Annotated in this window: 110 protein-coding genes, 1 other RNA gene and 2 pseudogenes (1 of these 113 cut by a window edge); 66 read left to right on the forward strand and 47 right to left on the reverse strand. The window is 58.5% G+C overall.

Annotated elements, in window-relative coordinates:
• Positions 1-95: 95 nt before the first annotated feature.
• On the reverse strand, positions 96-992 hold the full coding sequence (locus AC4IHP_RS06485) for a GlxA family transcriptional regulator (RefSeq protein WP_165839204.1): 897 nt from the start codon (positions 990-992) through the stop codon (positions 96-98).
• Positions 993-1,242: 250 nt separating this feature from the next.
• Here AC4IHP_RS06485 and AC4IHP_RS06490 point away from each other — a divergent pair, with 250 nt between their 5' ends.
• The gene (locus AC4IHP_RS06490; RefSeq protein ID WP_490831238.1) at positions 1,243-2,379 is read left to right on the forward strand and encodes an acyl-CoA dehydrogenase family protein; all 1,137 of its coding nucleotides are present in this window, start codon (positions 1,243-1,245) and stop codon (positions 2,377-2,379) included.
• 156 nt (positions 2,380-2,535) lie between these two features.
• Here AC4IHP_RS06490 and AC4IHP_RS06495 read toward each other — a convergent pair whose 3' ends face one another.
• Positions 2,536-3,576: an NADP(H)-dependent aldo-keto reductase gene (locus tag AC4IHP_RS06495; RefSeq protein WP_056790225.1), complete on the reverse strand. Its 1,041-nt coding sequence runs from the start codon at positions 3,574-3,576 to the stop codon at positions 2,536-2,538.
• 244 nt (positions 3,577-3,820) lie between these two features.
• On the opposite strand from AC4IHP_RS06495, the gene rplM reads away from it, so the two are divergent.
• The 7 genes from rplM to AC4IHP_RS06530 all read left to right on the forward strand — a co-directional run bounded on the left by rplM (position 3,821) and on the right by AC4IHP_RS06530 (position 8,710).
• The gene (rplM, locus tag AC4IHP_RS06500; protein ID WP_003228062.1) at positions 3,821-4,249 is read left to right on the forward strand and encodes a 50S ribosomal protein L13; all 429 of its coding nucleotides are present in this window, start codon (positions 3,821-3,823) and stop codon (positions 4,247-4,249) included.
• 14 nt (positions 4,250-4,263) lie between these two features.
• Complete coding sequence (gene rpsI / locus AC4IHP_RS06505) at positions 4,264-4,656, forward strand: 30S ribosomal protein S9 (protein WP_003228056.1); 393 nt, start codon at positions 4,264-4,266, stop codon at positions 4,654-4,656.
• 273 nt (positions 4,657-4,929) lie between these two features.
• Entirely contained in the window at positions 4,930-5,523 is a 594-nt protein-coding gene (gene petA / locus AC4IHP_RS06510; protein ID WP_007917031.1) for a ubiquinol-cytochrome c reductase iron-sulfur subunit, read from the forward strand.
• Positions 5,523-6,734: a cytochrome b gene (locus tag AC4IHP_RS06515; RefSeq protein ID WP_490831239.1), complete on the forward strand. Its 1,212-nt coding sequence runs from the start codon at positions 5,523-5,525 to the stop codon at positions 6,732-6,734. Before petA ends, AC4IHP_RS06515 begins: the two co-directional genes overlap by 1 nt.
• Positions 6,734-7,516, forward strand: a complete 783-nt coding sequence (locus AC4IHP_RS06520) for a cytochrome c1 (RefSeq protein ID WP_490831240.1) — start codon at positions 6,734-6,736, stop codon at positions 7,514-7,516. The genes AC4IHP_RS06515 and AC4IHP_RS06520 overlap by 1 nt, the downstream gene beginning before the upstream one ends.
• A gap of 146 nt (positions 7,517-7,662) precedes the next feature.
• Positions 7,663-8,280 (forward strand): glutathione S-transferase N-terminal domain-containing protein, encoded by a 618-nt coding sequence (locus tag AC4IHP_RS06525; protein WP_007961620.1) that lies wholly within the window; start codon positions 7,663-7,665, stop codon positions 8,278-8,280.
• A gap of 16 nt (positions 8,281-8,296) precedes the next feature.
• Positions 8,297-8,710 (forward strand): ClpXP protease specificity-enhancing factor, encoded by a 414-nt coding sequence (locus AC4IHP_RS06530; RefSeq protein WP_016773263.1) that lies wholly within the window; start codon positions 8,297-8,299, stop codon positions 8,708-8,710.
• A gap of 153 nt (positions 8,711-8,863) precedes the next feature.
• Here AC4IHP_RS06530 and AC4IHP_RS06535 read toward each other — a convergent pair whose 3' ends face one another.
• From AC4IHP_RS06535 to AC4IHP_RS06550, 4 genes are all read right to left on the reverse strand, one after another.
• Positions 8,864-9,442: a BON domain-containing protein gene (locus AC4IHP_RS06535; protein ID WP_024014250.1), complete on the reverse strand. Its 579-nt coding sequence runs from the start codon at positions 9,440-9,442 to the stop codon at positions 8,864-8,866.
• On the reverse strand, positions 9,439-10,032 hold the full coding sequence (locus AC4IHP_RS06540; protein ID WP_008082788.1) for a phosphoheptose isomerase: 594 nt from the start codon (positions 10,030-10,032) through the stop codon (positions 9,439-9,441). The genes AC4IHP_RS06535 and AC4IHP_RS06540 overlap by 4 nt, the downstream gene beginning before the upstream one ends.
• Positions 10,033-10,133: 101 nt before the next feature.
• A complete protein-coding gene (locus AC4IHP_RS06545; protein ID WP_076564075.1) occupies positions 10,134-10,496 on the reverse strand; it encodes a YraN family protein in 363 nt (120 codons plus the stop codon).
• Entirely contained in the window at positions 10,496-12,307 is a 1,812-nt protein-coding gene (locus AC4IHP_RS06550; RefSeq protein WP_122752292.1) for a penicillin-binding protein activator, read from the reverse strand. Before AC4IHP_RS06550 ends, AC4IHP_RS06545 begins: the two co-directional genes overlap by 1 nt.
• Before the next feature lie 177 nt (positions 12,308-12,484).
• Between AC4IHP_RS06550 and rsmI the strand changes: the two genes are divergently transcribed.
• The 18 genes from rsmI (at position 12,485) to lpxC (ending at position 32,073) form a co-directional block, all read left to right on the forward strand.
• Positions 12,485-13,390, forward strand: coding sequence for a 16S rRNA (cytidine(1402)-2'-O)-methyltransferase (rsmI, locus tag AC4IHP_RS06555; RefSeq protein ID WP_016773267.1), 906 nt, complete (start codon positions 12,485-12,487; stop codon positions 13,388-13,390).
• Positions 13,391-13,463: 73 nt separating this feature from the next.
• An RNA gene (rnpB, locus tag AC4IHP_RS06560) (RNase P RNA component class A) lies at positions 13,464-13,817 on the forward strand.
• 402 nt (positions 13,818-14,219) lie between these two features.
• Entirely contained in the window at positions 14,220-14,675 is a 456-nt protein-coding gene (gene mraZ / locus AC4IHP_RS06565; protein ID WP_007917012.1) for a division/cell wall cluster transcriptional repressor MraZ, read from the forward strand.
• Positions 14,672-15,619 (forward strand): 16S rRNA (cytosine(1402)-N(4))-methyltransferase RsmH, encoded by a 948-nt coding sequence (gene rsmH, locus AC4IHP_RS06570; protein WP_460121354.1) that lies wholly within the window; start codon positions 14,672-14,674, stop codon positions 15,617-15,619. The genes mraZ and rsmH overlap by 4 nt, the downstream gene beginning before the upstream one ends.
• Positions 15,616-15,909, forward strand: coding sequence for a cell division protein FtsL (gene ftsL / locus AC4IHP_RS06575; RefSeq protein WP_016773269.1), 294 nt, complete (start codon positions 15,616-15,618; stop codon positions 15,907-15,909). Before rsmH ends, ftsL begins: the two co-directional genes overlap by 4 nt.
• A complete protein-coding gene (locus AC4IHP_RS06580; protein WP_178084479.1) occupies positions 15,909-17,648 on the forward strand; it encodes a peptidoglycan D,D-transpeptidase FtsI family protein in 1,740 nt (579 codons plus the stop codon). Before ftsL ends, AC4IHP_RS06580 begins: the two co-directional genes overlap by 1 nt.
• Entirely contained in the window at positions 17,648-19,111 is a 1,464-nt protein-coding gene (locus tag AC4IHP_RS06585; RefSeq protein ID WP_490831241.1) for a UDP-N-acetylmuramoyl-L-alanyl-D-glutamate--2,6-diaminopimelate ligase, read from the forward strand. Before AC4IHP_RS06580 ends, AC4IHP_RS06585 begins: the two co-directional genes overlap by 1 nt.
• Entirely contained in the window at positions 19,104-20,471 is a 1,368-nt protein-coding gene (locus AC4IHP_RS06590; RefSeq protein ID WP_490831242.1) for a UDP-N-acetylmuramoyl-tripeptide--D-alanyl-D-alanine ligase, read from the forward strand. Before AC4IHP_RS06585 ends, AC4IHP_RS06590 begins: the two co-directional genes overlap by 8 nt.
• Complete coding sequence (mraY, locus tag AC4IHP_RS06595; RefSeq protein ID WP_016773275.1) at positions 20,471-21,553, forward strand: phospho-N-acetylmuramoyl-pentapeptide-transferase; 1,083 nt, start codon at positions 20,471-20,473, stop codon at positions 21,551-21,553. Before AC4IHP_RS06590 ends, mraY begins: the two co-directional genes overlap by 1 nt.
• 5 nt (positions 21,554-21,558) lie before the next feature.
• Complete coding sequence (murD, locus tag AC4IHP_RS06600; RefSeq protein ID WP_490831243.1) at positions 21,559-22,905, forward strand: UDP-N-acetylmuramoyl-L-alanine--D-glutamate ligase; 1,347 nt, start codon at positions 21,559-21,561, stop codon at positions 22,903-22,905.
• Positions 22,902-24,119 (forward strand): putative lipid II flippase FtsW, encoded by a 1,218-nt coding sequence (gene ftsW, locus AC4IHP_RS06605; RefSeq protein ID WP_016773276.1) that lies wholly within the window; start codon positions 22,902-22,904, stop codon positions 24,117-24,119. Before murD ends, ftsW begins: the two co-directional genes overlap by 4 nt.
• The gene (gene murG, locus AC4IHP_RS06610; RefSeq protein WP_490831244.1) at positions 24,109-25,179 is read left to right on the forward strand and encodes an undecaprenyldiphospho-muramoylpentapeptide beta-N-acetylglucosaminyltransferase; all 1,071 of its coding nucleotides are present in this window, start codon (positions 24,109-24,111) and stop codon (positions 25,177-25,179) included. The genes ftsW and murG overlap by 11 nt, the downstream gene beginning before the upstream one ends.
• A complete protein-coding gene (gene murC, locus AC4IHP_RS06615; protein ID WP_329515167.1) occupies positions 25,172-26,632 on the forward strand; it encodes a UDP-N-acetylmuramate--L-alanine ligase in 1,461 nt (486 codons plus the stop codon). The genes murG and murC overlap by 8 nt, the downstream gene beginning before the upstream one ends.
• Positions 26,629-27,603 carry a D-alanine--D-alanine ligase gene (locus AC4IHP_RS06620; RefSeq protein ID WP_016773280.1) on the forward strand — a complete coding sequence of 325 codons (975 nt, stop codon included), beginning with the start codon at positions 26,629-26,631 and terminating at the stop codon, positions 27,601-27,603. The genes murC and AC4IHP_RS06620 overlap by 4 nt, the downstream gene beginning before the upstream one ends.
• Before the next feature lie 4 nt (positions 27,604-27,607).
• Entirely contained in the window at positions 27,608-28,474 is an 867-nt protein-coding gene (locus AC4IHP_RS06625; RefSeq protein ID WP_460121344.1) for a cell division protein FtsQ/DivIB, read from the forward strand.
• 15 nt (positions 28,475-28,489) lie between these two features.
• Complete coding sequence (gene ftsA, locus AC4IHP_RS06630) at positions 28,490-29,749, forward strand: cell division protein FtsA (protein ID WP_016773282.1); 1,260 nt, start codon at positions 28,490-28,492, stop codon at positions 29,747-29,749.
• A 103-nt stretch (positions 29,750-29,852) separates the two neighbouring features.
• Positions 29,853-31,049, forward strand: coding sequence for a cell division protein FtsZ (gene ftsZ / locus AC4IHP_RS06635; protein WP_016773283.1), 1,197 nt, complete (start codon positions 29,853-29,855; stop codon positions 31,047-31,049).
• Between the two features lie 112 nt (positions 31,050-31,161).
• Positions 31,162-32,073, forward strand: a complete 912-nt coding sequence (lpxC, locus tag AC4IHP_RS06640; RefSeq protein ID WP_007916984.1) for a UDP-3-O-acyl-N-acetylglucosamine deacetylase — start codon at positions 31,162-31,164, stop codon at positions 32,071-32,073.
• A gap of 148 nt (positions 32,074-32,221) precedes the next feature.
• On the opposite strand, the gene AC4IHP_RS06645 is transcribed toward lpxC, so the two are convergent.
• From AC4IHP_RS06645 to AC4IHP_RS06675, 7 genes are all read right to left on the reverse strand, one after another.
• Positions 32,222-33,730 (reverse strand): sensor domain-containing diguanylate cyclase, encoded by a 1,509-nt coding sequence (locus AC4IHP_RS06645; protein WP_460121341.1) that lies wholly within the window; start codon positions 33,728-33,730, stop codon positions 32,222-32,224.
• A gap of 181 nt (positions 33,731-33,911) precedes the next feature.
• Positions 33,912-35,228: an OprD family porin gene (locus AC4IHP_RS06650; RefSeq protein ID WP_490831245.1), complete on the reverse strand. Its 1,317-nt coding sequence runs from the start codon at positions 35,226-35,228 to the stop codon at positions 33,912-33,914.
• Between the two features lie 194 nt (positions 35,229-35,422).
• Positions 35,423-35,644 (reverse strand): hypothetical protein, encoded by a 222-nt coding sequence (locus AC4IHP_RS06655; RefSeq protein ID WP_490831246.1) that lies wholly within the window; start codon positions 35,642-35,644, stop codon positions 35,423-35,425.
• 190 nt (positions 35,645-35,834) lie between these two features.
• Positions 35,835-37,199 carry a heavy metal sensor histidine kinase gene (locus AC4IHP_RS06660; RefSeq protein WP_490831247.1) on the reverse strand — a complete coding sequence of 455 codons (1,365 nt, stop codon included), beginning with the start codon at positions 37,197-37,199 and terminating at the stop codon, positions 35,835-35,837.
• Complete coding sequence (locus tag AC4IHP_RS06665) at positions 37,189-37,866, reverse strand: heavy metal response regulator transcription factor (RefSeq protein WP_016773287.1); 678 nt, start codon at positions 37,864-37,866, stop codon at positions 37,189-37,191. The genes AC4IHP_RS06660 and AC4IHP_RS06665 overlap by 11 nt, the downstream gene beginning before the upstream one ends.
• Before the next feature lie 7 nt (positions 37,867-37,873).
• The gene (locus AC4IHP_RS06670; RefSeq protein WP_490831248.1) at positions 37,874-40,987 is read right to left on the reverse strand and encodes a multidrug efflux RND transporter permease subunit; all 3,114 of its coding nucleotides are present in this window, start codon (positions 40,985-40,987) and stop codon (positions 37,874-37,876) included.
• Positions 40,984-42,144: an efflux RND transporter periplasmic adaptor subunit gene (locus AC4IHP_RS06675; protein WP_490831249.1), complete on the reverse strand. Its 1,161-nt coding sequence runs from the start codon at positions 42,142-42,144 to the stop codon at positions 40,984-40,986. Before AC4IHP_RS06675 ends, AC4IHP_RS06670 begins: the two co-directional genes overlap by 4 nt.
• 271 nt (positions 42,145-42,415) lie before the next feature.
• Here AC4IHP_RS06675 and AC4IHP_RS06680 point away from each other — a divergent pair, with 271 nt between their 5' ends.
• Positions 42,416-42,655, forward strand: a complete 240-nt coding sequence (locus AC4IHP_RS06680; protein ID WP_490831250.1) for a hypothetical protein — start codon at positions 42,416-42,418, stop codon at positions 42,653-42,655.
• A gap of 135 nt (positions 42,656-42,790) precedes the next feature.
• Here the strand turns inward: AC4IHP_RS06680 and AC4IHP_RS06685 are convergent, their stop codons facing one another.
• The 5 genes from AC4IHP_RS06685 to norR all read right to left on the reverse strand — a co-directional run bounded on the left by AC4IHP_RS06685 (position 42,791) and on the right by norR (position 47,154).
• Positions 42,791-43,540, reverse strand: a complete 750-nt coding sequence (locus AC4IHP_RS06685) for a YkgJ family cysteine cluster protein (RefSeq protein ID WP_490831251.1) — start codon at positions 43,538-43,540, stop codon at positions 42,791-42,793.
• Between the two features lie 83 nt (positions 43,541-43,623).
• Positions 43,624-43,950: a hypothetical protein gene (locus AC4IHP_RS06690; protein ID WP_490831252.1), complete on the reverse strand. Its 327-nt coding sequence runs from the start codon at positions 43,948-43,950 to the stop codon at positions 43,624-43,626.
• A 156-nt stretch (positions 43,951-44,106) separates the two neighbouring features.
• Positions 44,107-44,589, reverse strand: a complete 483-nt coding sequence (locus AC4IHP_RS06695) for a GNAT family N-acetyltransferase (RefSeq protein ID WP_490831253.1) — start codon at positions 44,587-44,589, stop codon at positions 44,107-44,109.
• 3 nt (positions 44,590-44,592) lie between these two features.
• Positions 44,593-45,495 carry a chemotaxis protein CheV gene (locus tag AC4IHP_RS06700; RefSeq protein ID WP_016773296.1) on the reverse strand — a complete coding sequence of 301 codons (903 nt, stop codon included), beginning with the start codon at positions 45,493-45,495 and terminating at the stop codon, positions 44,593-44,595.
• 96 nt (positions 45,496-45,591) lie between these two features.
• The gene (gene norR, locus AC4IHP_RS06705; protein WP_490831254.1) at positions 45,592-47,154 is read right to left on the reverse strand and encodes a nitric oxide reductase transcriptional regulator NorR; all 1,563 of its coding nucleotides are present in this window, start codon (positions 47,152-47,154) and stop codon (positions 45,592-45,594) included.
• Between the two features lie 165 nt (positions 47,155-47,319).
• Here norR and hmpA point away from each other — a divergent pair, with 165 nt between their 5' ends.
• The 7 genes from hmpA to cyoE all read left to right on the forward strand — a co-directional run bounded on the left by hmpA (position 47,320) and on the right by cyoE (position 54,896).
• Positions 47,320-48,501, forward strand: a complete 1,182-nt coding sequence (gene hmpA, locus AC4IHP_RS06710) for an NO-inducible flavohemoprotein (protein WP_490831255.1) — start codon at positions 47,320-47,322, stop codon at positions 48,499-48,501.
• Positions 48,502-48,723: 222 nt separating this feature from the next.
• The gene (locus AC4IHP_RS06715) at positions 48,724-49,233 is read left to right on the forward strand and encodes a disulfide bond formation protein B (protein ID WP_460121322.1); all 510 of its coding nucleotides are present in this window, start codon (positions 48,724-48,726) and stop codon (positions 49,231-49,233) included.
• 827 nt (positions 49,234-50,060) lie between these two features.
• A complete protein-coding gene (cyoA, locus tag AC4IHP_RS06720) occupies positions 50,061-51,002 on the forward strand; it encodes a ubiquinol oxidase subunit II (protein ID WP_024014231.1) in 942 nt (313 codons plus the stop codon).
• Positions 51,003-51,005: 3 nt separating this feature from the next.
• Entirely contained in the window at positions 51,006-53,036 is a 2,031-nt protein-coding gene (gene cyoB / locus AC4IHP_RS06725) for a cytochrome o ubiquinol oxidase subunit I (protein WP_041479948.1), read from the forward strand.
• 3 nt (positions 53,037-53,039) lie between these two features.
• On the forward strand, positions 53,040-53,663 hold the full coding sequence (gene cyoC / locus AC4IHP_RS06730; protein ID WP_101161990.1) for a cytochrome o ubiquinol oxidase subunit III: 624 nt from the start codon (positions 53,040-53,042) through the stop codon (positions 53,661-53,663).
• The gene (cyoD, locus tag AC4IHP_RS06735) at positions 53,663-53,998 is read left to right on the forward strand and encodes a cytochrome o ubiquinol oxidase subunit IV (protein WP_011335842.1); all 336 of its coding nucleotides are present in this window, start codon (positions 53,663-53,665) and stop codon (positions 53,996-53,998) included. The genes cyoC and cyoD overlap by 1 nt, the downstream gene beginning before the upstream one ends.
• 10 nt (positions 53,999-54,008) lie before the next feature.
• Positions 54,009-54,896, forward strand: coding sequence for a heme o synthase (cyoE, locus tag AC4IHP_RS06740; protein ID WP_016773305.1), 888 nt, complete (start codon positions 54,009-54,011; stop codon positions 54,894-54,896).
• A gap of 145 nt (positions 54,897-55,041) precedes the next feature.
• Here cyoE and AC4IHP_RS06745 read toward each other — a convergent pair whose 3' ends face one another.
• On the reverse strand, positions 55,042-56,226 hold the full coding sequence (locus AC4IHP_RS06745; protein WP_460121318.1) for a DUF8462 domain-containing protein: 1,185 nt from the start codon (positions 56,224-56,226) through the stop codon (positions 55,042-55,044).
• Positions 56,227-56,568: 342 nt separating this feature from the next.
• On the opposite strand from AC4IHP_RS06745, the gene AC4IHP_RS06750 reads away from it, so the two are divergent.
• Positions 56,569-57,060: a RidA family protein gene (locus AC4IHP_RS06750; RefSeq protein ID WP_341638846.1), complete on the forward strand. Its 492-nt coding sequence runs from the start codon at positions 56,569-56,571 to the stop codon at positions 57,058-57,060.
• Positions 57,061-57,133: 73 nt separating this feature from the next.
• Here AC4IHP_RS06750 and AC4IHP_RS06755 read toward each other — a convergent pair whose 3' ends face one another.
• Both AC4IHP_RS06755 and AC4IHP_RS06760 read right to left on the reverse strand, forming a co-directional pair.
• Positions 57,134-57,835, reverse strand: coding sequence for a hypothetical protein (locus tag AC4IHP_RS06755; RefSeq protein ID WP_490831256.1), 702 nt, complete (start codon positions 57,833-57,835; stop codon positions 57,134-57,136).
• Positions 57,836-57,969: 134 nt separating this feature from the next.
• Positions 57,970-58,899 (reverse strand): LysR family transcriptional regulator, encoded by a 930-nt coding sequence (locus AC4IHP_RS06760; RefSeq protein ID WP_460121314.1) that lies wholly within the window; start codon positions 58,897-58,899, stop codon positions 57,970-57,972.
• A gap of 102 nt (positions 58,900-59,001) precedes the next feature.
• On the opposite strand from AC4IHP_RS06760, the gene AC4IHP_RS06765 reads away from it, so the two are divergent.
• On the forward strand, positions 59,002-60,183 hold the full coding sequence (locus AC4IHP_RS06765) for an aspartate aminotransferase family protein (RefSeq protein WP_490831257.1): 1,182 nt from the start codon (positions 59,002-59,004) through the stop codon (positions 60,181-60,183).
• Here the strand turns inward: AC4IHP_RS06765 and AC4IHP_RS06770 are convergent.
• The 3 genes from AC4IHP_RS06770 to AC4IHP_RS06780 all read right to left on the reverse strand — a co-directional run bounded on the left by AC4IHP_RS06770 (position 60,166) and on the right by AC4IHP_RS06780 (position 63,432).
• Positions 60,166-60,375, reverse strand: coding sequence for a type II toxin-antitoxin system Phd/YefM family antitoxin (locus AC4IHP_RS06770; RefSeq protein ID WP_460121310.1), 210 nt, complete (start codon positions 60,373-60,375; stop codon positions 60,166-60,168). The genes AC4IHP_RS06765 and AC4IHP_RS06770 overlap by 18 nt on opposite strands.
• 169 nt (positions 60,376-60,544) lie before the next feature.
• A complete protein-coding gene (locus AC4IHP_RS06775; RefSeq protein WP_490831258.1) occupies positions 60,545-62,464 on the reverse strand; it encodes an alkaline phosphatase D family protein in 1,920 nt (639 codons plus the stop codon).
• 71 nt (positions 62,465-62,535) lie between these two features.
• On the reverse strand, positions 62,536-63,432 hold the full coding sequence (locus AC4IHP_RS06780; protein WP_490831259.1) for a hypothetical protein: 897 nt from the start codon (positions 63,430-63,432) through the stop codon (positions 62,536-62,538).
• A 44-nt stretch (positions 63,433-63,476) separates the two neighbouring features.
• Here AC4IHP_RS06780 and AC4IHP_RS06785 point away from each other — a divergent pair, with 44 nt between their 5' ends.
• A complete protein-coding gene (locus tag AC4IHP_RS06785) occupies positions 63,477-63,950 on the forward strand; it encodes a hypothetical protein (RefSeq protein ID WP_490831260.1) in 474 nt (157 codons plus the stop codon).
• Positions 63,951-63,978: 28 nt separating this feature from the next.
• Here the strand turns inward: AC4IHP_RS06785 and AC4IHP_RS06790 are convergent, their stop codons facing one another.
• Positions 63,979-64,308 carry a hypothetical protein gene (locus AC4IHP_RS06790; RefSeq protein WP_490831261.1) on the reverse strand — a complete coding sequence of 110 codons (330 nt, stop codon included), beginning with the start codon at positions 64,306-64,308 and terminating at the stop codon, positions 63,979-63,981.
• Between the two features lie 219 nt (positions 64,309-64,527).
• Between AC4IHP_RS06790 and AC4IHP_RS06795 the strand changes: the two genes are divergently transcribed.
• From AC4IHP_RS06795 to AC4IHP_RS06810, 4 genes are all read left to right on the forward strand, one after another.
• Positions 64,528-64,746: a DUF6429 family protein gene (locus AC4IHP_RS06795; protein WP_490831262.1), complete on the forward strand. Its 219-nt coding sequence runs from the start codon at positions 64,528-64,530 to the stop codon at positions 64,744-64,746.
• 200 nt (positions 64,747-64,946) lie between these two features.
• Positions 64,947-65,492 carry a PAAR domain-containing protein gene (locus AC4IHP_RS06800; RefSeq protein ID WP_490831263.1) on the forward strand — a complete coding sequence of 182 codons (546 nt, stop codon included), beginning with the start codon at positions 64,947-64,949 and terminating at the stop codon, positions 65,490-65,492.
• A gap of 10 nt (positions 65,493-65,502) precedes the next feature.
• A complete protein-coding gene (locus tag AC4IHP_RS06805; RefSeq protein ID WP_490831264.1) occupies positions 65,503-66,285 on the forward strand; it encodes a hypothetical protein in 783 nt (260 codons plus the stop codon).
• A complete protein-coding gene (locus tag AC4IHP_RS06810; protein ID WP_490831265.1) occupies positions 66,270-66,626 on the forward strand; it encodes a DUF7079 family protein in 357 nt (118 codons plus the stop codon). Before AC4IHP_RS06805 ends, AC4IHP_RS06810 begins: the two co-directional genes overlap by 16 nt.
• 766 nt (positions 66,627-67,392) lie before the next feature.
• On the opposite strand, the gene AC4IHP_RS06815 is transcribed toward AC4IHP_RS06810, so the two are convergent.
• Entirely contained in the window at positions 67,393-67,887 is a 495-nt protein-coding gene (locus AC4IHP_RS06815) for a hypothetical protein (RefSeq protein WP_490831266.1), read from the reverse strand.
• Positions 67,888-68,175: 288 nt separating this feature from the next.
• Entirely contained in the window at positions 68,176-68,520 is a 345-nt protein-coding gene (locus AC4IHP_RS06820; RefSeq protein ID WP_474319660.1) for a hypothetical protein, read from the reverse strand.
• Positions 68,521-68,727: 207 nt separating this feature from the next.
• Here AC4IHP_RS06820 and AC4IHP_RS06825 point away from each other — a divergent pair, with 207 nt between their 5' ends.
• Positions 68,728-69,636, forward strand: coding sequence for a hypothetical protein (locus AC4IHP_RS06825; RefSeq protein ID WP_490831267.1), 909 nt, complete (start codon positions 68,728-68,730; stop codon positions 69,634-69,636).
• Between the two features lie 234 nt (positions 69,637-69,870).
• On the opposite strand, the gene AC4IHP_RS06830 is transcribed toward AC4IHP_RS06825, so the two are convergent.
• The gene (locus tag AC4IHP_RS06830; RefSeq protein WP_490831268.1) at positions 69,871-70,737 is read right to left on the reverse strand and encodes a LysR family transcriptional regulator; all 867 of its coding nucleotides are present in this window, start codon (positions 70,735-70,737) and stop codon (positions 69,871-69,873) included.
• 109 nt (positions 70,738-70,846) lie between these two features.
• On the opposite strand from AC4IHP_RS06830, the gene AC4IHP_RS06835 reads away from it, so the two are divergent.
• From AC4IHP_RS06835 to AC4IHP_RS06845, 3 genes and pseudogenes are all read left to right on the forward strand, one after another.
• On the forward strand, positions 70,847-71,251 hold the full coding sequence (locus AC4IHP_RS06835; RefSeq protein ID WP_490831269.1) for a tautomerase family protein: 405 nt from the start codon (positions 70,847-70,849) through the stop codon (positions 71,249-71,251).
• Between the two features lie 592 nt (positions 71,252-71,843).
• Positions 71,844-71,912 (forward strand): annotated as a pseudogene (locus AC4IHP_RS06840) (SEC-C metal-binding domain-containing protein); the annotation flags it as partial.
• A gap of 3 nt (positions 71,913-71,915) precedes the next feature.
• Complete coding sequence (locus AC4IHP_RS06845) at positions 71,916-73,439, forward strand: hypothetical protein (protein WP_490831372.1); 1,524 nt, start codon at positions 71,916-71,918, stop codon at positions 73,437-73,439.
• Positions 73,440-73,512: 73 nt separating this feature from the next.
• Here AC4IHP_RS06845 and AC4IHP_RS06850 read toward each other — a convergent pair whose 3' ends face one another.
• On the reverse strand, positions 73,513-74,130 hold the full coding sequence (locus tag AC4IHP_RS06850; protein WP_490831270.1) for a recombinase family protein: 618 nt from the start codon (positions 74,128-74,130) through the stop codon (positions 73,513-73,515).
• 249 nt (positions 74,131-74,379) lie between these two features.
• On the opposite strand from AC4IHP_RS06850, the gene AC4IHP_RS06855 reads away from it, so the two are divergent.
• The 3 genes from AC4IHP_RS06855 (at position 74,380) to AC4IHP_RS06865 (ending at position 85,701) form a co-directional block, all read left to right on the forward strand.
• Complete coding sequence (locus AC4IHP_RS06855) at positions 74,380-77,676, forward strand: STY4851/ECs_5259 family protein (RefSeq protein WP_490831271.1); 3,297 nt, start codon at positions 74,380-74,382, stop codon at positions 77,674-77,676.
• Positions 77,677-77,685: 9 nt separating this feature from the next.
• Positions 77,686-83,985 (forward strand): DEAD/DEAH box helicase, encoded by a 6,300-nt coding sequence (locus AC4IHP_RS06860; RefSeq protein ID WP_490831272.1) that lies wholly within the window; start codon positions 77,686-77,688, stop codon positions 83,983-83,985.
• A 675-nt stretch (positions 83,986-84,660) separates the two neighbouring features.
• Positions 84,661-85,701 (forward strand): hypothetical protein, encoded by a 1,041-nt coding sequence (locus tag AC4IHP_RS06865; protein ID WP_490831273.1) that lies wholly within the window; start codon positions 84,661-84,663, stop codon positions 85,699-85,701.
• Positions 85,702-86,534: 833 nt separating this feature from the next.
• On the opposite strand, the gene AC4IHP_RS06870 is transcribed toward AC4IHP_RS06865, so the two are convergent.
• From AC4IHP_RS06870 to AC4IHP_RS06900, 7 genes and pseudogenes are all read right to left on the reverse strand, one after another.
• Positions 86,535-87,140, reverse strand: coding sequence for a hypothetical protein (locus AC4IHP_RS06870; protein WP_224787094.1), 606 nt, complete (start codon positions 87,138-87,140; stop codon positions 86,535-86,537).
• Positions 87,137-87,913: a hypothetical protein gene (locus AC4IHP_RS06875; RefSeq protein ID WP_490831274.1), complete on the reverse strand. Its 777-nt coding sequence runs from the start codon at positions 87,911-87,913 to the stop codon at positions 87,137-87,139. The genes AC4IHP_RS06870 and AC4IHP_RS06875 overlap by 4 nt, the downstream gene beginning before the upstream one ends.
• Positions 87,914-87,915: 2 nt before the next feature.
• Complete coding sequence (locus AC4IHP_RS06880) at positions 87,916-89,151, reverse strand: AAA family ATPase (RefSeq protein WP_490831275.1); 1,236 nt, start codon at positions 89,149-89,151, stop codon at positions 87,916-87,918.
• On the reverse strand, positions 89,148-89,540 hold the full coding sequence (locus tag AC4IHP_RS06885; RefSeq protein ID WP_490831276.1) for a virulence-associated protein E: 393 nt from the start codon (positions 89,538-89,540) through the stop codon (positions 89,148-89,150). Before AC4IHP_RS06885 ends, AC4IHP_RS06880 begins: the two co-directional genes overlap by 4 nt.
• A gap of 91 nt (positions 89,541-89,631) precedes the next feature.
• Positions 89,632-89,877, reverse strand: a pseudogene (locus AC4IHP_RS06890) (helix-turn-helix transcriptional regulator); the annotation flags it as partial.
• 128 nt (positions 89,878-90,005) lie between these two features.
• Positions 90,006-90,599, reverse strand: coding sequence for a hypothetical protein (locus AC4IHP_RS06895; RefSeq protein ID WP_490831277.1), 594 nt, complete (start codon positions 90,597-90,599; stop codon positions 90,006-90,008).
• A 190-nt stretch (positions 90,600-90,789) separates the two neighbouring features.
• On the reverse strand, positions 90,790-92,031 hold the full coding sequence (locus tag AC4IHP_RS06900) for a tyrosine-type recombinase/integrase (RefSeq protein WP_490831278.1): 1,242 nt from the start codon (positions 92,029-92,031) through the stop codon (positions 90,790-90,792).
• Positions 92,032-92,313: 282 nt separating this feature from the next.
• Here AC4IHP_RS06900 and AC4IHP_RS06905 point away from each other — a divergent pair, with 282 nt between their 5' ends.
• Complete coding sequence (locus AC4IHP_RS06905; protein ID WP_490831279.1) at positions 92,314-93,366, forward strand: tyrosine-type recombinase/integrase; 1,053 nt, start codon at positions 92,314-92,316, stop codon at positions 93,364-93,366.
• Between the two features lie 31 nt (positions 93,367-93,397).
• Here the strand turns inward: AC4IHP_RS06905 and AC4IHP_RS06910 are convergent, their stop codons facing one another.
• The 8 genes from AC4IHP_RS06910 to AC4IHP_RS06945 all read right to left on the reverse strand — a co-directional run bounded on the left by AC4IHP_RS06910 (position 93,398) and on the right by AC4IHP_RS06945 (position 98,662).
• Positions 93,398-93,712 carry a hypothetical protein gene (locus AC4IHP_RS06910; protein ID WP_490831280.1) on the reverse strand — a complete coding sequence of 105 codons (315 nt, stop codon included), beginning with the start codon at positions 93,710-93,712 and terminating at the stop codon, positions 93,398-93,400.
• Positions 93,713-93,901: 189 nt separating this feature from the next.
• Positions 93,902-94,165: a hypothetical protein gene (locus tag AC4IHP_RS06915; RefSeq protein WP_490831281.1), complete on the reverse strand. Its 264-nt coding sequence runs from the start codon at positions 94,163-94,165 to the stop codon at positions 93,902-93,904.
• 67 nt (positions 94,166-94,232) lie between these two features.
• A complete protein-coding gene (locus tag AC4IHP_RS06920) occupies positions 94,233-94,544 on the reverse strand; it encodes a hypothetical protein (protein ID WP_490831282.1) in 312 nt (103 codons plus the stop codon).
• Positions 94,545-94,557: 13 nt separating this feature from the next.
• The gene (locus AC4IHP_RS06925; RefSeq protein ID WP_490831367.1) at positions 94,558-97,260 is read right to left on the reverse strand and encodes a toprim domain-containing protein; all 2,703 of its coding nucleotides are present in this window, start codon (positions 97,258-97,260) and stop codon (positions 94,558-94,560) included.
• A gap of 8 nt (positions 97,261-97,268) precedes the next feature.
• Positions 97,269-97,514, reverse strand: a complete 246-nt coding sequence (locus AC4IHP_RS06930; RefSeq protein WP_490831283.1) for a hypothetical protein — start codon at positions 97,512-97,514, stop codon at positions 97,269-97,271.
• A gap of 76 nt (positions 97,515-97,590) precedes the next feature.
• A complete protein-coding gene (locus tag AC4IHP_RS06935; RefSeq protein ID WP_490831284.1) occupies positions 97,591-97,956 on the reverse strand; it encodes a hypothetical protein in 366 nt (121 codons plus the stop codon).
• Positions 97,953-98,432, reverse strand: a complete 480-nt coding sequence (locus AC4IHP_RS06940) for a YmfL family putative regulatory protein (RefSeq protein WP_490831285.1) — start codon at positions 98,430-98,432, stop codon at positions 97,953-97,955. Before AC4IHP_RS06940 ends, AC4IHP_RS06935 begins: the two co-directional genes overlap by 4 nt.
• Before the next feature lie 29 nt (positions 98,433-98,461).
• Positions 98,462-98,662, reverse strand: a complete 201-nt coding sequence (locus AC4IHP_RS06945; protein ID WP_490831286.1) for a DNA-binding protein — start codon at positions 98,660-98,662, stop codon at positions 98,462-98,464.
• Between the two features lie 109 nt (positions 98,663-98,771).
• On the opposite strand from AC4IHP_RS06945, the gene AC4IHP_RS06950 reads away from it, so the two are divergent.
• Both AC4IHP_RS06950 and AC4IHP_RS06955 read left to right on the forward strand, forming a co-directional pair.
• Positions 98,772-99,110 carry a helix-turn-helix domain-containing protein gene (locus AC4IHP_RS06950; RefSeq protein WP_490831368.1) on the forward strand — a complete coding sequence of 113 codons (339 nt, stop codon included), beginning with the start codon at positions 98,772-98,774 and terminating at the stop codon, positions 99,108-99,110.
• A gap of 101 nt (positions 99,111-99,211) precedes the next feature.
• Positions 99,212-99,400: a hypothetical protein gene (locus AC4IHP_RS06955; protein WP_490831287.1), complete on the forward strand. Its 189-nt coding sequence runs from the start codon at positions 99,212-99,214 to the stop codon at positions 99,398-99,400.
• Between the two features lie 48 nt (positions 99,401-99,448).
• Here AC4IHP_RS06955 and AC4IHP_RS06960 read toward each other — a convergent pair whose 3' ends face one another.
• From AC4IHP_RS06960 to AC4IHP_RS06970, 3 genes are all read right to left on the reverse strand, one after another.
• Complete coding sequence (locus AC4IHP_RS06960) at positions 99,449-99,706, reverse strand: ogr/Delta-like zinc finger family protein (protein WP_008084736.1); 258 nt, start codon at positions 99,704-99,706, stop codon at positions 99,449-99,451.
• Between the two features lie 65 nt (positions 99,707-99,771).
• A complete protein-coding gene (locus AC4IHP_RS06965; protein ID WP_490831369.1) occupies positions 99,772-100,623 on the reverse strand; it encodes a phage portal protein in 852 nt (283 codons plus the stop codon).
• Positions 100,562-102,619: a terminase large subunit domain-containing protein gene (locus AC4IHP_RS06970; protein ID WP_490831288.1), complete on the reverse strand. Its 2,058-nt coding sequence runs from the start codon at positions 102,617-102,619 to the stop codon at positions 100,562-100,564. The genes AC4IHP_RS06965 and AC4IHP_RS06970 overlap by 62 nt, the downstream gene beginning before the upstream one ends.
• A 162-nt stretch (positions 102,620-102,781) precedes the next feature.
• On the opposite strand from AC4IHP_RS06970, the gene AC4IHP_RS06975 reads away from it, so the two are divergent.
• The 15 genes from AC4IHP_RS06975 to AC4IHP_RS07045 form a co-directional block, all read left to right on the forward strand.
• Positions 102,782-103,702, forward strand: coding sequence for a GPO family capsid scaffolding protein (locus AC4IHP_RS06975; RefSeq protein WP_490831289.1), 921 nt, complete (start codon positions 102,782-102,784; stop codon positions 103,700-103,702).
• Position 103,703: 1 nt separating this feature from the next.
• Positions 103,704-104,723, forward strand: coding sequence for a phage major capsid protein, P2 family (locus tag AC4IHP_RS06980; RefSeq protein WP_490831290.1), 1,020 nt, complete (start codon positions 103,704-103,706; stop codon positions 104,721-104,723).
• Positions 104,720-105,445 carry a phage terminase small subunit gene (gene gpM / locus AC4IHP_RS06985; RefSeq protein WP_490831291.1) on the forward strand — a complete coding sequence of 242 codons (726 nt, stop codon included), beginning with the start codon at positions 104,720-104,722 and terminating at the stop codon, positions 105,443-105,445. The genes AC4IHP_RS06980 and gpM overlap by 4 nt, the downstream gene beginning before the upstream one ends.
• Positions 105,446-105,543: 98 nt before the next feature.
• On the forward strand, positions 105,544-106,005 hold the full coding sequence (locus tag AC4IHP_RS06990; protein WP_490831370.1) for a head completion/stabilization protein: 462 nt from the start codon (positions 105,544-105,546) through the stop codon (positions 106,003-106,005).
• Positions 106,002-106,448 carry a phage tail protein gene (locus AC4IHP_RS06995; protein ID WP_490831292.1) on the forward strand — a complete coding sequence of 149 codons (447 nt, stop codon included), beginning with the start codon at positions 106,002-106,004 and terminating at the stop codon, positions 106,446-106,448. The genes AC4IHP_RS06990 and AC4IHP_RS06995 overlap by 4 nt, the downstream gene beginning before the upstream one ends.
• Positions 106,435-107,118, forward strand: coding sequence for a phage virion morphogenesis family protein (locus AC4IHP_RS07000; protein WP_463400311.1), 684 nt, complete (start codon positions 106,435-106,437; stop codon positions 107,116-107,118). Before AC4IHP_RS06995 ends, AC4IHP_RS07000 begins: the two co-directional genes overlap by 14 nt.
• Before the next feature lie 11 nt (positions 107,119-107,129).
• Entirely contained in the window at positions 107,130-108,245 is a 1,116-nt protein-coding gene (locus AC4IHP_RS07005; protein ID WP_490831293.1) for a DUF2586 domain-containing protein, read from the forward strand.
• A 5-nt stretch (positions 108,246-108,250) separates the two neighbouring features.
• Positions 108,251-108,700: a phage protein gene (locus AC4IHP_RS07010; protein WP_064381012.1), complete on the forward strand. Its 450-nt coding sequence runs from the start codon at positions 108,251-108,253 to the stop codon at positions 108,698-108,700.
• Entirely contained in the window at positions 108,700-108,912 is a 213-nt protein-coding gene (locus tag AC4IHP_RS07015; protein WP_339433567.1) for a TraR/DksA family transcriptional regulator, read from the forward strand. The genes AC4IHP_RS07010 and AC4IHP_RS07015 overlap by 1 nt, the downstream gene beginning before the upstream one ends.
• Entirely contained in the window at positions 108,909-109,115 is a 207-nt protein-coding gene (locus tag AC4IHP_RS07020; protein WP_064392730.1) for a hypothetical protein, read from the forward strand. The genes AC4IHP_RS07015 and AC4IHP_RS07020 overlap by 4 nt, the downstream gene beginning before the upstream one ends.
• Complete coding sequence (locus AC4IHP_RS07025) at positions 109,112-109,645, forward strand: lysozyme (protein ID WP_490831294.1); 534 nt, start codon at positions 109,112-109,114, stop codon at positions 109,643-109,645. The genes AC4IHP_RS07020 and AC4IHP_RS07025 overlap by 4 nt, the downstream gene beginning before the upstream one ends.
• Complete coding sequence (locus tag AC4IHP_RS07030) at positions 109,645-110,097, forward strand: lysis protein (RefSeq protein ID WP_490831295.1); 453 nt, start codon at positions 109,645-109,647, stop codon at positions 110,095-110,097. The genes AC4IHP_RS07025 and AC4IHP_RS07030 overlap by 1 nt, the downstream gene beginning before the upstream one ends.
• A 43-nt stretch (positions 110,098-110,140) precedes the next feature.
• Positions 110,141-110,434, forward strand: coding sequence for a putative phage tail assembly chaperone (locus tag AC4IHP_RS07035; protein WP_490831296.1), 294 nt, complete (start codon positions 110,141-110,143; stop codon positions 110,432-110,434).
• 23 nt (positions 110,435-110,457) lie between these two features.
• Entirely contained in the window at positions 110,458-110,598 is a 141-nt protein-coding gene (locus AC4IHP_RS07040) for a DUF6890 family protein (RefSeq protein ID WP_267804669.1), read from the forward strand.
• Positions 110,599-110,605: 7 nt separating this feature from the next.
• Positions 110,606-112,480, forward strand: partial view of a phage tail tape measure protein gene (locus tag AC4IHP_RS07045; protein ID WP_490831297.1) — the 5' portion only. Its footprint extends 111 nt past the window's final position; 1,875 of the gene's 1,986 nt are visible here — the first part of the coding sequence; its start codon is at positions 110,606-110,608; its stop codon lies beyond the right edge, outside the window.

The raw sequence follows: 112,480 nt of genomic DNA on the forward strand, positions 1-112,480 counted from the left end.
CGCGAAAGCGGTGCGTCATTCAGCATAACGGCGACTGATGCACCGCATTCGCGAGCAAGCCCGCTCCCACAAGGGATCTCCGCGTGCTTTGAGAACTATGCAGCCTGCTGAAACTGTTGCCGATACTGGTTCGGCGACAGTTCGGTGTGCTGGCGAAACAACCGCGCGAAGAAGCTCGCATCGTCGTAACCGACCTCATAACTGATGGTCTTGATGCTCTTGCGCGTGCCCGAAAGCAAACCCTTGGCCGTCTCGATGCGTAGGCGCTGCAAGTAGTGCAGTGGTTTGTCGCCGGTAGCGGTCTGGAAGCGACGCATGAAGTTGCGGATGCTCATGCCGTGCTCGCGGGCGACGTCTTCGAAGCGGAACTTGTCGGCGAAATGTTCTTCGAGCCAGTGCTGAATCTGCAGGATGATGACGTCCTGGTGCAGCTTTTGCCCGCCGAAACCGATACGCCCCGGCGAATAGCTGCGCTGCACTTCGTAGAGGATGTCGCGGGCCACGGCTTGCGCCACATTCGAGCCGCAGAAGCGCTCGATCAGATAGATGTACAAGTCGCAGGCCGAGGTCGTGCCACCGGCGCAGTAGAGATTGTCGGCATCGGTCAGGTGCTTGTCCTGATTGAGGTAGACCTTGGGAAAGCGCTCGGCGAAGGCATTGAAGAAGCGCCAGTAGGTGGTCGCTTCCTTGCCGTTGAGCAGGCCGGCTTCGGCCAGCCAGAACACTCCAGTGGCTTCGCCGCATAACACCGCGCCGCGAGCATGCTGTTCGCGCAGCCACGGCAGGATTTGCGGGTAACGGCTGCACAGCGTGTCGAAATCGTCCCAGAACGCCGGGAGGATGATCACATCGGCGTTTTCCAGGCCGCCGTCGACCGGCATGACCACGTCGCTGAAGCTTTTTACCGGTTTGCCATCGGGGCTGACCAGACGCGTTTCGAACGCCGGCGTCAGGCCATGGCCCAGCTGTTTGCCGTAACGCAGGCTGGCCACATGGAAAAAATCCTTGGCCTGCATGAGGGTGTAAGCGAAAACCCGGTCGATGGCCAGGATGCTGACGCGCCGCAAGGGCGGGGAGACGTGCTTAGACATAATTCAACTTTTGTTTTGTTTTTATAAGGGAAAGTGGTCACCAGACGGCTGGATCGTCTTATTTTTTGTCGGATGTGTCCAGTGTCCCGTAGCAGGAGTCGGGCTTAGTCTCTGAGAGCCGAATACCTCCAACAACAAAGAAAGGTGCCGCATGATCCCCAGAACCCTGTTCAGCTCCGAACACGAATTGTTCCGCGACAGCGTGCGAACGTTCCTCGAAAAAGAGGCCGTGCCGTATCACGCGCAGTGGGAGAAGCAGGGGCACATCGATCGCGCGCTGTGGAACAAGGCGGGGGAGGCGGGGATGCTGTGCTCGCACCTGCCGGAAGAGTATGGCGGGCTGGGCGCGGATTTCCTCTACAGCACGGTGGTGATTGAAGAAGTCGGGCGTCTGGGCCTTACCGGCATCGGCTTTTCGCTGCACTCGGACATCGTCGCGCCGTACATCCTGCATTACGGCAGCGAGGCGCTGAAGCACAAATACCTGCCGAAACTGGTCTCGGGCGAAATGGTCACGGCAATTGCCATGACCGAGCCTGGCGCCGGTTCCGACCTGCAAGGGGTGAAAACCACGGCGGTGCTCGACGGTGACGAATATGTGATCAATGGCTCGAAAACCTTCATCACCAATGGCTTTCTGGCTGATCTGGTGATCGTGGTGGCCAAGACCGACCCGAAGGCCGGGGCCAAGGGCACCAGCCTGTTTCTGGTGGAAGCGAATACGCCGGGCTTCGAGAAAGGCAAGCGCCTGGAGAAGGTCGGCATGAAAGCGCAGGACACCTCCGAATTGTTCTTCCAGGACGTGCGCGTGCCGAAGGAAAACCTTCTCGGACAGGCGGGTGCCGGGTTTGCCTATCTGATGCAGGAGTTACCGCAGGAACGTCTGACCGTGGCCATTGGCGGGCTGGCTTCGGCCGAGGCGGCGCTGCGATGGACGCTGGATTACACCCGCGATCGCAAGGCGTTCGGCAAGGCGATTGCCGACTTCCAGAACACCCGCTTCAAACTGGCTGAAATGGCTACCGAGATCCAGATCGGTCGGGTCTTCGTTGACCGCTGCCTGGAGCTGCACCTGCAAGGCAAACTCGATGTGCCGACGGCGGCGATGGCCAAGTATTGGGGGACCGACCTGCAATGCAAAGTGCTCGACGAATGCGTGCAACTGCATGGTGGCTACGGCTTCATGTGGGAATATCCGGTGGCCCGTGCGTGGGCGGATGCGCGGGTGCAGCGGATCTATGCCGGCACCAATGAAATCATGAAGGAGATTATTGCGCGGTCGCTTTGATGATCGTTCCCACGCTCTGCGTGGGAATGCCGCCGGGGACGCTCCGCGTTCCGCTGTTGAGGTAATCTGACAGGCCTCTTCGCGAGCAGGCTCGCTCCCCCAGGGGATCACCGTACCTGTGGGAGCGAGCCTGCTCGCGAAGCTTCTAGCGGTCAATCAAGGCGCCGGATTCGGATGATCCTTGTGAATCGCCTCGATCCCGGCCAGCACTTCATCGGACAGTTTCAGATCAAAACTGGCAATGTTGCTGTCCAGTTGCTCAAGCGTCGTCGCGCCGATGATGTTGCTGGTGACGAACGGTTGCTGGGTCACGAAGGCCAGGGCCATTTGTGCCGGATCCAGACCGTGTTCACGGGCCAGTGCAACGTAACGGCTGCACGCAGCTTCCGATTGCGGGTTGAAGTAGCGGCTGAAGCGGCTGTAGAGGCTCAGGCGACCTTTCGCTGGACGGGCGCCGCCCTCGTACTTGCCGGAGAGGAAGCCGAACGCCAGCGGCGAATAGGCGAGCAAGCCGCACTGTTCGCGGATGGCGATCTCGGCCAAGCCGACTTCGAAGCTGCGGTTGAGCAGGTTGTACGGGTTCTGGATCGACACCGCACGCGGCCAGCCACGGGCTTCGGCCAGAGCGAGAAAGCGCATGGTGCCCCACGGCGTCTCGTTGGACAGGCCAATGTGGCGGATCTTGCCGGCCTTTACCTGTTCGTCGAGAGCTTCGAGGGTGTCTTCGAGCGGCGTCAGATTCGCTTCGATCTTGTGCTTGTAGCCCAGTTGTCCGAAAAAGTTGGTGCTGCGCTCCGGCCAGTGCAGCTGGTACAGGTCGATGTAATCGGTCTGCAGACGCTTGAGGCTGCCGTCCAGCGCTTCGGTGATGTGCTGGCGGTTATGGCGCAGGTTTTTATCGCGGATGTAGTCGATGGTGTTGCCGGGGCCGGCGATCTTGCTGGCGAGGATCCAGTCGGCGCGATCGCCGCGGCTCTTGAAGTAATTGCCGATGTAGCGCTCGGTGGTGGCGTAGGTTTCGGCTTTTGGTGGCACCGGATACATTTCGGCGGTGTCGAGGAAATTGATGCCCGCCTCTTTGGCTCGCTCGATCTGGGCGAAGGCTTCAGCTTCAGTGTTTTGCTCGCCCCAGGTCATGGTGCCGAGGCAGATTGCACTCACGTTCAGGTCGGTACGGCCTAGCTGGCGATAGTCCATCGGGTGCTCCTTGGGCAAAACAATCATAAAAGCAGGTTGAAAAATTTTTCGCAATCTGCATAATTGCCGACCTCTTTCTGCAGTGGAAGTGATGCGCCGCCGCCGAAGAATCTTGCCGTTGAACGGACGCGCCGACCCGAGCCCCCGAAAGCGTCTGTATCCGGCTGCCTTTGACTTGTCAAAGTACGCACTATTCAGTAAGATCCGCCGTCTTATTTACAGGCGGCCCCTGAGGCTATAAAGAATGAAAACTTTTACTGCTAAACCGGAAACAGTAAAGCGCGACTGGTTTGTCGTCGACGCTGCTGGTCAGACCCTGGGTCGTCTGGCCACCGAAATCGCGAGCCGTCTGCGTGGCAAGCACAAGCCTGAGTACACTCCTCACGTTGACACCGGGGACTACATCGTCGTCATCAACGCCGAGCAGATCCGTGTTACCGGCGCTAAAACCACTGACAAAATGTACTACTCCCACTCCGGTTTCCCGGGCGGCATCAAGTCGATCAACTTTGAAAAGCTGATCGCCAAAGCCCCTGAGCGCGTGATCGAGACCGCGGTTAAAGGCATGCTGCCTAAAAACCCACTGGGTCGCGACATGTACCGTAAGCTGAAAGTCTATGCGGGCGCTGCACACCCTCATACTGCTCAGCAGCCCCAAGAACTGAAGATTTAACGGAATAGTTCATTATGTCGGCGACTCAAAATTACGGCACTGGCCGTCGCAAGACCGCAACCGCACGCGTTTTCCTGCGTCCGGGTACTGGTAACATCTCCATCAACAACCGTTCGCTGGATAACTTCTTCGGCCGCGAAACTGCCCGCATGGTAGTTCGTCAGCCGCTGGAGCTGACCGAGACTGTCGAGAAGTTCGACATCTACGTCACCGTGATCGGCGGTGGTGTAAGTGGTCAGGCTGGCGCAATCCGCCACGGCATCACTCGCGCTCTGATGGACTACGACGAAACCCTGCGTAGCGCTCTGCGCAAAGCTGGCTTCGTTACCCGCGACGCCCGTGAAGTTGAACGTAAGAAAGTTGGTCTGCGTAAAGCGCGTAAGCGTCCGCAGTACTCGAAGCGTTAATTCCGCTTCCGCGTTCAAAAAGAACGCCCGCCTCCTCACGGAAGCGGGCGTTTTTTTATGCCTGCGATTTATCAAAGAATTGCGTTGTGACAACTTGCCACAGCCGTAGACCCCCTATACTCCAAGGGCTTGAGGGGTTGAGCCCCGGGTAATTAACCTTGTCAGAATTGGGGGTTTTCATTACCATTCGGGCAAAATTTTTATAAGTAACATTTGATTTATTTAGTAGACGCCTGATTTAACAGGCCAAAAAAGCTGATGGGAGAGGACTGAATGAGCAATGACGGCGTGAATGCAGGCCGGCGTCGCTTCTTGGTGGCAGCCACATCCGTGGTGGGTGCTGCAGGAGCGGTGGGGGCTGCGGTCCCGTTCGTGGGGTCATGGTTTCCCAGTGCCAAGGCGAAAGCTGCCGGTGCACCGGTGAAAGTGAATGTCAGCAAAATCGAGCCAGGCCAGCAAATGATTGCTGAATGGCGCGGCCAGCCGGTGTTCATTGTCCGCCGTACCGAGGAAATCCTGGGGAATCTCAAGAAGATCGAGGGTCAGCTCTCCGATCCGACCTCCAAAAACTCCACGCAACCCACTTATGTCGACCCGGAAGTGCGCTCGATCAAGCCGGAAATTCTGCTGCTGATCGGGATCTGTACGCACCTGGGTTGCTCACCGACCTTCCGTCCCGAAGTGGCACCCGCGGATCTGGGCAAAGACTGGGTAGGCGGCTATTTCTGCCCGTGCCACGGTTCCCACTACGATCTGGCTGGCCGTGTCTACAAGTCGCAACCTGCGCCTTTGAACCTGCCAGTTCCCCCGCATTCCTATGAGACCGATGACCTGATTGTCATTGGCGTCGATACGGAGAAAGCGTGATGAGCAAGTTCATGGATTGGGTTGATGCGCGCTTTCCCGCGACCAAAATGTGGGAAGACCATCTCAGCAAATATTACGCACCAAAAAACTTCAACTTCTTCTATTTCTTTGGCTCTCTGGCGCTGCTGGTGCTGGTCAACCAGATCGTCACCGGCGTCTGGCTGACGATGAGCTACACGCCGTCGGCAGAAGAAGCCTTTGCTTCCGTCGAATACATCATGCGCGACGTCGAGTACGGTTCGATCCTGCGTCTGCTGCACTCGACCGGTGCTTCGGCGTTTTTCATCGTCGTTTATCTGCACATGTTCCGCGGCCTGCTTTATGGGTCGTACCAGAAACCGCGCGAGCTGGTCTGGGTGTTCGGCATGCTGATCTATTTGGCGCTGATGGCCGAAGCGTTCATGGGTTACCTGCTGCCGTGGGGGCAGATGTCGTACTGGGGGGCCCAGGTGATCATCTCGCTGTTCGGTGCGATTCCGCTGATCGGCGATGACCTGACCCAGTGGATTCGTGGTGACTACCTTATCTCCGGAATCACCCTCAACCGCTTCTTCGCCTTGCACGTGGTCGCACTGCCGATCGTGATTCTCGGTCTGGTCGTGCTGCACATTCTGGCGCTGCACGAAGTGGGTTCGAACAACCCTGACGGCGTCGATATCAAGAAGCACAAAGATGAAAACGGCATCCCGCTGGACGGCATCGCGTTCCACCCGTACTACACGGTGAAGGACATTGTCGGTGTTGTAGTGTTCCTGTTCATCTTCTGCTTTATTGTGTTCTTCTTCCCGGAAATGGGCGGTTACTTCCTCGAAAAACCTAACTTCGAGCCGGCCAACCCGTTCAAGACGCCTGAGCACATTGCCCCGGTCTGGTACTTCACTCCGTTCTACGCAATCCTGCGTGCGATCCCGGACAAGCTCATGGGCGTCATCGCCATGGGCGCGGCGATTGCGGTGCTGTTCGTGCTGCCATGGCTGGATCGCAGTCCGGTGAAATCGATGCGCTACAAGGGCTGGTTGAGCAAAATCTGGCTGGTGGTGTTCTGCATTTCCTTCGTGATTCTCGGCATCCTCGGCGTTCTGGCGCCGACGCCGGGGCGCACGTTGTTGTCGCAGGTCTGCACCTTCCTGTATTTCGCCTACTTCATTCTGATGCCGTTCTACACCCGGCTCGAGAAGACCAAACCGGTTCCGGAAAGGGTGACTGGCTGATGAAAAAGTTATTTCTTGCTCTGATTTTTGCTGCGCTGCCTTCCCTGTCTTTTGCGGCCGGGGGTCATGGTCCGGAACTGGAAAGTGTCGATATCGACGTCTCCGACAAAGCCGCCCTGCAGGATGGTGCGCGGACCTTTGCCAACTATTGCATGGGTTGCCACAGTGCCAAGTTCCAGCGTTACGAGCGCGTCGCCGATGACCTCGGCATCCCGCACGAACTGATGCTGGAGAAGCTGGTATTCACCGGTGCCAAGATTGGCGACCACATGAACATCGGCATGCAGCCGGCCGACGCCAAGACCTGGTTCGGCGCAGCGCCGCCGGATCTCACGCTGGTAGCGCGGGTGCGCGGCACCGGCTGGCTCTACGGTTACCTGAAGTCGTTCTACGAAGATCCGGCGCGTCCATGGGGCGTGAACAACAAGGTCTTCCCGAACGTCGGCATGCCTAACGTGCTGGTCGGCCTGCAAGGTCGTCAGGTCGTGGGCTGCAAACAGGTGCAGATCGTCGAGGACGGGAAGAAGCAATACGATCCGCTGACCGGCACGCCGCTGACCCATGAAGCGTGTGATCAGTTGACCATCGTGCCGAAGTCCGGTGCTCTGAACGAAGAGCAGTTCGATGAGAAGGTCAAGAATCTGGTAACCTTCCTGGCTTACTCGGCTAACCCGGTTAAGCTGCAACATCAGCGCATCGGTACTTATGTCTTGCTGTACCTGGCGTTCTTCTTTGTGTTCGCCTACCTGCTCAAGCGTGAATACTGGAAAGACGTGCACTGATACGCTTCAAGCATTGCTGTTAATCGCGCGCGCCCAAGGGCGCCTCCGCTAAAGCAGGATCTGCTCAGTCAGACCCTGCGGGAGGTGCCCTCTGGGCGCGCGCGTTTTTCCGGTTCCGACAAATTCAACAAGCGAGGAGGATCGCCATGGGCGTGACCAATCGGTTGGCCTGTTACTCCGACCCCGCCGACCACTATTCCCACCGAGTGCGCATCGTGCTTGCAGAGAAGGGTGTCAGCGCCGAAATCATTTACGTGGAGGCCGGTCGTCAGCCGCCTAAACTGATTGAGGTGAACCCTTACGGCAGTCTGCCGACGCTGGTCGATCGTGACCTGGCGTTGTGGGAGTCGACCGTGGTGATGGAGTATCTGGATGAGCGTTACCCGCACCCGCCGCTGATGCCGGTTTATCCGGTGGCGCGGGCCAACAGCCGTCTGCTGATCCACAGGATTCAGCGTGACTGGTGCGGGCTGGTGGATCTGATTCTGGATCCCAAGAGCAAAGAGGCCGCACGGGTCGTGGCGCGCAAGGAATTGCGCGAAAGCCTGACCGGCGTTTCGCCGCTGTTCGCCGACAAGCCGTTCTTCCTCAGTGAGGAACAAAGTCTGGTGGATTGCTGCCTATTACCCATACTCTGGCGTTTGCCGATTCTGGGTATTGAACTGCCGCGGCCGGCCAAGCCGCTGCTTGATTATATGGAGCGTCAGTTTGCGCGTGAGGCTTTCCAGGCGAGTCTGTCTGGTGTCGAACGCGATATGCGCTAAGGCTTAAGGAGCCGCTATGAACTCCAGTCGACCTTATCTGGTCCGCGCGCTCTACGAGTGGATTGTGGATAACGATTGCACACCGCACATGCTGGTCAACTCCGAGTACCCGGCGGTGCAGGTGCCACAGGGCTTTGCCAGTGACGGCCAGATCGTCCTTAACATCTCGCCGAGTGCTGTGCGTCATCTGCACATGGACAACGACGTGGTGACGTTCGAAGGCCGCTTCGGCGGTGTTCCGCACAGTCTCTACGTGCCGATCAGCGCGATCCTGGGCATCTATGCTCGGGAGAACGGCCAAGGCATGGTGTTTGACCTTGAGTTGCCGATGGATGACGAGGAAGACATCGATCCGGATGACGACTCGCCGCCACCGGGCAGCGAGCCACCACGCCCGAGTGGCCGGCCGAGTTTGAAGGTTGTGAAATAAAAAAAGGCGATCCGGATGGATCGCCTTTTTTGTGCCTGCATTGGTCGTGTAGGAGCTGCCGGAGGCTGCGATCTTTTGATTTTTAAAAGCAAGATCAAAAGATCGCAGCCTCGTTGCACTCGTCAGCTCCTACACAACTCATGCGTAATCAGGTCAGTCGATGTATTCGAACAGCTTCACGATCTTCTGCACACCGGACACACCCTGAACCAGATTGGTTGCCTGAGTGGCTTCCTGTTTGGTCAGCAGGCCCAGCAGATAGACGATGCCGTTCTCGGTCACGACCTTGATACGCGAGCCGGGGATGCTGGCGTCGGTGAGCATCTGGGTCTTGATCTTGGTGGTCAGCCATGCGTCGTTCTGGCGAGCAAGCAGGGAGGACGGTTGCAGCACTTGCAGTTCGTTGTGCACTTTCTTCACCCGCTGCACGTTGGCGGCGGCCTGTTCGGCCTTGGCCTTGAGGTCTTCGCGTGGTGTCTGGCCGGCGAGCAGGACGACACCGTTGAAGCTGGTGATGACGATGTGGGAATCGTTATCCAGGGCCGGATCGGCCTTGGCGATGTTCACGCCTGCTTTGGTTTCGATCAGCGAGTCGTCGATCTTGCTGCCGAAGGTGCGCGTGCCACGGTCGTCTTCGATCGGCGCTTCACGGCTGGCATTCACCACCGAGGTGCAGCCGCTGATGCCGAGGCACAGGGTCAAGGCCAGAAGGCCAAGGCGATTAGGGGTCATTCTTCACTCCCGAACAGTTGGCTGTCGATCAGATCGCAAAGGCAATGGATCGCCAGCAAGTGGACTTCCTGAATACGTGCCGTAACGTTGGCCGGGACGCGAATCTCGACGTCCTCGGGCAGCAGCAGCGACGCCATGCCGCCGCCATCGCGTCCGGTCAAAGCTACGACAATCATTTCGCGATCATGTGCGGCCTGGATCGCTTGAATAATGTTGGCCGAGTTGCCGCTGGTCGAAATCGCCAGCAACACATCGCCCGGCTGGCCGAGCGCGCGGATCTGCTTGGAGAACACTTCGTTGTAGCTGTAGTCGTTGGCGATCGAAGTGATCGTCGAAGTGTCGGTGGTCAGCGCAATCGCCGGCAGGCTCGGACGCTCGCGCTCGAAGCGGTTGAGCAGTTCCGAGGAAAAATGCTGGGCGTCGCCGGCCGAGCCACCGTTGCCGCACGAGAGCATTTTGCCTTCGTTGAGCAGGGCGTTGACCATGATCTGGCTGGCTTGCTCGATGTGCGGTGCAAGTACGTCCATCGCCTGTTGCTTGGTGTCGATACTGGCCTGGAAAAGCTGGCGAATTCGGGATTGCATGTCCATCTGTGTGACCTTAAGTGGCGCGGCTGTTCGGCACGTGAATGTGCAGCCGGCAAAGCAAAGAGCAAAATGTGTCGGACGAAAACAGGGCAGGGTGCAGGCGATCAACTGTCGAAAGCATTCTGCAACCAGTTCAGCTGATTCGGGTGGCTGTCGATCGCCACCACATCGAAGCGGCAGGGGGAATTGGCCCAACGCGACTCGCGCTGAAGAAAATACTGTGCTGCAAAGATCAGTTTCTGCTGCTTGCGCTCGTCGATACTGGCGAGCGCGCCACCCCATTGAGTGTTTTTTCTGTAGCGAACTTCGACGAATACTACTGTATCGCCATCAAGCATGACCAGATCAAGCTCGCCGCGTTTGCATAACCAGTTCTGCGCCAGCAGGCGCAGACCTTGTTGTTGCAGATGTTCGAGCGCCTGGTGCTCGGCATCCTTGCCGCTTTGCGAGCGTGACCTGTCGGGCATCAGCGCGGCGTGTCCGGCAGACGCTGCACCTGACCGCTGACGAACTGCGCCCAGGGCAGCTGACGCACAACGCGCTGGGTCTGGGTCATGCCGAGGCTGCCCGATTGACCTTCGATGCGGCTGTCCGGCAGAGCCTTGAGTTGACCCAGGCGCGGTGCCAGGCGATAGGCATCGGCGCCCATGGCGTACAGGCGGCCGAGGCTGCCATTGGCTTGCGGCCATTGCGCAGCCACTTGCTGGCGCAGCGGATCGCTGGTTTCCAGCAGCCATGGGGTTTCGCAGAAGCGAATGCCGTTCATGTCGTTGTACTGATTGACGTCGCCGCTGGCGCTGTACACGTGGGAAGTCGCGTAGACCGGCACGTCACCGGCGTACTGGAAATTCAGGGTCGGCTTGATCTGCTGAGCCTGTTGCGGCGTAGCGGCGAGGAAAATGAATTCGATGTCCTGACGACGCGAAGGCTGGGCGGCGACATTAGTGCCGGCAACATTCTGCAGGCTCTTGGCGCGGGCTTCGCTCTGACGCAGCTGGAACATGTCGGCGATCTGCTGGGCCAGTTGCACCGGCTGATCGACACGTTCGGTAGCGACGATGCTGCCGCCATTGGCTTGCCAGTCCTGGCTGAAGGCGCGCAGGACGCGATCGCCCCATTCACCCTTCGGCACCATGATCGCGGCGCGATGCAGGCCGTCGGCACGTGCGCGACGGGAAACTTCGCGAGCTTCGTCTTCAGCAGCGAGGCCGAACTGGAACAGCTGTGCCGGGCCTTGTTCGCCTTCGCTGTAGTTCAGCGCCAGGGTGGTGATCGGCAGTTGCGGGCGAGTGCTCAGTTGCTTGACCAGTGGTTTTTCCAGTGGGCCGACTACCAGTTGCACACCGTCAGCCTGAGCCTTGCGATAGAACTCGTCCATCGAGGTCAGCTTGGAGCTGTCGTAGAACTCGATGGCAGGTGGGTTCTGCCCGGCCTGTTGCGCTTGATAGTGCGCCGCCATGAAGCCTTCACGCAGCGCTTTGCCGACCGACGCCAACTGGCCGTCCTGTGGCAGCAGCAGGGCGATTTTGCTCAGGGGCTGGCTGGCCAGTTCCTTGAGCTTGGTCAGTGGCAGCGGCAGGTTGACAGCCGCCGGGTGCTTTGGATTCTGCGCGCGCCAGTTGTCGATCGCGGCTTGCTGCTGCTCCAGCGTGCCGGCGGTTTTCACCGCTTGCGCCAATGCCATCCAGCCGCCGAGATCGTCGGTGGTGTTCGGTTGCAGTTGATCGGTTGGCAGCGAAGCGATCAGGGTCCAGATCGCTTCGTGGTTCTTGCTCGCCGCTTCGCCTTCGAGCATCGGTGCGATGAACACACGCTCGCGGGCAGCGGCCAATGTCTGGCCGTCGGCTTCGAGAGCACGGGCGTGGACGGTGCCGGTGCGTACTTGCTGCTCTTGCGGCATTTCACCGAGCTTCTGGAAGCTTGGGTGGCTCAGGGCGGTCAGCGCAGCTTTCGGCTGATTGCGCGTCATGGCCAGTTCGGCGGACAGCGTGTTGGCGAAAATCTGCTGGCCGGGTTTAAGTTGCTCCACCGGCACTTGTTGCAGGATTTGCGCGGACTGGCCGGCATTGCCTTGACGGTAAGCCTGGTCCGCCGCGCTCAGGCGCAGTAGGGCGGCTTGTTCCGGAGTTTTAGCCTGGGCGGCCTGTTCGAGCAGTTGCTCGATGCTGGCGTCCGGAGTCCGTGGAAGTTCGCCAAGGCTGGAGGAAGGGGAGCTGGCACACGCGGCCAACAAGGCAGCGAGGCAGAAGGCAGTGAACAGCCGCAGGCAAGCGATCATGTAAGTGTTCCTGATACTCGATCAAATTAGCGTGGAATTGTACCCAAGCACTGGCCGGGGCGCGATGTTACTGGTGTGAATCGGTCAATTTAGCTGGAGCAAATGTTGCGGCGGCGCACAACCTGGCTAAAAACCGCACGCGGCTGGAGCGCATCGCAAGCCTCGTGACGCGCTACAATGGCCGCTTTTACCGATCACGAGGTGTGCGCTTTGACTGCTCCAGGTCCTTTGAATTCCGCTGCGGGCTCGCTTTATGTGGTGGCGACGCCCATCGGCAACCTGGACGACATCAGCGCCCGGGCCCTGAAGATCCTGCGTGAAGTGGCGTTGATTGCGGCGGAAGACACGCGGCACTCCGCGCGGTTGATGCAGCACTTCGGCATCGGCACGCCATTGGCGGCCTGTCACGAACACAACGAACGAGATGAGGGTAGCCGCTTTATTACCCGGTTGCTGGCGGGCGACAACGTGGCGCTGATTTCCGATGCCGGCACGCCGCTGATCTCCGATCCGGGCTATCACCTGGTGCGTCAGGCCCGTGCGGCCGGCATCAACGTGGTGCCGGTGCCGGGTGCCTGCGCGTTGATCGCGGCGCTGTCGGCGGCGGGATTGCCGTCCGACCGTTTTATCTTCGAAGGTTTCCTGCCAGCCAAGTCGGTCGGGCGCAAGGCACGTCTGGAGGCGGTTAAAGAAGAGCCGCGCACACTGATTTTCTATGAGGCGCCGCATCGCATTCTCGAATGCCTGCAGGATATGGAAGCGGTGTTTGGCGGCGAGCGTCAGGCTCTGCTGGCGCGGGAAATCACCAAAACCTTCGAAACCCTCAAAGGCCTGCCGCTCAGCGAGCTACGTGCGTTCGTCGAGTCCGACAGCAATCAGCAGCGCGGCGAATGCGTGGTGCTGGTGGCCGGCTGGACCGCGCCGGAGTCGGAAGACGCGGTCAGCAGCGAAGCCATGCGTATCCTTGATCTCTTGCTTGAAGAGATGCCGCTCAAGCGCGCCGCTGCACTGGCAGCGCAAATCACCGGCGAGCGCAAAAACGTGCTGTATCAGGTAGCGCTGGATAAACAGAAAGGCGTGTAAGTCGTCGCCCATGGCGCTCTGGAGGGTTTTAGCGCTTGTTCTTCCGGCGCTCTGCCGTTAACCTTCGCGGCGGAGAGTCGATCGGACAGTCGCTGCCCTCTATGAAAATTAGGGGGGGGAGGAAAGTCCGGGCTCCATAGGGCGAAGTGCCAGGTAATGCCTGGGAGGCGTGAGCCTACGGAAAGTGCCACAGAAAATAACCGCCTAAGCGCGCAAGCGCCGGTAAGGGTGAAAAGGTGCGGTAAGAGCGCACCGCACGTCTGGCAACAGTTCGTGGCTAGGTAAACCCCACTTGGAGCAAGACCAAATAGGGTCCCAAGGCGTGGCCCGCGCTGGGACCGGGTAGGTTGCTAAAGATGTCCAGTGATGGCCATCGTAGACGAATGACTGTTCAAGACAGAACCCGGCTTACAGATCGACTCTCCACCTTTTTCTTTCCCTGCTTGAAACATAGAAGACGCGGCTGTGTAATATCAGCCGGCCTGGTCTGAAATTCCGGCAGCGGCAAATGCGGTAATAGCCTTTTCCCACCCTGCTTCAATCAACAGCCGAAGCGTCTTTGTAATACCGAAAAAATCTTACTCTTAACAAACTACTTTAACTTTCGAGCGCAGCTTTCAGTGCTGCATCAAGTTATTGGTCGAAACTTCACGTCAGATTCTCGTTGAGCCTCCTTTTACGTCGCTAAATCTCCGTTCTGTAAGGCTTTTCCTTTAATCCGCGCCTTGACGGTGTGGTGGGCGCATTCCTATAGTGTGCGCAAGTGGCGGAAAGTGGCATGAAGTGGGTTTTTTGAGCTCAAAACGATAAAAATTGGAGAAACGCTGACGTGTTTCGCGGAGCTAACGCTATTAGTCTCGATGCAAAGGGCCGTCTCGCCATGCCGAGCCGGTACCGTGACGAGCTCGATTCGCGCAGTTCCGGCCAATTGATCGTGACCATTGATGCCGTTGATCCATGCCTGTGTGTCTATCCGCTCGATGAGTGGGAAATTATTGAAACCAAGTTGCGCGCACTCCCTTCGCTTCGCGAAGAGAACCGTCGCTTGCAGCGTTTATTGATCGGCAACGCCGTCGACCTCGAGCTCGATGGCAGTGGTCGTTTCCTGGTTCCGCCGCGTTTGCGCGAATACGCCAAGCTCGATAAGCGCGCGATGCTGGTCGGCCAACTGAACAAGTTCCAATTGTGGGACGAGGATGCATGGAATGCGGTATCTGCCGCTGACCTTGCTGCTATTCAACAACCGGGCGCGATGCCTGATGAACTGCGTGATTTGATCCTGTGACTATTGATAGCGGCTTTAACCACATCACCGTACTGCTTGACGAAGCCGTCGAGGCTCTCGCCGTACGTCCTGATGGCTGCTATCTGGACGGCACGTTCGGGCGCGGCGGGCATAGCCGGTTGATCCTCAGCCAGCTCGGGCCGGACGGTCGACTCATCGGATTCGACAAGGATCCTCAAGCGATTGCCACCGGGCAAACGCTAGCGGCCGAAGACGGCCGCTTTGTCGTTGTGCAGCGTAGCTTTGCCGAACTCGGTTCGGTGGTTGCCGAGCAAGGTCTGACCGGCAAGGTCAGCGGCATTCTGCTCGACCTCGGCGTGTCGTCGCCGCAGCTCGACGACGCAGAGCGCGGTTTCAGTTTCCTCAATGACGGGCCGCTGGACATGCGCATGGACCCGTCCCGTGGCATCAGCGCTGCCGAGTTCGTCAACACCGCGCCGGCTGAGGAAATCGCCCGGGTGTTCAAGGAATACGGCGAAGAACGTTTCTCCGGGCGCATGGCCCGTGCCGTCGCCGAGCGTCGTGACATCAAACCGTTCGAGCGCACCGCCGATCTGGCCGAAGTGCTGAAAGTCGCCAACCCAGCGTGGGAAAAGGGCAAGAACCCGGCTACCCGTGCATTCCAGGGTTTGCGCATTCACGTCAACAACGAACTCGGTGATCTGGAAGCCGGCCTCGACGCCGCGCTGGAAGCGCTGGAAATCGGCGGCCGCTTGGTGGTGATCAGCTTTCACTCGCTAGAAGACCGCATCGTCAAACTGTTCATGCGCAAACTGGTGAAAGGCGAGGCCGACAATCTGCCGCGCAACCTGCCGGTTCGCCACGTCGCCTTCGAACCGAAAATCAAAATCCACGGCAAAGCGCAGACGGCCTCCGACGCCGAACTCAAAGCCAACCCACGTTCCCGTAGCGCTGTCATGCGTGTCGCGGAGAAGTTGCGGTGAGCAAGCTTTTCGCCAAACCACTGCCCGGCGGCAGCTTTCTGATGCTGCTGCTGTTTATCGGCGTGCTGTTTTCGGCCATTGCCGTGTCGTACAGCGCGCACTGGAACCGGCAGTTGCTCAACACCCTTTATAACGAACTCAGCGTGCGCGACAAGGCGCAGGCCGAGTGGGGCCGCCTGATTCTCGAACAGAGCACCTGGACTGCGCACAGCCGCATCGAAGTGCTGGCCACCGAACAGTTGAAGATGCACATCCCTGGCGCGGCTGACGTGAAGATGGTGGCGCCATGATGAAACTCGAAGGCGCACTGTTCCCCTGGCGCTTCCGCCTGATGGTGGCGCTGCTCGGCCTGATGGTCGCGGCGATCTGCTGGCGCATCATCGACCTGCAAGTGGTCGACCGTGACTTCCTCAAAGGTCAGGGCGACGCCCGCAGCCTGCGCCACATTCCGATTCCGGCGCACCGTGGTTTGATTACCGATCGTAATGGCGAGCCTCTGGCCGTCAGTACGCCAGTGACCACGCTGTGGGCCAACGCCAAGGAAATGCAGTCGGCCAAAGAGAAGTGGCCGGCACTCGCCGCCGCGTTGGGCCAGGACCCGAAAGCCCTGAGCGAACGCCTCGAAGCCCAGGCCAACAAAGAATTCATTTATCTGGTGCGCGGGCTGACCCCCGAGCAGGGCCAGGCTGTGCTCGATCTGAAAGTGCCGGGCGTCTACGGCATCGAAGAATTCCGCCGCTTCTACCCGGCCGGTGAAGTCACCGCGCACATGGTCGGCTTTACCGACATCGACGATCACGGTCGCGAAGGTGTCGAGCTGGCCTATGACGAATGGCTGGCCGGGGTGCCGGGCAAACGACAAGTCATCAAGGATCGCCGTGGCCGGCTGATCAAGGATGTTCAGGTCACCAAGAACGCCAAGGCCGGCAAGCCCTTGGCGTTGTCGATTGACCTGCGTCTGCAATACCTGGCCAACCGCGAGCTGCGCAACGCGATCATCGAGAACGGCGCCAAGGCCGGCAGCCTGGTGATCATGGACGTGAAGACCGGCGAGATTCTGGCCATGGTCAACCAGCCGACCTACAACCCGAACAATCGTCGCAACCTGCAACCGGCGATGATGCGCAACCGCGCAATGATCGACGTGTTCGAGCCGGGTTCGACCATGAAAGCCATTTCCATGAGCGCGGCGATCGAAACCGGCCGCTGGAAACCGAGCGACACCGTCGAGGTGTATCCGGGCTCGTTGCAGATCGGCAAATACACCATCAAAGACGTGTCGAAGACCGAAGGGCCGGTGCTCGATCTGACCGGCATCCTGATCAATTCCAGTAACGTCGGCATGAGTAAAGTCGCCTTCGATATCGGCGGCGAAACCATTTTCCGTCTCGCGCAGAAAGTCGGCCTCGGTCAGGACACCGGCCTGGGTTTCCCCGGCGAACGTGTCGGCAATCTGCCCAACTACCGCGAATGGCGCAAGGCTGAAACTGCAACCTTGTCTTACGGCTACGGTATTTCCGTGACCGCGATCCAGTTGGTGCACGCGTTCTCGGCGCTGGCGAACAACGGTCGTCTCGCGCCACTGACCCTGATCAAAACCGACAAGATGCCGCAGACCACCCAAGTGCTGCCGGAAGCCGTGGCGAAAACCATGCAGGGCATGTTGCAGCAAGTGATCGAAGCGCCGCGCGGCGTGTTCCGTGCGCAAGTGCCGGCCTACCACGTCGGCGGCAAGTCGGGAACCGCGCGCAAGACTTCGGTCGGCACCAAGGGCTACGCGGAAAATTCCTACCGCTCGCTGTTCGCCGGCTTCGGCCCGATGAGCGATCCGCGTTACGCCATTGTTGTGGTGATCGATGAGCCGACCAAGGCCGGTTACTTCGGTGGTCTGGTGTCGGCGCCGGTATTCAGCCGTGTGATGTCCGGCACCCTGCGCCTGATGAACGTCACCCCGGACAACCTGCCGACTACACAGCAGGCCAACGCCACCCCGGTCGTTCCGCTGAAAGCCAATGGAGGGCGCGGCTGATGTCATTGAGTCTGAACAAGATATTCCCCCACGCCGGCCACGATCTGTTGATCCGTGAACTGGCTCTGGACAGCCGCAACGTGCGCGCTGGCGATCTGTTTCTCGCCGTGCCCGGCGGCCGTTTCGATGGCCGTGCGCACATCGCCGATGCCTTGCAACGCAGCGCGGCTGCCGTGGCTTATGAAGTCGAAGGCGCCACCGTGCTGCCGATCACTGACGTGCCGCTGATTCCGGTCAAGGGGCTGGCGGCGCAGCTGTCGGACATTGCCGGGCGTTTTTACGGTGAGCCGAGTCACCACCTGAACCTGATTGGCGTCACCGGCACCAACGGCAAGACCAGCGTGACCCAACTGGTCGCGCAGGCGCTGGATCTGCTCGGCCAGCATTGCGGCATCGTTGGCACCCTCGGTTCCGGTTTCTACGGCGCGCTGGAAAGCGGCCTGCACACCACGCCGAATCCGATTGCCGTGCAAGCGACGCTGGGTGACCTGAAAAAGGCCGGCGCCAAAGCCGTGGCCATGGAAGTCTCGTCCCACGGTCTGGACCAGGGCCGGGTTACCGCGCTGGCCTTCGACGTGGCAGTGATGACCAACCTGTCCCGTGATCACCTGGATTATCACGGCACCATGCAGGCTTATGCCGAGGCCAAGGCCCGGCTGTTCGCCTGGAACGACCTGAAGTGCCGCGTCGTCAACCTTGACGACGATTTCGGCCGGCAATTGGCGGCGGAAAAACGCGAGTCGCGTTTGATCACCTACAGCCTGCTCGACAGCAGCGCCTACCTGTTTTGCCGCGAAGCGCAGTTCGACGACCACGGCGTACGCTCCACGCTGGTAACGCCGCAAGGCGAGCACCACCTGCGCAGCACATTGCTTGGCCGTTTCAACCTGAGCAACGTGCTGGCCGCAGTCGGCGCTTTGCTCGGTCTGGATTACGCGCTCGACGAAATTCTCAAAGTGCTGCCGAAGCTTGAAGGCCCGGCCGGGCGCATGCAGCGTCTGGGCGGCGGCACGCAGCCGCTGGTAGTGGTCGATTACGCCCACACCCCGGATGCCCTGGAAAAAGTTCTCACCGCACTGCGCCCGCACGTCAAAGGCCAACTGCTGTGCCTGTTCGGCTGCGGCGGTGATCGCGATCGCGGCAAGCGTCCGTTGATGGCTGAAGTGGTCGAGCGCCTGGCTGACCAGGTGCTGGTCACCGACGACAACCCGCGCACCGAAGATCCTGGGGTGATTTTCGACGACATCCGCGCCGGTTTCACCGCTGTGGATAAAGTCACCTTCGTCGCTGGTCGCGGCCAGGCCATTGCGCAATTGATCGCCGGCGCAACCGCTGACGACGTGATTGTTCTGGCCGGCAAAGGCCACGAGGACTATCAGGAAATCAACGGCGTGCGCCATGCGTTTTCCGATCTGGTCGAGGCCGATCATGCCCTGACCGCGTGGGAGGTGGCCCATGCTTAAGGCCCTGACACTCAGCGAATTGATCAACGCGCTCGACGCCCGGCTGATCGGCGACGACGCCAGTTTCAATGGCGTGAGCATCGACAGCCGCGCGATCCAGCCAGGCCAGTTGTTCATCGCCCTGACCGGCCCGCGTTTCGACGGTCATGACTATCTGAACGACGTCGCCGGCAAAGGCGCGGTCGCGGCACTGGTCGAGCGTGAAGTCGCCGACAGCGCGCTGCCGCAACTGCTGGTCAAGGACACCCGTCAGGCGTTGGGCCAACTCGGCGCCTTGAATCGTGCTGCGTTCACCCAGCCAGTGGCAGCGGTGACCGGTTCCAGCGGCAAGACCACGGTCAAGGAAATGCTCGCGAGCATCCTGCGCACGCGCGGTCCGGTGCTGGCGACCCGTGGCAACCTGAACAACGACCTCGGCGTACCGCTGACCCTGATCGAGCTGGCGCCGGAACACACCTCGGCCGTAATCGAACTGGGCGCCTCGCGTCTCGGTGAAATCGCCTACACCGTCGGGCTGACCAAGCCGCACGTGGCGATCCTGAACAACGCCGGCACCGCTCACGTCGGTGAGTTCGGCGGCCCGGAAAAGATCGTCGAAGCCAAAGGCGAAATCATCGAAGGGCTGGCTGCTGATGGCATTGCCGTGCTCAACCTCGATGACAAGGCTTTTGGCATCTGGAAGACCCGCGCGGCTGGCCGCCAAGTGCTGACTTTCGCCCTGAGCAACAGCGAAGCGAATTTCCACGCCAGCGATCTGGCCACCGATGCCCGGGGTTGCCCGGCGTTCAATCTGCACACGCCTGACGGCAGTGAACGCGTGCAACTGAACCTGCTCGGCACCCATAACGTCGCCAATGCCCTGGCCGCCGCCGCGGCTGCTGACGCCTTGGGCGTGTCGCTGTTCGGCATCGCCACCGGCCTCGGCGCGGTGCAACCGGTCAAGGGGCGCACCGTCGCGCAACTGGCGAAAAACGGCATGCGCGTGATCGATGACACCTACAACGCAAACCCCACCTCGATGTGCGCGGCCGTTGATATACTCGCCGGCTTTTCCGGCCGCACCGTCCTGGTGCTCGGAGATATCGGCGAGTTGGGCGACTGGGCGGAGCAGGGGCACCGCGACGTGGGCGAGTACGCCCGAGGCAAGGTTTCCGCGCTTTACGCGGTCGGGCCGAACATGGTCCACGCGGTAAACGCTTTCGGTGAGCAGGCGCAGCACTTCGGCACACAGGCCGAGCTGATCCAGGCCCTCGCCGCCGAGCAGGACACAAACACCACCATTTTGATCAAGGGTTCGCGCAGCGCAGCGATGGAAAACATCGTTGCGGCTCTGTGCGGGTCCAGTCTGGAGAAACATTAATGCTGCTGCTGCTAGCGGAGTATCTGCAACAGTTCTACAAAGGCTTCGCGGTCTTCCAGTACCTGACCCTGCGCGGGATTCTCGGTGTGCTGACCGCGCTGGTTTTGTCGCTGTGCTATGGCCCGTGGATGATCCGTACTCTGCAGAACCGTCAGATCGGCCAGTCGGTGCGTAACGACGGTCCGCAATCGCACCTGTCCAAATCCGGTACGCCGACCATGGGTGGCGCGTTGATCCTTTCGTCGATCGGCGTCAGCACCTTGCTCTGGGCTGACCTTAGCAACCGCTACGTTTGGGTGGTGCTGCTGGTGACCCTGCTGTTCGGCGCTATCGGTTGGGTCGACGATTACCGCAAAGTCATCGAGAAGAACTCCCGTGGCCTGCCGAGCCGCTGGAAGTATTTCTGGCAGTCGGTGTTCGGCCTCGGCGCCGCGATCTTCCTTTATATGACTGCCGCGACGCCGGTGGAAACCACGCTGATCCTGCCGATGCTCAAGGACTACAGCATTCCGCTGGGCGCCGGGTTCATCGTGCTGACCTACTTCGTGATTGTCGGTTCGAGCAACGCGGTCAACCTGACTGACGGCCTCGACGGCCTGGCGATCATGCCAACCGTGATGGTCGGCGGTGGCCTGGGGATTTTCTGCTACCTGTCGGGTAACGTGAAATTCGCCGAATACCTGCTGATTCCTTACGTGCCGGGCGCGGGCGAGCTGATTGTGTTCTGCGGCGCGCTGATTGGTGCCGGCCTCGGTTTCCTCTGGTTCAACACCTATCCGGCGCAAGTGTTCATGGGCGACGTCGGTGCCCTGGCACTCGGCGCGGCACTGGGCACCATCGCCGTGATCGTCCGCCAGGAAATCGTCCTGTTCATCATGGGCGGCGTGTTCGTGATGGAAACCCTGTCAGTGGTCATTCAGGTTGCCTCCTTTAAGCTGACCGGTCGCCGTGTGTTCCGCATGGCGCCGATTCACCACCATTTTGAACTCAAGGGCTGGCCCGAGCCGCGCGTGATCGTCCGTTTCTGGATCATCACCGTGATTCTCGTCCTGGTCGGCCTTGCCACCCTGAAGCTGAGGTAGAACGAGTGTCTCTGATCGCTTCTGACCACTTCCGCATCGTTGTCGGCCTCGGCAAGAGCGGCATGTCCCTGGTTCGCTTCCTGGCGAACCGGGGCACGTCGTTTGCCGTCGCCGACACGCGGGACAATCCACCGGAACTGGCCACGCTCAAGCGTGACTATCCGCACGTGGAAGTGCGTTGTGGCGAGCTGGACGTCGAATTCCTCTGCCGTGCCGACGAGCTCTACGTGAGCCCCGGCCTGGCGCTGGCGACCCCGGCCCTGCAAGCCGCCGCAGCCCGTGGCGTGAAAATGTCCGGCGACATCGAGCTGTTCGCGCGTAACGCGCGGGCGCCGATCGTCGCGATTACCGGTTCCAACGCGAAAAGCACCGTCACCACGTTGGTCGGCGAGATGGCTGTTGCGGCCGGTAAGCGCGTCGCCGTCGGCGGCAACCTCGGCACCCCGGCGCTGGACCTGCTCAGCGATGACGTCGAGCTGTACGTCATGGAGTTGTCGAGTTTCCAGCTGGAAACCACCGACCAGCTCAACGCCGAAGTCGCCACCGTACTGAACATCAGCGAAGACCACATGGATCGCTACAGCGGTCTGCCGGCGTATCACCTGGCCAAGCACCGGATCTTCCGTGGCGCGAAGCAGTTTGTGGTCAACCGTCAGGACGCCCTGAGCCGTCCATTGATCGGCGAAGGCCAGCCATGCTGGACCTTTGGCCTGAGCAAACCGGACTTCAAGGCCTTCGGCATTCGCGAAGAAGACGGCGAGAAGTACCTGGCCTTCGAATTCCAGAACCTGATGCCGGTGCGTGATCTGAAGATTCGCGGTGCACACAACCAGTCCAACGCTCTCGCCGCATTGGCACTGGGGCACGCCGTGGGCCTGCCGTTCGACGCCATGCTCTCGGCATTGCGTACGTTTGCCGGCCTCGAGCATCGCTGCCAGTGGGTTCGCGATCTCGACGGCGTGGCCTATTACAACGATTCCAAAGCCACCAACGTTGGCGCCGCTCTGGCCGCCATCGAAGGTTTGGGCGCGGACATCGACGGCAAGGTCATTCTGATCGCCGGCGGTGACGGCAAGGGCGCCGAATTCAATGATTTGCGTGATCCGGTGGCGGCCAACTGCCGCGCTGTGGTGCTGATGGGCCGCGACTCCGACAAGATCGGCGCAGCCATCGGTGATGCCGTGCCGCTGATCCGCGCGACCTCGCTGGTCGACGCCGTTGCGCAATGCCGCGTCGCTGCGCAACCGGGCGATGTGGTGCTGCTGTCGCCGGCCTGCGCCAGTTTCGACATGTTCAAGAATTACGAAGACCGTGGTCACCAGTTCGTCCGCGCTGTGGAGGAATTGGCATGAACCTGAGAAACATCATCAAGCCGTATCCGTCGCCGCTGATCACCGGGCGCGGCATCGACCTCGACTTCCCGATGCTCGCCGGTTGCCTGGCGTTGCTCGGTCTGGGCCTGATCATGATCGCCTCGGCGTCCACCGAAGTGGCGGCGGCGCAGTCGGGCAGTCCGCTGTATTACATGATTCGCCACCTTATCTATGTGGTGCTGGGCCTGGGCGCGTGCATCGTCACCATGATGATTCCGATCGCCACCTGGCAGCGCCTCGGCTGGATGATGCTGATCGGTGCGTTCGGTCTGCTGGTGATGGTGATCATCCCCGGCATCGGCCGCGAGGTGAACGGTTCGATGCGCTGGATCGGTTTCAGCTTCTTCAACGTGCAGCCGTCGGAAATCGCCAAGGTATTCGTGGTGATCTACCTCGCCGGTTATCTGGTGCGCCGGCAGAAAGAAGTGCGCGAGAGCTGGATGGGCTTCTTCAAGCCGTTCATCGTCCTGTTGCCGATGGCCGGTCTGTTGCTGATGGAGCCGGACTTCGGTGCCACCGTAGTCATGATGGGCGCGGCGGCGGCGATGCTGTTCCTTGGCGGGGTCGGGCTGTTCCGTTTCTCGCTGATGGTGGTGCTGGCGGTTGGCGCGGTGGTTTTGCTGATTCAGATGCAGCCCTATCGAATGGCGCGTCTGACCAACTTCGCCGACCCGTGGGCCGACCAGTTCGGCGCCGGCTATCAGTTGTCGCAGGCCTTGATCGCCTTCGGTCGCGGCGAGTGGCTGGGCGTCGGCCTGGGCAACAGCGTGCAGAAGCAGTTCTACCTGCCGGAAGCGCACACCGACTTTGTGTTCTCGGTACTCGCCGAAGAACTCGGCGCGGTCGGTTCGCTGTGCACCGTCGCGCTGTTTGTGTTCGTGTGTATTCGCGGCATGTACATCGGCCTGTGGGCGGAGAAGGCCAAGCAGTTCTTTGCTGCTTACGTGGCTTACGGCTTGTCGTTCCTGTGGATTGGTCAGTTCCTGATCAACATCGGCGTGAACGTCGGCCTGCTGCCAACCAAGGGGCTGACCTTGCCGTTCCTCAGTTACGGCGGCAGCTCGCTGGTGATCTGCTGCGCCTGTCTGGGCCTGTTGCTGCGCATCGAGTGGGAGAGTCGAACCCACCTGGGCAGCGAAGAAATGGAATTCCAGGAGAGCGACTTCGCCGAGGAGCCGACTCATGGGCGCTAACGTATTGATCATGGCCGGCGGTACCGGCGGCCACGTGTTCCCGGCCCTGGCCTGTGCCCGCGAGTTTCAGGCGCGCGGCTACACCGTGCACTGGCTCGGCACGCCACGCGGGATTGAAAACGAACTGGTTCCGGCGGCAGGGCTTGAACTGCACCGGATCAACGCCAGCGGACTGCGCGGCAAGGGCAAGCTGTCGCTGCTCAAGGCGCCGCTGATGCTGCTGAAATCGGTGTGGCAGGCGCGGGCGATCATGCGCCGTCTGAAGCCGGTGTGCGTGGTTGGCTTCGGCGGTTATGTGACCGGCCCCGGCGGCCTTGCCGCGAAACTGGCCGGCGTGCCAGTGATCGTTCACGAGCAGAACGCGGTCGCCGGCACCGCCAATCGGTTGCTGGTGCCGTTCGCCGCCCGAGTGTGTGAAGCGTTCCCCGACACCTTTACTCTGTCGGACAGCCGCCGTACCACCGGGAATCCGGTGCGCAGCGAGCTGTTCCTCGAAACATCGCGACCGGCGCTGACCGGGCGCAAAGCGCGTTTGCTGATCCTTGGCGGCAGCCTGGGCGCAGAACCGTTGAATAAATTGCTGCCTGAAGCCCTGGCCCAAGTCGCTGCCGATTTGCGCCCGGAAGTGTTTCATCAGGCCGGCAAAAATCACGATGAAGTGACTGCCGAGCGTTACCGCGCCGCTGGTGTGGAAGCGCAGGTGCAGCCATTCATCAAAGACATGGCCCAAGCCTATGGCTGGGCTGACCTGGTGGTGTGCCGCGCAGGCGCGCTGACCATCAGTGAGCTGGCGGCCGCCGGTCTGCCCTCGATGCTGGTGCCTTTGCCCCATGCGATCGACGATCACCAGACCCGCAACGCCGATTATTTGGCCCGCGAAGGCGCTGCCTTCCTGATGCCGCAAAGAACGACTGGTGCCGCGGATCTTGCCGCGCGCCTGACAGAGGTCTTGATGCAACCGCAACGACTCGAAGCAATGGCCCAAGCGGCCCGCCGACTGGCCAAACCCGATGCCACCCGTAGCGTGGTCGACACCTGCCTGGAGGTGGCCCATGGTTGAGAATCAGAAAGCCATGCCACAACCGGAAATGCGCCGCATCCGTCGCATCCACTTCGTCGGCATCGGCGGCGTGGGCATGTGCGGTATCGCTGAAGTGTTGTTGAACCTGGGCTATCAAGTTTCCGGTTCCGACCTTAAAGCGTCGCCGGTCACCGAGCGCCTGGAATCCTTCGGCGCGCAGATCTTCATCGGTCACCGTGCCGAGAACGCCGCTACCGCCGACGTGCTGGTGGTGTCGAGCGCTGTGAACACGTCCAACCCGGAAGTGGCGACTGCCCTTGAGCGTCGCATCCCAGTGGTGCCGCGCGCAGAAATGCTCGCCGAGCTGATGCGCTACCGCCACGGCATCGCCGTCGCCGGTACCCACGGCAAAACCACCACCACCAGCCTGATCGCTTCGGTGTTCGCGGCCGGTGGCCTGGACCCGACATTCGTGATCGGTGGGCGTCTGAATGCAGCGGGCACCAATGCCCAGCTCGGCACCAGCCGTTACCTGATTGCCGAAGCCGACGAAAGCGATGCGAGCTTCCTGCATCTGCAGCCGCTGGTGGCCGTGGTCACCAACATCGACGCCGACCACATGGCGACCTACGACGGTGACTTCAACAAACTGAAGAAAACCTTCGTCGAATTCCTGCACAACCTGCCGTTCTACGGGCTGGCGGTGATGTGCCTGGACGATCCGGTGGTGCGTGAAATCCTGCCGCTGGTGAAACGTCCGACCGTGACCTACGGCTTCAGCGAAGATGCCGACGTGCGCGCAATCAATGTGCGCCAGCAGGGCATGCAGACCTTCTTCACCGTGCTGCGCCCGGATCGTGAGCCGCTGGACGTGTCGGTGAACATGCCCGGCAACCATAACGTGCTCAATTCGCTGGCGACCATCTGCATCGCCACCGATGAAGGCGTCAGCGATGAAGCCATCGTTCAGGGCCTGTCGGGCTTCCAGGGTGTCGGTCGACGCTTCCAGGTCTACGGCGAACTGCCGGTGGATGGCGGCAACGTAATGCTGGTCGACGACTACGGTCACCACCCGACCGAAGTCGCTGCGGTGATCAAAGCCGTGCGCGGTGGCTGGCCGGAGCGTCGCCTGGTGATGGTCTACCAGCCGCACCGCTACAGCCGCACCCGTGATCTGTACGACGACTTCGTCAATGTACTGGCCGATGCCAACGTGCTGCTGCTGATGGAAGTCTATCCGGCCGGCGAAGAGCCGATCCCGGGCGCCGACAGCCGCAAGCTGTGCAACAGCATCCGCCAGCGCGGTCAGCTCGACCCGATCTACATCGAGCGTGGCGTTGATCTGGCGCCGTTGGTCAAGCCGCTGCTGCGCGCCGGCGACATTCTGCTGTGCCAGGGCGCTGGTGATATCGGCGGTCTCGCGCCGAAGCTGTTGAAAAGTGAATTGTTCGCCGGCGCCGTGGCGGCGTCGGTCGAGGGGAAGTTGAAATGACTGCTGCCTACGCCAAGCTGTTCTCCACCATCGCGCCGAAAGACTTCGGCCGCGTCGCCGTGCTCTTCGGCGGCCTGAGTGCCGAGCGTGAGGTTTCGCTGAAATCCGGCAACGCCGTGCTCGAGGCGCTGCAAAGCGCTGGCGTCGACGCGTTCGGCATCGATGTCGGCGAAGACTTCCTGCAGCGTCTGCTCAGCGAAAAGATCGACCGCGCGTTCATCATTCTCCACGGTCGCGGCGGTGAAGACGGCAGCATGCAGGGCCTGCTCGAGTGTGCCGGCATCCCGTACACCGGCAGCGGCATTCTTGCTTCGGCACTGGCGATGGACAAGCTGCGCACCAAGCAGGTCTGGCACAGCCTCGGGATTCCGACGCCGCGTCACGCCGTGCTGTGCAGCGAAGCCGACTGTATTTCCGCAGCGACGGAACTGGGCCTGCCTTTGATCGTCAAACCGGCGCATGAAGGTTCAAGTATCGGGATGGCCAAAGTGAATTCTGCGTCCGAGTTGATCGACGCATGGAAAGCGGCCAGTACCTACGATTCGCAAGTGTTGGTCGAGCAATGGATTCAAGGTCCGGAGTTCACCATCGCCACCCTGCGTGACCAGGTGTTGCCTCCTATCGCCCTGGGTACACCGCACACATTTTACGACTACGACGCCAAGTACATCGCCAACGATACCCAGTACCGCATTCCGTGCGGGCTGGACGCGGCCAAGGAACAGGAACTCATGGAACTCACGGCCAAGGCCTGTGAGGCGCTGGGTATCGCCGGTTGGGGCCGGGCGGACGTGATGCAGGACGCCGACGGGCAGTTCTGGTTCCTCGAAGTCAATACCGCACCGGGCATGACCGATCACAGCCTGGTGCCGATGGCGGCGCGGGCTGCCGGTCTGGATTTCCAGCAACTGGTTCTGGCCATTCTGGCCGCCAGCGTTGAAGACGCAGGCGCAACAGAGGCGCGAGGTTAAGACCATGCAAGGCGCTCATCTCAGACATCAGCCACCCGCACCCGGCCGCAAGCCGGTGCCGCGGGGTGCCAGCCGAATGGTGGCGAAAGAGCCGATGTCCGCGCGCCTGCCGAAAGCCAATTTCAGCTTTCTGAAAAGCCTGTTCTGGCCGGTGCTGCTGGTGGCGCTGGGCTTTGGTACATACGAAGGCGCGCAGCGTTTGCTGCCGTATGCCGACCGGCCGATCAGCAAGATCGCGGTGCAGGGCGACTTGAGCTACATCAGCCAGCAGGCGGTGCAGCAGCGGATCGCGCCGTTCGTGGCGTCGAGCTTCTTCACCATCGACCTCGCCGGTATGCGTACCGAGCTTGAGCAGATGCCGTGGATCGCCCACGCCGAAGTGCGTCGGGTGTGGCCGGACCAGGTAGTGATCCGCCTCGAAGAGCAATTGCCGGTGGCGCGATGGGGCGACGAGTCGTTGCTCAACAACCAGGGCCAGGCGTTCACGCCCAAGGAACTGGCGAACTACGAACACCTGCCGCAGTTGTTCGGCCCACAACGGGCTCAGCAGCAGGTGATGCAGCAGTATCAGGTGCTGAGCCAGATGTTGCGCCCGCTGGGTTTTTCGATTGCACGCCTGGAATTGCGTGAACGCGGCAGCTGGTTCCTGACTACTGGTGCCGGCAGTTCCGGCCCCGGCATCGAGTTGCTGCTGGGACGCGGCAACCAGGTGGAAAAGATGCGCCGCTTCATCGCCATCTATGACAAGACGCTGAAAGAGCAGATTACGAACATTGCGCGCATCGATCTGCGCTACGCCAACGGCCTCGCTGTTGGCTGGCGGGAACCCGTAGCGCCGACGACAGCCCAACCCGCTGTCGCAAAGAATTAAGAAGAGGCAGGACCCATGGCAAACGTGCAAAGCGGCAAAATGATCGTCGGTCTGGATATCGGCACCTCCAAAGTGGTGGCGCTGGTAGGCGAGGTCGCGGACGACGGCCAGCTGGAAATCGTCGGGATCGGCACGCATCCGTCCCGCGGCCTGAAGAAGGGCGTGGTGGTCAACATCGAATCCACCGTGCAATCGATCCAGCGCGCGATCGAAGAAGCCCAACTGATGGCCGGCTGCCGCATTCACTCGGCTTTTGTCGGCGTGGCCGGCAATCACATCCGCAGCCTGAACTCCCACGGCATCGTCGCGATCCGTGATCGCGAAGTCAGCTCGGCCGACCTTGAGCGTGTGCTCGATGCCGCCCAGGCTGTGGCGATCCCGGCTGACCAGCGCGTGCTGCACACCCTGCCGCAGGATTACGTGATCGATAACCAGGAAGGCGTGCGTGAGCCACTGGGCATGTCCGGCGTGCGTCTGGAAGCCAAGGTTCACGTGGTCACCTGCGCCGTCAACGCTGCACAGAACATTGAAAAATGCGTGCGCCGCTGCGGTCTGGAAATCGACGACATCATCCTCGAGCAACTGGCCTCGGCCTACTCGGTGCTGACCGACGACGAAAAAGAACTGGGCGTGTGCCTGGTCGACATCGGCGGCGGCACCACCGACATCGCGATCTTCACCGAAGGCGCGATCCGTCACACCGCCGTGATCCCGATTGCCGGTGATCAAGTGACCAACGACATCGCCATGGCGTTGCGCACTCCGACCCAATACGCCGAAGAGATCAAGATCCGTTACGCCTGCGCCCTGGCCAAACTGGCCGGCGCCGGGGAAACCATCAAGGTGCCAAGCGTTGGCGACCGTCCACCGCGCGAACTGTCGCGTCAGGCCCTGGCCGAAGTGGTCGAGCCGCGTTACGACGAACTGTTCACCCTGATCCAGGCCGAGCTGCGTCGCAGTGGCTACGAAGACCTGATCCCGGCGGGCATCGTGCTCACCGGCGGTACTTCGAAAATGGAAGGCGCCACTGAACTGGCCGAAGAAATCTTCCACATGCCGGTGCGCCTTGGTGTGCCGCATGGCGTGAAAGGTCTGGATGACGTGGTGCGCAACCCGATTTATTCCACTGGCGTTGGTTTGTTGATGTACGGCCTGCAAAAGCAGTCCGACGGAGTTTCGTTCTCCGGCATCGGCAGCCGCGACAGCTACAGCAGCGAAGAGCCTCAGGCGCCGCTGCTGGACCGACTGAAAAAGTGGGTTCAGGGCAATTTTTAAAAGCAGCCTGGAGCGACAAGCTTCAAGCGGCAAGCAACTGCAGTAGATACACCGCTACAAACAGCAGTAGGCGAAAAAACTAGAGAATGTAAGGAGAGGGAAAATGTTCGAACTCGTAGACAACATCCCCGCAAGCCCGGTAATCAAAGTTATCGGTGTCGGCGGTGGCGGCGGCAACGCTGTCAATCACATGGTCAAGAGCAACATCGAAGGCGTTGAGTTCATCTGCGCCAACACCGATGCTCAAGCGCTGAAAAACATCGGCGCGCGGACCATCCTGCAATTGGGTACCGGCGTGACCAAAGGCCTGGGCGCCGGCGCTAACCCTGAGGTCGGCCGTCAAGCCGCTCTGGAAGACCGCGAGCGCATCGCTGAAGTGCTGGCCGGCACCAACATGGTGTTCATCACCACCGGCATGGGCGGCGGTACCGGTACCGGTGCAGCGCCGATCATCGCCGAAGTGGCCAAGGAAATGGGCATCCTGACCGTTGCGGTCGTGACCCGTCCGTTCCCGTTCGAAGGCCGTAAGCGTATGCAGATCGCCGACGAAGGCATTCGCATGCTCTCGGAAAGCGTCGACTCGCTGATCACCATTCCGAACGAAAAACTGCTGACCATCCTCGGCAAAGACGCAAGCCTGCTGTCGGCTTTCGCCAAGGCTGACGATGTCCTGGCCGGTGCCGTTCGCGGTATCTCCGACATCATCAAGCGTCCGGGCATGATCAACGTCGACTTCGCCGACGTGCGCACCGTGATGAGCGAAATGGGCATGGCAATGATGGGCACTGGCTGCGCCAGCGGTCCGAACCGTGCACGTGAAGCCACCGAAGCGGCAATCCGCAACCCGCTGCTGGAAGACGTCAACCTGCAAGGCGCGCGCGGTATCCTGGTGAACATCACCGCCGGTCCTGACCTGTCCCTGGGTGAGTACTCCGACGTCGGTTCGATCATCGAAGCCTTCGCTTCCGAGCACGCGATGGTCAAGGTCGGTACCGTTATCGATCCGGACATGCGCGACGAGCTGCACGTAACCGTGGTTGCCACCGGTCTGGGCGCGAAAATCGAGAAGCCTGTAAAGGTTATCGACAACACCGTTCACACCTCGATGGCTTCGGCGCAGGTGCAACAACCAGCTCCGGCCCGTCAGGAGCAGCCAGCGGTGAACTACCGTGATCTGGACCGTCCGACCGTCATGCGCAACCAGGCTCAGGCCGGTGCTGCGGCTGCCGCGAAGATGAATCCGCAGGATGACCTGGACTACCTGGACATTCCGGCATTCCTGCGTCGTCAGGCCGATTGATGGAATGTATCAGGGCTATGAAGGTGATTGGTGTTCAGCAAAGGCATGGTCTGCTATCATCGCCAGCCTTTGTTGATACCAGTTCGCAATTTGCGCTGAAGCGGCCCAAGCCATGATTAAACAACGCACACTGAAAAATATTATCCGTGCCACAGGTGTAGGCCTGCACTCCGGTGAGAAGGTCTATCTGACCCTCAAGCCTGCGCCTGTCGACACTGGCATTGTGTTTTGTCGCGCTGACCTCGACCCTGTGGTGCAGATTCCTGCCCGCGCGGAAAACGTCGGTGAAACCACTATGTCGACGACGCTGATCAATGGCGACGTCAAAGTGGACACGGTAGAGCACTTGCTCTCGGCCATGGCTGGCCTGGGCATCGATAACGCCTACGTCGAGCTCTCCGCGTCCGAAGTCCCGATCATGGATGGCAGCGCTGGACCCTTCGTATTCCTGATTCAATCGGCTGGCCTGGAAGAGCAGGACGCCGCCAAGAAATTCATCCGCATCCTGCGTGAAGTGACAGTGGAAGACGGCGACAAGCGCGCCACTTTCGTCCCTTTCGAAGGCTTCAAGGTGAGCTTCGAGATCGATTTCGATCACCCGGTATTCCGGGACCGCACCCAGAGTGCAAGCGTGGATTTTTCCAGCACTTCGTTCGTAAAAGAAGTCAGCCGCGCCCGTACCTTTGGTTTCATGAGTGACATCGAGTACCTGCGCAAGCACAACCTCGCACTCGGCGGCAGCGTGGAAAACGCGATCGTGGTCGACGCTGATGGCGTGTTGAACGAAGACGGTCTTCGCTATGAAGACGAATTCGTCAAACACAAGATCCTCGATGCGATTGGCGACCTGTACCTGCTGGGCAACAGCCTGATTGGTGAGTTCAAAGGCTTCAAGTCCGGTCATGCACTGAACAACCAGCTGCTGCGCAAATTGATTGAGCAGACAGATGCGTGGGAAGTGGTGACGTTCGAAGACGCCAGCACCGCACCAATCTCTTACATGCGCCCTGTTGCGGCCGTGTAAGTAAAAAACCTCTCTAGTTTTTTGAAGGCCATCCTCGGATGGCCTTTTTTTATGCCCTTTCAAAAGCAAAGATCGCAGCCTTCGGCAGCTCCTACAGGGATACCGCATTCCAGATGTAGGAGCTGCCGAAGGCTGCGATCTTTTGACTTCAAAGTGACACTACAACGCGATTACGCCCGCCTTCCTTGGCCTGATACAGCGCTTTGTCCGCCGCAAACAGCAACTGCTCCAAGGTCATCTCGCTCGCCGATGTCCACGTAGCAATGCCGATACTCACGGTCATCGCCCGCTCAGCGCCCTCGGCCCATGGCAAGTTTTCCACAGCCTGGCGAATCTGCTCGGCGATCTGCTGCGCTCCTGCGCTGTCGGTCTCGGCGAGAATCACCGAAAACTCTTCACCGCCATACCGCGCGACCAGATCCGCCGGACGCCGCACGTTCGCCGTGATCACCTTGGCCAGTTCACGCAAGACCTGATCCCCAGCCTGATGGCCGTGCCGGTCGTTGAACGCCTTGAAGTGGTCGGCATCAATCATCATCACCGAAAGCGGCTGGCCCGAGCGCTGCGCGCGGAACCATTCGTGGCGCAGGGTCTGATCGAGCATGCGCCGGTTGGCGACGCCGGTCAGATCATCGGTGGCAGCCAGTTGCGCCAGTTCGCGTTCGGCGCGATGGCGCAGACGCAGTTCCCGGGCGAGCAACCAGGTCAGCCATAACAGGCCAAGGCACAACACGCCAGTGGCGCTACTGATCAGGATCGCGGTGCGTCGCCAGGTGCCGAACACTTCATCGCTGGACAGCGCCACCATCACCGTCAGCGGCAGATTGCCCACCCGCGAGTAGGTGTAGAGCCGGCGTTGGTCATCCATGCTCGAAGTGCTGGTGAAACTGCCGCTGCCATCGCGGTCATTGAGAATGCGCACGACGTTAGGCCGGTTGCCGAAGCTTTTGCCCACCGAGTCGCTTTGCAGGTACGGCTTCTGCGCGAGCAGCACGCCGTCGCTGTTGATGATGTTCAACGTGCTGTCGGTGCCGATGTCGAGGCTTTTGAACAGGTCGTCGAAGTAGTCGAGTTTCAACGAAGCGACGGCGACGCCGAGAAATTCGCCAGTCTGCGAGGAGATGCGCCGGCTGAAGCTGATGCGCCACTGATCGGCCTCTTCGCAATCGCAGCGGGTCTTGAACGGTCGGCTGATAAACATGCCGATGTCACGGTTGAATGCGTGGGCGAGAAAATAATCGCGGTCGGCGAAATTGCCCGGTTTCGGTTCGATGCGCGAGGAGTCGGCGATGACCTCGCCATGCTTGTCGAGCAGGAGGATGTCGCCCTTGTAGCGCGCGGTGGCAGAGCGATCGAACAGCGCCAGATGGCGGATCTGCGGCGAGGCGTTTTGCAGGTCGTCACGCTGAGCGGCGGCGATCAGGCCTTGCAGCGTCAGGTCGTACAGCTCGACGGTGCGCAGCACGTCGGCGTCGATCAATTGCGCAATGGTGGTGGCGCGGCGGGTGGCGGCTTCCTGCGCACTGGCGTACTCGCGGATCAGCAGGAAAGTGACGATGCACACCATCGCAATCACGGTCAGCAGGCTGCCGAGGATCAGCAGACGCTCGGGGCGACCGGTAAGGCCTGTGATGGAGGGCGTGCGGCTGGCGATCATGATGGGAGTTCGGGTTGGGGGATTCTAACAAGCGTAGTTGCACTATGAGCCTGCTCACACCTGTAGGAGCTGCCGAAGGGTGCGATCTTTTGATTTTCAAGAGCAAGATCAAAAGATCGCAGCCTTCGGCAGCTCCTACCAATAGGTTCAATGTAGATTGGGCTTCAGCCTGGTAGGGATCTTAGAAGACGTTGACCGGGTAGTCGATGATCACGCGGTATTCATCTGTATCCGAATCAATCGCGCCGTAGCCGTTGCCGCCCCGGTTGGTCGCCCATTGCAGGCGCACCGCCAAGTCCTTGGCCTGGCCGCTTTGCACGACGTACTGCAAATCAATGTCGCGTTCCCAATGTTTGGCGTTGCGGCCATCGGCGCTGTACCAGCTCGAATAGCTTGCGCTGTCCGGGTCAGCTTTGGTCAGATCCACCGTGCCGCGTGAATAGGACAGGGCCGAAGTCAGGCCTGGCAAGCCGACGCCAGTAAAGTCATAGGCGTACTTGAGCTTCCAAGAGCGTTCGTTCGGGCCGTTGAAGTCCGAATACTGCTGCGAGTTGTCCAGATAAACGCTGTCGCCCTGGCTGATGTAGTCGAACGGCGTATTACCGTTGACCCGCTGATAGGCGGCAGTGACGCTGTGGTTGCCGATGCCTACGGTGAGATGCGCGCTCCAGGTGTTGTTGTCGATGTCGCCCAGCAGCGCCTCGCCGGTATCTTGCGTGTGATAGAAGTGCAGACCCGGGTTGAGGCTGACCAGATCGTTCAGTTGCCAGGTGTAGTCGAGGTCATAGTAGTACTGGTTCCAGATGTCTTTCAGCTCAGAGGCATAAAGGCTGCTGGTCAGGCCTTCAACACCGCTCCAGGCCACACCGGCCCAGTTCAGGTGCTGGCTGTCATCGCCATCGGCCAGCGTGCCGTAGGACGTGCCGATTCGTGTGTGTCCACTTTGGTTATACGGCTTGGTGAAGCTGGCCTGGCCACCTTCGATCAGCCAGCCGTCGAAGCTGTGGTTGCTCAGGCTGATGCCACGAAAGGTCTGCGGCAGCATGCGCGTGTCGCCGCCGGCAATCACCGGGTTGGTGAGAAACAGATCTCCAGCTTTCAATTCGGTATCGAAGGCGCGCAGCTTCAACGTGCCACCCGCAGTGGAGAACGAGCCCGGTGCTTTGCCGCTGCCATCGCTGATCGGCAGGATGCTCGAACCGTCGGTTCCGCCTCCGCCGTCGAGTTTCAAACCGAGCATGGCGTGGGCATCGACGCCGAAGCCGACCGTGCCTTCTGTATAGCCAGACTGGAACACTCCGAGAAAACCCTGGCCCCACTCGATATTGTCGTCCGCCTTCTGCAGGCGGTTGCGATTCATGTAGTAGTTGCGGGCGTTGAGATTGATGCTCGAGCCGGCGATGAAGCCTTGTTGGGCAGGCTCATCGGCGTGGACGGCGGGGGCAATCGTTGCGGCTATTGCAATGAACAGCGGGGTGCAGCGGGCAGGGTAAAACACGTGCGGTGGAGCTCCTTGGGTCAGCGGGCCGCTCTGTTTCTTGAGCGACTTGATGTTTCTTGTTGTTACAGACGCACCAGACAGCTTTCAGACCACAACGAAAAAAGGCCGCTGAACGGCAGCGGCCTGGAGTGACGACGGTTGAACGGGAAGAGCCAAACAACCGCGTCGAGGGAAACCTTTCGCGGTGCGACTCAGCTGTCTTTCTCGAGCGCTTGAGTCTGGGAAGTGGCGGCCTGCGGGGATTGCGTCGCGTCTTGAGCCTTGACCATCACCTCGGCCTGATGCTGATCGAATGCCTGCGCTCGGGCGACTTTTTGCGCAACGAACGTTTGCGATTCTTCAGCCATCGCCATCGGCGACAGGATCAATGAGGACAAAACGAACGCGCTGGCAATACCCATACTGTTGGACATCTTGAAAACCTTCTCGCTTGGCGAGTGCTGTTTGGTGCGGGCAAAGATAAGGTTGCCGGCAGTCGGGAAACAGCATGATTTTCATAAATGACTGTTACAGCAAAAGCAAAGATCGCAGCCTTCAGCAGCTCCTACAAGGGCTTGGCGTACACCTGTAGGAGCCGCCGAAGGCTGCGATCTTTTGATCTTTTCAGACCGGGAGGTGAATGCCAAAGGTGTTCATGCCCCGATCACTGCGCACAAACACATCCCCGCCATGCATCAGCGCAATCGCCTTGACGATCGCCAGGCCCAACCCATGGTTATTGCCACTATTGCGCCGAGCCGCATCGACCCGATAAAAACGCTCGAACAACCTCGGCAGATGCTCACTGGCAATCGGCGTCCCGGGATTCGCTACGCCAATGCTCACCTGATGCTCTACAACTTCGATGTGCACCTCGATCACTTGACCCGGTTCGGTGTGCTGCACCGCGTTGCTCAGCAAGTTGATCAGCGCGCGGCGCAGGTGCGCGACCTCGATCTGCACCTGCGCATCGCCGCTGACCTGCACTTCAACCTGCGCGTCTTCAAGGACGAAATCCAGATAGTCCAGCGTCGTCGCCACTTCGTCAGCCAGTGACGTCGAGGTCAGTTTGGTCGCCTTGTTGCCCTGATCGGCGCTGGCCAGAAACAGCATGTCGTTGATGATCGAGCGCAGCCGTTCCAGTTCTTCGAGATTGGATTGCAGCACTTCGAAATAGTGTTCGGCGGAGCGCCCGCGAGTCAGCGCGACCTGGGTCTGGCCGATCAGGTTGGTCAGTGGCGAGCGCAGTTCATGGGCGACGTCGGCGTTGAACGATTCCAGCCGCGAATAGGCCAGTTCGACCCGTTCCAGGGTCGAGTTGAACGACTCGACAAACTGTTCCAGTTCCGGCGGCAGCGGCGACAGGCGCAAGCGTCCGGCGCGCAGCGGTGGTGCCAGTCGCTGGGCCTCCTGCGACAGTTTGATCAGCGGCTTCAGACCGATTCTTGCGACCCAATAGCCCAATGCCGAGGCCAGCAGCACCCCGACAATCGCCAGACTGATCAGGGCGATGAGCAAGTGATGCTGGGTCTGATGCAGCGTCTCGGTGTCGATGCCGATCATGAAACGCAACGGCGGGCGCTGATCCTTGGCCGGGAACTGACTGACCAGCACTTTCAGCGGGTACGGTTGATCGGGCAGTTGCAGATCATGCATGCCCAGCGGGCCATTGATGGCGGCACGAATCTGCGGGGTGAGATTGCCGTACTCGTAACGCGAATCGCCGCTGCTGATCCAGAAGCTGATGCGCTTGTCTTCCTCGCCGAGCAGCTTGAGCTTGTTGTTGATTTTCACCCAATGCTCCGGGGTGCCGTAACGGCCGACGGTGGATTCGAGCACGCTGTAACGCGCATCCAGCTCGGCTTCCGGCAACAAGCCCAGGCCTTTGTCCACCTGCTGATACAGCGCGCCGCCAATCAGCAGAAACACCAATAGCGCCACAAGCGTGAACATTCCGCTGAGTCGCAAGGCAATCGAGTTACTGGACACCACGGCTCTCCAGCACATAACCCATGCCGCGAATGGTGTGCAGCAGTTTTTCGTTGAACGGCCCGTCGAGCTTGGCGCGCAGGCGTTTGATCGCGACTTCGACGACGTTGGCGTCACTGTCGAAATTGATGTCCCAGACCATTTCCGCGATGGCCGTTTTCGAGAGGATTTCGCCCTGGCGACGGGCGAGCACGCTGAGCAGGGAAAACTCTTTGGCAGTCAGGTCGAGGCGCGTGCCGGCGCGGGTGGCTTTGCGGCTGATCAGGTCGATCCACAGGTCGGCGATGGTCACTTGCACCGGTTCGTGTCCGCCACTGCGGCGAGTCAGCGCTTGCAGGCGGGCGACCAGTTCGAGAAAGGAAAACGGTTTGCCGAGGTAATCGTCGGCGCCGTCGCGCAGGCCCTTGATCCGATCTTCCACGCGCTCGCGGGCGGTGAGCATGATCACCGGGGTCTGCTTGCGCGCACGCAATGCGCGCAGTACGCCGAAGCCATCGAGCCCCGGCAACATGACGTCGAGGACGATCACGGCGTAGTCGCATTCCAGCGCCAGATGCAGGCCTTCGACACCGTCGCGGGCAAGGTCCACGGTGTAGCCCTGTTCGGTCAGGCCACGGTGCAGATAGTCTGCGGTTTTTTCTTCGTCTTCGATAATCAGAACGCGCATGACCGCCTCAGTCTGTGGTCGCCAGTGCCGTTGCGGGCGTTGGGGCAGGTGGGTGTGAGTGCCGGTGAAACAGCCGCTCGAGCCATAAGTATATGACCGGCGTGGTGAACAGCGTCAGCATCTGGCTGACCAGCAAACCGCCGACCACGGCTATGCCCAACGGCTGGCGCAATTCAGCGCCGGTGCCGTAACCGAGCATCAGCGGCAACGCACCGAGCAGGGCGGCGAGGGTGGTCATGATGATCGGCCGGAACCGGGTGATGCACGCTTCGAAAATCGCTTCTTGTGGCGGCAGACCGCGCTGGCGCTGCGCCTCAAGCGCGAAGTCGATCATCAGGATGCCGTTCTTCTTGACGATACCGATCAGCAGCACCAGCCCGATCAACGCCATGATCGAAAAGTCCTGGCCGCAGATCCACAGCATGATCACCGCGCCGAGGCCTGCCGCCGGCAGGGTCGAAATGATCGTCAGCGGATGCACGAAGCTTTCATAAAGCACGCCGAGAATGATGTACACCGCCACCAGCGCCGCGAGGATCAGCCACGGCTGGCTGGCCAGCGAACTCTGGAACGCCTGCGCCGCGCCCTGGAAGTTGCCGCTGATCGCGGTGGGCATGCCGATCTCGGCCTTGGCCTGATTGAGCACAATTACCGCATCGCCCAATGCCACGCCGGGGGCGAGGTTGAATGACATGTTGGCGGCGGGGAACATGCCGTCGTGAGCAATCGACAGCGGGCCGATGGTTGGCGCGTCAAATCGGGCGAGCGCCGACAGCGGCACCATCTCGCCACTGAGCGGTGAGCGCAGGTAGAAATAGTTGAGGCTCTCGGCCCTGCCGCGCTGTCGGGTGTCCAGTTCCAGAATCACGTTGTACTGGTTGACCTGGGTCTGGAATTCATTGATCTGCCGTTGGCCGAAGGCATCGTACAGCGCCTCGTCGACATCGCTGGCGGTCAGGCCGAAACGCGCCGCTGCGCTGCGGTCGATGCTGATGTGAGTGATGCTGCCGCCCAGTTGCAGATCGTTGGAAATGTCGCGGAACGCCGGATTGCTGCGCAGTTTCTCGGTCAGGCGCTGGGTCCAGGTGGCGAGGGTCGCGCCGTCATTGCTCTTGAGTACGTATTGATACTGCGCACGGCTCGGGCCGGAGCTGAGGTTGATGTCCTGCCCGGCGCGCAGATACAGGACGATGCCGGGGACTTTCATCAGCTGCGGGCGGATGCGATCGATGAACTGGCTGGCGCTGACATCGCGATCGCCACGTTTTTTCAGGGCGATCCAGAAGCGCCCGTTGGCGATGGTCTGGTTGCTGCCGGAAACCCCGACCGAGTGCGAGAAGGCCTGCACCGCCGGATCGGCCGCGACGATTTCCGCCATCGCCAAGTGTTTTTTCACCATGTCGCCGTAGGAAATGTCCGCAGCGGCTTCGGTGGTGCCGAGGACGAAACCGGTGTCCTGCACCGGGAAGAAACCCTTGGGAATGAAAATGTACCCGGCGACCGCCAGCGCCAGCGAAAGCCCGAACACGCCGATCATCAGTTTCTGATGGTCGAGAGCGCGACGCAGGCCCTTTTCGTACCAGCCGAGCAAGCGTTCACTGAAGCCGGGTTTGGCGTTGGCGTGATGTACCGGCTTACGCATGAACAGCGCGGCAAGGGTTGGCGCCAGCGTCAGCGACACCACCACGGAAATCATGATCGTGGACGTCGCGGTCAGGGCGAATTCCTTGAACAGCCGCCCGACCACACCGCCCATGAACAGCAGTGGAATAAACGCCGCCACCAGCGAGAAGCTGATCGAAACGACGGTGAAGCCAATCTCGCCGGCCCCCTTGATCGCTGCCTCGCGCATGTCATCGCCGGCCTCGAGATGGCGATGAATGTTTTCCACCACCACGATCGCATCGTCCACGACGAAGCCGACCGCGACGACGATCGCCACCAGTGTCAGGTTGTTCAGGCTGAAACCCAGCACGTACATCAGGGCGAAACTGGCGATCAGCGAGACGCCGAGCACCGCCGAGACAATCAGTGTCGCCGACAACTGGCGCAGGAACAGCGCCATCACCGCGACCACCAGCAGGATTGCGATCAGCAAAGTGATCTCGACTTCATGCAGCGAGGCGCGGATGGTCTGGGTGCGGTCGATCAGGGTTTTCACCTGCACCGAGGCCGGCAGCATCGCTTCGAGACCGGGCAGGGCGGCTTGAATGCGGTCGACGGTCTCGACAATGTTGGCGCCGGGCTGGCGCGAGATCACCAGATTCACTCCCGGACGATCACCAGCCCAGGCCTGCACGTAGGCATCTTCCGCACCGTTGACGACTTTGGCGACATCGCGCAGGTGAACCGGGGCGCCATCCTTGTAGGAAACGATGAGCTGGCTGTAGTCCTCAGGGTGGAACAACTGATCGTTGGTCGACAATGTCGAGATGCTCGATTCGCCGTACAGCGCACCTTTGGCCAGATTGAGGCTGGTCTGCTGGATCGCCAGTCGAATGTCGGCCAGCGTCAGGCCAATCGCCGCGAGTTTGTCCGCCGAGGCCTGCACGCGAATGGCCGGACGTTGCTGGCCGGTGATGTTGATCTGGCCGACGCCGTCGATCTGACTGATCTGCCGGGCCAGCAGGGTTTCCACCAGATCGCTGAGCTCGGTGCCGGGCATCTGCGTCGAGCTGACGCTGAGGATCAGCACTGGGCTGTCGGCCGGGTTGACCTTCTTCCACGTTGGCAGCGTTGGCATGTCCTTGGGCAACTTGCCGGCGGCGGTGTTGATCGCCGCCTGCACTTCCTGGGCGGCGGTGTCGATGCTTTTGTCGAGGGTGAATTGCAGGGTCAGCAGGGTTGAGCCCAGCGCACTGCTTGAGGTCATTTGGGTCATGCCGGGGATGGCGCTGAATTGCACCTCCAGCGGCGTGGCCACCGAGGACGCCATGGTGTCGGGGCTGGCGCCGGGTAGCTGCGCCGAGACCTGGATCGTAGGAAATTCCGCTTCTGGCAGTGGCGCAATCGGCAAGCGCGGGAAGGCAATTGCGCCGACCAGTACCAGAGCGATGGTCAGCAAAATCGTCGCCACCGGATGATCGATGCACCAGGTCGAAATGCCTTTGTGCGAGCTCATGGCTTGGGCTCCGCCTGCACCACTTGCGCTGGCTCGCTCATGACTTGCACGCTCGATCCCGGTTTGAGCCGCGACTGGCCGTCGGTCACCAGCACGTCACCGGCGTTGACGCCTTTGATGATGTCCTGACCGCTGCCCTGATAAACCATCTGCACCGGCACCGCCTCGACCTTGTCGTCCTGCACGCGGTAAACGAAGTGTTGTTCGAGGCCACGCTGTACGACGGTGGGCGGAACCACCAGCGCATCTTTATCCACAGCCGTCTGAATTTTTACCGTCACCAGCAAACCCGGCCAGAGCTTCTGGCTGGCATTGGCGAACTCGGCCTTGGCGCGGATGGTGCCGGTGTTGGCGTTGATCTGATTGTCGATCAGGGTCAGGTGACCTTCGCCGAGCAGATTACCGGTTTCGCCATCGCTGTCGGCACCGATGTACGCCTTGACCGGCGCGCGTTGCGGATCGCTGATCAGACTTTGCAGGGTCGGCAGCATCTGCTGCGGCAGCGAGAATTCGACGGCAATCGGGTCGATCTGGGTAACGGTGAACAGGCCCTGGGTGTCGGTCATGCGCAGGAAATTGCCTTCATCGACCGTACGAATACCGACGCGTCCGGTAACCGGAGAGCGAATCTGCGTGTAGGACAGTTGCACCTGCGCCGCATCAATCGAGGCCTGATTGCCTTGCGCCGTGGCTTTGAGCTGATTGACCAAGGCCTGTTGCTGATCGAAGGTCTGTTTCGACACGCCGTCGTCGACGCTGAGTAGTTTGTAGCGTTTGAGATTGACCAGCGCGACCTGCAACTGCGCCTGGCTCTCGCCCAACTGCGCCCGGGCCTGGTCGAGGCTGGCGCGGATCGAGCGGTCGTCGATGGTGGCGAGCAGGTCGCCTGCTCTGACCAGCTGACCTTCCTTGACCAGGATTTTCGTCAGGATCCCGTCGATCTGCGGGCGCACCACCACGCTGTGGAGCGAGAGTACGGAGCCGATGCCGCTGGTATAGCGCGGCACGTCTTTGGCGCTGACCGTTACGACGCGTACCGGGATGGCGGTCGGACTGGCCAGTTTGGCCGGCGCTGGTTTGAGCGCGAACCACAGGCCGGCTGCTGCCAGCAGAATCAGGAGAGTGGCCAGCAGGATTTTGTTTTTCTGGATGGACATGCGCGGCGCCGAAGTCTGGAGTTTGGGCAGATTGACCCGTTATAAACCGCTCAGGCGGTCGGCAGGGTGACGGCTGGCTGTCAGGATTGTCAGTTTCCTGCGTTAATTGCAGTAGCTGCGATTACCGTTGAGCTGATAAGACCCTGGAAGGGACCTATCGCAGCCATTCGGCGCATCCCGCAAATCTTCAGATGCCGAGCCAGAGCGCACAGGTATACTGCGCGCCTTTGCGGCTCACTGATCGGGCCGACTTTTTGTTCCCGGAGCTTTTATGACTTCCCTGACCCAACCGCCGGTTGACGACGCTGTGAGCGACGTCCCGGCTGAAGTGGCTGACACCAGCGAAACCAAGGCCGAGATCCCGGCGTTCAAGTTCCCGTTCAAACCGGGCGAACTGGCCTCGGCGAAAGGCTCGAATCAGCCGTGGTACAAGAATGGCGCGAAGAATGGCCACACCAAGACCCCGGGCATGGCGCCGCCGGGCACGCGTCGGTCGATGGGCAAGCGCTGACATCGGAAAGTGATGGTGCTTGTGCTGGCCTCTTCGCGAGCAGGCTCGCTCCCACAGGTTTTGTGTTTGGCGCAGATCCAATGTGGGAGCGAGCCTGCTCGCGAAAGCGACAGCCGCTACACCACAAATGCCAGATCAAGCCGCGCGCAATGAGATAAACGCATAAGTCTGCGCCGGTTCCGTCACCACCTGCCCGCCCGCAGCCAGTACCTGTCCGGCGACATCATCGCCAGACAAATGAAACAGCCATTCACTGGCTTGCGCCGCCAGCGGTTGCGCGCTCACTTGGTCGATCACCTTCGCAAATGCATCCATGTTCGGCAAATACGCGGTAAACCCGTCACCCTTGAGCGCTGTGGTGCGAATCCCTAGCATTGCGCAGATTGCGTCCTTGAGTTTGATGTCATCCCGGTCCGCCTGACGCGAACGCTGGATCAGCTCAACCAGTTCCCGATCAACCAACTCACCCCCCACAATCAGCTCCGGCCCCTGTTCCCAGGATTCCGGCGGGCAATCCTTGGCAGCCGGGTTGAGCGGGATGTGCGGATTGATTTCCGCCGGGTAAATCCGGCAGACCAGCGGACGGCGCTCGTAGATCCGGCAGCGCTTGTCGTCGTCAAGATTCCGGCAGGGGCCGACGTTGTAAGCGGCGAAGGTGATCGCCACATGAGCATTGGTCGTGCCACTGCGGACCACCGCAGAACGGCGCTCGGCATGTTCACGTTGCTGCGCCGGCAGGCCCAGACCATTGCCGAGAAATGCCTCGACCAGCACGATCACCTGACCGCCATCGACCGCCCACATACGGGCTTCGGCCAGCGTCAACGGGACATGGTGGTCGGTGCAGCACTTGCCGCAACCTACGCAGGAAAACCTCGTATTCATTGAGCGATCTTTCTTCAATCAGGGCGTGAAACGACGGCGGAAAACCATCGCACAGAACCGGATCGAAGCAAGGACTGCGCCACTCAGTGGGTTTTCGTGGCCGGGCGAATCGAATCCCACTCGGTGACGAACGCGGTTTTCGACTGTTTGTTGTACAGACACAGCTCGCTGCCTTGCTGGCCCTTCATGTGTTTTTGCGGGTATTGGCCTTGTAGCAGAACGGCGGTGTAACCGACGCGGTCATCGAATTGCGCGGGGGTGCCGACCGGTTTAACGTTTTTCAGACCGCTGGCCTTGGTGCAACTGGCGAGCACGGTTTTGTCGTACGCGGCCCAGGCGTCGGGGCTGGAGGCGTGGGCCTGGGAAGCCAGGGCGGTGAGGCTGAGCAAGCTTGCGGTGAGGATTCTCACGGTGGGCGTCCTTGGTTCTGGGTGGCCAAGGTTGGAGTCTGTCTAAAGAGATTTGTTGCCTGGGACACCGCAAAAAGATCGCAGCCTTCGGCAGCTCCTACATGGATATGCGGTTTCCTGTAGAAGCTGCCGGAGGCTGCGATCTTTTGACTTTGATCAGTCCGGCACCAATTCCCGGCGGACCACATACATCCCGACACTCTCATACAAACGCCGCGCCGGCCGGTTGTCCTCCAGAACCTTCAAATCGACAAACCCCTCGCGCCGCTGTTGAAAGGCGCTGAAGGCATGCAGCAACAACGCCCGCCCAAGCCCCTGGCCCCGCATTCGCCGGTGTACCACCAGGTTCTTGATATACGCACTGGTCCAGCACTGCGCCACGCCAACCACGCCCTCGGAATCGAAGGCTACGAAACACAACGAGGGATCGTATTCAGGATTGCTGGCAAACCGCTGCTGCCATTCCTCGAGCGGCGGTACTCGACCGCCACCTTCCAGCTGTCCGAGCTGCATCAACTGATGCACTGCCGGTGCCAGTTCCTCGCGGTAGACGGACAGCTCGATCCCGGCCGGCCATTGGGCATCCGGCACCGCTTCACTCAAGTCGCGCCGCAGCAGAAAGCAAAACGCTTCGGCCAAGATTCAGTGCCCGTTGGCCGCAACGTGCTTGGCCGCTTCGATCAGACGTTGGGTCAGTTCCGGCGAGGAAAACTTGGTCAATACCGCATTGGCACCGGCCAGCCGCGCCTTCTCGCTGTTCATCGCACTGTCGAGCGAGGTGTGCAGCAAGACGTACAAATGAGCGAAGTCCGGGGTCTCGCGCAGGGTGCGGGTGAAGGCGTAGCCGTCCATCTCGGACATTTCGATGTCGGAGACGATCAGGTTGATCTGCTGGGCCGTGCCCTGCAGGTCGAGCAGACAGTCGATGGCTTCCTTGGCACTGCGCGCGGTGTGGCATTGCAGGCCGAGGTTGCGCAGGGTGTGCACCGATTGCTGCAGCGCCACCTGGCTGTCATCGACCACCAGAATGCGCGCGTTGCCGAGTACTTCGGCGTCTTCCATGGTCAGGTCGGTCGGCGCCATCTCGATCTGCGCCGGGGCGATGCTGTGGATGACTTTTTCGATGTCCAGCACCTGCACCAGCGTGCCGTCCACCGAGGTCACGCCGGTGATGTAGGCGCGTGAGCCGCCGGAGCCGAACGGTGGCGGCTTGATGTCGGTGGTCAGGCAATGAACGATCTTGCTCACCGCTTGCACATGCAGACCCTGCTTGGAACGGCTGACATCGGTGACGATCAGGCAGCCACCGTTGGGATCTTCCAGCGGCCGTTCGCCGATCGCGCGGCTGAGATCGATCACCGACAGCGATGCACCGCGCAGCGAGGCGATGCCTTTGACGTGCGGGTGCGACTCCGGCAGCTTGGTCAGCGGCGGGCAGGGGATGATTTCACTGACTTTCAGCAGGTTGATCGCCATCAGCTTGCCGCTGCGCAAGGTAAACAGCAGAAGCGAAAGTGAATCTGCGCGGGCTTTGGTGGAGGACATAAGAACCTTCTGTGGATGGGCGAGAGTGGAAATCGCCAGAAACCTTTGATGCCGGGTTATCGGCTTGAATGGGGTGGGCTTTAGGCTATTGGCACTTCAGCTTTTCATCCCCAGGCGCTTGGCCATCCGCCCAAGATTCGCCCGGTCCACCGCCAACTCCCGAGCCGCACTCGCCCAGTTATTCTGATGACGCTCCAGCACTGCGCTGATCAACCGCCGCTGAAACTCGTCGGTGGCATTGCGCAAGTCACCACCGATCATCGGCATCACATTCGCCAGGTCTGCATTGGCAGGCGCAGCCACGTTATCCACAACCTCACGGGGCAAATCCAGATCGGCCGCGCTCAAACTCAAAATCTTCGGCCGCACCTTGCAATTACCCAGCGCCTTGAGCGCACTGCGCCCGATCAAATGCTCCAGCTCCCGGACATTGCCCGGCCAGGTGTAAGCGAGCAGCGCCTCCTGTGCATCACTGTTCAAGCGCAGGCTGTTCAAGCCCATGCGCGAGCGGTTCTGCTCGAGAAAGAAGCCGCTGAGCAACAACACATCACGCCCACGATCGCGCAGCGCCGGCACCCGCAGCGGATACACGCTCAAACGGTGATAGAAGTCGGCACGATAGCGACCGCTGCGCACTTCCTCGGCCAGATCGCGATTGGTCGCCGCAATCAGACGCACATCGACCTGATGCTCCTGGTCCGAGCCCAGGCGCTGCAACTGGCCGCTCTGCAATACGCGCAACAACTTGGCTTGGACCGTCAGCGACAGCTCGCCGACTTCATCAAGGAACAGCGTGCCGCCATTGGCCAATTCAAACTTGCCGCGACGGTCGCTGGTGGCGCCGGTGAAGGCGCCGCGCACGTGGCCGAACAGTTCGCTTTCCACCAGCGTGTCGGGGAGGGCAGCGCAGTTGAGGCTGATGATCGGTTGGTCGGCGCGCGCGGAGGCAGCGTGGATGGCTTGGGCCACCAGCTCTTTGCCGACGCCGGTTTCGCCGGTGATAAGAACAGTCAGATCACTGCCGCCGACCAGATTGATTTCTTCCACCAGACGTTTGTGCGCTTTGCTCTGGCCGATCATTTCGCGGTTCTGCTGACCGCTGGCCTGACGGTAAACCTCGGCGCGCTGATGCTCGTCTTCGGCACGAGTGGCCAGCCGTTCGATGCGTTCGGCGGCGTTGACCGTGGCCGAGGCGAGGCTGGCGAAGGCTTGCAGGGCATCAAGTTCGATCGGCTCGAAACGTTCGGGGTCGAGCGCATCGAGGGTGATCAGCCCCCAGAGTTTTTCATCGACAAATAAAGGACAGCCGAGGCAGTCGTGAACTTCAAGATGATCGTCGAGACCATCGACCAATCCGTCATAAGGATCGGGCAAGTCGCTGTCGGCGGCAAAGCGCGTCGGCCCGGCGCCGGCCAGCAGGATTTCGAAACGCGGATGCTCGCTGACCTTGAAGCGCCGGCCGAGGGTATCGGTACTCAAGCCATCCACCGCCAGCGGCACCAATGATTCGCCATCCAGCCGCAACAACGCTGCAGCATCGCAGGGCAACAAGGCGCGCATGGCTTCGAGCAGCCGCCGATAGCGCTCCCCTTCGGGCAGTTCGCGGGACAGGTCGGCGACCAGAGGCAACAGAGCGGTAAGCAAGGATTTGGCGGACATGATCTTTTGTAGTCAAAGAGACAAGGTGTAGTCGCGATGACTATACGTCCATTTGTGTCGAAATGACTATGTAGATTTCAAGCTATTGAATCTAAAGGATTAATTAGTTGGCACGAAAGCTGATATCCCTAAGGCAATCTTTCAAGAAAGCGCAGGAGTCACTTTATGCTTAGCGTCCAGGATCGTGCCATCGTCAAATCCACCGTGCCTCTGCTGGAAAGCGGCGGCGAGGCGTTGATCACACACTTCTACCGCATGATGCTTTCCGAATACCCGCAGGTGCGACCACTGTTCAACCAGGCGCATCAGGCCAGTGGCGATCAGCCCCGTGCCTTGGCCAACGGCGTGCTGATGTACGCGCGGCACATCGATCAGCTCGACCAGTTGGGCGATCTGGTGGCGAAGATCATCAACAAACACGTCGCCCTGCAGATTCTGCCGGAACACTACCCGATCGTCGGCACCTGCCTGCTGCGTGCCATTTCCGAAGTGCTCGGCGAAGAGATCGCCACGCCTGAGGTGATGAGTGCGTGGGGCGCTGCGTACGGGCAACTGGCCGACATCCTGATCGGCGCGGAAACCGCGATCTATGACCAGAAGGAACAAGCCGTCGGCGGCTGGCGCGGTGCGCGGGAATTCATCGTTGCGGCGAAAGTGCAGGAGAGCGCCGAAATCACCTCGTTCTACTTCGAACCGGCAGACAAAGGGCCGATTCTTGCGGCCGAACCGGGTCAGTACATCGGCATGAAGCTGATCCTCGACGGTGAAGAAATCCGCCGCAACTATTCGCTGTCGGCACTGGCCAATAACGGTCAGTACCGCATCAGCGTCAAGCGTGAACCGAATGGTCGCGCGTCCAACTATCTGCATGATCAACTGCACGTCGGCGCGAGCATTCAGCTGTTCCCGCCGTCGGGCGAATTCACCCTGGCGGCCAGCGACAAGCCGCTGGTGCTGATCAGTGGCGGCGTCGGCATCACCCCGACGCTGGCGATGCTGGAAGCCGCGCTGGCGACCGAACGTCCGGTGCACTTTATCCACTGCGCGCGCAATGGCAGCGTCCATGCGTTCCGTGACTGGGTCGATGGGCTGGCGGCGCGTCATCCGCAACTCAAGCGCTTCTATTGTTACGCCGAAGAAGACGGCGTGAGCCCAGCGGCGGACAGGGTCGGTATGCTCAGCGAAGAATTGCTCGGCGAGTGGCTGCCGGCGCAGCGTGACGTCGATGCGTATTTCCTCGGGCCGAAAGGGTTCATGGGCGCGATCAAGCGGCATCTGAAAGCGTTGGGCGTACCGGAGAAACAGAGCCGCTACGAATTCTTCGGGCCGGCTTCTGCTCTGGAATGATCTGAGACCGAGTCGCTTTCATCGCGGGCAAGCCCGCTCCCACAGGACTTGTGTCCGACGCAGAGCCATTGTGGGAGCGAGCCTGCTCGCGAATCTTCTGCGCGCCGCAAAGCTTTGTTGGTTAATCATTCCTTAACCGCTCTATCGTTTATTGCCCCGGTGTAGACTTGCGACAATTTCAGTCGCCGGCCGGCTGGACCATGGACTTACAAGGGAAAGGCAATGAGCGAGGAAACGATGCGGTTGGGACGTGAGCGGCGCTATCTGGTGCTGCTGGGGATCATCTGCCTGGCGTTGATCGGCGGTGCGTTGTACATGCAGGTCGTATTGGGCGAGGCACCGTGCCCGCTGTGCATCCTGCAGCGCTATGCACTGTTGCTGATTGCACTGTTCGCCTTCATCGGTGCGGGCATGCGCAGCCGTCGCAGCATCACCGTGTTCGAGACACTGGTGGTGATCTGTGCGCTCGCCGGGGTCGCGGTGGCCGGGCACCACGTCTATACGCAGTTCTATCCGGCGGTGAGTTGTGGTGTCGATGTGCTGCAGCCGATTGTCGATGATCTGCCGCTGGCGAAGATTTTCCCGCTGGGCTTCCAGGTCGACGGTTTCTGCTCGACGCCGTATCCGCCGATCCTCGGTCTGTCGCTGGCGCAATGGGCGCTGGTGGCGTTCGTGCTGGTGGTCATTCTGGTGCCTCTGCTGACTTCGCGTAATCGAAAAGCGCTGCACTGAGTCAACTTCTCGGCAGACCTGCCGATAAACAAAACGCCCCGATTTTCGTTGCTGAAAATCGGGGCGTTTTGCATTTCAGGGCGTTTGTGAAAACACCGTGACGAACGGCAACGAAGTGTGCGGCAAGTGTGCGACATGTTGTCACACGCGGGCTGTCGCAGAGGCTGGCGAAGCGGCGGATTGGTCGCCTGTTACATAAAAACATTGGCCAGTTTAAACGTTTTCGGGCTTCAGAACGGATGTGCCAGATCAGGCAGTTTTAACAGGTGTCGGCAATTGGCCGAAGCCCTTGGAACATCGGGCTTTGCGCCGAGCACGCGGCTGTAAAGGGCTTGCAGAGCTGTCTGATTTGAGGCGATTACGCTTGCAGATTTTGCCGGTTTTGTTGAGAAGCGCTTTCGATAACCTGCGCAACTTTTGCAAAAATGGCGATGGATTGTTGCTCTGAGTGATAAAAATTATTTCGGGATAAGACATGGTGTATAGGGCGCTACCTATCTACAATCGCCCGCACTGAATTCCCGGCGCTGTTCAGCCTTTATCAAGGAACTGATCAGGAGGTCGGGTGTCGAGCGAGCCGCGAGGCTTTCGAGACACCCTGGTGTCGGTGCCTTTCCAATTTTCCGCACCAAATGGAATTGGTCTGTAACAAGGCCTTTGACCACGAATTCGAATAAGAACTGAACGCTGTCCCAAGGTTTTGTCGAGCGTGTAACGCGCGACGGGCGGCCCTTATTCAATCCAAAGAAAATGCCAACCCTTGGCAGGGTGAAGTGTTGGCGATCAAAACCCAACTGCATTGCGCAAGCTGCTTTAGAGGTCGTGAGATGAGTAAAAACAGGTACCCCAGATTACTAGGCCTAGTGCCGCTGCTCGGCACGTTGTTGCTGGGAGGCTGCAACATGACCTTGCTCAATCCAACGGGCCAGGTCGGCCTGGAACAGCGCAACCTGATCATCACCGCCACGCTGCTGATGTTGTTGGTCGTCGTGCCGGTCATCGTCATGACCTTCCTGTTTGCCTGGAAGTACCGCGCTTCGAACAAGAACGCCGTCTACACGCCGAAGTGGTCGCACTCGACCAAGATCGAAGTGGCCGTATGGACCATCCCGGTGCTGATCATCATCGCCCTGGGCTACATCACTTACATCTCGACTCACGAGCTGGACCCGTATCGTCCGATCGAGTCTGACGTCAAGCCGGTGACCATCGAAGTCGTCGCGCTGGACTGGAAGTGGTTGTTCATCTACCCGGAACAAGGCATTGCCACGGTCAACAAGATCGTGTTCCCGGCGCACACGCCAATCAACTTCAAGATCACCTCCGATGCCGTGATGAACTCCTTCTTCATCCCGGGCCTGGGCGGCCAGATCTACGCGATGGCGGGCATGCAGACCAAGCTGCACCTGATCGCCGACCGCAACGCTGAAATGGACGGTATCTCCGCCAACTACAGCGGCGCCGGTTTCACCGGTATGAAATTCAAGGCTATCTCCACCACTCAGGAAGATTTCGACGCCTGGGTAAGTGAAGTCAAGAAGTCGCCTAAACAGCTTGATCAGGCTGAATACGCGGCCCTGGCCAAACCGAGCCAGAACAACCCAGTCGAACTCTACTCGTCGGTCACGCCGAACCAGTTCCAGATCATCGTCGACAAGTACGAAGGTATGAAGCCGGGCAAGCCGCTGAAGCACGAGAAGAAAGAGAAAGAAGTGGCGGCCACGGATATTGACGCGGGTTCGCATTCAGCTGCCGGGGCAGAGGAGTAAACGATGTTTGGTAAATTAAGTTGGGAAGCAGTCCCATTCCACGAGCCGATCGTGATGGTGACCATCGCCATGATCGCCCTCGGTGGTCTGGCGCTGTTCGCTGCGATCACTTACTTCAAGAAGTGGACGTACCTGTGGACCGAGTGGCTGACTTCGGTCGACCACAAGAAAATCGGCGTGATGTACATCATCGTCGCCATGGTCATGCTGCTGCGCGGCTTTGCCGACGCGATCATGATGCGTACCCAGCTGGCGATGGCCACCGAGGGTTCGCCTGGCTACCTGCCACCTGAACACTATGACCAGATCTTCACCGCTCACGGTGTGATCATGATCATCTTCATGGCGATGCCATTCTTCACCGGCCTGATGAACCTTGCAGTGCCGCTGCAGATCGGCGCGCGTGACGTTGCGTTCCCGTTCCTGAACTCCCTGAGCTTCTGGCTGCTGGTGTCCGGCGTTGTGCTGATCAACCTGTCGCTGGGTGTCGGCGAGTTCGCCAAGACCGGTTGGGTTGCGTATCCGCCGCTGTCGGGTCTGCAATACAGTCCTGGCGTGGGTATGGATTACTACATCTGGGCGCTGCAGCTATCCGGATTGGGTACGACGTTAACCGGGGTCAACTTCCTCGCGACCGTACTGAAAATGCGTACCCCTGGCATGAAACTGATGGACATGCCGATCTTCACCTGGACCTGCACCTGGGCAAACGTTCTGATCGTGGCTTCGTTCCCGATCCTGACCGCGACCCTGGCACTGCTGACCCTTGACCGCTACATGGATTTCCACATTTTCACCAATGAACTTGGTGGCAATCCAATGATGTACGTCAACCTGTTCTGGGCGTGGGGCCACCCTGAGGTTTACATCCTGATCCTGCCGGCATTCGGCATCTTCTCGGAAGTGATCTCGGCGTTCACCGGCAAGAAACTGTTCGGCCACCACTCGATGATCTACGCTTCGGGCGCGATCTCGGTACTGGGCTTCATGGTCTGGCTGCACCACTTCTTCACCATGGGTTCGGGTGCAAGCGTCAACGCCTTCTTCGGTCTGGCGACGATGCTGATTTCCATCCCGACGGGTGTGAAGCTGTTCAACTGGCTGTTCACCATTTACCAGGGCCGTCTGCGCTTCACCAGCCAGGTAATGTGGACTCTGGGCTTCATGGTGACCTTCGCCATCGGCGGCATGACCGGCGTACTGCTGGCCATCCCGGGTGCTGACTTCGTGCTGCACAACAGCCTGTTCGTGATCGCGCACTTCCACAACGTGATCATCGGCGGTGCGGTATTCGGTTACATCGCTGGCTTCGCGTTCTACTTCCCGAAAGCGTTCGGCTTCAAGCTGCACGAAGGCTGGGGTAAAGCAGCGTTCTGGTTCTGGATCTCGGGCTTCTTCGTCGCGTTCATGCCGCTCTATGCACTGGGCTTCATGGGCATGACCCGTCGTCTGAACGCCACCACCAACCCTGAGTGGGTACCGTACCTGTACGTTGCCATGTTCGGTGCGGTGATGATCGCTGTCGGTATCGCCTGCCAACTGATCCAGCTGTACGTCAGTGTGCGTGACCGCAACAAGCCAGAGAACGTTTGCGATCACGGTGACCCGTGGAATGCACACACCCTGGAATGGTCGACCTCGTCGCCACCACCGTTCTACAACTTCGCTGTGCTGCCTAAGGCTGACTGCATCGACCCGTTCACCGAAGCCAAGGAAAACGGTACTGCGTACCAGCGTCCGGCCAAGTACGAGCCGATCCACATGCCGAACAACACCGCCACTGGCGTAGTGATGGGCGCGCTGTTGACCGTCTTCGGTTTCGCGATGATCTGGCACATCTGGTGGCTGGCGATCGCGAGCCTGGTGGGCACCGTCGTTTACTTCGTGATCCACGCTGCACGTGACGACCAGGGCTATATGGTTCCGGTTGAAACGATCGAGCGTATCGAAGCCGAGCAGCACAAGCGTCTGGTCGCGGCAGGGAAAATCCCGGCCAATGCCACCCGTGTTGAAACCTCGTTGGAACAGGCTTAAACCATGTCGAACTTAGTGACCAATGTTGGACACGCCCATGGTGACCATGGGCACGATGACCATCACCACGACTCGGGCGAGATGACCGTATACGGTTTCTGGCTCTACCTGATGACCGACTGCATTCTGTTTGCGTCGATCTTTGCGGTGTACGCAGTACTGGTAAACAACGTTGCCGGTGGCCCGTCGGGCCACGACATCTTCGAACTGCCATACGTGCTGGGCGAAACCGCTCTGCTGCTGTTCAGTTCGATCACCTACGGCTTCGCCATGCTGGCGTTGTACAAGGGCAAGAAGCAGGCGGTCCTGGGCTGGTTGTTCATGACCTTCCTGCTCGGCGCGGGCTTCATCGCCATGGAGATCAACGAGTTCCACCTGCTGATCTCCGAGGGCTTCGGTCCTAGCCGTTCGGGCTTCCTGTCGGCGTTCTTCACCCTGGTCGGTACCCACGGTCTGCACGTTTCGGCCGGTCTGATCTGGATGGGCGTCATGATGTATCAGGTCAACAAGCATGGCCTGACGTCGACCAACAAGACTCGTCTGAGCTGCCTGAGCCTGTTCTGGCACTTCCTGGACGTGGTCTGGATCTGCGTCTTCACCGTTGTTTACCTGATGGGGACTCTGTAATGGCTAATGCACACTCCCATGACAGCCACGATGCTGGCCACGGCAGCGTCAAGTCGTACGCCATCGGCTTCATCCTGTCGGTAATCCTGACCGTCATTCCGTTCGGTCTGGTGATGTACCCGACCCTGCCGAAGTCGACGACGCTGGCAATCGTTCTGCTGTTCGCAGTGATCCAGGTGATCGTTCACCTGTATTACTTCCTGCACCTGGACCGTTCCATTGCACAGCGTAACAACGTGATCGCATTCGTCTTTACGGCGATCGTGATCGTGCTGCTGGTTGGCCTGTCGCTGTGGATCATGTTCAGCATCCACACGTACATGATGGCGAAGTGAGGTAGACCCGATGTCGCTCAAGCACTTTATCCAAATCACCAAACCGGGGATCATTTTCGGTAACGTGCTTTCTGTGGCAGGCGGGTTCTTCCTGGCCTCGAAAGGGCATGTCGATCTGGCGGTGTTTCTGGCCGCCATGATCGGTACTTCCCTGGTCGTGGCCTCCGGTTGCGTGTTCAACAACTGCATCGACCGCGACATCGACCTGAAGATGGAACGCACCAAGAACCGTGTGCTGGTCCAGGGCCTCATCTCCCTGAAACTGGCCTTGGTTTACGCGACCATTCTGGGTGTTCTCGGCGTTGCCTTGTTGTACAAGGTGGCCAACCCGTTGGCTGCCTTGTTCGCAGTAATCGGCTTCATCATCTACGTCGGCTTCTACAGCCTGTACCTCAAGCGCAAGTCGGTTCACGGCACGCTGGTGGGCAGTCTGTCGGGCGCCATGCCGCCAGTGATCGGTTACGTTGCCGTGACCAACAGCTTCGACATGGCCGCACTGACCCTGCTGGTGATGTTCAGCCTGTGGCAGATGCCGCATTCCTACGCCATCGCGATTTTCCGTTTCAATGATTACCTGGCCGCATCGATTCCGGTGCTGCCAGTGAAACGCGGCATTCAAGTGGCGAAGAAGCACATCCTGCTCTACATCCTGGCGTTCCTCGTGGCGACCTTGATGCTGACCTTCAGCGGCTACGCCGGCATGAGCTACCTCGCCGTCGCCGCCGCCATGGGCATGTACTGGCTGTACATGGCCTGGACCGGCTACAAGGCAGTCGATGACACCGTCTGGGCACGCAAGCTGTTCGTGTTCTCGATCTTCACCATCACTGCGTTGAGCGTCATGATGTCCCTGGACTTCAAGGTGCCGACAGAGCTGCTGCTCACGTACGCGCCGTAAGGTTTGCAAGCTTCAGGAAAAACCCCGCACGTTGAGAGATGTGCGGGGTTTTTTGTTGGTTGGCCTGGAGTGTGCCGATTTGCCTGCTCCCTTGGCCCAACAGCTTGTGGCGGCGGCTTGATGGGTGTGTGAGCTAATGCGACGTTTAAGCAAGTGGTGAGGCAGTCACACGCCTCATGAATTCATCGAACAGCGGAACGGTAAATGCTATCAGTGCGTATTCCGGACTGTAGATCATGCCCTTTTTGATCAGGCTATCGCGTACGGGGCCCAGGCTCGTAGCGTTTCGCCCCAGCGCTTTAGCAACGTCAGCAGAGCGTTGCGGTCCTTCTCCCAGCTCGGCAAGGCAACGCATGTAGTCCCTTTCAGCCGGCGTGGTCCGATCAAAGCGGACCCTGAAAAAAGACTCGTCAAGTTTACGGATGCTTTCCTCTGTCGCTGCCTGCGCATCGGCCTCGGTTATGGTCTGTACTTTGGCAATGTTCCAAGCGGTATAGCCCCACTCCTGCAAAAAATAGGGATAGCCGTGGGTTTTTTCAAAAATCTCACGCAATGCATCGTCAGAGATACTGGCGCCTTCTTCTTCAACAGGATCACGTAAGGCTTTCCAGGCATCTATCTCTAAGAGAGCGCCCAGACGAGGAAATTCGAATAGTCGCTCCGCATAACTTTTGGCATCGCCTGCTTGCCCCGCCAGCTGCGGAAGACCCGCGCCAAAAAGAATCAGAGGGAGAGCTGCCTGATTGACTGCGTGGATGCCGCGAATAAGCGCGCCAAGCTCATCTTTTGAAAGATACTGTAATTCGTCAATCAGAATGGCGACTGGTATGCCTGCGTCCCTCGCGGCCTCCGCTGTTGCTATCAGAACGTCACGAAGATCATCTTCCAGATTGCCACTGTCGGCATAGCCAGCTTCGGAGTCTCCGCCCAGCGTAACTTCGGCCCCACCCGCCGCGATAGTGATATTGCCGATAAAGCTACGAAGTATGCGTATCCCTCTTTTGACCGTCTCGACCGTGTTCTGCACTCGGTCCAAACGCAACAGCACTCGGCGTAACACCGGAATCAGGAGCTGTTTCAACTCCGCACCGTCATGGGCCTCCTGCATTTCGGCGAGATAACCCAATGCCAAAGCTCGATCTTTGATCTGATTCAGAAGCACTGTTTTTCCGACACCGCGCAGGCCCAATATCATCAGGGATTTGGCGTGCTTGCCGCGCTTCGTGCGCGCCAATGCGGTGTCTGCCGTTTCCAGTACTTCTGATCGCCCTGCTAGTTCCGGCGGGGAAACTCCTGCTCCGGGATTGAAGGGGTTAGTATTCTTATCCACAGCTCGCTCTCATACGAAATTATTCATAGTTATAGTGAGATTTTTATATAACTGCAAATAAGTAGCTAAAGTTGCCCGGCAGAGGGCTGAATTGCTTGATTCGGTTCCCTCAAACTTTAGGTTCGCTGCCGGAACGAGCCAATCGTAGCGAAGTGCCCGTCCTACTGATTTTTGGTGTGGTTGAAAGCTGAAGTACTGTGAAATCGGCCGCTATAAAGGGTGGTTGCGCAGAGCAGGTAAAAGACCTAGATTTGGATCCAAATATGTCAGCGGTTTGTCCGCGATCCTGTTGCGGCCTTCAACTCGCTAGATAATTGGCTTAACTCAAAAAGGCTGGGCGCAATGACCGAACGGATGACCTGCGATGAGCGCTTTATCGCCTTGGCCGAAGAACTCAACTACGACATCTATGGCGAGAACACCGCCGGTGGCAATTACGCGCCGCTGATCCGTCATCACGATGAGCTCTACATCAGCGGCATGGTGCCGCGGGTCAATGGCAAGATTCTCTATCCCGGTCGCGTGGGGCTGGAATTGAACCTCAAGGATGCACAAGCAGCGGCGAGCATCAGCGCCATGCGTTGTCTGGCGCTGATCGTCGATGCGGTCGGTTCGCTGGACAAGATTCGCGCGTTGTTGCGGGTCACGGTGTATGTGAAGTCGACTGCTGACTTTGTCGACCTGAGCGAAGTGGCCAACGGCGCTTCGGACGTGTTCAGCCATGTGCTGGGCGATGCCGGACGGCATACGCGCACGACCATCGGCGTGTATCAGTTGCCGAAGAATGCGGCGGTTGAAGTGGACATGATTGCGGCTTTGCATCCGTCGGCTTGAGGTTATCCCCGCCTCAAACAAAAAGCCCCGCCTGATCGCTCAGTGCGGGGCTTTTTCACAAGCGCTTGGCAGCTTACTGCGCCGCGATGCTGTAACCATCAAACGCCGTCTGCTGCTGCAGCGCGGTGATGATGTTCTTGCGGTTCACCGCCTGTTCCGTACCGGCGTTATCGAAGAAGGTTTCGCTCTCCAGCTCGGCTTCATCGCCTTCACCCACAAAGGTGAAACCGAGGAATTCCAGCGCTTCACGGTCAACGCTCAGACGCGAACGCGGCGTGCGCATTGGCAGGGTTACGCTGGTGCCGTCCTTGCTGATAGTGAAGATTTCCACTTCTTTCTTTTTTGCGGCCTTGCTCTTGCCGCCGCTCGGGTTGCTGATCGCCTGATGGGTCTGATTCAGCACTTTAAGCGCCAAGCCATAAACGATTTCCTGAAACGCCGGATCGTCCTTGAAGCTGGACAAAATGCGCCCGATCGAGAACTTGCTGCTCAGGTCTTCCAGCGCGGCGATGTCGGCTGCCTCGGCGTCTTTCAGGCGCTTGAGTTCGCCCATCAGCTCGTATGCCTTGTCGTCATCAAAGCTGTCATGCGCCTGACGGATCGCCGCACGCAATTCGCGGATCTGGTCGCTTTCGCGGGTCGACTGGAACGCGTCGAGGACCATCTCGCTGATGATTTTGGCTTGGGGCAGGTGTTGTGAAAGATTGATGGAGTTTTCGTATTCCGCTTTGGACGACTGGGTGACTACGGATTCAGCGGTGTTGAAATCGGACATTGAAATTTCACTACTTTTTAACTTGAGTTGAGACGAGAAAGCACGAGGTCTTTTTCAGGCCGACTAATTTAGGGGAGCGGGGCGGCGTTGTCACGGAGCAACGGTCTGGTGGTCGGGATTTTTCCCGGCGTGCGTTATTTTCCGAGCATGGCGTCAGCGGGTTTCCCCCAAGTACGCATCGCAAACTCGACAAACCGTCTCAGCTTGGGCAATCGATAGCGATCCTGCGCATACAACAGATGCATCGGCCTGCTCGGCGGTTGGTAGTCCGTCATTACCCTGACCAGTTTGCCGTCGCGCAGATCCTGCTCCACCAGCGCGTCGGGCAGCATCATGATGCCCATGCCGTTGCGCGCCGCCTGGTGCAGACCGGCGGAGCTGTTGATCAGCAGCGGGCCACTCACGTCGACGAGCACTTCGCCCTCAGGGCCGCTCAGACGCCAGCGTTTTTCCACCGATTGCCAGTCATCCCCAGCCGGGTAGGCGAACGACAGGCAGTCGTGTTGTTGCAAGTCCTGTGGCGTGTGCGGCATGCCGCGCCGCGCGATGTATTCGGGGGAGGCGCAGACCGTCAGGGTGTAGTCGATCAAAGGGCGGGCGATCAGGTTGGAAGACTCATCGAAACTGCCCAGCCGGAATGCGACGTCGAGGCCATTCTCCAGCAGGTCCGGGCGGCCGTTGGTCAGTACCACGTCGAGTTTCACTTGCGGATACAGCAACGCGTATTCGCTGAGCGCCGGGGTCAGGCGTTCGACGCCGAAGGTCAGCGGCGCGGCAATACGCAGCAAGCCGCGTGGCTCGTCGAGGGCTTGTTCGGCAAGGCGTTCGGAGTCGGCGACCAGACCGAGCACGTCCAGGCAGCGCTGGTAATAGACGCTGCCGAACTCGGTGAGCCGCTGGCGGCGGGTGGTGCGCTGCAGCAATTGCACGCCGAGGCGTTGCTCCAGCGCACGCAGGTGGTTGCCGACCATGGTTGTCGACATGTCGCACTGCAAAGCGGCTGCGGTCATGCTCCCGCCTTCGACCACTTTGACGTAAACGCCCATCGACTGAAACAAATCCATTATCAAGCTCGGCTTTTGAATGATTGAAGTTTTTCCGGGTTTATCCAGCTCAGGTGGCTAACCATACTGCAAAAACACCGACCTGCAATGGAGTTTCGCGTCATGACCGCCGCCCTGATGAACACCTACCAACGCCTGGCCCTGAGTTTCACCAAGGGCCTGGGCACGCGCCTGTGGGATCAGGCGGGGCGCGAATATCTGGATGCCGTTGCCGGTGTGGCAGTGACCAACGTCGGCCACTCGCATCCGCGCATCGTCGCGGCGATCAGCGAGCAAGCGGGATTGCTGCTGCACACCTCCAACCTGTACAGCATCGACTGGCAGCAACAACTGGCCAAGCGGCTGACGGCGTTGTCGGGGATGGAGCGCGCGTTCTTCAACAACTCCGGCGCCGAAGCGAACGAGACGGCACTGAAACTGGCGCGTCTGTATGGCTGGCGCAAAGGCATCGAGCAGCCGCTGGTGGTGGTCATGGCCAACGCGTTTCACGGCCGCACCCTCGGCACCCTGTCCGCCAGCGATGGCCCGGCGGTGCGCCTGGGCTTCAACGAACTGCCGGGAGATTTCGTCAAAGTGCCGTTCGGCGATCTCCCGGCGCTGGAGCAAATACAGCGCAAACACGGCGCGCGCATCGTGGCGATTCTGGTCGAACCGATCCAGGGCGAAAGCGGCGTACAAGTCGCACCGCCGGGTTATCTCAAGGCCCTGCGCGACCTGTGCAATCGCCACGCGTGGCTGCTGATGCTCGATGAAATCCAGACCGGCATCGGCCGCACCGGGCAGTGGTTCGCGTTTCAGCACGAAGGCATCGTGCCCGATGTCATGACCCTGGCCAAAGGCCTTGGCAATGGCGTGCCGATCGGCGCCTGCCTGGCCCGTGGCCGAGCGGCGGATCTGTTCACCCCGGGCAGCCATGGCAGCACCTTCGGCGGCAATCCGCTGGCCTGCCGGGTCGGCTGCACGGTGCTGGACATCATCGAAGAACAAGGCCTGCTGGCGAATGCGCGGGTGCAGGGCGCACGGTTACTGGAACGCTTGCGCGCCGAATTGGCAGACAACCCGAATGTGCTGGCAATCCGGGGGCAAGGCCTGATGATCGGCATCGAGCTGAAACAACCGGTGCGCGACCTGACGCTGATCGCCGCTCGGGATCACGGCTTGTTGATCAACGTGACTCGTGGCAAGACCATCAGGTTGCTGCCGCCGCTGACGATTGATGAGCGCGAGGTGGGGATGATTGTCAGAGGGGTTGGGCGCGCGTTGTCGTCAGCCCCATCGTTGTAATCGCTGCTGCGGTGTGTCTGGTAAGTGCAGTGAGTTGGCCGTCCGCAAAAGTGACTCATAATCAGCCAGACCTATCATTACAACCGGTTCGGCACTGCGCTTGGTAATCAGCAACGGTTCGCGATCATCGGTCACTTGGTCCATCGATATGGCCAAGTGGGCTGTGGCTTTGCTGCAGGTGGTGGTTTGCATGATGTAGCCCTGCGAGTGGTCGGTACACAGTGAGGTCGACTGTGATTGCGCCCAGTATCACTCAAGCACTTCGGAGACGTTTCCGAGAGGCTTGTAATCCTTATCAGCGGTAATTGTCAGCAGGTGGAGTGCCCATTGCAGGCACTCCACCAATGCTCAGAGTCTGGCCTCAATCCAGCTCATCCCTCAACTCCGGCGCCAGCATCCTCGTCTTCACGGCCCCATTCGAGTTGTGCTGAATAATCTCGCTCGGCTGCCCCTGTACATTGAAAAACACCTGTCCAATCCCCGCCGAATTCCACAACCGTTCCCCGGCCTCGGCATGTTCCGGCGTATACGGGACGATGCGCATCAGGCGGCGTTTGGTGAACCAGTTCAATGGCGAGCGCGGGGAGTAGAGCCAGCGGTTGAGGCGGTCGAACCATTCCAGCAGCGTTGGCGGGAATTCGTTCTTGATGCCGCTGCTGGTGATCTGCCAGATCCGTGGACCGGCCTTGCGGTGGCGGATCAGCACTTCGTAGACGAAGGAATAATGCACATCGCCGGACAGCACCACGTAGTTCCCCGGTGTACGCGAGTGTCGGAAAATGTTCAGGATCACCTGCGCCGCGCCGCGATGGGCCATCCAGTTTTCCGCGTCGACCAGCAGCGGATAGCCGCACCAGCTGAACACCTTCTGCACGGTTTCAATCAGCTTCACGCCGAAGATTGGCGCCGGCGAAACGATGATTGCCGATGGGTGATCGAGCAGTTCCTGTTGCAGTTCGCTCAAGGCTTCCCAATCGAGCAGGCCCGACGGCTGTTTGAGGGCCATCTCGCTGCGCCAGCGCCGAGTGCGCGTGTCGATTACCACCAGTGCCGGAGTGCTCGGCAGCACGAAATGCCACTGCTGAAAACGCAGCAACTGATCAATCAGATCGTCCTGCACCGGCATGTCCAGATAGCCGTCGTCACCACTGGCGCTCAGTTGCGCGGTCTGCTCCACCATTCCTTTGAAAGCGTCCGGATTGTTGCCCCAGCCCTGACACAACAGATAAGCAATCAGAGCATTGCCAATGATGCGCTTGGAGAACGGATGGCCGTAGGCGGTTTCCTCCCACTGCGCAGAAAGATTCCAGTCATCAGTGATGTCGTGGTCATCGAAAATCATCAGGCTCGGCAGATGCGCCAGCGCCCGGGCGACGTTGCCCAGGCCCGCCTTGAAGGCATCGATGCGCGTCTGTTCAAGGTTGTAGCGCTTGCGGCGTTCCGGCGTCAGCGTCGGCGCGCTCGGATTGATCAGCGCCCACGGCGTCGGCGACCACACCAGCATGTACATGGCCATGACTTCGGCGAACGTCACCAGATGATTGTCAGCACTGCTACTGGTGAAAATCGGCTTACGCGCGCCACCGAAAAATCGCTCGCGCAAGGTCTCGTTGCTCTCCAGCGCCGGTAACAAATCCGCGCGGTGGTAGTAACTGGCCGGGTGTTGGTAGAGCTTGGCGCTGTCGCTGACCACGGCACCGTCAAGGTGCTCATCGAACAGACCCAGACGCTCGATCAAGGCATGAATCGCCCGCAGCATCGGCCCGGCGACGTCGTCGGCATAGACCTGATCACCGCTCATCATCAGCAGCGCTGGACGTTGTTGCGCATCGGTTTCGTCGGCCAGCAATTGATCGACGCAGAGCAGACCATCGGTGGTTGGGTGATGCGGTTTGCGGCAGGAGCCGTGGAGCAATTGATCGATTCGTGAGCGCACCACGAGGTTCGCGCAAGTGTTGCCGGCGTAAAGCAGATGTGGCGCCCATTCAGCGATGCCGAGGCTGCCGTCGATCAGTAAGTCGTAGTCGATACGGGTGTCGCAGGGCAGGGCGCTTTCTAGTTGAACGTCGATCAGGTGCACGAAGGCATGACGGCCTACGGCAATCACCGTGCATTTCTGCGCATCGAGCGGAATATCTCCTACACCTTGCAGGCGCAAGGTCAGTGACAGTTCACGCGAGGCCACCAGCCACAGCACCACGCGCGTCGGCTCCAGCCGCCGCAGCAACGGGCCGGCCAGTACAGGAGGCAGCGAGTTAAGGTCATCGGGTGTTGAAAACATTGAGGGCAGAGTTCAAGGCGCACAGGCCGGCGATGATAGCGCAGCCGGCGCCTTGATCCCTTAAATGAGTCTTAAGAGTCGGCCTTTTGCAGTTTTAGCGCCAGCAAACGCCATTCTCCGGCCGTCGCATCAACCCGTGGCAGCTCTTGCACAGAGCAATCGAAACGGTAGGTGACATCGTCGCCATTCATGTTGCGCGCGGTGACGCTGTTGCTGAAGGTGTAGATCTGATCCTTGAAGCGATGGCTGACCAGCGCTTTGCTGTCAGCAAAACGCGCCGACGCGGGATAGCGCAGGGTGCTGGTGACAAACGGGCTGCACATGACATACGCGATCATCGACTTGTCGGCCTGTGCGTCGCCGCGCAACTTCTTGTTCAGCGCGGCCAGGGCCATGCGACCCTCATAGTCGCTTTGATCCAGCACCTTCTGTACCGCCATGGACTTCGGCGCCCGGCTCACGTTATTCGGCAACAAAGCGGAGTCGGCGGGAGAAGGCTGGTCGTCCGCCTCGATGGCAGCGAAAGCCGGCGCATCTTTCAGCTCGGTGACGGGCGTGACTGCCTCGGCTTCAGGCAACACAGAGCTCGACTCGACGACTGGTGTATTTTCCGCCTGCGCCTGGTGATCGAACGACGAAGGAAACAGCGAAAAGGTGATCGACAACACCACCAGACCCACAATGAAGCCGCCCGCCGCGCCAACGATATTGCCGTAGAAAATATTCCAGCTACCGCGGTTCTTCACCACCCAGCGCCACATGAAACCCCAGACAGCGACGAACGCCAGAAAACGCAGAAACTCCATTTGATCCTTTCCTTGATGACTTTTGGTGTGAAGACCGCGCTTTCCGCAGGCATACCGGTAAAGAGAGGGAAGATAACAAAAGCAACGACTTATGCCATCGGCTTGGCCGGGATATAGCAATAAAAAAGCCACGTCCCAGGTCGACGCATTAGACTGCGCCACGGTTGGATCGAGTCGACAATTCCAGAACATCGAGAGAGCAAAGCATGGAAGCCGAGATCAGCGTCTACGAGCACTATTGTGAGCAGGTCAGACATCATCAGGACGAGCGCCGCGCGATTGCGAATACGCTGACGGTCATCATTGGCGCATTGATTGCCGTGATGGCTATAGATCAACGGCTGGATGAGCAAGACAGCTTGCTTGTCTTCGCCTTGATGGTCGTTGGTGTTCTGGGTTCGGCGTTCATGGTCAAGTGCCATGGATTGATCAAGTTTTACAAGGCAATGTCGGAAACCATGGCGCTGCGTATTGGACAGCCCACGCGAGGCCCGTTTGATGTGAAAGTGCTGGAGGAAGCCGTAACGCTTGCGCAGTCCCCGTTCTGGCAAAGAGTGGATAAGGTCAGGCTGTGGGAATTGTGGTTGGCATTTTTCATACTCGTAATCATTGCGGCCATTGCACTGTATTTTTCTCTGCCAGCGAGTGGCTGGATTCTGGTCAGCGGCACTGTTGGCTGATGATTACTTTGGGGTAGCAACTTGTGTGCTAGAGGATGTCGCGCAAATACCCCTTCAGCGCGAGGAGCGGCTGACCCAGTTGCTCCATCGATCGCGCCTGAGCCAACTCCGCCGACAACTTGCGCAACTCCCGCCCCAACGGCTTCTCGACCCCGCCCAAAGCATCCAGTGCCAGATTCAGGCATTTGTTCATCTTGAACTGAATGGCCTCGACATCGCCGCGTTTCACCAGTAACTCGAAAACATCTTTCTGATAATCGCCCATGACCATGTCATCGCGCAGGATCGGGCTCAGCCCCTCTTCTTCGTAGGCTAGTTTGAGGGAGAAGAGGGCGACGGTTTCCAGTGAGGTTTCCATGGGGATGTCTGTCAATGAAGTGAAGGGCTTGAGACCAATGCGCGAAATACCAGCGGAGTCTGTCGTGCGGGCGTGATTATACGGGCGGGGATCGCATGCGAGGCAACCAGCGACCGGGCATCTAAACCCAAAAGCTCGCGCAGCATTGACATCCACTTTGATACGACGCTTTGATTACAAGCACTGAACATCAGCGGAGTGACCATCATGGAATACGACATGAAACTGATCGACGACGCCGTCCTTGCTCTCCTGGCAGCCTATAGCTCCGACGCCGGCAATGCGTGGAAGGGCTATGACTTCGATATCATGAACCGCTTGCACGAGCAGGGTTTGATCAGTAATCCGGTGAACCGGAACAAATCGATATGGTTGACGGAGGAAGGGTTGGAGCGGGGGCGGGAGATTGCTGGGCGGATGTTTGCAGTCAAGGAGTAGGGAGGAGCCGCGTCCCATTCTGAAACTTGAGTTGATGGCAAGGTAGAAAACGCCAGCGAAGTACCAACCGCGTTAACCGGAGAAACAGGTAGCGCGGTCTGGTGACCAAGCACTTTTTTGAATGATCGGATGCGGCCGTCCAGGCTGAATTTCGTGATAGGTTTATCTTTCGAAAAGGATTTTTTTGACAGGAGTCATCCATGGCTAACCCAACCGCTCGTAAAAGCGATCCCTCCAGCTGTCCTGTTCCAGGGCACGGAACGAACCCCATCGCGACCGGTTCGCCTGACGTTTTCTTCGATGGTTTGCCCGCAGCTCGCCAAGGTGATTCATGTACCTGCGGCAGTGCGCTCTCTTCGGGGCTTTCCTCGACAGTTTTCATAAATGGTAAAAATGCTGCCACGATCAATACCGGCGGTACGCACGGCAGCATCGTAATAGGTGGGTCGAGCACAATCATCATTGGCGATACGCACACCCTATGCGACTTTGTTCCACCCGAACCTCTAATCGGACAAGCCGGATGGATTGGCTTCAGAATTCCTGCCGAGGAAAGTTATGAGGGACTTTCCTGTATCGCCCACTTTGATGATGGTTCATCACTCCTGGGCGTCTTTAACAAGGACAATGCGGTCAAATTCGCAAATCCATCGGGCAAGACGTGCTTGATGCTCAAATTCGAGGAAGAACAGCCCGCAGAAGGCTTGTCTCTTACTGAAAGCCTCTTGAGCAAAATATTGGGATAAGGACCGTCCTATGACCGAACCGTACATTGTGACAGGCAGCTACGTAGTCCAGCGCGAGCACGCCCTTCAGGACTCGCCACTCGACAGGGCTCTGGAGCTGATGGAGGGCACTGCGCTGAGATTTTCACTGGATGCGATCTCTGATGAAAAGATCAGGGCGAGCTATCTCAAAAATATCAAACGCATGTCTCTACAAACGATAGAGGATGTGAAAGCGGGAAACATTACCGCCCAAGAAGGGGTGGCGTTCAGTCATGAGATGCGAAACAAAATCTTGATGGAACATCGCAAGTTGACCTCTGCGCAGGGTTTGGCGGTGGTTCAAAGGAAGAAGCAAGATGGCAGGACGCTGAAGTGGCTACTGGATCGCTACTCAAATGATCTCTTCAAAAAAAGTTACGAGACCCTTTCAGCGGCAGAGCAGCAGAAGGTTCATTACACCATTCTGGAAGCTGCCGGTCGGGATGATGCGAAATTCACCAAGGGCACCAAAAAAATGGTGATTATGGGCAAGCTCGGCGTTCTCGTGACCGCCGCCTTGGCGACGTATCAAATCCTGGAAGCTGATAACAAACCTAAAGAAGCGGCTCGGCAAGGGATCATAGTGGGCGGCGGCGCCGCAGGCGGCCTCCTCGCTGGCGCAGGAGTCATAGCATTGTGTGGTCCCGGCGCTCCTATATGCGCAATCGCGGTGGTCTTGGTCGGATCTGTTGCCGGCGGAGTTGCTGGAGGACTGGTCGCGGACTCGCTGGATGAAGAACTGGAGGAGTTTTCTCATTGGGACATCTTCTGACTGAACCACAACTGACAAACGTCAGAGCCGCACTTTCTGAGCCTTTCAACCATTTTCCTACTGATTACGACTATGTCGCTCGTCAGCTCAAAGGCGTTGATCCAGCGGTGCTCTACAAGATTTTTTATTCAGAAGTAGCGCCAGTGTGCTTCACAAACATTGCGGCAGTACTGCCTACTGTGTGGACTGGATTCGACCCGAATTGGCTCAGATCCGAAATAGAGGAAAGGCTCGCGGCGCGACGGCGCAATTGGTTTCGCAGGCAGTACGACAAAATGTTGGTACGTTGGTTGGAATACAACTATGACTACATGTGGAAGGAAATAGCCTCTAGGCTATGAGGCCGGGGTCTCGTGTTACGTGGGTAACGTTCGGTGCCCCGCGACTGAGGGGGAAACCAGCATTTCAGGTGTCTGCGATGCAGTGATTTCGACTGCTCCAACTGCTCTCCAGTCGGTACGAGGCTTCAATGATCAGCGTTGCACCACCCACTTCTCTCCAGACGAAAAAAGGTCCTGCTTTCGCAAGACCTTTTCTCTATGTTGGTGCCGAGGGAGACTGTCGGGTTCCATATATTACGTGGCTTGCAGCTCGATTATACAGTCAGGGATACACGCTGGGATACACGGTGCCCGCTGCTGGACTCTTTCAGTGGAGTAGCAGCCGTACGGTGATTATGTCCTATCCAGCCGCGGTGCGAGTAGTGTGCAGTCCGACGGACGGTCGATCTGTCCGCAGGCACTAATTCACGTGAGCAAAAAATCCGCTTCGCAACATAGCATAACCTTCGATCCTGCCGCTTCTGTAACGCCTGACTTGTAATCAGTAGTTCCCGGGTTCGACTCCTGGTGCCGGCACCATATAGATCAACAATTTAGGTTCACCGAAAGGTGGGCCTTTTTTGTTTTCTGTGTTTAGTTCCTGATTTGGTCACAGCTTCTCAGTTTTTTGAAGCTGACGGGAGCCATGGATTCGAAAGGCCATAGGCAGTCGCAACCGGGTTATGCAGTGACTCCAACAGCATCTGAACACAGGCAAACCGATTGGGTGGGGCGGAGGCCTGGTAGAGCCCTTCAGACAGGACTTGGCTGGCCTTGCCTCCGGTATTTAAACCTCAGGTTTGAGGCCACTTTTTTTAGCAAAGAAAACCAGCAGCACTTCGATAATCTTCGCCTCAATGGCATTGAAGATCACTTCTTGCCCCTTGCTGGCCAGCTTCAACTTGTGGCGAAGACGTAGGATAACTCCGGTTAGAGCAACTCCAGCCAAGCCAGCCAAGCCGACTCCAACCGGGTAAATAATCGGGGTTGCAGAAATGATGCCTGCAGACATCAACCAACCAGTGATGCCAGTAGCGCCTACAGTCGTACCAAAATAGCCGGCGCTACCGATGATCGCTGTCGCTATGCCAGAAGCAGACAAGGCGCCAACGCCCAAAAGAGCTCCTGATCCGAGCAGCAACGACGAGATAGCGCCGGAGCTCAGATAGGTACCAGTAACGTATCCGCCCGCGCTGGAGACGATCAGGCCACCAGCGGCATGGGGCACAAGGGAGCCGCCCGCTGCCAGGGCGGAGATGATCGGAATTAATGGTAAAACCATACTTCGAAGCCTCTACTCTGGTACCCAATCATCACCGAATGATAGCAAAAGGATGGCTCTTGCAGTCTATTACAGAGCTCCACCGCGCAGTTGGTGACGACTGCCACCCCTTTGTGAGAACCAGCAATTGGGCGTAAGCAGTCATCACGGAACGTCTGCTCAAGGCCGCTTTCTGCCCATCGCGAGAGGCAGAAATCGGCCAGAAGCGGCCGTTACGTGTCCAGTCCTCACGTGAAGGGCCGTCCGGGCAATACCGGACACAAAAAACCCGGCTCTCGCCGGGTGTTCTTACCGTGATAACCCGTCGTCATCGTCAAAACGAGATTTAGGCTTGGGCTGAGCAAGCTGCTCCTGCTCTTCCTCTCTGAGTCTAGCAACAGCTGTTGCTATTTCGGGCTCTGAGAAGCAATAGATCGGAGCATCCGGATTTAGGAAGACAATCCAAACCCTCTCCTTATCTCCGTACTTCTCAGGTTTTTCCTTCCCAGTCAGTTCCTTCGTTACTACCGGCATCGCGTGCTCCAACTCGGTGTGAAGTAGCGAATGATACAGCTCAAACAGACATCGGCCAGCTCCAATCCAAGCCACCGCACCACCGGAAAAGCCACGGCCTGAAAAAGCTAGTCGTTTCATCCATTCAGACCGTATATCTCGAAAGGTAGAGATCGAGCAAAAGTAGCCGGTCTGTCCTCTGGAAAACTTGGGGCGGCTGCCCCGTAGATTGCCACCAGCGGATACGAGAAGTTAGCTGAGTCAAAGGCAATGGCCACCCGACAGCCTTATTTTCCGATAATCTCGCGAACTTTCGCGCCCCTGCAAGATGCAGCTAGGAACCATGGAATGAATCAAAAGCAGTTTCTAAAGCAACAAGACGTGCTCGACTTCGTAAAGTGGCTGGTCGATAACCTTCCTACCTTACCGGTGCATCTGAAGGTAGCGCGTAGTAATAGGTTCGTTCCCGAGGCAATTGATTGCAAGGTGCAGGGCATTGAGGCAGTACAAGCGAAATATCACTGGGGTGGGGACTGGGAGGCAGTCAAAGCGCAGCTTCGCCGACTGCGCATTCGCTTGCGCTTGGCCATTCGCGCACGCGACGAGTTCGCCACGCATGCAGCCTGCAAAGCGATCTTAGCGTGGGGAAATGTCGATGGCGCGGTCGACTTCCTCAATGAACAATTGGAAAAAAAGAACCTGGTGAACTACCTAAAGCAGTGCAGGCCGCTCCTCGCGCTGGACCGCGAGCAAAGCCTCAGCCACCTCACCAAGCAGAGCATTCTCAGATTCGACTCAGGCATGACCAAGATCCATGCCCTGCTCGACACTACGGGTTCCCCCATTTATGACGGCCGGGTCGGTGCCGCCATCGCGCAGCTCTACCATATGTACCGCCAAGGCACCGGCGCCACCGCTCCGGTAGCTCTGGATTTCGCCTGGGGGCCTGGCATCGGAGAACAGATCCGCGATCCGAAGCACTTGAAACTTGGCTACGACGGCACTCCGCAATTATCCACTACGAGTCGTCATCTTTGGGCGCGGCGCCAACTGCAATTGGGTTGGATCATCCGCGCGGTACTAGAGAAGACAGAACTGTTCGCCAAGCTGCCCCGTCGGGTAGACCGCTGCCATGCCTTCGAAGCCGGACTGTTTATGATGGGATACGACCTGCGCGGCCTAGTCCCCAACGGCTACGCGATCTCGGTTCCGCCCAAGCCGAACTACCGGGTGCGCAGAAGGAATCTGACAGCCTAAGAAGGGTAAGCGAGAGATCAACTGATGCTCCTCAGGTGTCTGGAAACAACTGGGAGATATACTGAGTGTCGAATGTTTGTGACCCGGCAGCAATAAATGTGTTCGGGGTTTTCCTGTGTCCGCAAGGATCGACTGCAGCCCTTCGTGACAGGCAGCAATCGGCCAAAAGCAGCCTCTTCACTGTGCCCCCCATTACGTCCAAAACCCGGCGTTTTCGCTTCAGGGATTTGTCACTCATTCCCCAAATTTGCTGGCAAGCATTTCCCGGACAGCACCGACCAAATCAGACTCGCCAGTACGCGCAGGCAACAGGCTGAACTCAACGTCGGGCAAAGCCGGTAACAGGAAGGCTGGGCGGCAAATCTCTGCGCCCACCGGCACAGCCGAGGCATTCAGGCAAGCGACCCCCAGCCCCGCCATCAGTGCTGATTGCAGCCCTGCTACTCCGGACGCGGAATGGGCAATTACATAAGGCACCTTATGTGCGTCCAGCGTCTCTCGGGTAAGGCGTTGGAGACTGCATCCCTGCGGTAGCACCAATAGTGGCAACACGCCATCTTCTTCGTTCCTCGGCTCAGACCCCATGGCTGATACCCAATGCAATGCTTCCCGACGTACCGGGATGCCCTCGGGAAGGCTGCGGCCATCAAGTATTCGCATTGAAAGGCCGATATCGAAGTCGCCTGCATCTGCACCGTTCTCTATCTGCATACTCTTTCGCACCGACACATGCAGTCGAAGGCGTGGATATCTCAGGCGCAGTTGCTTCAACAACTCGGCAATCGAAACGGGCAAGAAGTAGTCGGTGATCGCCAATCTCAATTCGCCGGCAAACGTCACTCCGCGTACGTCTTCAAGAGCGCGATCACTCATGGCCAACAGTTCTCGTGCATGCACCATCAATCGCTCCCCTGCGGGCGTAGGCCGGACACCCTTTTTGCCCCGCTCCAGCAGCGTTACACCGGTGAATGCTTCCAGCTTGCGTAATTGTTCGCTCAGCGCTGATTGCGACCGGCACAGGTGCGGCGCGGCCTCCGAAAGACTGCCGGAAGCCATGGCAACGGTGAAGGAACGCAAGAGATCCAGGTCAAAGGGGCGCATGTTGATCCTGCCGTTTTTCCGATAGATGAATGCATATCTTCCGGCTTTTCAGCATCAACGCAACTTCTTACTCTTTACTGGACATTCATTGCCCGCAAAGGAGTTCAACATGCCCGATATTACACTCAAGATTTCTGGTGATTCGAACCTTGAACTAGTCCATAGCATCGTCCCCAAACTCACCGCCTTGACCTGTGAAGTACTGGAAAAGCGACCGGAACAGACATTGGTGATGGTGCAGTTCCTGCCTCATGAACTTTGGTTCATCGAGAACCTTTCACTGGCTGAACAAGGACGCAACTCGTTCCGTCTGGAGGTCACAATCACGGATGAAACCAATACCAAGGCCCAGAAAGCGCGCTATCAGCATGAGGCTTTCGAGTTGCTGGCCAAAGAAATAGGAAATGTACACCCGCACTCAAACATACATGTGATCGACTGCCGCGCCAGCGCCAGCGCCAGCGCCTACGGCTATGGCGGGTTGAGCCAGGAGTACAAGCTCCACCACCCTTGAGAGCCCGTCCGCCGCGTTGGTGGTGTTCGACTTCACATAGGCATCGAACCAGCATGGCGACTTCAGTGGGATGACCGCTATGGGTCGATAACTGACCTTCACAAGGGGCAGCTATGTGGCGCTTGCGTCTATCAGAAAGAAATCATTCCGGTGTCATTAGCACCGCAAGCGTCATTGAGATGAACTCCTCATTTTTGCTGATCGTTTCCAGCGCTCCACGCACATTGCCCCTAACCTCGCCCGATTCACACTGCTCAACCCAAAGCGTAATGACAGCACCCGTCCTCCTAAGGGGAAGGTTGGCAGTTCGAACCTGCCCTGGGACACCATATAATTCGGGCCTCTCAAGACTTTTCCCTGACAGATCGGTTTAGCTGTGACAGCAGGGAGGCAGCAGCAGGCAATAAAAAACCCGCCGGGCCATGCTCGTGCGGGTTTTTTGTTTCTACAGATAATGTTCGTTTAGTTGCTCGAAATCCCGTGTAGTGAACACACCTGCTCAAGTCGAGGTGTTGCCGCTGATGGAGCTGTGCCCCAAGATCGGTGGGAACCATCGCTGCAGCTACGAAGACCGCGAATGTGAGGCACGAATATGGCTAAGATTGGGCGAAATTCCCCTTGCCCCTGCGGAAGCGGTCGCAAATTCAAAAGATGCCACGGGGTAGTGGCGCATATTCCGCAGCTGCCAGCTCATTTAGTGCCGCATATGCTCGAAGCGAGGGATCGAGCAATTGCGCACCAAGTACAGCGGGAGCGCCAGCAGGGGCTGGGGCGTCCGATTGTTTCGACCGAAGCGTTCGGTTATCGACTGGTTGCAGTCAAAAGCAGGCTTCTGCACTCAAAGGAATGGCGAACATTCCACGACTTCCTTTGCGACTACATCAAAGTTGCGATCGGCGTAGATTGGGGCAATGCGGAATTGGCCAAACCGCTCCATCAGCGGCACCCGATCCTGGGCTGGTACCACCATCTGTGCTTTTATCAGCAAACGTTCATAAAAGATCCAGGGAAGGTCCATTCCGCGCCGATGATAGGGGCGGTTGCTGCTTACATGCGGCTTGCTTATGACTTGTACGCGCTCGATCACAACGCGGAACTGCAAGATAAACTAATTGGTCGCCTGAAGAACGGGGACAACTTCGCTGGAGCGCGGTATGAGGTGTACGTCGCAGCAACGCTCATTCGCGCAGGGTTTGACCTGGAGTTCGAGAACGAAGACGACCGGACCAGTACCCACTGCGAATTTATCGCCACTCACAAGCGCACGAATAAGCGCTTTTCGATCGAAGCCAAGCATCGAGCGGGCACAAAGTTTCGGCTCGGCCGTCAACTGAACCGCGCGCTGGCAAAGGCGGCGAACCACCAGCGCATAGTCTTCATCGACATAAACGTCCCAGATACTGCCGCGGGGGGCGACATACCCGATTATATCAGGACTGCACTGGCAGATTTGAGGGCGTTCGAGGGGCGTATAATCAATGGCAAGCCTTTGCCAGCAGCCTACGTGGTTGTGACCAACACGCCGTGGCATCACCATCTTCATACTGAAGCGTTTCGGTGCTCCACGATGGCGGATGGTTTCCAGATCCAAGATTTCAAAAATGACACTCAATTTCCGAATTTACGTGCTGCTATCGATGCGAGAGAACGACATATCGAGATGCACGAACTCCTACGCGCGATTCGCGATCACTCTGAAATTCCATCGACCTTTGATGGAGAGATTCCGGAATTCGCTTTTGGCGAGGGGGCCCCTAGATTGATTATTGGTCAGCGCTATCTTGTCAAAGATGAGGATGGGCGAGAACGGCAAGGGTTGCTTACCACTGCAACAGTGATGGAAGCGGAGCGCAAAGCATACTGTGGTCTTAGCTTCGACGACGGAACGGCGGTCATATCCACTTGGGATCTATCGGAAGGAGAAATGGCGGCATGGCAACGCCATCCCGATACTTTTTTCGGCACGCTGGGTCAGCGTACGACGAAAGCCGAGACACCTCTTGAGCTGTATGACTTCATCCTTTCCAGCTACAACAACACGTCAAAAGAACGGCTGCTTGAGTTTATGTCCGGAGCGCCGGACATGAGCGATCTCCAGACGCTCGACCAGTCGACGCTGGCCAGCATTTATGCCGAGCGTTGTACGAACTCGATATTGGCGATGGCCCAGAAGGCACCATCGCTTTGAACGATCGACAGGAGGTTGTTTTGCCCGAACGGTTAGGCTCTCAATTTACGAGGCGCTTGGGTAAGACGGGACGTCATGGCAAGGTCAAATCTCGAATTCGTAGCACCGTAGTTGTAGAGCAGTTGGCGTGCCTAGCTGTTGCGCGGATACCCAGGCCGGCACCGAGCAGTTCAGTGACTCTCCTATGCAAATCCGAATCGATCGGGCGGCCCTGGTACTTGCCGGCTACCTTGGCCTTCTCTATCCCCTGGGCCTGGCGCTCACGTCTCTGCTCATAATCCTTACGAGCAATAGCAGCCATCATTTCCACCAGCATCGAGTTGATAGCGCCAAGCATACGCCCGGTAAACTCGTCGCCCTTCGTGTCCTGCATTCCTTGGTGACTGGTCGGCAGATCGAGCGCGACGATGCGCAGGCCTTTGGAATCAATCGTGGCCTTTAGCTTCTGCCAGTCCTCCACCGGCAAGCGGGAAAGCCTGTCTATCGACTCCACGAGCAGCACGTCACCCTTGCGCGCATCTTTGAGCAGACGCAGCAACTCGGGCCGGTTCGCGGAGGCGCCGCTGGCATTCTCCAGATACACGCTCGCAATGTCCTTGTTATGGTCGCTGGTGAACTGTTCAAGCGAGGCCTGGGCGCGGCTGGCGTCTTGCTCTTCGGTTGATGCTCGGAGATATGCGCGGATGAACATGATGTACCTCACGTATCAGTTAGGGTGTGCTACTAATACTGTTGCACTATGGGTGTCACTTATCAAGCGGAAAGGGCAAATAAATTTGAATATGCCCGTATCAGCTAAGGCATACCCTTTGTTATGTAGTTAAGATGATGGCTAAATAGCGGCGCCCCTCGAGCTTCGCGTATGGCGCGAGAAACAATAACAATATGATTCTGGCTGAAGCGGCCCGGTTTAGGCGGCCAGCTCTGAAAGGGATTTTCGATGACTCAGTTGGCAGCGAACCATGTCTCAGCTAAAGCATGGCTGACCGAATTTCTGTTCACTCGAGCCCTGTTTAAAGGGCCTAGCGGTTTACCACTCTACAGTTACCACGTCACTGAGGAGGAGTATTCGGGGCTGGTCTCGATGCTCAAAAAGTCACTTGCAGCTGATAGCCCCACGCAGGAGCTTTATGTGGCGGCTTGTTTTTGTTTGTTCGTCAGCGAAAACTACCGCAGACATTACGACGGCAACTGGTCCTGGCAGGGGGCTGAGTCCCGGCTAGGCGTGACTCTCACTCCGCAGCAGCATGCCAGCCTCACCGGTAAGGGGTTAGGTTACTGGAGGCGTGAAGTCCGCAGCCGTGAGCAAGGTCGGGATTGGCTCGGAACGTTATTTACCGAGGGTGGGCTTCCTTGGCCTCTGCTCAGTAGCGAATCCCACGGCTTTGGGCGGGCAGTGCGCCGCGGGATCAAGCACTTTTACCGCACTGAGGGCCACCGGCGTACCACCGCCGATTTGCTTGCGGACTTTGAAGACGGGCTGCCTCTGTCTTTCCGTAATCTTGAGACTCGAACACTTCTCGCCGGCATCGTCGATCAATTGATGGCGCTCGTTGACCGTTATCCGATCAAGGATGAAACCGATCCGGCATCGTACCTGGATCGAGTCGAGCCCCACTGGCACGAAGCCTTTCCCATACCACTAGATGAAACCAACGCCCGTCATTTGCTCAACGAATGGCTGCGTGACGCCGGCATTAAAAGGCAAGAACGGAAGGAGGCTTTGGCCAAAGCCAAAGCTTTTACTTGTGAGCACATTCAGCAAGGGCTACTGCCGAATTGGACAGTAGTAACCGAGCTCAACCTGCCGCCATACACGGTATTACCGATTGACTCTTCCTCTCTTCGCAACACGCGTCTTGAACTTGCCTACTTCGAAGGTGAAACGCTGCTTGAGCGAGGCCCTGCGGTGTATGCGCAACTTGCGGAGCAAGGGGTAAAAATTCGCTTTGCCAACGTGCAGGTATCGCTGCGGCGTCGGAACCTAGATATGCCTGTGAGCTTGCGGGTGATGGAGAACGGCAGCACCGTCCATACTTTCGTTTTTGAAAACAGCGCGCTGGATTTCCAGGATGTACCTCTGGTGTTCGAGTGCAGAGCTGATCGCTGGCACCTGGTGGCGACTTCTAGTTGCAAACTCGTCAGTAGCGAAGTTCGTATACGGGCGCCTAAACGCTTCGGTATCTGCCATTTAATCCCAACAACCGTCCAGGTGATTACAGACTCCGAGGGTGGGCAGTGGATCGGGGCGACTGGCGACCTGATACTCAAAGACGAGAGTGAACGCTACGAGATACTCCTGGCACAGCCAGGGTCCGAAGTAGCGCCTTTCGTGCTGAACGGTGTTTACGCGCTATTTGAGTGCTCGCCATCTACGGTTTATCTAGGCTGGCCCACATTGGAGTTGCCTGAGGGCAGTCCCTACCGTAGGGATGAGCTAATGGAGTTCGCCAACGGCAGGCTACTTGATCGGCGTAATGCTCCAGCTCTGGGCGCGATTAACTACACCTTGCGCAGCCGTAAAGGGGAAACACTGCTGCGGCGTCGGTTTGGCGTGTTGCCCCGAGGATTCGAACTGGGACTTGCACCAGCATGCGGTCGGCGCCCCGCTCAGTTGCGGGTCAAGAATGCCGAAGACTTGGCGCTACAGGTAGTGGGTGAAGGGCTGGTGTGTACGCGTAGCGAGGGTGGCTACCAGATGGAATTGAGCGCTCAGCACTGTCCGCAAGTCTTTACGTTGCAGGTCGGCTCTGCCGGTGAATCAGTACAGCTTCGCTTGCCGTTTCCTTACCAAGGCGCTCGTCTGCTTGATGTAAACAGTCAACCTGTTTCGGTTAAGACTTTGAACCTCGCAGAGCTGGTCGAGCATCGCATACAGTTGAGTTCCGGCCTGCCTCAGGGGCAGATGTTTTATTTGCAGTTCGAACTAATCTGCCGGGAACAATCTCGCCCCAAAAGAATGTTCGCCCTTCGCGTCGGCCAGATGCCTGTGGTCCTCAACCTCTTCAGCTATGTCGCCGACCTGCAAACCATGCTGGCTGCCGTCGATGAGCAGGACGCCTATATCAACTTGACCATCGAAACCGAACAGCCATTGATGCACTTGGACATCAGAAGGTACGGCGGCAGAGTGCTGATGGAAGAAACCACAGCTTTCTATGTCTGTGGCGTAGAAAGCACCAACATCCTCGATGGAGCCATTGCCGAAGCGATGCTGCTTTCCGACCCCAAGCAGTTGCCCTTGCAGCTGATTGAAAAAACAAGTGAAGGGGTGGGGACGGGTTACTTTTCTATTCCTCAGCCGATGCTCGTTGACGGGCCTTGGCTGATTTATCCTGGTAAGGAATCGTCCATTCAATTCCGGCCTCATCTGTACCTGCCAGTCTGTATGAGCGTGCCCGCCGATGTGCAGGTGCGGTCTCTGCACTATGCCGCCCAAGTGTTTCATCCGATCCACAGATCCGAGGTGATCGAAGAACAGATCTCGGCGATGGCGACCGACTTTGGCCATAGTGGCTGGCAATACCTGGCAGACTTGAAACGTCAGTACTCTCATCTGCCACTATCTTCATTTGAAGCCTGGAAAGCCTTGGCCAGAAATCCCCAAACGCTAGGGTTGGCGATTTTTCGGTTGGAGATGGACGAAGCGTTTTGCGCTCGCATCGCCGATGAGCTGGCGCTCATGTGGGAAACCGTACCTTTGCCCATGTGGGCGCATGCCTATCAGGTCTTTGCCGAAGGTATCAGGCTGACAGGTCTGCCTGCGGAACTGGTCAATCGACTGGTAAAAGACCGCGCCATCGTACTGCGCTACATCGTTTCCGGTTTCGACTATGTGGGCAATTATCTCAGTACAGGAGACTGCACCGAACTCAAGCGCCTGCCAGCCGAAGAAATTTTGCCAATGTGGTATCAAGATTTACGTCGTCTTCATTCGGCCAACTCCGACTGGCCGAACGTGCTCGGAGAGGCGTTGGCGAATTGGGTCGAAGCTCAACAGTTGCCACGTCGAGTCAAAGCCATGTCTTTGACCGAATACACGGATGCGGTCACCTATCTGCCGATCTTCATGGCATACGTGACCGCGGGTAAAGCCTCGGTAAACGATCTTGGTATACCCACCGCTTACTTCAAGTTCGCAGCGCGCTGGCTGGCCGATTTCGATCGGCATGGCTGGTTCAATCCAGTCCATGCGTTCACCGTCTCTTATTTGCTTGCATCCCATACCGATAGCTAAGGAATAGCCATGCGTAACTTCACTGATCTTGTCGAGCAAACCCTTGACCGCACGCGTGAGGCGACCTTGGGTGTTTTGGGTATCAATGATGGAGGGCTGCGGCGTCATTTACACCAGAGCCTAAGTTCCGAACTGGGTGCGGAGGGCTGTCTGCTAGCGCCTCCGGTGTTTGAGCATACCTTTGGTTGGCACGAAGCCAACTTGCAGTTGCAGGATCTTCAGGCGGAGAACCTCCTTAGTGCTGAGCTCCTTGAAACCCTAGCAGGAGCGCAGGCATACGTATTCCCCAAGACCGCGCGGCCCTATATCCACCAGGTACAGGCGTGGCGTTCCTTGCTCAACGAAAAACCACGTTCGGCCATTGTCACCACTGGCACCGGCTCTGGTAAGACCGAGTGCTTCATGGTGCCGATCCTGGAGGATCTGATTCGCGAGCATCAGCGCACCAAACAGGCGCTGGTTGGTGTGCGCGCGCTTTTTCTATACCCTCTCAACGCCCTGATCAACTCGCAACAGGAGCGCTTGAACGCCTGGACTAAGTGCTACGGCAACAACATCCGCTTTTGCCTGTACAACGGCAAAACACCGGACAAGGCTTCGAATGTTCGCAACGAACAAAAGCTCAAGCAAAACCAGATTCTGTCCAGGGAGCTACTGCGCCGTGAGCCCGCGCCTATTCTCATGACCAACGCGACCATGCTTGAGTACATGTTGGTGCGACAGGTTGACAGCCCAATCCTGGAGATCTCGCGGCAGAGTCAATCGCTGCGTTGGATTGTCCTCGACGAGGCACATACCTATGTCGGCTCGCAAGCAGCAGAACTGTCCATGCTGTTGCGCCGGGTGGTGCACGCTTTTGGCCGCAGCCCAGAGCAGCTAAGGTTTATCGCCACTTCAGCAACCATTGCCGGGCCTGAGGCTAGCGAGCGTCTACGCGGCTACCTGGCGCGCTTGGCCGGGGTTGCGGAGGAGCAGGTGGATGTTATCGACGGTTCGCGCAAATGGCCCGATTTGCCTGATATCGGCCACGAGCAATATGTGAGCCTCGCCTGCCTGCAGGCCATGCAGCCGGCAGACGAAGTGTCCAGTGAGCGCTACCAGGCGCTGTGTGCTCATCCGGTTGCCCGAAGACTACGCCACGCAGTGGTGAGCGCAGGGAAACCGCTCGGGCTCAATGACCTTGTCGGTGAAGTTTGTGCGCAGTTTGAAAGCACTACGCCCGCCGCGCAGCAGCGGGAGGCCCTGCAGTGGCTTGATGTTTTGACCGGCACTCGTCCGGCGGAAAACCAGCCGCCGTTTCTCAAATTACGTATCCATATGTTCCAGCGGATGCTGCATGGGTTGTGGTCATGCATTGATCCGCATTGCACCAGCAAATCCGAACACCTGCAGCATTGGCCGTTCGGCAATGTTTATGTCTCGCAAAAGGTACGTTGCGAGTGCGAGGCGCCGATATACGAGATTGGCTTCTGCGACGAATGCAAAGCTCCCCACCTGCTGGCGGAAGACCGTGATGGTGAGCTGCTGCAACCGCGCATGTTCTCCGGGGACGAGTTTGCGCTAAACCATGATGACGGCTATGAGGACGAAGGCGGGGGCAACGGCCCTGCGAAAAAGATGAACAGGCCTGCTCAACGTTTAGTCATTGCTGGTGGGAGTACGTTTGCGGCGCCGTTTGAACGCCAATCGCTAGATCTTGTTACTTCGAAACTGGGAGTTGTCAACGCTCAGCGGTCCTTATCCATCGCGGTTGCGCTCGAAGGACGTGAGGTCAGTGTCAACGGGGCTGAAACGTTCGCTTGCTGCAGCGCCTGCGAGCATGCAGTGTTCGGTTCCAGCCGGTTTCTGCGACGCGCCTATCTAGGGGCGCCGTTCTACGTAGCAAACGCCGTGCCCACATTGCTGGAGTTTTGCCCAGACCCGGAGAAGGGCGACTCAGAAGGGCGCTCCCCTGAGGAGCTGCCGGGCCGTGGTCGCAAACTGATAACCTTCACAGATAGCCGTCAAGGTACGGCGCGCATGGCGGTGCGCATGCAGCAGGAGGCCGAACGCTCGCGGCTGCGGGGCTTGGTATTCGAAACACTGAGAAACGCTCAGGCTAAGGCTGACTCACAACCGCAGAACACACCGACTGGCAGCCCGGAGCTTTTCTTAACCAACGCGGTTGCGCTGGAAGCGATCGGCATGATGGTCGAGGCCGCCAAACTCCGCCAGACAGCGGCAGAGATGCAAGCCGGAGTGTCCGCTGCATCGACGGCTGTTTCGCTTACCTGGTCCGATATCTTGCAAGTGTTAGCCGCAGCCAAGGACATTGATCCCTTTATTATCAGATACAACCGCCAGGCCAACCCGGCGTTGTTCGATGGCCATGAAGGCGGCCTTACCATGGCACGGTTATTAATGAGCCGCGAGTTCTCCAGAAGACCAAAATTCCAGAACAGCTCCGAGACTCTTGGGCTGATCAAAGTCGGCTATACCGGGCTGGACAAGATCGCCCGCACCCCTCCACTCTGGACTGCCACCCCGGCTTATGTCGCCAGTGGACCAGCTCAGGCTCCGCGCACTGACTTGACGCTGCAGGATTGGCGCGACTTTCTGCAAGTGACGTTGGACTTTTTTGTGCGGGAAAATACTTTCATCGCTATGGAAAACAAGATGCGGCGTTGGATGGGCAGCCGTTTCAGTCCCAAAGCACTGTATGCGCCGACCAGCGATGTGCAGGAAAGCAGCACCATCAAAAAGTGGCCGCAAGTAAAGCCCCATAGCGCACACCGGCTGGTCAAGCTGCTGGAAGTGGCAACCGGTTTAGACCGTCGCAATCCGGGCGATGCCGCCACTATGGGCGGCTGGTTAGAGGCCGCTTGGAATGCGTTGGTGGGTGCTCATATCCTCGAATCATCAGACACTGGATACCGGCTGAAACTCGAAACCCTTAATTTCTCGTTGCCTACCAAGGCGTGGGTTTGCCCGGTTACCCATCGGCTGTTGGAAACGACGTTCCGCGGGCTTACCCCCTACCTGCCGCGAACTATAGGCGCGCGGGACTACCACTGTACCCGCGTCAACCTGCCAAGCTTTGCTGCGCTGAGTCCTGATGCAGGCTCGGAGCCGAAGCAACAGCAAGTTCGCAAACTGGTCAATGCCGACGCCACCGTTGCAGACCTCCGCGAGCAAGGACTTTGGAGCGACATCTGCGACCGCACCCTGGAGGGCGGTTTTTACTACCGCGTTGCAGAACATTCCGCGCAACAGTCTGCAGAGTTGCTCGACAAGTATGTAGAGCAGTTCAAGCGTGGCGATATCAACGTGCTTAACTGTTCAACCACCATGGAAATGGGCGTCGACATTGGTGGTATCTCCGCGGTGGTTATGAACAACCTGCCCCCGCATCCAGCCAATTACTTGCAGCGTGCTGGCCGCGCCGGACGGCGTAACGAAGCACGTGCCGTCGCATATACCCTGTGCAAGGCCGACCCGCATAATCAGCGGGCGTTTGCCAATCCCAAGTGGCCGTTCGTTACAGCCATCCCAGCACCTTCTATTACTCTCAGCTCTACGCGCATCGTGCAGCGCCATGTTAACTCGCTGTTGTTAGGCATTTTTTTGCGAGCGCACAGCAGCTCAGACGGTGACCGCACCAAATTGACATTACACTGGTTCTTCGGCTCGGACAGCTCGCCGTGCCAGAACATGGTGGGGTGGCTGAAAGCTTGCCCGGACGAATTCGCCCCAGCCGTACGGCATCTAGTGGCAGGTACTAGCCTTGCAGGGAGTGCCCTGAACTACGTGATCGAGAGCACCCTCAGCGCGCTGAGGGTTCTGGAGCAGCGCTGGCTGGACGAGTACCGTAACCTTAACGAGAAAATTCAGGGTGCCAAGGACGAGGCCTACAAGCGTGCATTGACCCTAGAAAAACAACGCCATGAGGGCGAGTACTTGCTTCGCGACCTCGCTTCGCGGGCGTTTTTGCCGGGCTACGGCTTCCCTACCGATGTGGTCACTCTCAAGACCTACAACATCGAAGACTTCGTGCAGAAGCGCAACGAGCAGCAGAGTAGTCGCGAAGATAGCCTGGCCAGCAGTCGCGGAATGCCCTCTCGCGGCCTGAACATCGCCATTCGCGAATATGCACCGGGTGCGCAAATCGTCATCGATGGGCGAGTTTTCCGCTCCGCCGGCGTCAGCCTGCAGTGGCACGCCAATGGTGAGATCAACGAAGCACAGAAGTTCGATCTGGCCTGGCGGTGCCCTGAGTGCGGCAACAGCGGCATGATCGAAAACGCCTATGCTAACAGCGATAATGTGCGCTGCACCCATTGCAGTACCCCGATCTCTACCGAGCTATGTCGCCGCGTTCTGCGCCCCGCTGGCTTTGTCACCGATTTCTATGAAGAGACCACCAACGACGTCACCTCTCAGAAATTCATCCGCGTCGAGGAACCGCGTATTCAGCTGAATGGGGAAAGCATTGCCTTGCCAGATCCTCGGTGTGGGTTCCTCCGCTTCGGTCACGACGGCACCGTCTTCCATCACTCGTCCGGTGAGCACGAGCAGGGCTACGCCGTGTGCTTGAGTTGCGGGCGAGCAGAGTCGATGCTCCCGGGAGCAGAAGTACCTCCCGGCTTGCGCGCCGATCAGCAGCATCGCCCAGTCGGCGGGTTGGCTGGCAGCCGCAAGGATAAGGACTGCTCCGGCGAGGCGGTGACACATCAAGTGCACCTCGGCTACCAGATTCACACTGATGTTCTGGAGTTTTATCTGCGTAACCCGTTAACGGGGCAATGGTTGCCCGATTCAGCCGATGGCCGAGTCATCGCCGCGACCTTAGGCGCGGCGCTGCGGGACGTCATCGCCGACCAGCTCGGCATCCTCAGTACCGAAATGGGCTTCAGTCACCGGGTCGACCGCGACCGCGACAGCCGTCAGGGCCGAACGGTGATTCAGCTGTACGACGAGGTCAGCGGAGGAGCGGGCTTTGTCCTAGAAGGCCTCAGCGACATCACCCGCCTGCTGTCCAAAGCGATGCAGCGTCTACATTGTCCGGCCGATTGCGAGACTGTGTGTTCGCACTGCCTCGCAGGCCAAGATAGCCGGGTCGAGCGCGAGGAGCTCGATCGGCGTCTCGCCCTGCAGTGGTTGATCGATGCCGCTCTAGTCGATCATCTAGGCCTGCCCGCTGTTTTCGATGAGATACCTGGAGCGCGTTACTGCCCGGTCGGGCCACTGCGGTATCTGGCCAGTGCCCAGAACAGTCATGAGCTGGGCACTGCTCCAGCTCAGCTGCTCCTGTGTTTGCAGGGTGATCCGCAGGATTGGGATCTGGATCACCCGCGCTTCAGGCAGCAAGTACTTACCTGGGCAATCGCCGATGGCTTGAAGGTTATCCTTGGCATTGAGCCGGCCTGTGTGCTGAGTTCCGATCAAAAGAGCGTACTGCTGCAACTGGCTCGGATGGGCATAGAACTCGCCGAACTGCCAATGCGCGGCGGTACGACCGGTGCGCTACTGCTTGCACAGCTCGACACCGGTAATCGTTGCCATAGTGTTTACGCGAGCGAGGAATCAGCGGCGCAACCAGGTGCCGGTTGGCTGAATGGCCAAGGGGAAATCACATGGGGCGCCACTTCTGCAGTCCCTTGGCGGCATGGCCAGTTGCTCGACACCAGTTCATGGCAGAGCGACACCCAAGCAGCTCGAATCGTTGAAATCACCGCCGAGCTGGATGGTCCAGTCAATACCCTGAGCAAGCGACTGGCGACCTTGATCAATATCAAAATGCCGGAGCTCGCCCAGCTGCTGGCAACCGATCAGGCCGTGACCATTAGCTACTCCGATCGCTATTTGAAATCGCCCTGGTCTCTGATGTTGTTCACCGGCTTCGTCAAGCTATTCGAGGGGCCTGAGCTTAAGTCGATCTCCGTAGACACCTTAAGCGTAGGCGGAAGCCAACCCAGCTCCTCCTTGAGTCACGATTGGCAGCGGGCGGAGGATCAGAAGGCGGTCATGGGTGAATGGTTGGCGGAGCAGCTTGGAATCGAGCCGCAGATCTCGCTCGAGCGTAATAGTCGAGACATACTGCACGGAAGGTCCTTGAGCGTAACGTGGCGTTCAGGGCGGGTCAGCCAGATTTTGTTGGACCAGGGGATGGGTTATTGGCGTCCGCGGATGCCTTACAGGGATGAGTTGTACTTTGACTTCCAAGCGTCTGCACCGAGGCAGCTGGAGGACATTGGGGAGAAGTATTCCAGGGCGCAGATGCAGCAGGGGGGGCAGTGGCCGACGTATATCAGCTGTATCAATGAGATGTAGTCGTGCATTTGGGAGTATTGCAGCGGTTCACGGCACATGTGGTCGAGGATATCTTTACACGTAGCGGGCATAACACGGATGTTGCGACTCACGCATTGGACGCGTGCTGGCTTTGCTTAATTGCATCGCACTTGACCACTCATTTGCATTGCCACTGATCCAGTCAATTGCATTCATGCTGACCAACCGTTTGCATTCGACTTGACCAGCGCGACCGGCAGAGAACGGCGATTGTATTGAAAAAGTCGACCCGACGTGGCAGCCCTGTATTGAGAGGTGAAAGCGCCTTTTTTGCACGCAGCTACGTTAAATCTGAGCCTTAACCTTGAACCTTCTGCGCAAAACACGGATTTCAATCTCAGACGCGTACTTTTCTTCCGTGGAAATCGAAACCGACTTTTTCAGCAGTCGGCAAAAACCAGCCACTCGCGTATCCGGTACGAATGCGGAAGGATTCGTGAACGTCCAGCAAACCTACCTTCATAATCTCAGCGCTACGCTCAAAGCTACTTTCGCGTCCATTGGATTTAGCAGCCTATCGATAGGCGACCGAACGCTTACAGATGTCTGGTATTCCGGTTTCACGAGCTAATGGAAGTCAGCCATCAAATCGGCGAAACTGCGCAGCATCTACGATGCTTACTCGTACCTCCATTTCAGACTAAGGAAGGGCACATGACAATATGGAGTTGGTTCTCAAAGAAAAAGCCGGACGCTAGTGTCAAGCAGACTGGCAACGCTGCCTCTGCCACTTCCCAACCCAATCCTCAACTGGTGGATATCGTTGAGCGCAAAGCTTCCACCGGGTATGGCGGTTATGCGGACCTTGATAGCGACCTCGCACAATTAACGATGCCTGAGTTGGAGAAAAGCCCGCTGGTGCTTATGGCCTACGGTTATGCGCGCCGCTTGGCCAGCCGCGGGCTTTTCTTTCAAGGGCTAGTGGATGAAGCACACACTCAACAATCTCAACAAGTTTTCGTTACCCTGCAAGGTAGAACAGAGCAAACAATCAGGTTCCAAGAAGCGGCGGGGGCTCAAGCGGTCGAATTGCTGATGTTGTACCTCCCTAATGCCTCGAAGACAGAACTCGACTTCATTTACAAGAATGCCCTGCAGGGCATTACGGCTAGACAGATTCTGACCATCCACGGAGAGGTAATGACTGCAACAGAGGCCGGTTATTTTCCAGTTGAGTTCTGCATCAAGCTTGCGCAAAGAATCGCCTGTGAGGAGCCAGTGGCTGTTGAAGGCAGGGAATTAAGACTTATCGACGTAATAGAAAAACGTTCAAAAAACTCCTATGGACCGTTCGCTGATATGTTTGAGGACCTTAAGGTTCCCGTTCCAGCAATGCTTCGAGATCCTCTCATTTCAACGGCGACCGGCTACGCAATGTGGCTTGCTGCATCTGGCATTTTCGTTGCGGGAGGCGTCCAGCCCCAAATCCTGGTTGACGCTCGCAAACTGCTTATGGTTTTTAGCAAGGATGCGGATGGTGACCCAGACGTCATTCGTAAAGCTAAGGCACAAGCGATAGCACTAGCCTCTACCTATGTCCCAGAAATCGACGACGAGGCGGCTGCGGAAATCATGGCCGCTGGTGATGAAATAGTGAGTTTCTATGTCAACGAGGAACGTCGTTTAACACCGAGTGAAGTGGTTGAACGAGCTAAAGAGCGAGCCGAATCTCGTTCTTTGAGGCTGCACTCGTAGTATTCCACCACGCATCTAGATAGCGACTGAAAGCCCCCCAAGAAGACGCCGCCCAATTTTAGTTAGGGCCGAATCTCGAGATGACTGTAAGCGTCCGCCCAACACTCCTAGCGTGGTTAAACGGCCGCTGCCTTCGCCGATAGTGGACTTGGGTCGCGCTCTGCCTGTGGGGACGGACCGGAAACGACCAGTTGCAACTCTTAATTGATTGTCTGAAATACCCATCACTCAGCCGCCAATAGCCCATTCTCCTCAAGCGTCTGGTCAAGTCATATGCAAACGACTGGTCAGTGGCAATGCAAATGAGTGGTCACATCGACGCAATTACACAGGCGTAATATCTCGACTACATTGTCAGTCTTTAGGGCGACGTATCCAGCGGAATCGGCTGGAATGGTCTCGGTTAGCGTTGCTCACCGACCATCTGCCGTTGTTGTGGAAAGTGCAAAGATTTCTCAATATCTGCCAGGTCGAATTGGGGGATTCGTTTTTTCACTCATTGGGGCGAACCTATCAGCAGCGTTGTCATACCCTTAACGCAGTGATTTTTATAGGTGCACCTCAGGTGCAACACATAACCGGACAAAACGGAACGGGCGAGTCGTGATTTCAAGGCATAGGAAAGGTATTTTTTGTTGCACTTTGTCCGGACAACTCAAAGTGATACGCGTCAGCACATTCAGGGCGGGTAAGCACTTGGTAATCGCCATCCGTGGCGTTTCGCTCAGTCTAGGATCTCGCGACGAATCTTGTCCTGCTCTCGCAGCTCTTCGGCCAGCTCTCGCAGCAACGGCCTGATTCCACCTGTCCAGGCATTGCGCGCCGCGGCGGCCTTACCCTCGGCGCTTCGTGGCCCGGTGCTTTGTTCCCAAGGTCGCCATTGCCGGATCAGCTCCGCCTGCCGCGCCCGTCGCTCGGGCGTCCAACCGTTCGCCATGCTCAACCTCCAATAGTTCGTTCTGCGCTTTTTTGGTTTTCCGCGTGCGCGCGGGCTTCTCTTGAATACCGTTATTGACCTGGACCTGATTGCCGATGTTCGCCTGCTTCACGAAAGCTACCTGCTTGGGGTTTTTAAGTTCGCCCAAAGTCTGCAAGGTCGCCCGGGCCTGGTTCTGAGCCTTAAGTGCGAGACGCATGTAGGACTCCAACCCGCTCATTTGTTTAGCCGACAGTGCACGAGTCGTGAGCTGCGTGAAAAGAACGTTCAGAGTGTGCGCCTGCGCCACTAGCATGTTTTCTGCTTGAGACATGTCACCGTTGTTGATTGCAGCCGTCTGCCGGCTCAATTCGAGCACTACCTCGGTAAACGGCGTCTCGCCGATCAGGTTACTGCTGACAAGCAATGCGGCGCTCAGGCACTCAGGAGTCAGATAATTAATGGCGAGGGCCTGCTCCTCCGTCTCCGCCATGGCGAACTTCTTTGCCGGGATATTACTCATTCGCTCGTCTCCATCGGGGTGTTGTTATAACGCTGGCGCAGATCAACGCCAGCCGGACAGTAACGGCCGGTTGCCGCATGGCAGGCGCGGCAGCTCATCAGATGGTTAATGTGTGCCGCCTCGGCCTCTCGCCATGCCTGTGACGCCTTAGCTGCGGTGTGGATGATGTGCTGCGGCTTAACTTCCTCCACGGTGTGGATCTCGGCCGTTTGCTCAACCCGCTGCGGCCGGTTGATCCACACCGGGCTAACGTGGATCGTGTCGGCCACCAGCACGACGTCCGCATTGGCCAGCTCGGCAAGGTCGTGCGGCTCCAAATGCCCCTCGTCCAGCAGTACAGCAGGATGGGTGCCGAGCAGACGCGCGACACTAGGCAGCCAGAGGCTCGACGGAGTAGGTTTAGGAGATGGCGTGGCGAGTGTGCCGATTAGCGCCTTGACGATCTCCGCCTCGGAGAGAGGACGCTCGAACCCTGGGACTGCAACTACCGCCAACAGGGTATCGCCCTGCTGCTGATGAGCCTTTTGTTTTGTAATAGCGGTGTCGATAACGCCGCATGCTTGCACCACGTACCCGTCGGCCAACACAAGCAGGTGCAACCAGCAAAGGGTCGGATCATTAGCCGCATTCAGTTCGGCAATGAGCTCGATGCGGTGATTGCATACATAGAGTCGGTCGGCATCCGTGATGCGGTCAGCGGGACGCAGGCGAAGTTTATCTCCGTTGAGCTCGGCGGTGAGGCCGGCCCGGAGCAGGTAGTCCAGGGCGGCCACGATCAAAACTCCTCAAAGTCGACTGCAGGCGACTTGCCATGCTGTCCGTTCTGTGTCCGGTTTTCGTCCGCTTCCCGTCCGGTTTGTCCGGTATTAACGATCTTCAGACTGTCCGTCCGGTCCGGTTCCCCTAAGGGAGGCAGGACAGGACGGACAAGAAATACATGTGTACCGTCGATTCGGATTTGCTGACGATCAGTCAGCGCGTATTTGACATCGTGAAACCGCTGGCGAGTAATTTTGGCTTCTTCACACTTCGCTTTCCATGCGTCAAGTGTGATGAATACCGGGTGATCTTCCCGGCCTTGGCTATTCAACCGTTGGGCGATCTCCGCGTGCATCTGCTCGAGTGTTTCCAGCGCAGCCTTTTGATGCTTACCCAACTTTGCCAACACTGGCGCTGCTGGTGCTGTGTACTCAGTCAGACGCAGCGCGGCACCGCTGACCAAGCTGCCGCTGTCGTCGCGTACTGGTACGCCGACCAGTTCGAAGGCAAGCGATGGCGGCTCTTCAGCATCCTTCATCTTGCGCGGGATCAGCCGAACCTGCTTGTCTTCGTCGCTGCGGCTCACTTCGTATTCAGCATCCGCAGCACCTTTCAGCGCAGACGACCCGCGTGCGCCTCGCTCGCCATCCTTACCGCTGTGGTGGACGATCAAGACTGTAGCCTTCCAGTGCCGACGCAGTGCGTCAACGTTGCGGATGAACTGCCCCACGTCCGTTGCGCTATTTTCGTCGCCTCCGAAATTACGGGCCATGGTATCGATCACAATCAGCACCGGGGATTCGCCAGTAGCTTCGGCAATCTGCTTAACCGCTTCTGCCACTTTTGCAGCATTTGTGGCGTTGGACAGATCCGTAGGGGCCTCTGATACGAACAGCAGTTCCGGCAAGGCAGTGTCGTTATGCTGCGCCCATGCGTGAAGGCGCCGAGCGATACCGTTGTGACCTTCACCTGCGATGTAAATTACAACTCCCGGTTTCACCAAATGGCCGTGGAACGGCATGCCGCTAGCGATACAGCAAGACAAGTCCAAAGCAACGAACGATTTCCCCTTACCTGGAGGGCCGTACATCACCGTGAGTGCGTCTTCCTCGATATAGCTTTCAACCAGCCAGGCAACAGGCTTGATTGGCATATGGCAGGCCGCTACAAAACGGATGTCGGGAGTGCTGATCTGCTGCTGGCGCTGTGTTGCCCACTGGTTGTTGTAGGGATCTTTTGTTTTCGCACTCATGCTTTCAACTCCAAGCCTGCCAAGCGATCACGCGCCAGCTCGAAGCGATGGCGATCCTCTTCAGACAGTTCTGCACCTTGGACGATTAGGGATTGGCCAATGAGGTGGACCATACGCTCAAGCTCGATGGCAGCTTGGCTCGGACCCAGTCGACGTGGCTTGCTGCCGCAATCAGTGAACAGGTCACGCAACTCCAGCTCGACGGAGGCGAGGATCTCGGTCACCGAACAGCCGACCCAGCACTTCACCAACAGCTTCCCGTCCTCGACCTCTGTGATTTGCAGGCTAGGAGTCTTGTCATCATGTGCCGGGCAGCGAGCCGTCCACTTACCCGATTTCACTTGGCGAACTTTGTCGAGGAGTGGCAAAAGTTTGTCTGCAGGCTTCATTCAATTACTCCTCGGAGATGAAGTCGGAGCGCTGCAGGGCGTTACATGCGGACTTATTGGTGCTGGCAGCCTTTTTCACTTCGACTACCTCACGCATTTCAATGCGTTTGCGTACCCATTCCTGGACTTCAGACAGAACGAAACCCACGGGTGCGCCACGCGACTTACTGTCGCTCAGTTGAACGGGACGAGGAAAGGTAGGGTCGTCTTTGAGGCGTTTGTAGATGGTCGGCCGAGCAAGGCCGGTGATGGCTGCCAGATCGGGCATGCGGATGATGGTGGTGTCGGGGTCGAACAGAGAGCCAGCCGCGTAACCGGCGGCATTGAGGGGGAGCATGTTGCGCATATATATATCCCGTCATTGATTAAGACGGGGTCAGATTGACGATTCAAGCGGGCTATAAAAATCCCCGGTCGTGACGGATATATAGGTATCCGTCACGCTTAAGAGGGTTTTCGATACCCTTAAAGGGTTTTACTTGGACGCCCACCTAGACGGGCGTGGGGCGGTGCTATTACACGAATCCATTGCCTCACGCGTTCTATGGTTGGAAGATCAGTAATCCCTTCCAACTCCAATGTATCCATGACCATCACGGCCACTTCAGATACTCGATATTCCTGCGCTGTATCGGCTTGCCATACATCACCAGCAATGGCTCTGGCACGTTCGGCAACAATCGTCTTCTGTCTGTTGGCTACCAAGAACGGGCGTGCTTTTTGCAGCTCGGATTGACTTGACTTGAAGATCAAGTCTTCAACAGCCAAGACCCCCGCGAGTGTCGATGACAGAGCGATCCCCATTATCAATTCTTCACTTTCCGGGTGTTTTTTCAGTAGCGAAATCACGTCCAGCATGGTGCTTTCAAGCAAATGGTCAACGACTCTTCGCTCTTTCTCGGATAGGTGATTGGTCATGCTCTCTGCGAAAATCACTAAATCTTCAATTTCGATGCGTCCGTTTCTTCTTCGGATTTCCGCAAATTGTTCGGAGGCTGCATCATGGCTGTCTTTGACTGACCTATAAGTAGGCGGTATGTAGTTATATTTGTCTTTCAATCTTGTCGATTCCCGCAGCATGCATCGTATTCGGCTGAAAGTGCTCTTGAGTTCTCACGCTTCGCCCCTCCCGGATGGGCGTCAAATTGCACTATTTGAGCGCTGTTACCCGGACCGACCTTTTGGGTGCAGTTATCCGCAAAGTGGCGGTGCACAGTCTATATCTGTCTATGCGCCAACGGGAAAAGCGCTATGCCTTTTTGTTAAGTAGGCCTTGCACCACGTTGCCGCCGGCTAGCGCGTCCAGGTGGTCGGCGTACCACTGCATCATGGTTATGCGTTGCTCAAGATACTGGGCCTTGTTGTAAATGCCGGAAATACCCTCTTCCTTGTGCGCGAGCTGCGCTTCGATGTGGTTTTTCTGCCAGCCGTTTTCGCGTAACAGGGTGCTGGCAGTGTGGCGGGTGCCATGTCCGACCAATCGACCTTTGTACCCAATCCCGGCGAATACTTTGTTGATTGTGTTTTCACTGATTGTCGGGTTTTTTGGTCCGACGCCGGGGAACAGCCAGCGGCTACGGCCTGTCACCTTGTGCAGTTCGCGTAGGGCCTCGATCGCCTGGTTGGGTAGGGGAGTCACATGATCCCGGCGCATCTTCATCTTTGTGGCGGGTGTCTTCCAGATGGCGGCATCAAAGTCTACTTCCGCCCACTCCGCCAGTCGTACCATCCCGGGCCGGGATGCTGTCCAGATGCAAAGCCACGCGGCGGTCTTGGCTGGTAGGCGGCTGGTGGTGGATTTCAATGCTCGGATGAACTCTGGCAGTTCGCACTCCAGTAAGTGCGGATGTTGTTGAGTCTTGGGGGCGGGAGCTGCAATATCACGCAGCCTGCTGGCCGGATCGTTCTCCGTCACCCCCAGGCCGATGGCCCGGCCAAATATCTGATTTATCCAAGAGCGACACTTCTCGGCAACGTTATGAGCGTTACGCGCTTCGAGTGAGGCTTGGAGGGCGGCGCAGTCGGTGCGGGTGATTTCATCCAACTGCATGTCACCCAGAGCAGGGAGTATGTCCTTCTCCAGATAGGTGCGGATCTTGTTCAGGGTTGAGTCGGCCAGACCTTTATCGACCTTCGCCTTGAGCCAGTCCTCAGCCGCTACGCGGAATGTCCGGGTTTTGGCTGCGACAGTGGCAGCCTTGGCGGCGAGCTTTTGTTCCTGTGGGTCAATTCCGTCGCTGATTAGTTTCCTCAGCTTGTCCGCTTCTTCGGCTGCGCGCTTGGCGCTCACTTCGGGATAACTGCCTAACCCCATCCACGCCCATTTACTTGCCGCGTTCTTGTATCGGAGCTGCCACGATTTGCCGCCATTCGGCTTCACCCGAAAGTAAAGCCCGCGCTCATGTAGTTCTCGATATTCCTGTGTGTCTGGCTCAAGACTGTTCAGTACGGTATCAGCCAACGGGCGGCGCTTGATATCGGAACGCTTCATGTTCTGTATCCCAGAGTTAGGACTTTTTCTGAGGGTACAGCGTGGGATACACGGAGGGAAGAGATGAGGTGAGATATGGAGATACAGTCAGAAACAACAAAGCCCGCACTAGGCGGGCTTTGCGGGCTGTTTCGTAAACTGTCTGAGACAGCTAGAAACATATGATTGGTGCCCCGAGGGGGCAACGGTCGAACTGCGACAGTAACGTACCACAGGCGGCAATCGCCTGCGATGCCCATTTATGCTAGGCCGCACGGGTCTTGAAAGAGGACAGTAAGCGGCATGATCTTGCATCTGCGTGATAGCCTTTACGCCATTTTTACGCCAGGAGGGTGTGTGGCTTCTTACAGGAAACGAAGCGGTGGTTGGCGAGCAGAGGTCGCGAAGCTCGGTGTGCGTGACTCCCAGACCTTCGAAACAAAAGCAGCGGCGATAGCCTGGGCGACTTCTCGTGAAGCGGCGATCCTCGCGCAGAGCGGGAGATCACGCACGACGGCGTCGATGACTCTTTCGGAAGCGCTGCATCGATACAAGCGTGATGTATCACCCAGCAAGGCGGGCCAGCGATGGGAAGAACTACGTTTGGACAAGTTCGACAGAGAGCTTGAGTGGGTCGGTGAACTAATGGATAGCATTACTTCAGAGCAGATAGCTCGATGGCGTGATGCGCGATTGAAAGTGGTGAAGACCGCCACTGTTCGGCGTGAGATGACCCTTTTATCATCCGTTTTTGAGCTCGCCAGAAGAGAGTGGAAAACGTGCTTGGTGAACCCTGTACGTGATGCCAAACGGCCGAGCAATGGGCCACCTCGTGAACGTCGAGTCTCTCCAGGTGAGATCAGCGCACTGCTTAACCGACTCGGTTTTGTCGAGGGGCAGTCGCCAGTGACGCTGCTTCAAGAGCTGGCATATGCATTTCTGATTGCCCTCGAAACCGCAATGAGGCAGGGGGAAATACTGGGTATGACTGCGAAGTGGGTGAATCTGCGGGAGCGTTACGTCCGGCTGCCCATGACTAAGAATGGATCGAGCCGGAACGTCCCACTGAGCAAGCGAGCCGGGGAACTGTTGAAACCCCTATATAAGGGGAAGGGCGCTGAAGATCGATTGTTCCGGCTCGAATCGGCGTCTGCAGACACTATGTTCCGGAAAATTCGCGACGAGTTGGGTATTGAGGGGCTGACATTCCATGACACGCGACATGAGGCTATTACTCGGCTTGCCCGGAAGGTAGATGTTCTGGACTTGGCGCGGATCACGGGTCACAAGGATCTGAAGTCGTTGATGATTTATTACAACGCAACTGCTTCGGAACTGGCTCAACGATTGGGATGAAAAAAGCCTGCGGAACGCGCAGGCTTAAGGTTTATGCAAGTTCTCTCGATCGCCTGGCTACGGGTAATCTGGCGCGATGTTGCCGCAACCAGGTGATCACCTCACAAGCGAACCATCTTTTCGCGGCTTTTGCTCCCGTTGCACACGGCTGAACGCTTTTTGGAAAGCCAGGTTGCACGACGACTCTACGTTCAACGGTGTAGGCGGATAGCTTTAGGTATGCGGCGACGTCCTGTGCTGTCCACAACTCGTGCTCAGCAGCTACTGCGGGACGTTGCAACTGCTTAATCAGTTCTTGTAACGAGCTGAGCAGATCCGCAGGAGCTGTTGGTAACTCACTTGGCATAACGTTTCTCCCGCGCTGCTCGAGCAGCAGCTTTCTCCTCCATCAATGCAGCCCATTCTTTTGCTTTCCGTTGTTGTCTAAGCTTGCTGCACCCTTTGTGACGGCGTGTAGAGCGAGCGAAACCGCATATATCGCAGAGACTTGGAAGATCTAGCCGCACGCTTGCCATCGTTGGCCGTATCCGGGAACTCATACGGGTGCTCCATTGGCGATTGATGTGGCCAGCAGTTGAGATAGGAAGGCCACTTCGTTTGCGGTGAGATCACCTTGCTGACGGGCAAAGGTTGCGACTGCCTCGAGGCGAATCAGCGCATCTGACGTCTTCTGCACTTGATAGTTGAAAAGGGCGGTACCGACAATGCGGATAGCCATCAGGTGACGTGCGTCCCGCGAGCCTTGTGTTGGCGATGTGATAGCCTTCGGATCGCTACTTCTTTGGTGCTCTGCTTGCATAGTGTTGTCCTCAGTGGTGGTTGGTGTCGGGGAGGAGCGAACTCCTCGACACCCTTCATTTACGGTCTTAGTCGACCGTCCTTTCGGTGGACTCGTACCGCACCAGGTGCAGCACCAGATCCTCCAGTTCTTCATCACCGTCAGTGCAGGACTGCCACTTCAGAACAGCTTGGATCTGCTCGCGGCTGCATCCCATGACTAATATTTCGCGCTCCCCGCGAGCTGAGCGGACTTCGAGAATCCCCAGCAATCCGTCGACGGCGTAGGCATCCGCCTGCACGATCGGTTGACCGTTGTTTGTTTCCTTCAGGCCTGCGAGCACGAACCCGATCTGGTCCGCAGCCTCGGAGCGGGAGCCGCTCATTACTTGTATTTGCATGGTTCTCCCCTGATTAGGCCTTGAAAACCCAGCAGCGAACTGACTGGGGGATTGGGGTTAGGGGGGTGCGCATCTGCAAGTTGGCCCGGACGGCGCTTTCGGTTGGCCGGCTCGCGTCGATGAACTTGTGGGTGCGACCTTCCTTCAACATCCGACGTAGGACGCTCAGGTCTGGAATTCGCTGACGATGTTCCATGGCGACTTCGGCGAACTGGTTGAGGTTGATGGCGATTACCCCGGGTGTTTTGCTGTGATTGACCAAGGGCTCGCTGCTCAGCGATTCCAGATAGTCGTACACCTGCCAGAACTCATTGAGTTCCTGTGGATCAGTGGTGATTGCTGACTGGCGCTCCGTGGCCATGCCGAGGATGTATTTGCGCGTGTCGCTGACCATCCGTTCGGACAGTGGCAGTACCAATTGCAGGCAGTCGACCAGCGCGAGCAGCATGCTGTGGTTACGGATGACTCGATCGGAGCCAAGCTTTTTGCTTGCCCACAGTTCAGCTCGGTATTTGGGGTATGCCTCTGCAAAGCGGGCCATAATCTGCTGCTCAGCCTTCATGGCCTTGACCATGAAGTGACTCACCTCCTCAACCCCTGTCTGCACCAGCGAGTCAGCTGCTGCGCGGCTTTCCTCTGTGATGTTGGGCTTGGGGAAGTACAGCTTGGCAATCCGGCTCAGAATTGCTTCGTGGCCAACCACTGGCGCGTTCTGAGCGATCACAATGGATGCGCGGAAAGGCGGTTCATAGGTGTCGTTGCTGTTGGTTTTGACGCCACGCGTACGCAGCAGCCCCCCTCCGTAGTAGTCCTTGAATTCATCCCATTCGAACGACTTGGCGTTATCGGCGTTTGAGTTTCGATCAGCCTCGAGCAGTACCAGCGGAAGATTGGACACCTGACCCATGGCGCGGCTTCGGCCGGAGATCGAACCCTTTTGAGGGTCAAAGCCTTCATAAAGACGCCCGAACAACTTCCAAAGGAATTTGATCAGCGTTGTTTTGCCTGAGTCCGGTTCGCCCGACATTTCCAAGAAGGGAAAACTTTCGTATTCGGCGCGAATCTGTTCAGCAAAGAGGGACCCAAACCAATGCGTCAGAGCCACCACACCTTTCTCGCCAAAGCACAGCCATAGCTTGGGCAACCAGTCTTCACGGTAACCCTTAGCGTCGATCGACAGATTCATCTTCACCGACTTCATCAAGCACTTGACCCGCTTTTTGCTGAGGTCGAAATAATCCTCAGCATTGGCTTTGAAGACGGTGCCGCCCTGCACGGCGATATCGTTGAAGATGTAAGCCTTGTGCTCTTTGCTGTAGCCAATGAAGTCGATGGTCTCGACGGTTTTCAGGCCCTCGGTTTGTCGGATGATGATTTGATCTAGGTGCTTCTGAGTACCAAGCCAGGTCGCGCCGGAAAACATGAGGCGAGCCTTGAACTCGCTGCTCGAGGAAATTTGCTTTGGAGTGAAAGTGAATTTTTCCGGGGCGTTATCGCTGGGCGTATCAATTCGGAAGTAAAACCAGGCTTCACTGGTCACTTCGTTCACTTGCTTGTACAGAGCTTCAAAATTGCAGTTGGTGATCAGCTTCAGCGCACACACCGACTCAAGCACTTTGCGGCGTGCGTTTCGCTCGCTCAGCAGTTGGTCGTCATGGTCATCACTATTCAGGATCTGACGCTGTTCCTCCTCGAGCTTAGATAGGTCGAATTTCGCCCAGTACATTCGGTTGCCGAACTCTAGGCAAAACTCCGAAGTTGCGTCTTCCCAGGTGTACATGAGCATGGCCTTCTCGCGGGGGGAGACTGCCAACAGCAGATCACCTTCATGACGCGCAACATCGAGATCACGTTTGCGACGCTGATCACGCTTCTCGCCTTCCTCAAACTGCCAGCGCTGGTGCAGATCATTCCAATCGACCTTCCGACCATCCCGTTGGGGAATCAGGGCTGCAAGGCATGCGTAGCCAAGCTCTCGCGATTGCTTGGCCCAGCGTTGCAAGTAACCGCGTGCTGTCGGCTCGTTGTCCAACGCCCAAACCAACCTGGGGAGATTGCCTTTGCGCAGCTCCGCCAGCTCCTTGAGGGCGTGAGCGGGATAGACATTGCTGGACATGGCCGATACAGCTGCGATGTTGTTCTGAGTCAGGCTAATGGCGTCGAAGATCCCTTCGACAATCCAAAGCTCTTCGACCGTGGCCAGGTCGACGGTAGGGGGACACCACCAGTGTCCTTGAGCGCTGTATTTTGGCTTGAACCGAGCTTTCATCTTGCCGAAGCGTGAAGGGCGATCGATCAGGCGTTCCCAGTAGCCCCCATTCGGCAAAGGGAAGCGCACGGTGGCACTGGCTTCGTTCAGGTCCTGATTAAAATAATTTTCTTGGGTAAACCACCCGGTCATCAGACCGGTGTTCAAGCCGCGAGCAAACTCCAGGTAAGCACGTGCGGTGGCCACGGGGTCGTTATCAGTCGAAGGCGCACGCTTGCTCCAATCCTCGAATAGATCTTCGTAGAGCTCTTTGACGTGCGCGATATGGCCACAACGCTCAGGTCGGCCGCAGCGGATTTGCCATGGTTTGTCATAGCGGGCATACAGCTCTTTTTTGCCACAAGCAGGGCATTCGCCGCCACGCATGTAGTCGGTTCCGACGCGGTGTTTCAGATTGAAATCGCGCTGCAACCGTTCAAGCACTGAGTCGCGCAGATTTACTTCCATCATGATCTTTACTTCGCTGCTTTGAGGCTTTGGGTCAGGGCGCCGGAGAGAGCGCCGATCAGGTGTTTGCGAGCGGCCATCACTGGATCGTTCGTGAGGATCGATCCGTGACGCAGCCCTTCGGGAATGAGGCGGTATTGATCTGCGTACCAAAGGTCATTGAGGCTGAGACGGTACTGTTCACGCAGGTTGACCAAGAGGGCTTGGGCCTGATCAGGCGGCAGCTTTGCGTTGATGTTCAGGGCGTTTTCCATCGTCAAACCTCAATTTCGGGCGCAGCTCACCCAAACCCACGGTGTGTGGGACAGGCGATTTTTTTGTGGTTGGGTATTACGGGGTGGCTAAGCGAAAGCGCCCGATGTCCGGCGCGTTGATGATTCGCTCGTAGATCAGGCTGACAGGCACGGCCCATTGGCTGCCGGTCACTGGGTCAACTATCACGGTGTGGGTCGACGTGCTGCTCTGAATGTTCAGGCGCTGCCGATCACGAACAGCGACCATGGTGCTGTTGGCCAGGTGAACGATCCTTTCAGCGACCTGCGCTTGTACGTCGTAGTCTGCAACCAGGTTTTGAACGGCTCGGCTGAAAAGTTGCTGATCGTCGCTCAGGTGCTCGGACTGGTGACGTTCCAGAAACGACAGTGCAGCGCGCTGCAGAAGATCCTGGTATTCGTTCACTGCGGGCAGGGCAGTCATTGGGCTTTCTCCGACTTCGAAGCGTGCAGCTGAATGAGGGCGAGTACTTCGGCGTGCCTTGCGGCCAGATGCAGGGTGTCAGCTTGCAGGATCGCTTCAGCCTCAGCTTCATTGATGGTTCCGTCTTCCAGCGCCTTTGCAATGATCTGGTCGACCGTACCCTTCTTGGCTGCTGCCTCAACACACCGGGCGTACATTTCAACGTTGTCCAACGCGTCAGGCTCAACTACTGGAACGAACATGCCGCCGTACATCGCAGCGATGTACTCGGGCAAAAAGGTTGTTCCTGCCACGAGCTCAAGCTGGTAGATCTGCGCGTCGGTCAGCGGGCGGCTGTTGTTGTTCTCATAGGCGTGGTTGTCGAACTTCTTGAGCGGCAGACCGATGCGGGGGGCGGCGCATTCGCGTCCGCCTGGATAGGCGCAGATGATCGCGCTGACTACCTGACGCCGAGTTTTTAGAACTGTGGTTTTCATGTTCTGCTTTTCCCTGTGGCTCGATGCCACTACTGTTCAATCACGCCGTCTTTGATACCTAGCAGGACCGCGGCGCGATGTGCCTCCCCCCGGCGACCTTTTCTCCGACCGTTGAGAAGGTCGCTGACCAAATTCTTGTTCAAACCGTTTTTTCGGCAAAATTCCGCAATGCTCATTCCCTTCCGATCAAGCAGAGCGCGGGCTTGCTCCGGCGTAACTGGCACGGGCATAGTGTGTTGCCTCCTGTTCATATGGGTTGTTTTGTGTTCATTGAGGTGATTATGCACGTTATTTCGATCATGTACAGGTGAATGCTTGAAAAATTGTTCGTCCGAAACGTTGCAAGGGGGATCGGTTGGAGATCGCTTACGCGACGAACGAGTCAGGCTCAACCTGAATCAGGAAGATCTAGCAGTTGCGGGCGGCGTAAACCGGAACACGCAAGGAAGCTATGAACGAGGTGCGCGGCACCCTGATACCGCCTACCTTTCGGCGGTCGAAAGGTTGGGTGTGGATATCGCTTTCGTATTGACTGGGCGAAGATTTGTTGGCGATTCGTTGAATGCGGTGGAGGCTCAAATTATTGAGCAATACAGAGGTATTACGCCCTTCGACCAAGAGGCAATTCGCCGCTTCTTGCAGGCGATGGCCGATGACGCCGCCCGGAGTCAGAAGTAAACAGCAACACAGCAAACCAGACATTCGTCGCTCCCCAGTACCATCGCTAGCTTCCGCCCCGATAACGTCGATTCAGCAATGCACTTTATGGAGTAGTACGCATGTTGGATCGCACGAAACAAGAACGAATCAGCGTTGGTTTAAGTGAATTCGATTGGCTTGGGTTAACCCCGATGGAGCGTCGCCTGATCGGTCTTTACCGATCGTTGAACGAACAGGAGCAACACCAATTGCGCCGGCTTTCTGAGGTGTTAGCCACCAAACCAGAAGACGCTGCTAGCGACCGTTAACCGACCCTTGTAATAGACCGCCGTCACTATCCCGCCGGCGGTTCGTGACTACGCCACCGCCTGTGACCCAAGCTGTTCGAACAGCTCCCGCTGTTTCGCCCTGGGCATATCCCTCAAGTGATCAAACAACATCCTTTCGAATGACTGCGCCGATGGGCTCAACGTGTGCGAAAAGGTGAGATTCGCGACCCACGTGTGCCCACATTTTGCGTCCAGGCACTGGCAGTACAGCTTCGCGAACTCCGTTGATAGCTTCTCGCGTGAAGCGATCCGCCCTCTGTGCCCGCATTTGCATTCAACTCTCATTCTGTCCCTCCCCAGGGAAGCCAATCGCCATTAGTTTGCCACATCCCGTAGTGGCAATCTCTTAGCTAGGCAACGGATGCGGGAGAATTAACTGGCTCAATTGCCTCTCGCCAGTTGATTCGCCTATCTGGTCGCAAGGTGTCGTTGATTTGATCGAACAGCTGACAGATCGGCCGGATCTCGTTGCTGGTGTACACCCGGTCAATCTTTTCGATGTCGCCAAAACCCCCGCTGTTTTCCGGAATGATGCCGGCGAGCGCGGGGTTCATCCGCCAGGCGGCGATCACGTCGTTGCGGGTGATGTTCTTCACCTTTTCCAGCTCGTCTTTGGCTTGGAAGTCGCCCACGGGGATGATCTGGATCGCGTTCTCCTTGCCGTTCGGGATGTTGACGAACATCGAGCGGAAGTTGCCCACTCCCTTGCTGGAGCTGATCTGCGCGCGCAGGTTGTCTTCGTCCTCCTCGGTCAGGTCCGGGTCGTTGGTGTAGAAGATGTAACCGGCGTGGGCACCGTTGCTGTAGTAGCGCCGGCGGAACAACGTGGCGGCTTCGTTGAGCAGCAGCGCCTGCATGCCGCCCAAGTAGTCCGGCACCCCGTAGATGTTCTGTTCCACGTCATAGTCGAGAACGTGCTCGATCTCGTCCTGGTCGAAGTCCATGAACTTATTGTCAGGCAGCAGCATCCGGAAACCGCCGTCGACCTTGATCCGCATGTTTATCGCGGCCAAGTGCTGCAGCTCCAAGACTTGGCCGAAGGCGTTGGTGTCTCGATAGAAGAAGGCTTCGCCGAACACCATGTAGTCCAGCCCCGCGCAGCCCATTGTGCGAGCGCTACAGCCGGCCGAGGGCACCAGCTCACGCAGCAGCAAGTTGCGTTTGAATTTCGGGATTGCTCCGTGGTGCGCGTTGGCGCGCAACAGTTTGGCCAAGCCGGGACGTGACACTGGCGGTTTGTAGATTTCTCCGTCGTCGCTGAGAAACACGCCCAGGTACTCCCCGATGTTGCCCGACAGCACCTGTTCGGGTTCGCCGAACGTAAACGCCCGCATGGGTTGCTGCTGTCGTGCCTGCTGTTTGACCTGGTGTTTTTTGTGTCGAGGATTGGGCATTGTTTCCACTCGTGACGTAGCGGCTACGACGCCGCTTGTTGGTGTTCAAAGGTTCGTTGGCCAGGGCGTGCATGACCGCCCACGCGATGTCGGCGTGGCCGGTCGCGTCGGTGCGCGAAGCGCTGTAGGTGACCTGGCCGCTGCTGGTGGTGCCGCGTTTGATGGTCAGGAACGCCTGGGCGATGTCGGTCCATCCGGCATCCCATTCGATGCGGCTGCCTTGGATCGTGTCCTGGGCCTTGAGCACCAGGGCGTTCTTCGCCTCCAAGCTGTAATGAATTGGCGTCGCTTTAGCGTAGAAGTCGCGCACCAGGTCGAACACGCCGTAACCCACGCCGGTGACATCAATGCCGATGTGCTGGACGTTGAAACGCTCGGTCAGCTTCTTGACCTGAGCGGCCTGGTAGGTGAACGAGTGACCACGCCAGCTGTGCTTTTCCAAGATCCGGAACTTCGCGCCAGGCTCCAGCGGCGGGGCGATGACAACGCACGTCGCGTCGTCGCGAGTTCGGCTCGGGTCGTAGCCCAGCCAGACCGGGCTGTTGCCGAACGGTCGTTCCTCGTCGGGCTTGTAGTCCTCCCACAACGACAGGTCGGAATAGCACCGCTCCAGATCCTTGAGGCCGAACGCGCTCTGTGTGCTGTCGATGAACTTGCAGTAGAAGAGCTGCTGAAACTTGTCCTCGTCGTACTCCAGCTGCAGCTGCTCGAGGTCGAACAGATCGCAGCCGCCGTCGATCGCATCCTGAATGGTGATGGTCTTGCGCCATTGGCCGTCCGGACACAGCGCGCCTTGGGTGTACGCGGCCTCGATCGGCCAGGTGCCGCCGGCCTTTTTTCCGCGCTTGCTGTTGCGGAATTCTTCGCCGGTCCAGAACGGGTAGGCCTGGTGCGACACAGCGCTAGGCGTCGAAAAGTAGGTTTTGCGCCACTTCTTGTGGGTGCCCATGGCGCTGGCCACGGTGCTGAGTTTTTCGAAGTCGCGGATCCAGAAATATTCATCGACGTAGACGTGACCGTGGTAGCCCTGGGCGGTGCTGCTGTTGGTGCTGAGAAAGCGCAGCTCGGCGCCGTTGCTCAGCACGATCGGGTTGCCGGTCAGCTCGATGTCGAACCACTGCTTTGCGAACTGGATGATGTAGCTGCGGAAGATCTCGGACTGCGATCGGCTGGCCGACAGAAAGACCTGGTTGTCGCCACTCAACACCGCGTCCATGAACGCTTCGCCGGCGAAGTAGTAGGTCAGGCCCACCTGCCGACTTTTGAGGATGTTGCGGATTCGACACGTCAGCGGGTTTTGCTTGGCCGCGAACAGCTCCTGCTGGTAGCGGTACATCTTGCTGATGAACTGGTCCAGGAAGTCGACTTCGGTCAGCCCGCTGATGTCGTTCTTGGCCTTCTTCTCTTTCTTCTTGCCGCCGCCTTCGCCACGGCCGGTACGTTCGCCACGGGGTCGCTGGCGAGGTTCCGAGGAATCGCCCGAATCGTCTCCGATCGATGCCGCCGCCGGCGCCGGTTTGGCTGCTTGCTTCAGCAGTCTTTCGCGCACGACGGTCAGTCGGTCGAGTTCGTTTAGATCGTCCTTGGAAAGGCTGCCGACCTTGTCCAGCAGCAAGGTGATACGCCGGCCAACAGCGGTCAGCGGCTCCTCGTCCGACAGCATGTCCTCCCACCCACCCTGGCGGATCCAGTAGTAGACGATCCGGATGTTGGGCAGGTTGAGTTGCGCCTGAATTTCCTTGGCCTTACAGCGGCGTAGAAACAGGCGTTTGGCGGCTTCTTTAACTTCGGTCGAGTAGTACATGGGCCGCAGTCTATGCGGCGAAAACAGCGAAAACGCGGGGTTAAATTCTGCGATAAACCTAGATCTTGAATCTAGGAGGAACGCGCAATTGAACCGTTTGTTAGGGGGCAGTTTGCTCCATATCTTGGCGGCTCAAATCACCGATTGAGCGCAGTTATCCCCATGCCCCGTTCCCTTGTTTCGTTCTGGAAACGTGTCGCCACCAGCGGCGCGACCGTTGATGGCCGAGTGATCCTTCCCCAGGAACTGCGCGATATCGCTGAAACCTACAAGCCATCCTTTTACACGGCAGTGATCTGGTGTGATCACGAGCGCTGGCCTGGTTCGCACGGCACCGTATACGCCGTGCGCTTGGTGGAAGAAGCCGAAGATCTGGAACCGGGCGAAGTGGCGCTGGAAGCGCAATTGAAGCCCAACGACCGGCTGCTGTACCTGAATGACCAGGGCCAGAAGCTGTTCACCAGCATTGAGATCACCCCTGACTTCCGGGGCAAAGGCAAAGCCTACCTGACCGGCATGGGCGTAACCGACCAGCCCGCGAGCGTGGGCACTCAGGAACTCTATTTCTCCCACAAGAATAACCGCGCCTCGTATTACGCCGCCTCGGTCGAACTTGGCCGCCTGCAGGATGACGGCCCGAGTACCGGCGAAAGCGGCTTGATCAACGCCCTGACCGCTTTTTTCAAGCGATTCGCCACGGACGTGCTGCCCACCGAACCCACTCCACCCAACACAGAGAGCAAACCCCCAATGGATGAAGCTACAGCAACGGCTTTGACAGCCCTGGTGGCACAGCTGCTGGTTGTCGCTGCCGGCCTTCAAGCCGTCATTGAGCCCGCCGCCGCAGACGCACCCGAACCCGATCAGGATCTGATCGATGATGTCAGCACGGCAGTAGACGACATCGTCGCCACCGCCGAGGAGGAGCGCGAGTTCCGCCGCAAGGCCAAGGGCAATCAATCCGTACTGGCGAAACTGGACGCGCTGCAGAAGCAATTCTCTGCGCTGCAGAACACCTCGAACGGTCGCCAGTTGCCGCGCAATGCGGGTCCTGTAACCACTGTCAAAAAGCGGGTGCTCTGACATGGCCTATTCCCTGAGTGCCTTCGGCGCCCAAATGTACGCGGAGCTGCAGCTCGCTATTGCTGAAAACTACGACGTCGAACTCGCCACGAAGCAGTTCAGCGTCGAGCCGACCATTGCCCAGGAGCTGAACGAGGCCATCACGGCCAAGTCGGACTTCCTGCAGCGGATCAACGTCATTCCGGTGACCGAGATCAAAGGGCAAAAGGTGTTCCTCGGCGTGTCCGGCCCAGTTACCGGCCGCACCAATACGAAGACGAAAGACCGCGAAGCCAAAGATGCGTCGGCGCTGGATCAGTCCACGTATGAGCTGTCTTCCACCGAATCCGACGTGGGCCTGCCGTACGCGAAAATCGATGCGTGGGCCAAGTTCCCGGACTTCCACCAGAAGTACTCCGCAGCCGTTCAAAAACAGATCGCCCTGGACCGCATCATGGTCGGCTTCCACGGCACGCATGCTGCCGATCAGAGCGACATCGAGCTGTATCCGATGTTGCAGGACGTCAACAAAGGCTGGCTGCAGCAATTGCGTGAGCAGGCCCCGCAGCAGGTACTCAAGGAAGGCAAGGTCGCCGGCAAAGTCACCCTCGGCCCGAACGGTGACTACGCCAACCTCGATGCCCTGGTGCATGACACCAAGCAGATGGTGGACGAGCGTCTGCGTGACGCCGGCGACCTGGTCGCGATCATTGGGTCCGACTTGATGGCCGCCGATAAGGCGAAGTTGTACGCCAAACAAGGCGACGTGCCGACCGAAAAAGAACGCATTGAAGAGGCTCAGGTGATCGCTACCTACGGCGGTCTGCCGAGCTTCAGCGTGCCGTTCTTCCCGGTCAACGGCGTGCTGGTTACCAGCTGGGACAACCTGTCGATCTACTTCCAGGACTCCAGCTGGCGTAAGCAGACGGTCGACAACCCGAAACGCTCCCGCGTCGAGGACTACAACAGCCGCAACGAAGGGTATGTGATCGAGCAGTTGGAGAAGATCGCGCTGACCGAAAACGTGGAGCTGGTGGCGTGAGCCTGGCCCTGGCGCACAAGCGCCGCACCTTGGCCATGGGCGTGACCGCTGCTGCCGCAGCCCTCTCAGGTGCGGCCATGGCGTATACCCCGGCCGACGCGCTGAACAGCCCCGCGAATGCCCGCAAGCATCTGATGCTGCAGGAAGCGGCGTTGGATCAGGATCTGGCCCGCATCAGTGCCATCAATGGCCTTGCCGGTCGCCAGGCACTGAAGCGCGAGGAGCTGCTGCCCAAGTACCAGGAATACGTCCAGCGCTATTGCGAATCGGGACTCAACTTCCCGAATCGTGTCGCCGTGCAGGTGATGGTCTGGCTGTTCGACACCGCGCAGTTCGATGACGCCCTGGAGCTGGCGGACTTCCTGATGGAGCAGGGCCAGCAGATGCCGGAGCGCTTCAAGCGCCGGGATATCCAGACCTTTGTTGCAGACGCCGTGTGCGAGTGGGCTTACGCCGAATACACCGCCCAGCGCAGCCCTGAGCCTTACCTGTCCGATCTGTTGCCACGTGTTGACGGTGAGTGGGAGCTGACGGAGCAGATCCCGAGCAAGTACCACAAGTTGATCGGCATGCGCGCCATGGAGGCGAAGCAATGGGATGTCGCGCTCAAGCATCTGGAGCGCTCCACCGAGCTTTACGCGCAGGCCGGTAACAACACTCGCATCAAAGAGGTCCGCAGGGCCTTGGAAAAACAAGCGGCCGCTAACCCGGCTTCCGAATAACCGACTACCCCCCCCAGCGGGAACCTGTGGAAGTGAGCCGCCCATTTATGGACCGTCCCACTGAAAACAGGCTTCCCGCCCTATTCGAGTGGCCAGCAATGAGCTTTTCCGGGAAACCCACCACCTTTGTGGAACATGCGATCGAGAACGACGGCTTCTGGCCGGATCTCTCCGTGACCGAGTTCCAGAAGGGCTACCGCCTGCCGGCGGAGTACCTGGTAGAGATGCTGGTTATCAACCTGGCTACGGCCATGGCGCAGGTCAACAGTGATCTGGCCAGTTTAAAAGCGCGCTGGCAGGGCGCTGGAGTGTCACGCGTTGAATCTGCAGACACCACCGTCCTGCCGGAGCGCACCTTTCAAGCTGAGACGTACAAGCGCGCTGTGTATTGCCGTGCGAAGGCCAGTTTGCTGCCTGAATTCGCTTCGATTATCCGTCGCGAAAGCGCGGAGAACCTGGGCAAGGAAGCCCCCGAGCGCAAGGAAACCTTCCTCGAGTTCAGCCAGCAGGCTGTCCGATCGCTGCAGGGTCGCGGCCGCATCACGGCGGTGCTGCTGTGATCAAGCTCCGCGCCCTGACCACGTACCTGATCGAGCGCCGCTTGGTCTTGGCCGAGCAGCTCGACAGCTGGACCAACCAGGTGAATCTCGAACTGATCTGGAAGCCCGACGTCGGCGGCATGCGCATGGGTGATATGCGCTACAGCGCCACGATCGCGCTGGAGCGTTTCGCCGATCACCCGGGGCGTCTGATGGCGTTGGTGGGCAGTTGGCTCGAGGGCAACGACCAGGACCGCGACGAACTGCCGGCGGCGAAGTTCGATATCACGATGCTCGACAACGATCTGGCCGACGTCGACATCACCCTCGAATTCATCGAGCCGCAATACCTGGCCGAGGATCCGGAGGGCGAAATCGAAGGTTTTGGTAAGACCTGGTCGTTCATCCCGTTTGACCTGTGGGTCGCTGAACACGGCGAGGTGTCGAGCCATGGCCGGTCGTAGCACCGTCGATCTCGACATCAGGGGCTATCTCGGGGCGCAGGAACAACTGGCCTTGCTCAGCCTGCCGCCAAAACTGCGCCGGCGTTTGCTGAACAACGTCTCCAAACGTGTGCGATCGATGAGCCGCAAGCGCGTGCGCGATCAGCAGAACCTGGACGGCTCGCCGTTCGAGGCGCGCAAGGGGTCGAGCAAGGGCAAAAAGAAGATGGAAGCGGGCTTGGCCAAGCTGATGCAGGTCACCAGCGTCAGTGCCGACGAAGCCGTGCTTGGTTGGAAAAATGCCCTCACCAGTTGGGTCGCGGCGCAGCAACACAACGGCGTCAGTGAGCGCCGTACGGCCGCTCAAATGAAGCGGTGGAATACCGTTCCCGCCGGCCTGGCTGCCACGGAAAAGCAGGCTAAACGCCTGCGCAAGTTAGGTTTCAAGGTTCGCCAGGAGGGCAAGAAGTCCCTGACCAGACCGTCAGTGGCTTGGATTCAAGAACACGTCAACTACGCCAGGGCGGGGCTACTAATCCGCATCCTGGACGACGAAAAAACCGAGAGCAGCGGCGCACAAAGCTGGGAGATCACCTTGCCCAAGCGCCAATTCATCGGCGTCGGCACTGAGGGCGATACCGCCTCGCTGCTGAACCAGGTGCTCGAACAAATCCTTAATTCACCCCGCTAGCGAGGCACTGCATGGCACTCGGCAAAGTCAGCGTTAACAACCTCAATCTCGGCCAAGGTGCCGTGACTGAGATCGAACGCTATTTCCTTTTCATCGGCACCGCCGCCAAAAACGTCGGGCAGTTGCTCGCCCTCAACAACGACAGCGACCTCGACGGTTCGCTGGGTATTCCGGCCAGTGACCTGAAAACCCAGATCACGGCCGCACGTCTCAACGGCGGCGATCGCTGGGCGTGCCTGGCCGCTCCGATCGCTGCAGACGGTGATTGGTCCGACGCGCTGGACAATGCTCAGCAGCAGGGCTTCTCCGTCGAGGCGGTGGTTATCACTAAGCCGGTGACCGAAGGCGCGCAGTTGTCGGTCATGCATGACGCGGCGATCGCACTAAACAACAAGTACGGCCGCCGCGCGTTCGTCATGGCGGCAACTGGCGGCATCACCGTGCAGCAGACCTGGTCGGAATACCTGATCGAGCAGAAAGCGATCACCTCCGATCTGGCTGCGCCGCGTGTCCTGGTCGTGCCGCAGTTGCACGGCAATGACCTGGGCGTGCTGGCTGGCCGACTGGCCAACGCCGCCGTGAGCATTGCCGACAGTCCGATGCGCGTGGCGTCTGGTGCACTGCTGGGCCTTGGCACCGTTCCCGTCGACAAGGAAGGCGTGCCGTTGCCGTCCGCCATTCGCGCCGAGCTGGACGCCGCACGTTTCTCCGTGTCGCAAACCTATGCCGATTACCCGGGCGTGTTCTGGGGCGACGGCAACATGCTCGATGCGCCGGCCAGTGACTTTCAGGTGGTCGAGTACCTGCGCCTGGCCGACAAGGCCGCTCGCCAAGTCCGCCCGTTGCTGATCCGCCGTGTGGGTGATCGTCGCTTGAACAACTCGCCCAACAGCATGGCTGCCGCTATCAGCGCATTCATGAAGCCGCTGCGGCAGATGGCCAAGTCCACCACCTTCGCCGGCGAGGTGTTCCCGGGCGAGATCGAATCGCCCAAAGACGGCGACATCGTCCTGGTGTGGCACACCAAAACCAAGGTTGAGATCTACATCAAGATCCGGCCGCTCAACTGCCCGAAAGACCTGACAGCGAACATCGCCCTCGACCTTTCCAGCGAAGATTCGGAGTAACCCTTATGTCCCGTATTGGCGGTAAAAACTTCGACATCAACCTGGGCGATCTGCAGATCCATGTCGAAAGCTGCACCCTGGATATCACCGACAACACAGCCGTGGCGCAAACCCGTGGCGTGCCCAACGGCACCGTTGACGGCGATGTGTCTGCCAGTGGCGAGTTCGAGTTCGACACCAACAACTTCAACCTGCTGATCGAGGCGGCGCGCTCTGCCGGCAGCTTCCGCCAGTTGGAGCCTTTCGACTCAGTGTTCTTCGCCAAAGCAGGCGATGAAGAGCTGCGCATCGAGGCCTTCGGCTGCAAGTTGAAGGTGTCCAGCCTGCTCAGTGTCGACCCGAAAGGCGGCGAGAAAACCAAGCACAAGGTGCCGTTCGACGTTTCCAGTCCGGACTTCATCCGTATCAACGGCGTGCCGTACCTGGCTGCGGCCGAGATCGAGGGCCTGCGCTGATGGTCTGCCCGTTCGACCGCGCCCAGGCATTGGAGCAACGCCAGCGTGATCAGGCGATCGCCGCTCAGCTGGCCCGCACGCGGCCGATCGGGCCAAGCCTGACCCATTGCGAAGACTGCGATCAGCCGATCCCGGAAAAACGCCAGGCGCTGGGCGGTATGACCCGCTGCGTGCCGTGCCAAACCATTTTTGAGAAAGAGGTTCTGCGATGAGCGCGAATCAGGTCGCCCAGGACACCGCCGTTGCCTTGGCCAAGGCGTCGCCCGCAATCGGCGTGGCCGCTACAGGTGTGACGGGCGCCGTCGATTGGTCGGCGGTCGCCTACATGCTGACCGCGCTCTACATGGTGCTGCAGATCCTTCTGCTGATTCCCAAGTATCGCCAGATGCTGCTCGACTGGAAGGGCAAGTCGTGAGCCTGCGCACCAAGATCGCCGCCGGCGCCATTGTGCTGGCCAGCGCGCCTTTGCTCGCGTTCCTGGGCAAGTGGGAAGGCAACGGCCAGAACGTGGTGTACGCCGACAAGTTGGCCCGTGGCCTGCCTACGGTGTGCAAGGGCATCACCCGTTACACCAGTCCGGATCGGCTGATCGTCGGTGACTACTGGTCGCCGGCACGTTGTGCCGAGGTGGAGCAGCTGGTGATCGAGAAAGGCCAGTTGGCTCTGGCGGACTGCCTGAGCAATCAGGCGATCGGCCAGAAGACTTTCGACGCCCTGAGCAGCCATGGCCACAACTTCGGTGTGCCCAGTACCTGCGCCAGTCGGGCCGTCGGCCTGATCAATGCCGGCCATATTGCCGAGGGTTGCAAGGCATTGGCCTGGGCGCCGGATGGCAAAACACCGGTGTGGTCATCGGTCACCGATGCCCAGGGCCGCAAGCAGTTTGTACCCGGGCTGCACGCTCGCCGGCGCGCCGAAGCGGCGATGTGTGCGGAGGGGCTGTGATGCTCCGCGAGATCGTGTTTCCGCTGCTGGTGTGCCTGGCGGCGTTCGTTGGCTTCGACATCCTGCAGGGACAGCGCGACACCGCCCGGGCAGAACGTGATGCAGCCCAGTACGAAGCCAGCGGCCTGCGTGAAGCCGCCCGAATCAGCGGCGAAATGATCGCCGCCCGAGACGCGATAGACCGTAACCGTACCCAGGAACTGAACGATGCACGCACTGAAATCGATGCTTTGCGCCTTGACGTTGCCGATGGTCGTCAGCGGCTGCGCGTCAAAGCCACCTGCAGCAGCACCACGCCAGACACCGCCGCCGGCGGCGTGGCTGATGCAGGCACCGCCGAACTCGCAGCAGACGCTCGATCGGATTATTTCACCCTCAGAGATCAGCTTGCCCTCAGCAAGCAAATGATCCTGGGCCTGCAGGACTACGTCAGCCAGGTGTGCCTGCGCTGACCCGAATAACCCCTTTACCCCAACCACAAAAACGGACATGAACATGAGCCAGATCCAATCCCGCGACATCACCCTGGAAGTCGGTACCAAGGAATTCACCTTCACCCTGTCGCCCCAGGACGTGACCAAGTACTTCAACGCCATGACTGCCAACAACAAGGTCGCGCCGTCGTTCAACCTGCTGAGCAGCACCGTGTTGCCGGCGCAAAAACCCGAGTTGCGCGAGTTGATGGCCAACCCGGTGATGACCATGCAGATCGCCGGCGCGCTGCTCGAGGAGTACGCCCCTGACGTCGAGATCATTGTAAAAAAGCCCTTGAGCACGCTGACCGCCTGACCGAGGACGGTTTGGGCCAGTTGATGGCCCTGACCAGCCGTTGGCTACCTGGTGCCGAGCCCAGCATTGAAAACATGGGAACGGCCAAGTGGCTTGAAGACGAACACTGGAAGCGCATGGAATTTGCCGTAGCCAACGGCATTGCCCATGCGCTGAACGGATAGGACACACATGGCCGACCGTAGCGCCCGCCTGGACTTCATCCTGGCCCTGACCGACAAGGTCACTGCACCGTTGGGCAAGGTGAAGGCGGGTTTTTCCGACCTTACCGAGCAAAGCGAAAAAAACATCAAAACGATGGGCATGGGCTTGGCCGGTGTCACGGGTGCTTTCGTCGGTATCAACGAATCGCTGCAGCCTGCCCTGGAAATGAACCGCGCACTGGGCGAGGTCAAATCCTTGGGCGTGGCTGAGGACGCGCTCACGGCGCTGAATCAAAAATCTCTGGAGTTCTCGGTGGCCTATGGCGAGAACGCCCGGGATTTTGTCGCTTCGGCCTACACCATCGAGGGTGCCATCAAGGGCCTGACTGGCAACCAGCTCGCCACGTTCACCAACACCAGCAACCTGTTGGCCAAGGCCACCAAGTCCGACGCCGAAACGATGGGCGCCTATGTGGGCACCATGTACAACCTGTTCAAAGGCCAGGCCGATGCGATGGGCAAGGGCGAATGGGTTGAAAAGCTGGGCGGGCAGACGGCGTTGGCCGTGCAACTGTTCCGCACCGACGGCGCCCAGCTCAAGGACGCCTTCAAGGAAGTCGGCTCGATCGCCACCGCCGCCGGCGTGGACATCGCCGAGCAATTCGCGGTGATCGGTTCGCTGAGCAGCACCATGGAAGGTGGTGATGCCGGCGGCCGCTACAAAGCGTTCTTCGAGAACCTGGGCGCCGCTTCCGAAAAGATGGGAATGAAGTTCACCGACTCCAACGGCAAGGCGTTGCCGATGCTGCAGATCATGGAAAAGCTGCAGGGCAAACTCGGCGATCTGACCAGTGCGTCGGCCAACACCAAACTGATGGAGGTGTTCGGCGGGGAGGGTGCGCAGGTCATCACGTCCCTGGCCAAGGACACCGATCGGCTGCGCAATGGCATGGACAAGCTCGGCAAGGTTCGCGGCCTCGAGGACGCCGAGAACATGGCCAAAGCCATGGTGGACCCGTGGCAACAATTTGCAGCTGCAGTCGAAGCGCTGCGCATTGCCTTCGGCCAGGCGCTGATCCCGATCCTGACGCCGCTGATGGCCAAGCTTTCCGGCATCGCCGGCACCATGACTCGCTGGACCCAGATGTTCCCCAACATCACCCGGGTAATCGGCATCGTCTCGCTGACGATCCTGGGGCTCATTGCCGCCATGTCATTGCTGACCTTTGCGATCGGCGCCGGGCGCATGGCCTGGCTCGCCGTGGTGACCGTCTGGAAAGTCGTGCAGTTGCTCAACTTGCGCGCCGTTGCCGGCTTCCTGCTGCAGGTCGCTGTTATTGCGTTGTACGTGGCTGGCTTGACGATCCTGTACACGACGATGGCGTTGATTCGCGGCGCGATGATGCTGTGGCAGGGCGCGATCTGGCTGGTCAACGCGGCGATGCTGGCCAACCCGGTCGTGTGGATCGTGATCGGCGTTATGGCCCTGGTCGCGGCCGTAATTGCGGCGGTCGTTTACTGGGACGAGTGGACAGCTGCGCTGATGAACAGCGAGGCGTTCAAGTGGGTCAGCGATCAGCTCACCGCGCTGTCGGACTGGTTCACGTCCATGGGCGGCTGGAGTGGCATGGCCAAGGCCGCTTGGGACGGCATCGTCGCGATCTTTCACAAGTCGATCAACAGCCTGATCGAGATGCTAAACAAGATCCCCGGCGTCGACATCGAGACCAAGTTCGGCGCCATGCCTGAAGTGCCCGGTACCGACATTGGCGTCAACAACGTGGACGCCTCTGCAGCTGCGCAAAAAGCCCAGCAGACCATCAACGCGGCCATTCCAACCCTGTCGCCAGCGCGACCTAACGCCGTGCCGGCGGGCGGCCTGCTGACCAGCATTCAGAACAAC

This window comes from Pseudomonas sp. UF-293, from assembly GCF_058245595.1.

Coding starts and splice junctions, on each gene's coding strand:
- AC4IHP_RS06515 (WP_490831239.1), top strand. CDS start 5,523: ATGAGCAAGTTCATGGATTGGGTTGATGCGCGCTTTCCCGCGACCAAA.
- AC4IHP_RS06970 (WP_490831288.1), bottom strand. CDS start 102,619: ATGTACTACTCGACCGAAGTTAAAGAAGCCGCCAAACGCCTGTTTCTA.
- AC4IHP_RS06525 (WP_007961620.1), top strand. CDS start 7,663: ATGGGCGTGACCAATCGGTTGGCCTGTTACTCCGACCCCGCCGACCAC.
- murG (WP_490831244.1), top strand. CDS start 24,109: ATGGGCGCTAACGTATTGATCATGGCCGGCGGTACCGGCGGCCACGTG.
- AC4IHP_RS06795 (WP_490831262.1), top strand. CDS start 64,528: ATGAAACTGATCGACGACGCCGTCCTTGCTCTCCTGGCAGCCTATAGC.
- AC4IHP_RS06885 (WP_490831276.1), bottom strand. CDS start 89,540: ATGAAGCCTGCAGACAAACTTTTGCCACTCCTCGACAAAGTTCGCCAA.
- AC4IHP_RS06790 (WP_490831261.1), bottom strand. CDS start 64,308: ATGGAAACCTCACTGGAAACCGTCGCCCTCTTCTCCCTCAAACTAGCC.
- cyoE (WP_016773305.1), top strand. CDS start 54,009: ATGTCGCTCAAGCACTTTATCCAAATCACCAAACCGGGGATCATTTTC.
- AC4IHP_RS06865 (WP_490831273.1), top strand. CDS start 84,661: ATGACAATATGGAGTTGGTTCTCAAAGAAAAAGCCGGACGCTAGTGTC.
- AC4IHP_RS06755 (WP_490831256.1), bottom strand. CDS start 57,835: ATGTCCGATTTCAACACCGCTGAATCCGTAGTCACCCAGTCGTCCAAA.
- AC4IHP_RS06815 (WP_490831266.1), bottom strand. CDS start 67,887: ATGGTTTTACCATTAATTCCGATCATCTCCGCCCTGGCAGCGGGCGGC.
- AC4IHP_RS06880 (WP_490831275.1), bottom strand. CDS start 89,151: ATGAGTGCGAAAACAAAAGATCCCTACAACAACCAGTGGGCAACACAG.
- AC4IHP_RS07020 (WP_064392730.1), top strand. CDS start 108,909: ATGAGCGCGAATCAGGTCGCCCAGGACACCGCCGTTGCCTTGGCCAAG.
- rpsI (WP_003228056.1), top strand. CDS start 4,264: ATGTCGGCGACTCAAAATTACGGCACTGGCCGTCGCAAGACCGCAACC.
- AC4IHP_RS06545 (WP_076564075.1), bottom strand. CDS start 10,496: ATGCCCGACAGGTCACGCTCGCAAAGCGGCAAGGATGCCGAGCACCAG.
- AC4IHP_RS06850 (WP_490831270.1), bottom strand. CDS start 74,130: ATGTTCATCCGCGCATATCTCCGAGCATCAACCGAAGAGCAAGACGCC.
- AC4IHP_RS06975 (WP_490831289.1), top strand. CDS start 102,782: ATGCCCCGTTCCCTTGTTTCGTTCTGGAAACGTGTCGCCACCAGCGGC.
- AC4IHP_RS06520 (WP_490831240.1), top strand. CDS start 6,734: ATGAAAAAGTTATTTCTTGCTCTGATTTTTGCTGCGCTGCCTTCCCTG.
- AC4IHP_RS06960 (WP_008084736.1), bottom strand. CDS start 99,706: ATGAGAGTTGAATGCAAATGCGGGCACAGAGGGCGGATCGCTTCACGC.
- AC4IHP_RS06495 (WP_056790225.1), bottom strand. CDS start 3,576: ATGGACTATCGCCAGCTAGGCCGTACCGACCTGAACGTGAGTGCAATC.
- AC4IHP_RS06820 (WP_474319660.1), bottom strand. CDS start 68,520: ATGAAACGACTAGCTTTTTCAGGCCGTGGCTTTTCCGGTGGTGCGGTG.
- AC4IHP_RS06905 (WP_490831279.1), top strand. CDS start 92,314: ATGATCTTGCATCTGCGTGATAGCCTTTACGCCATTTTTACGCCAGGA.
- AC4IHP_RS06940 (WP_490831285.1), bottom strand. CDS start 98,432: ATGAAAACCACAGTTCTAAAAACTCGGCGTCAGGTAGTCAGCGCGATC.
- AC4IHP_RS06870 (WP_224787094.1), bottom strand. CDS start 87,140: ATGAGTAATATCCCGGCAAAGAAGTTCGCCATGGCGGAGACGGAGGAG.
- AC4IHP_RS06945 (WP_490831286.1), bottom strand. CDS start 98,662: ATGCCCGTGCCAGTTACGCCGGAGCAAGCCCGCGCTCTGCTTGATCGG.
- AC4IHP_RS06580 (WP_178084479.1), top strand. CDS start 15,909: ATGAAACTCGAAGGCGCACTGTTCCCCTGGCGCTTCCGCCTGATGGTG.
- AC4IHP_RS06925 (WP_490831367.1), bottom strand. CDS start 97,260: ATGGAAGTAAATCTGCGCGACTCAGTGCTTGAACGGTTGCAGCGCGAT.
- AC4IHP_RS07000 (WP_463400311.1), top strand. CDS start 106,435: ATGGCCGGTCGTAGCACCGTCGATCTCGACATCAGGGGCTATCTCGGG.
- AC4IHP_RS06620 (WP_016773280.1), top strand. CDS start 26,629: ATGACTGCTGCCTACGCCAAGCTGTTCTCCACCATCGCGCCGAAAGAC.
- AC4IHP_RS06490 (WP_490831238.1), top strand. CDS start 1,243: ATGATCCCCAGAACCCTGTTCAGCTCCGAACACGAATTGTTCCGCGAC.
- AC4IHP_RS06540 (WP_008082788.1), bottom strand. CDS start 10,032: ATGGACATGCAATCCCGAATTCGCCAGCTTTTCCAGGCCAGTATCGAC.
- AC4IHP_RS06855 (WP_490831271.1), top strand. CDS start 74,380: ATGACTCAGTTGGCAGCGAACCATGTCTCAGCTAAAGCATGGCTGACC.
- AC4IHP_RS06550 (WP_122752292.1), bottom strand. CDS start 12,307: ATGATCGCTTGCCTGCGGCTGTTCACTGCCTTCTGCCTCGCTGCCTTG.
- AC4IHP_RS06915 (WP_490831281.1), bottom strand. CDS start 94,165: ATGCAAGCAGAGCACCAAAGAAGTAGCGATCCGAAGGCTATCACATCG.
- AC4IHP_RS07040 (WP_267804669.1), top strand. CDS start 110,458: ATGGCCCTGACCAGCCGTTGGCTACCTGGTGCCGAGCCCAGCATTGAA.
- cyoB (WP_041479948.1), top strand. CDS start 51,006: ATGTTTGGTAAATTAAGTTGGGAAGCAGTCCCATTCCACGAGCCGATC.
- mraY (WP_016773275.1), top strand. CDS start 20,471: ATGCTGCTGCTGCTAGCGGAGTATCTGCAACAGTTCTACAAAGGCTTC.
- AC4IHP_RS06670 (WP_490831248.1), bottom strand. CDS start 40,987: ATGAGCTCGCACAAAGGCATTTCGACCTGGTGCATCGATCATCCGGTG.
- AC4IHP_RS07030 (WP_490831295.1), top strand. CDS start 109,645: ATGCTCCGCGAGATCGTGTTTCCGCTGCTGGTGTGCCTGGCGGCGTTC.
- AC4IHP_RS06655 (WP_490831246.1), bottom strand. CDS start 35,644: ATGTCCAACAGTATGGGTATTGCCAGCGCGTTCGTTTTGTCCTCATTG.
- AC4IHP_RS06835 (WP_490831269.1), top strand. CDS start 70,847: ATGCCCGATATTACACTCAAGATTTCTGGTGATTCGAACCTTGAACTA.
- AC4IHP_RS06530 (WP_016773263.1), top strand. CDS start 8,297: ATGAACTCCAGTCGACCTTATCTGGTCCGCGCGCTCTACGAGTGGATT.
- AC4IHP_RS06750 (WP_341638846.1), top strand. CDS start 56,569: ATGACCGAACGGATGACCTGCGATGAGCGCTTTATCGCCTTGGCCGAA.
- AC4IHP_RS06930 (WP_490831283.1), bottom strand. CDS start 97,514: ATGGAAAACGCCCTGAACATCAACGCAAAGCTGCCGCCTGATCAGGCC.
- AC4IHP_RS06825 (WP_490831267.1), top strand. CDS start 68,728: ATGAATCAAAAGCAGTTTCTAAAGCAACAAGACGTGCTCGACTTCGTA.
- murC (WP_329515167.1), top strand. CDS start 25,172: ATGGTTGAGAATCAGAAAGCCATGCCACAACCGGAAATGCGCCGCATC.
- hmpA (WP_490831255.1), top strand. CDS start 47,320: ATGCTTAGCGTCCAGGATCGTGCCATCGTCAAATCCACCGTGCCTCTG.
- AC4IHP_RS06900 (WP_490831278.1), bottom strand. CDS start 92,031: ATGAAGCGTTCCGATATCAAGCGCCGCCCGTTGGCTGATACCGTACTG.
- AC4IHP_RS06785 (WP_490831260.1), top strand. CDS start 63,477: ATGGAAGCCGAGATCAGCGTCTACGAGCACTATTGTGAGCAGGTCAGA.
- AC4IHP_RS06585 (WP_490831241.1), top strand. CDS start 17,648: ATGTCATTGAGTCTGAACAAGATATTCCCCCACGCCGGCCACGATCTG.
- AC4IHP_RS06910 (WP_490831280.1), bottom strand. CDS start 93,712: ATGCCAAGTGAGTTACCAACAGCTCCTGCGGATCTGCTCAGCTCGTTA.
- ftsW (WP_016773276.1), top strand. CDS start 22,902: ATGAACCTGAGAAACATCATCAAGCCGTATCCGTCGCCGCTGATCACC.
- lpxC (WP_007916984.1), top strand. CDS start 31,162: ATGATTAAACAACGCACACTGAAAAATATTATCCGTGCCACAGGTGTA.
- cyoD (WP_011335842.1), top strand. CDS start 53,663: ATGGCTAATGCACACTCCCATGACAGCCACGATGCTGGCCACGGCAGC.
- AC4IHP_RS06920 (WP_490831282.1), bottom strand. CDS start 94,544: ATGCAAATACAAGTAATGAGCGGCTCCCGCTCCGAGGCTGCGGACCAG.
- AC4IHP_RS06805 (WP_490831264.1), top strand. CDS start 65,503: ATGACCGAACCGTACATTGTGACAGGCAGCTACGTAGTCCAGCGCGAG.
- AC4IHP_RS06955 (WP_490831287.1), top strand. CDS start 99,212: ATGTTGGATCGCACGAAACAAGAACGAATCAGCGTTGGTTTAAGTGAA.
- AC4IHP_RS06685 (WP_490831251.1), bottom strand. CDS start 43,540: ATGAATACGAGGTTTTCCTGCGTAGGTTGCGGCAAGTGCTGCACCGAC.
- AC4IHP_RS06625 (WP_460121344.1), top strand. CDS start 27,608: ATGCAAGGCGCTCATCTCAGACATCAGCCACCCGCACCCGGCCGCAAG.
- AC4IHP_RS06935 (WP_490831284.1), bottom strand. CDS start 97,956: ATGACTGCCCTGCCCGCAGTGAACGAATACCAGGATCTTCTGCAGCGC.
- AC4IHP_RS06590 (WP_490831242.1), top strand. CDS start 19,104: ATGCTTAAGGCCCTGACACTCAGCGAATTGATCAACGCGCTCGACGCC.
- AC4IHP_RS06715 (WP_460121322.1), top strand. CDS start 48,724: ATGAGCGAGGAAACGATGCGGTTGGGACGTGAGCGGCGCTATCTGGTG.
- AC4IHP_RS06830 (WP_490831268.1), bottom strand. CDS start 70,737: ATGCGCCCCTTTGACCTGGATCTCTTGCGTTCCTTCACCGTTGCCATG.
- AC4IHP_RS07005 (WP_490831293.1), top strand. CDS start 107,130: ATGGCACTCGGCAAAGTCAGCGTTAACAACCTCAATCTCGGCCAAGGT.
- rsmI (WP_016773267.1), top strand. CDS start 12,485: ATGGCCGCTTTTACCGATCACGAGGTGTGCGCTTTGACTGCTCCAGGT.
- AC4IHP_RS06980 (WP_490831290.1), top strand. CDS start 103,704: ATGGCCTATTCCCTGAGTGCCTTCGGCGCCCAAATGTACGCGGAGCTG.
- cyoC (WP_101161990.1), top strand. CDS start 53,040: ATGTCGAACTTAGTGACCAATGTTGGACACGCCCATGGTGACCATGGG.
- ftsZ (WP_016773283.1), top strand. CDS start 29,853: ATGTTCGAACTCGTAGACAACATCCCCGCAAGCCCGGTAATCAAAGTT.
- AC4IHP_RS06860 (WP_490831272.1), top strand. CDS start 77,686: ATGCGTAACTTCACTGATCTTGTCGAGCAAACCCTTGACCGCACGCGT.
- ftsA (WP_016773282.1), top strand. CDS start 28,490: ATGGCAAACGTGCAAAGCGGCAAAATGATCGTCGGTCTGGATATCGGC.
- AC4IHP_RS06645 (WP_460121341.1), bottom strand. CDS start 33,730: ATGATCGCCAGCCGCACGCCCTCCATCACAGGCCTTACCGGTCGCCCC.
- norR (WP_490831254.1), bottom strand. CDS start 47,154: ATGTCCGCCAAATCCTTGCTTACCGCTCTGTTGCCTCTGGTCGCCGAC.
- AC4IHP_RS06760 (WP_460121314.1), bottom strand. CDS start 58,899: ATGGATTTGTTTCAGTCGATGGGCGTTTACGTCAAAGTGGTCGAAGGC.
- AC4IHP_RS06800 (WP_490831263.1), top strand. CDS start 64,947: ATGGCTAACCCAACCGCTCGTAAAAGCGATCCCTCCAGCTGTCCTGTT.
- cyoA (WP_024014231.1), top strand. CDS start 50,061: ATGAGTAAAAACAGGTACCCCAGATTACTAGGCCTAGTGCCGCTGCTC.
- AC4IHP_RS07035 (WP_490831296.1), top strand. CDS start 110,141: ATGAGCCAGATCCAATCCCGCGACATCACCCTGGAAGTCGGTACCAAG.
- AC4IHP_RS06990 (WP_490831370.1), top strand. CDS start 105,544: ATGAGCTTTTCCGGGAAACCCACCACCTTTGTGGAACATGCGATCGAG.
- AC4IHP_RS06665 (WP_016773287.1), bottom strand. CDS start 37,866: ATGCGCGTTCTGATTATCGAAGACGAAGAAAAAACCGCAGACTATCTG.
- AC4IHP_RS06680 (WP_490831250.1), top strand. CDS start 42,416: ATGACTTCCCTGACCCAACCGCCGGTTGACGACGCTGTGAGCGACGTC.
- AC4IHP_RS06535 (WP_024014250.1), bottom strand. CDS start 9,442: ATGACCCCTAATCGCCTTGGCCTTCTGGCCTTGACCCTGTGCCTCGGC.
- AC4IHP_RS06775 (WP_490831258.1), bottom strand. CDS start 62,464: ATGTTTTCAACACCCGATGACCTTAACTCGCTGCCTCCTGTACTGGCC.
- petA (WP_007917031.1), top strand. CDS start 4,930: ATGAGCAATGACGGCGTGAATGCAGGCCGGCGTCGCTTCTTGGTGGCA.
- AC4IHP_RS06700 (WP_016773296.1), bottom strand. CDS start 45,495: ATGTCCTCCACCAAAGCCCGCGCAGATTCACTTTCGCTTCTGCTGTTT.
- AC4IHP_RS06765 (WP_490831257.1), top strand. CDS start 59,002: ATGACCGCCGCCCTGATGAACACCTACCAACGCCTGGCCCTGAGTTTC.
- AC4IHP_RS07015 (WP_339433567.1), top strand. CDS start 108,700: ATGGTCTGCCCGTTCGACCGCGCCCAGGCATTGGAGCAACGCCAGCGT.
- AC4IHP_RS06675 (WP_490831249.1), bottom strand. CDS start 42,144: ATGTCCATCCAGAAAAACAAAATCCTGCTGGCCACTCTCCTGATTCTG.
- AC4IHP_RS06770 (WP_460121310.1), bottom strand. CDS start 60,375: ATGCAAACCACCACCTGCAGCAAAGCCACAGCCCACTTGGCCATATCG.
- AC4IHP_RS07010 (WP_064381012.1), top strand. CDS start 108,251: ATGTCCCGTATTGGCGGTAAAAACTTCGACATCAACCTGGGCGATCTG.
- rplM (WP_003228062.1), top strand. CDS start 3,821: ATGAAAACTTTTACTGCTAAACCGGAAACAGTAAAGCGCGACTGGTTT.